This window comes from Arsukibacterium sp. UBA5043, assembly GCA_002415085.1.
GTDB lineage: Bacteria > Pseudomonadota > Gammaproteobacteria > Enterobacterales > Alteromonadaceae > Alishewanella.
In genome coordinates this window covers 1-111,838 of the sequence record DIBV01000009.1, presented here as the reverse complement: position 1 = coordinate 111,838, position 111,838 = coordinate 1, and the positions used below count along the sequence as shown (strand labels likewise).

The window sequence follows — 111,838 nt, the reverse complement described above, 5'->3', positions numbered from 1 at the left end:
GTTTTACATTGCCGGTGACAAGACTTAAGTTATGCAGCTGAACTTGAGAAAAATTCTCCTTTTTTTCCCGTAAAACAGGAAGCGTATGTTCACTAATAAAACCAAAGTGCCTCCCTATAAGCCCTGCTATCACGTCAGAGATCTGGACGCCTAAACTCTCCTTAGAATCTATAAATTTATAATTCAGTTTGTTTGCTCCGTCACGAAGTTCCAAGTTAGCTAGAATCTTCTCTACATATGTTTCTTTATCAAATGTATGCGATGCGTTTTTGAACAGATAGGTGCAGTGTAAAAAGTGAACAGAAAAATCTCCAATCAGTTCGCCAGGCTCGTTGTCGTGCAAAAATTGAAGCTCTAATCCTGTATAACGTGAAGCCTGAGAAATCGTTTGTTTTAGAATAGTGGTTGCTAGACTTCGATCTTCCACCTCTTGATCATCTAGGAAATTAGAAATCTCGTCAAGAAATGAGGAAACCTGAGACCGCTCTATATTTGGATATGCGTAGCTCACCAACAACCTTAGAAATTCAGAAGGGTTTTGCCTGACAAAATAATAAAGTTCTGACTTAAGTTCATGATGAAAAGCTGCTATCCGCAGTGGGTCTCCAGGCATGAGTGATTCAATGATATCAAGAATTGACCAATACAGAATATCAAGAATAGAATAATGAATGTAAATATTATTATCTAACAGCCAGCTCAAGAGCACAGAGACCTTTTCAGACCCCAATGCATCTTCGTAGCTGCTGCCAGCTAGATGTTTGTACTTTATCTCTTTAGCAGATTTTTGGATACTCAATAAATGCCGGAGAGTTTCTTCACTCGACTCAGGAAGCCCACCATTTCGAATGGCAATGCCCGCAATAACAAATGGGCTTATTGATGCATTGAGACCTACTTCCGTTAGCGTCAATCGTCTTATGTTATTAGTCTCATCGTAATACAACTGTATTTTCTCATCCCAATTACGAAGAGTAGGAAGTCCACTTCTTAATCCATCGACTTGTAATACGTTAGCCATAAAATCAATTCCTTTTTACGATCAAGAAAACATTCAGAGATTGCTCTACAAGCCCTGCCGACTTTTATGCCAATTAGTCTTATCAGGACTTGCGCCAGTCAAATAACTTTAGCTCGAACATAAGCCTTTCCATAACCAACTGCATGGTATGTTCTTGAATTGCTTTTTTAAGCTTGTTCATCTCAGCAGTAACTCCCCGAACTACATCTTCAGGCATTGATGGCATCATGATCTGATATTCAAATTGAAATTTTTGGAAGGTTGGTTTGAATTGCTTCAGAAATTCGTCCACCTGTTGTTTTGTTGCCCCCGCTTGAGTTGCAGGCTCCATAAACCCAGCAACAACGATATCCCATATTTTTTTTTGATTAGTTGGAAATTGCACTACGTTACTCATTAGTTACTCCTAATGCTTGGCTATCTGGCGTTTTGAAAGCCAGTTTTTGAAAGACCAGCTACTGTCGATAGACGGTTGCTAAAAAACGACAATCAACTTCGCTACCGCTTTAAGTCTGATAGCAGACTCCCTACTCGGTAGTAACCGCTTTCACGATACTTAATTGACCCTGACATCATAAACAACGAAAGCGTGCTACCAATTACCTGTTTTCTCAAAACGAGATGACGCATAGACTCATCTGAAAACTTCCGGTGAACCTTAAACTCAATTTCCAAATATGCTGGATGCAATCCAAATTCTCTCGATAATTCTGAAAACACCTCGGTAGTATCAATCAACGTGTTGATCGGTATGTCATCAATGATTTTTGCCAACTTAGCGATTAGCAACACATGCCAAGTATCGAACATCCAGAGATGTGGATGTTTTCTATGCTCTTTGATCAGCCTTGGTATAGACGGATTCTTCTTACTTGCTGAAGGTGTGAATAAATTATTGTTTATCAGCCACCTCTTCCAAATACCGTACCCATGGTGAAAGTAAGAGTCCTGATTGTCGGCATATTGCTTAGCAAGCACACTTACATTTTCGATGTATTGTCTTGCTGCTCTTAGCTGCACCAGTTCTTGGCTACACTGCTCTTGAAATTCATGCATTTTTTCAGCTCTGAGCTGATTTAACCTGGGATTACTCAACCAATGCCATGTTGATACGGTTCTATTACCTTGTGCAGGGATTCGAACAATAACAGCATCCTTAATGGCTTTAACCTCGTCAGGAATTTCAGGCGTATACAAGTATGCTGCCCATATCCGTCTGCTGCCTTGTGAATTAGACACGATACCTTTTAGCAATAAGTACTCCTCCTGTTCACTGTCGATTTCCAATGACGATAGTTTGAACTCCTGACGCGTGAACAATCTTATCTCTTCTTTGAAAAACACCCCTTCCAGCATGCATTCGAACTGTTCATCTATTGAGGGAAGCATCAAGTAACAACCTGCAATAAGCTTGTTTGCAGACTTAGCTGCGCTTCGTTTCTGTCTCAACAGTTCTTTTTTTCTTTCAGCTTCTTTTTCTTTCAAATAACTTTCTATTAACTGACCTTGAGACCATCCGTAAATCCATTCGTATGGCACGGTGTTATTGGCTAGCATGGCCATAGTTTGCTTAAGTTCTGCGTCAATGAATGACGACAAATCATATTCAAGCGAAGGTCGCTTCGAGCCAGTTAAAAACTCGGACTTTTCGTCAGAACACTTGCTGGTCACGAGAATTTCGATAATGACCGGCCCGACTTCGGTATGCAGAAGTACGTCAACCCTGAATTTATCAATCGATGCTTCTAGCTCTACACTTTGTACTGCTACCGTTTTGGGTAAAGTTTCCAAAGTACAACCGTCATACCGGAATACATGCTTAGGCAAGGTAAAAGATTTAAGTGGTAGGAAGTAATGTTGTGCTGCTAAGTGCAGCTGTGACATCAAACACGTTCTGCCCTCGACTCTAGTCCGGTGTGCGAAGTGGTTAGACATATCTATGCAATTATTTTTAGCGCTTAACTGATCGGCACAGTCAGGGTTTGGGCATATACAACCGCATTTAAAACCGTTGGGGACGTTATCAACGTGAACTACTTTCTTTTTTCTACCGTTCTTTTGAATCCCTAATACAAGCATGGTGATATTACTCATCCATCCTGTCATTATTATCGTTTAGAATTTGATCCGCTTCGCGATCGTAGCTGTTCGCCAAACCTTTCAATGTAACTGCAAATCGCTGAAATCCAGCGTTCTCTATTTCTTCGGCTTTATTTCGGAACTGTTCAGCCAGCTCTCTCTCCGGGCTTGCGGTTGGATCAATGATATGAGCTCCTCGAGAGTTATATGTTCCAGTCCGGTAACCATCCCGCATTTCTTCTACTTCACGCTCATTCAATGCGGCAGCGACAACGCGGCGTATCCATAAGCCGTCTGGATCGGCTGGGGCGTGAATCAATACTTCGCCAACATTGATGAGTGTAACTTCTAGGTGGCCGGAATTAGTTGAGATTTCCTTTACCTTTTGAAGCCACTCCATAAAACACCTTTCGCTAAACGTTCCATCTCGCTGTGTCCCAGGTGGCGTCTTCCATTCGTTAAGTAGTCGCCAAGCATTTGTTGCAAGTGCTTTTGCCCCCTCATTAGGCTCTCTCGACGATTGATCTTCTTTCTTAGAACGATAGATCAATCGAATTACTTCACAAAAGAATTCAGGATCATTGGCCAGCCGGCTTTCAAGGAGTATTGGCGCTGCACCTGTATGACGGTCGAGCAAGGGAACATAGGCCCACTCGACCTTAAACAAGTCGTCTTGGTTCACTGCTAGGTCTGTCTGAAGAAATTTTATCAGTTCGACGATGTGATACACGTCCATCGCATAGCTGGGCTCATTGGAGGAAAGTGCTGCAAGCAAGGCTCGGACACATTGATTACTATCGATGGCCTTATTATCATGACGCATCATGTCCAAACAGTTTATTGCTGCGTGTGGCCTACCATGCTCAATAAGTTTCTCAATCGCAATCGAAAGATCACCATCGGCATGATAAGCATTTGCGTCGGTGCGGGTCCAGTATTCACTCTCATTCGTCTTAAGCCACCCTGACGCACGGCTCCATGTTTCCGTAGTAAACGGCAAACAAGCAAGGAATTGACCTATCTGCCTCTGCGTCCAACCTGATTTATCGAGGTTGTCGCACCACTCCCATCCGTTGATATGATAACGCCTCCAGATAAAACTGCTAACAAAGGACTTACGCTTGTTGTCCTCTGAATCTAGAAAATGAGGCAAGAGAGTACGTTCAAACACGTCATCGGTAATTATACCAAGCGCATGCCCTACCTGCCTGGATGAAGAAACGGAATCGGCAAATCGAATTACACCTTCGACACCATCTTGGCGAAAGACTTCCGAGATGGCGGCTTCGCGTCGGGTGTCTAGTTTCTTTCGCTGCTCTGCCCAATTTCCATTCTCTTCATAGAGATCAGAGTCCCGGTCTGTAAAAAGATGCTGATATAAATTAAATGGGTTATTGGGGGCGAGTTGCTCGGCAACCTGTTCGATACGCGTAATCAGCTCATCAGGCAATGCCCATTTCGCTTCAGAGAACCTTCTGTGTTTGTTTGTGAATTTCGTGAGATGGTCCCAAATTGAAAGTCGTTGCTCTTCCGGGAGTTTTAAAATCGGTTGGGAGGCGAGAGTCTGGAGAAGCTCGTCAAAAGCAGTTCCCGGCAAGTTATCAAAATGGTCAATTAACGTTGAAAGCCGAGCGGTATCATGGTCTGCCGCAGCCACTGCAAGTTCAGCATAAAAAGATGCCTGTTGCCAGTATTCCTGATGTGTAACACCTTTTTCCCAATCTTCGGGGATAATCTTGCGCCAGCTGGGTTTGTGTGATCCGGATGAGGTCTGATGCTGACCGGGAAGTAGCCTGATGATCAGACTCCACGCGATATCGGGCCATTCCTGAAGGAGCGTTCGTACAGCCACCTTGCGCTTATCAACAGGTGCAAGTGTTTGAGGCAGCCAAGGCAACAATATGGTTGTAAGAGAATTGGATGGACGATTGGCCCATTGGCCTCCGGGGTCATGGCTGGCAAGTTCACCAAGCGCAACACAGACACGAACTAGGTATTGTTCATCCCAAGCCAGCCCCTCCAATGCCCAGAGTAGACCTGTTAAATAATTTCCGCCGGTGAAGCCGCTACCTTCCTGAGAAAAAAGCTCATCAAAAGGACAGGGTATCAGGGGCATAGCCTTCTCAACCGCATCAAGAAATTCTGATGGTGCAGCTTCGGCCAATGTGGGTAGCAAACTATTCAGGCTACCCCACAAAACCCAGTTGGCATCTGTCAGAAGTTCACGTACCACCAATATGCAAGTGGTTTCCGCTTTCCCATGAGAGCAGTTAATGCACAGCTCCGGACGACTTCCCAGAATAGCTAAACCATCAGCAATACCTTTTCTCAACACTTGGGAACATTTCAACACCTTGCCTTGAATGCTTGCCATGTATCGCTCTTCGACAGACAGTTCGAAAGCAGGGTCTGGTTCTTTAAGTCTTTCAACAGCGAGCAACCTAAAGGTATCGAGATTCTGATCAAGGATGCGAGATCCCAGCAGATTCCAAAGCTCTGCTCGATTAACAACTTTCCAAATACCATTTTTGAGAGACAATGGGCTATCAGGTAAGTGTAATAATTCCCGCGCCTTCTTTAACCATTCGTCGTAACTGATATCAAGCAATTGGGTTATCATTTCAAGGTCGGATTGGCTCTTGTCTTGCCACGAACCAATTAAGACAGCTAAAGCAAGGTAGGTGGCATCGGGGTGATGAGACCAGTCCGTGCTGTGTTCATGAGGCAGTGCAAAATTACTTGGCATTTCACTGATAGGCTTGGCAACGAAGACACTCGTCAATTCATCTGGGAAGTCGTTTTTAGTGATGCAACCTGCATGATGATTTCGATTGTTGGAGAACTCCAAAATTCGACTCCATACCAACCGTGAAGACTCTGGTTTAAATTGTGAGATATGAGAGTTTATGAGTGATATTACAACTCCCTCTTCTTCGCCCAAGTCATATCCTAATAGGTAAAAGTGGGTAAGAAATTTGTGAAAAACGTCATCAGTTAGCTCGATGCCGTTATTTGCAACTTTCAAATGGTCACGGATGACGTTTAGTTTCTGGCGTTTTACATTCGAACTAAATTTTGCAGTTGCAATATTCCTAAAGAATCTTTCTGGGTCACTTTGATTCGATCTGGCATGATTTAAGATCCAAACTACTTCAGTGTCAGTTTGAGCAAGTGGTCCTGTGATCAGAGCAATGATATCTTTGTTTTTACTAAAAACATTTGGGTTATTAAAGTCATTCCAAGCGGCCTGTATCACTTCTCCAAAAATGGTGCTGCCCTGTGTAATAGCGATCGAATGTTTGACCTGCCCAAGAAGTTTTCGTCGCTCTTTGCTGGTCACATTTTCAACAATAACAATGAGGTCGTCTGTATCATAGTCGTCAATCTTGCCCTGAAGTTTGATTTCCACAATGGGCCAGCATGGTAGACAGGGAGCGTGCCCACCAGTAAGCATTAGTGCTACAAAAGACGCCTGGACATGAGCTTCAAAATGGACACCGCCTCCGCCGGTGGAGAATGGATTGCTCAATTCCTTCTTCTTTGCCATCTGCGTCCTCACTTGGGTTTAAATACCTAACATTTGTACATTACGTATGCTCGCCTAGCATATAAGATAGTTGAGATTTTAAGATACTTTTTTTGAGTTTGTATCGAGCGAGGTGCGCACATTAGCACAGCGTTAAGGTGTAGAAAACGTAAACCACCGACACTGTAAACACTACTCTCAAACCTAAGTAATATCACCAAGCTCGAGTAACCTCTCTAATCCTTTGCCTGGATCGCTATCTTTAATTTATTGTTTTTATTGATCATATCATAGACAATATTAAGAAAGTTATCAGTAAACCTTGGGAGTTTTTCATGAACGACATTGTTTTAACATTAGTTGGTAGTGTTATCACTGTATTAGCAGGCTTCACTTGGTACAAACTATCGAGATTAAATGTGTTAAGAGATAGAGAGCAAGATGAAAGGAAGAAACAAGATGATAGAATGGCAGACAGAGTATTAGCCCATGTCAATAGCCTTAAAAAACACAAAGAATTTTTGATATCAACAAAAAATGAGTTTGACTCTAATTTCATTGTTCAGACTCTAGAATCACGCAACCCACGGGACCATTTGATATCAAGACTAGTACCGATTAAAGCAGGTATTAGTTCCTTGACAGTTTTCGCCGAGCAAGATGCTCCAAAGCTTGTCGAAGAGCTCAGCCTCTTAACCAAATATGTCAAAGAAGTAGAAACATATATGTCAGACGCAATTACTCAGAAAGAATGTGAACAACACAATTCTAACCTAGGAGAGCTTCGCGGAGCTGTATGGAATTGCTCCCAAAAATGCCACAGCTTGAAAGTTGATATTGATAGTTTACTGTTAAAATCTAGAGCATAACTTTACTAATATCAGCTTTATATTTTGGTATAATTTGGCATGCCAAATTTCAACTGTCACTCTTTGCCAGTATCAATTCTGCCAGATCATCTTCTATGCAAAACAAGTAGGCCGTAGGCACCTGCAAAACCTTAGCCAGCGCTATAACGGTTTTAAATTCCGGCGCATGCACTCCCCGCTCGTACTGGTTCATTCGCGCAGACGCGACAAAACGGTCCATCCCGGCAAGTATGCCGAGCTGCTTTTGCGACAAGCCACGCAGAAGGCGGGCTTGTTTCAGGCGCTTTGGTAAGGGCGAACCGTCAGTATTATTCACAGTGTGAGATATTGGCTATTGAAAACTAAGATTTTCTTAGCTTTAATAGCAGCTAGATACTAAGGAATACTTAGCACCCTGAGTTTCAGGCTGGCGAATATTAAAGAAGTGAGAATATGAAAATTTCAGTAATAGCTCTAACCTGTGCTGTAGCCCTTGCTTGTAGTGGCTGCGTTACCGTAACTAACGGCAAAGGTGACAAGAACCAGCTATCGACAAACGGTCTGAACAAGCTGAATTCTAACGAGAGCAATGCAGTAGTCAGCGCTAGCGCACAAGCTTTAGCAATCTGTAATGGCACTGCCCAGCTAAAACTGTTAAAGCAAAACGCTGAATTTCACGATGCTGCTTATGTGGGTTATCACTTGGAGGGCAGCAAGCCAGTTATTTCTTTGGAGAAATTTGTTCAAAGTAAAACTGAGAAGTTTAATGAGTTTGAGCAAGCAAGGCGGCAGCAGGCGTTTGAAACTTATTACAGCGAGAAGCAGTACAAAGACACCTACTACGTGAGCGGGCAGGCAGAGCTGGGCGAGTATGACTTCAATACGCAGTCTTTCCCTCTCACCTTCTTCAATCAGTTTGAAATAACGCTGGATGGCCAAGGCGCGCATATTTACTCAGTTCAAACCGACCGCTTCGACAACGTGGCCGTGCCAGCTGAGCATGCAGAGGCTTACCTGAAAAGAATCACCAAAACACGCACAGGCCGAATTGAGATCGAACCTGAATTGGCCTTAGCACTAAGTGGAACCGGCAGCAGTAAAAGGCGTATCCGCTATTACGCATCGTTTAGTGACGTAGCAAGCCAGGGCAATCAGCTGGTTCTTAACCCAGATACGGTGCTACTTGAAAACACTGCCGGCGATTGCAGCTCGATAATAACGCCGACCAAAGGCCAGTTTATTAATTAACAATTTGGCATGCCAAATTCCCATATAAGGTACAAACTATGTTAGGTAAAGTATTAAAAGTAACAGGCTTAGTAGCGCTTGGAACATTAGATGTTCTTTTATCTGGGTCAGATGACAGCGACAGTGATCAGCTGGACATGCTGGATGACGGTATGGGTAATGTTATTGCTGATGGCGAACATATGAGCCGGTCAGAGGCGGGAGATGCTCAAGATTTGGGTCAGCTCTACGATACCTTTTACTAAATTTCCTGTAATAGGAATTTGGCATGCCAAATTTCACTTTACAAATAAGAGTGGTTTTCGGGAGGGGCTCTCGCAAACTTACTCGTAACTCTTAGTAGTTCTCTGGTATCTAAAGGCTTCCAACAAACTCGCTGACGAGTGCGAGTGTGTGTGTTTAATTTACGGAAAATCAAACCAGTGTGAGGCATTAAAACCCAGACAATGAAATTACATATCGGTACAGGTAGCATTAAACGTTTAAAAAGTAATGCCTCAACTCTTTTAACCAGAGCTGCTATGTCAATGTTTCTTTCATCGTTAATGAATTCAATGTCTTCATTGAAATCTTCGTAAAATATTGAGATTGGAACTTGAGATACAGAAACATCTCTCAGTCCTTCAGCAGCCCATGTTATGACACGATGAATTTTATCGAGATCCAAAGGCTCCCGTCTTCCATCGCGTTTAGTTACATAAAGTCGCTGGCTCATTTGCTTTAGATTTTTATCCTACTTTATTCTGGAAACACTGCTACTTCAGTGAGTCCGGCTTCATTCAGGGGATTGGCACTCCCCTAATTAACATTGGTTTAAGCGAAAATAACTCGATCAAACAGTATAGACTTAGGCATTTTTTGCCCTCTTTTTTAAAATTCTCATAAAGTACATTGAGTTTTCCTAATAAACTTATGCGCTACACACCTCCTTCAAACAGTGGTTTTATCATGCCTGCCAAGCACTTAAAAACTAGAAACAATATTCACTATAACGTCGAAGTGTCGCCACAGCTTCAGTAATATTGGCAAAAATTGCCATATTACCCTGCATAACCAGCAGGACTTGTTCGAAGAGGCAGGTTGAGCTCTTCTCAGCTTCATCCGCTGACTATTCAGTCGTTTCTTAACCCTGAATAATTTACCTTTTTTATTAACATTCTTACGTTTAGGTATCGCCATATCTAATCTCTACGATATGGGGACTACCGAAACCAACTGTTAAACCGCAAGTAGGAACGGTTAACTGATAAGTGGGGACTGTGTTTAACTATTCAAGCTTTGAGGCGTGTATTTATTAACGATTAAACAGTCAGGTTTTCAGGTTGAATACCGCAAATGGATCAATAAATGTTCAATATAGGAGCAACTCGTCGCAATAGGTGTTTTGGCAACTACTCTATGGTGAAATTTAAATGGATAAACATATTCTTTGACAAGGAATTACGAATTACTAGTTCCAGCAAGTATTAAATCCGTATTAGTGGGTTTCGTGATTATCCTTTACGAACATCTTCCGCTACCTCACTAGCATATGAAGTTTTTTTGTCATTTAATGCTACCCGACTCAGCAACAACATACATCGTGATTCCAATTTGTCATGCCACGCAGAACTAGGAATCAACGGTTGAGGATATTTCAATTGTGCAACCATCCGGAGAGCATGTTCGAAGGGAACAATTGACAGATCCTCACCAAATTTAGCCACTAATCCACTTTTACCTATTGAGCTTGAGCCATAAAAAGCAATGGATAGATATGCTGATGCTATTTCGCGCTTGTTAATTCGCCTAACAATCATCAATGCGAGTATTTGTTCACGGATTTTACGGGCAATTGTTTTCTCGTATCTGTTGGTTACAACCCTTACAAACTGCTGTTCAATTGTACTTGCGCCCTGAATTTCCCCCCTGTAAAACCTTACCCATATCGCTCGGAATATCGCAATGGGATCAATACCTGGGTGTTTGGTACTTCGATGATCTTCAGCGATTATTAATGCTTCAACAAAGTAAGAGGGCACACTTTCACCATACTGACGTGAAATATCAACACACCTTTGAAGATCAGAACTAAAACTCTTAGTTGAAATAAATTCCGCAAGTAATGAAAATGCAATTTGAGGCGTTGACAATAACCAAAGCAAAAATTTCAAAACATTTCCTTTTGCCACTGTACGCTGCCATCTTGTTCAGCAACCATAGAACTGAAACGCCCCTTCATAGTCCCGTCAGGTTCAAATATAAGATCGTAAAAATTCGTTGATTCACGGCCATGGCCGTCCTCTACAACATGTAAAACAATTCGATCTCTAGTGAAGTAGTTTTTTTGAATGTACCCTTCAACTCGGCCTCTCGTACGATCTTTACCCACAAAAGGCCTTTTTCCTGTAGAAGAATCTTCGTAAAACTTTTCGACCGTGCCCTCAATACGACCGCCTTCGCGCCAAAGCATCGCTACATATCTTAAAACCATTCCTTTATAAGGGTTATAAGCGCTGTTCTCTGTAAGCATCTCAAAATACCAGCGACCTGTGATGTCTGGTAAAGGGAATACTTTTTCTCTCAACCAAAAGAAGAGAAAGGTGAGGAAACCGCCGCCAATTATGGTCGAAAGCAGGCTATTTAGAAAATTTAGTGCGAACTGCTCTTTAGTCATACGCTCTCCTATTTTTCAAAAAAAATAGTTTATAAAAGTTTATCAATGAATCATGCCAGAGACCTAAATTTGATGCTCAATAAAGCTGGTTTTACTCCGCCGGGCCATACTCTTTTTCTCCAGCCTTATTTCGCCACCACAGCTTTAACAGGCTGCTTACTGCGTTTTTTATCCTTAACCCAAAGTACAGAGCCGTTCGTTTTACGCATTTCAAATAGATCGATGGCCATAAACAAGTCACTTAGCTTTTTAAAGCCATAGTTACGCTGATCGAAAGAGGCATGGTTAGAGATATGAGTGCCTATTGGGCCAAGCATCGCCCAGCCCTCTTCGTCCTCGACTGCTTCAATGGCCTGTCGCAGCAAATTAATTAACTTGGTATCGCTTTTAATATTGCTAGTCGCCTTTTGCACCGGTACTGCCAGTGCTTCAGGCTCATCCAGGTAAAGAAAGCGCGAGCAGCTATTAACAAATGCCAGCGGCGCTTTACGCTCGCCAAAGCCGATAACAAACTTTCCATCGGCCAGTGCTCTGGTAACTAAGGGAGTAAAATCACAATCAGAGGAAACCAGACAAATAACGTCAACATTCTTGGTATACAGCACATCCATTACGTCGATAACCAACGCCATATCGGTGGCATTTTTGCCCTTGGTTAAATCGAATTGCTGAATTGGTTGGATGGCAAAGTCGTGCAGAATATCTTCCCACGGCTTTAATTTGGCACTTTTCCAATTACCATAGGCTTTGCGGATGTTAACCACACCATAGCGAGCCAACTCCGACAATACTTTGTCTATTTTACTGGCCGGTGCATTATCGGCATCAATGAAAACAGCGATCTTTTCCTTATCTTTCAAATGCCTTATCCCTAACTGCTTAAAGCTATATGTACCGACTTTAGAGGATTATTGTTAGTGATGCAATAACTGAAAAAGTACCTCTATATGACCAATAAGAAGCTTTTTAGATAAAGCTGTTGGAGATGATATTAAGTTGCCGAATGCCCTACTTTAAATGCAATTTATTTGTAAATATTGAGTTATAAAATAACTTTGTGTATGCTGCCAAAAGTTATGAGATCCAAGGAAGTTAAAGATGAGCTGGATACACACTGGTAAGACGCAGGCGTTTAATTACACTGGCCTGGATAAAAACATGGCACAGGAACATGGCATTCGGCTGCCAGCTCAATACCTTGTCAATAAATGGCAACTGACTCATCAGGCACTGTTAATGCTGGCCAGCCTTAATGACTATGATCAGCAGCAGGTAATGAAAGAGATTGAGTACGTTACCCGTTACCCAAGCACTACCTACTCTACCAAGCACAGCTTAAACCCATTCCGGCGTATCTACCGCACCCGCTATCCGTTTCGTAGTTACCATTATTTAATTGAATACCGCACAGCAGCCAATGGCCAGGTGGTGATTGATGACATACTGTTTGACCAATCGCTGCAAGGTGCTAAAGCCGGCAATGCGGCGGCAGAGCGCACCATGCTTTATCAGGTTAAGCGTAAAAACCCAAGTAACTACACCGGCCCAGCATCGCAAGGCGATATTAATAGTTTGCAAGATGCCTGGGATGAAGGAAAGCCTGTGCATCAGGTAATTACCGAACATGCTGCTGTGAATGGCATGCAGAACGATCAGCGAAAAGCTGCCTGGTTGATGGGAGCGCATGCTCATGCTGCCTATCAGAGCGACGGTATTAGCGCGTATACCCTGTTTCATAATCCAAGCGATGGCTGGAAGCTGGATCTGGCTGAGTGCATATTTGACAAAGCCAGTCGTTCCAAATCACATAACGCCCAGCATTTGGCCGCGGTACTTGCGCAGGTACAACAGCAGGGCAAGAGCGTAAAATGGGTAGTACACAGTCAAGGAGCAATAGTGTTTAATGCGGCCTTGCTGCATTACCGTCGGCATTACGGCGGCCAATTACACCGGCAACAGTTAACTATTCATGGCAGTGGCGCAAACGTTAGTAAATTAACGCAAATTGCCAACGGGCTAGGTGTTAAGATCGTCGCTGCAAGAAACAACCCGTTTGATGTAGTGCCAAACTTAGCCGGTGGCAACGATTTGTCAGCCAGCAGCTTATGCCGTAGCATTAAATTCTGTGGCCTGGTATTTGGTAAAGACTCCGAACCGGGCGTAAGCCCACACACGTTGCCATACTTGGGCATAGAGACATATAAACAACAGCTGTTAATGTTTGGTCAGCATAAAAAGGCTGATCAGGTGCAAAAATACATTAATAAACATGCGGGAAAGGTAAGCTAATGCAGCCTCTTAAAAACTGGTGGCAGGGATTCGCTGGTGGGCCCGATTTCAACCGCCTGCAAAAGCTCAGCTTTTTGCTGGAAGAGTATTCTGTCCAGCTCACAATGCCTTACTCCAATATTGGCTCTGCCGAGCCACCAAAGCAGGTTAATTACCCGTTTCGCTCTAATGGCTGGTTTGAGCAAAACCAACAGCAGAAAGACCAGCATAAGTTCGTGCCATTGCATACCGAGGGTTGGTGTTACTTAGCCCCCCTACTACGTTTTGATGGCGGCGAGTACGGCTGGTTGTGGTTAAACGTCTGGTTAAAGAAAGTGCCAGAGGGTATTGATGCGCTTAACCGCCAAGCTTTAGCCCTGCATGTTATTAACGAGCATGATCAGCATTACAACTCTGCTGCAATTGATGCAGAAGGCAAAAATGGCCTTGGCCGCAATACCGAAATTGAGCGAGAACTAAAAGAATATGCAGAGCTTCGCGCATCCAGAGGTTCGCCATTCACTGAAGAGCGCTACCGCGATGAGCTACAAGGCCGGATCAACAATTATGGCTATCCGCCGCTGCAGCCGGCAAAGCTGATTACCCTGCAAGGTTTTGAGTGGGTGTTTTATCAGGAAAAATACGACCGGCACCCAACCCGGACAGACTTTTACTGCCTGCCCCTTAGCAGCAAGTTTTACCTGACGATTGGTTTTAAGCATCGTGTTGATAATGCCAGCGAAAAATCCTGGCAGAAAGATGCTGAAAATGCCCAGCAAAAAATTATTAAAACAATCAATATTTCAATGACGCGAGATGTTGCATTACCAAAGTTACAAGTACAGCAATGACGGGTAAATCGAGCTCAGCTGCTGCGGGTGAGTAAAAACCGTATGGTACTTTCATATTCGTAGTCTGCCCTACTATAACCATCATTTTTATAACGCTTTTGCCGGATGGCACTGCGTAATTTCTGGATGTCAGCAGGGCAAAGCGCAGCCACCATAATACCTTCAATATCGACACAAACGCGATCTACCGCATCCAGGTATTCCTGGTCGCGTAGTTCCAGCATGGCTTTTTCCAACGTCAGCGCAGCTTGCAGGAGTTTGACCCGGTTTTTGCCCTTGGTGATTGTGGTATCACTGTTATAAGCACGGCGCGACACGGTAAACACCAGCAGGTACTCGATAACGTATTCCAGATCTTGAACGTCTATTTTGGTTGCTGCTACTCTTGCCATGCTGAAAGCCTAATTACCGTTATTTTAATAACAGATACCCTGCCGTTATTGTGTACTACGCAGACCGTTGGAAACTAATCATCTAAAAAACTAAACGACTGATGCTCTACCTGTTCCCACTCACAAAGTGATATCACCCAGCGGTAGAAATTCATTCGCTTCTCCAAAGGGTAAATGTCCAGGCCCAGCTTTAAAGGCCCATGCTTTTCGGCGAAAGCTTTAAACGTCTCGCTGCTGGGGCACCAGGCGTTGTCGTGCTCATCCAGGAAGGCAAAGTCTAAAAACGGCTGTTGCATGATCTGAAACCACATTTCGTCTTCAGTTTCCACCAACTCAAGCTGCAGCGCAAAGTCAGGGAAATGCTCTTCAATGCCGACCATGTGGGCTGCAAGAACTTTTACAGCCGGAATAAAAGGTCGTAGTTTTGAATTTAGCATCATTGATTCGTATAGTTCTTTCATAATAGGTTTCCTAATTGCTGTTGAAGAATTTGGCATGCCAAATTCGTGTCAGAGAGAGTCTATAAGAGCTGGCCATCGCATTTCAGTGAAAAGCTACCCCCAAATTTCATAGGTTTTCTCTCGGTACAATTAGCAAAGCCACAAGCAAGAAATTTGGCATGCCAAATTCCCAAAACCACAACAAAAGATTTAAGGTAGGCATCATGAGCAAGTGCCTCCCTTTTTTGACTGGCTGCGCCAGACGCTGTGTACAACGCTCATTAGCATGGCTGTACACAGCGTCTGGCGCAGCATAGAGCCTTTACACGCAGATTTTTAATTGCAGATTGCAACGAAAATCCAAAGCGGCTAGACTTTAAGCGTAACTCGGGCTTACGCCCAACATCAAAAAAGGCGCTTCTGGCTGCCTGCAACATGTCACCCATCAGGGCAATCACGTAAATCCTCCTATTTTAACGCGTTTAACTGCTGCGTTTTCCCTATGCATTTTCGGCGAGATCAGTCCGGCCGGTTTATCTGAACGAACGGGGCGAATAGGCTTAATTGCCGCTGAACTGGAGCAATCCAGTCAGTTAGTTCTTACAACTTTACAACCCTATTCCCTGACAGGTATTTGCAATGACTAAATTTGATGTTGAAACTGAACTGGCCAAGTTAAAAGCTGAAACCCGAGAACTCCGGCAAAAGCGGTTTAAAAACTCAAGGCTAAATTTTTATCATGGCGAACTGGTAAAAATGCGTATTAAAGGCGCAACTGTTGCCGAATTGCAGCGCTGGCTTAAAGTAAAACGCATCTCGGTAGCCTGGACTACCGTTAAACGCTGGTTAGATAACCATGGCTAAATTCGCCAAGCCTGCCAAACAAGCTGCAGCTGTGATGAAACAGCTGCAAGGCGATATTATTAAATCAGTCGGCTCAGTGCGTAACTATGAGCAGGCGTTAACCACTGTTGCCGACTACTGCCAACAGATGAAGCTACCCAGCTTAAGGGGAATGTCGATAGACGATGCGATTACCTACCTGGAGCTACGCGGCCAGATTGTTGGGCAGAAAATGCTGGATCTGGAACGCCAAGCGCTGCAAATAATGCTCCATCATGTTAGTAAGGCTTTACCAGAAAATTCTCGCCTACCGGTTATTAGATCTGAACAGCAACAAGTCTTAAAGTCCCGCGCTTACTCTGAGCGGCAAGTAGAGATAGTTGCAGGCAAACAATTTACGTCGAATTCACTGGCTACTCAGCTTAGCTATGCTGCTGGTTTACGTGCACACGAACTGCTAACACTGGCCCGTTGTAATGAACGGTCGGCAGATAAGCGCCCAGCCAACGAATACAAATGGGCCGGACGTGATGGTGTTTTATATACGGTGCAAGGTAAAGGTGGCCTGATCCGCCAGGTACTCTTGCCGACCAAACTAGCTGAAGAGTTGGAGTTACACCGCAGATCACAGCCTATTACTGTGCGCGACCGGGAGATTAACTACCTAAGCAGGTATAACGTTGCCGGCGGCCAGCGTTGGTCGAATTCATTCAGTGCGGCATCTAAGCGAGCTTTAGGCTGGTCACGCGGCGCTCATGGTTTACGTCATAGCTATGCCCAGCAGCGGATGTATGAACTGCAAATGCAGGGTCTTGTAAGAACTGTAGCGCTGGAAACCGTTTCACAGGAAATGGGGCATTTCAGGCCAGAGATTACTGAGACGTACTTACGATAGGAATTTGGCATGCCAAATTCCTATCTAAGGTACTAAAATCAGTCTTTTATGCTAAATGAGCGATTACGTTATTTTGTTAGTGCCTATTCAATTATATCTATCTGCCCCAGATGTTTCTCAACAAGAAATTGATTTAAGGGTGACTCAGATCCATGGCGACGAAGAGCACGACATGTCTTGTTATAAATATCTTGATAGATCAAATCATGCCCTTGATCTGATGCGTCATGCATAACACCGAACCTCAGTAGATATGGAATTGCATCATCAAGATTAAGGTTGTTAGCATCGGGTTTCCGCATAAGCAGTTCATAGTAGTCTTCTTCCGATGCTTGTGGTGCTATTTCTAAATACTTCGTATCAATACGATTGATAGCTAAAGCGTAAAGTGCTTGTTTAACTGTTATCTCGGGTTGCTCTTGTGGAACAAAACTCTCGATACTCGAACTTATAGCAGGATGCAGCCCGGAAGTTGACTTGATAGAGGCTAAGGTTTCGGAGTTGATCTTACTCAGATACTGAGTGACAAATAGACTGATTTCGTTCCCAAACTCATCGAATAAACTCATCAAATAGCATATATCATTGAATTCTTTTATATGTATGCAAGGAAGATGTTCTTTCGCAGACAGGTAAAGATTTCTCACCCTCTCTTTTGCATCACAATTAGAAAAACCAGAATTCAGCTCAATGAGTGCTGAGCGATAGCTTGTTTCACGTCGATTGAACTGCGCTTGAGCTTCTAACTGATCAATATGCTTTACCAATTTACTTTTGTCGTGAATACCTGATGTAATACCATCCACCAGAGCGTCAAATATTGGTCCTGGTTCGTCGAATCCGGCATCCAGTAAAGTTTTATTCCATATTTTTTCCTGCTGTGTAAGTTTCTCATCAAATAATCCGTAGAGAGTGTGTGACTTAATATAATTTAAAGTCGGCACAGTGTCCGGCTGAGACGCGCTGCAAGCGTCAGATAATTGTATTAACACCAATGGATTCAGAACATTTGAAAAAGTATCTGGATGTTTACCTTGAAGAATTGGTAATATCTGCTCAACAGAACTTTTCAACTTCAATAATATTCTGATATTACATATATTCAGGTTGCAACATACTTCACTAAGAGTGTCGTATGCTAATTCGTGTTTTAAGTCATGAAAAGCAACTTCGAATGCTTCAGCAGCTGTCGGCTTAAGGACAAGCTCATAATCAACAACTTTTTCTTTATAACGTTTATAAATATCGCTTTGTATTTTGTTGCTGTTAAGCAATAAAACAATTTGAGCTTTTTTTGTAGTCTTCAACCTTTCTATTAGCCCCAATATTTCATCCAAGCTGAGTGCATTAGAGAGACGTTCTATATCGTCAAAACAGATTAGTGTATCTTCGTATGGCATTAACTTATAAAGTGGGATATCAAATCCAGAAATATACTGTGAAATTAGCGGGATACCACCTAGCCATTCTCTCACCCATCCAACAAACTTGAATAAACCTGTTGGGCCGGAGTTTTGAATTTTCTTACCTGTTTTCTTGATTGACGTAAGGACGGTATTGTAATCAGCTGGGTTGGCAGCTTTGTCAATGGGGACGTGATTTAAGAATATTTCCTTTTCGATGTTTGACACACTATCGATGCCAAACAAAGAGACATAGGAATACTTTGGCCTCGCTTTTATTAATCTAGTTTGGACAAAGGTTGTCCAAAGATAGGTTTTACCGACCCCCCAATCGCCAACAACCGCAAAAACCCCAGGTTTTTTATTATCAACATAATGCTGCAATTGATCGATAATATATTGAATACTCATTATTATTTTAACCTCTGGAAAAATTACACGGTGTGGCTATACAATGTCATAATCAAAAACACACTCTGCAAGTGTATTAGTTGGCGAGTAGGGACCTCGCCTGCCCCCCTGCATGCGTTGTTGCTCAGAAATTAGATAAAGATGTTTACGTGCTCGAGAACTTATAACGTACAGCAACTTTTTAGCACTGTTGATACCTCCATCAACCTCTGCTTCTTCACTAAAATGTGGAATCATTCCTTGCAACAGGCCAAAGGCTATTACAACATCAAACTCTGATCCCTTCACTCCATGAACGGTGTTAACGGTGATACCACATCCAGGTCGGAAAACTTTGCGGAAAAACTCTACGCCACCGATGTATTCAGCCCCTTCCTTGCGCAGTCGCGCAATCTTCGCAGCCGAACTATCAAAGAAAGCATGATGATGTTCGCAAAGCAAAGCGTGTAATTGCCATTCGATTCCGAGATTCTCCATCAATGACGTGAAAAACTCCCGAAGGTACTGCAGTCCATCAGGTTGATTCAATTTGATCATATTGCTCACCTGAAGTAGACGCTTAGCGGAAAGATCCCGAGTATTAATCCCTTGATTGGTTAAATCTCTTATTACCTCAGCCGCCCAGCGCGTCCGCCTTACATATTGTTCAGGAGATGCCTCAGTCAGCGCGATTCGCGACAACCGATACCAAAAATTTTCTTGATCACGACTAAAAGGAACCATGCCTGGGCCGTCAAACTCATACTCTGGCAAAGCGCTCGCAAGTCGACGTGTTATACCCGCTAACAGTATCCACCATGGTGCCAGTACACAAATTTTTTCCGCTGCAAATCCTTGGGCTGTGCTTAGCCTTATCAGCCTCACAAGTTCTGCTTCTAGTTGGTCCCTCACCAAATTGGTGTTATAGCTAATGCTGCTTTGGAAGGTCCTGTCTGAGGACGCTCCGCGAATGCCTGTCGGCTGAACAGTGAAATTCGAAAAATATCTGATTAGGCGGTCAGTGGATCGATAATTTTCTATTAGTGCACGCTCTGACAAATGCACGCCGCAGAGCTGTCGAAGTTCTTCGAACGGCATGGCGAAACCACCAAGTGAGGCAAAAATTGCCTGATTAGGATCGCCGACTACAAATAGTTTGGTTTGCTCAGCGCCGGCCCTAACTATCGTTGTAACGATTGTATATTGAATCCTTTTCGTATCCTGATATTCATCAATCAGCATCCAAGGAAAGATGTTAGCCAAAACTCTAGCGATCTGAGGTTGATTTATAATCAAACGCGTGGCATAAAAAAGTATTTGCTCAAAATCAATTTGCCTACTATCCTCTAGGCGATTGAAATATAAAGTAAAAATTTCGTGAAGACGCTCGTGTTTGGTGGGATCCCTGCAAGCCAACACGTATCCTTGTTCGGTGTAGTAGTATTCACAATCCCAATAGGTGATTCCTCGCTGAGTTCGACAAAGCTCTTCAAACAGCTTTTCTTGCTCATGGCTGTCCATAACCCGAAAACCAGATGCTAATGCAGGCTCATAAATGCCGTATGGCTTAAGTATCCATTCTAAACAGAAAGAGTGAATCGTTCCTATCCAAAGCTGTGAAGTGTCAACACCAAGTCCCCCGATACGTTCATGAATTTCATCAGCCGCTCGGTTTGTATATGTTAAAGCAATGATATATTGCCGCTCATTCTGCAGGCGTGAAAGTTCATAGGCGATCTTGTAGGTTAATGTTCTGGTCTTCCCGCTGCCAGGGCAAGCCACTAAAAAAACGCTGCCATCTTCGCGAACAGCTTCCGACTGTTCGTTGTTCAACTCGGTCGAAGTCCAGACAAACTTCAAGGCAGATCATCCAAAAATGCAAGGATTTGGTCGCCGTGAAGACCGGCAGCTGACTCTCTCCTTATAGTATTAAAATCAACTAGGCCTTTTCGATATTCAAGAAGGCGTTCCCAATAGCGTTGAAGCGCTGGCGGTGTGGCGTCGCCGCCCGGATTATTCATTGATACTCTGTACTTTAGAATGTTGAAGATCAAATCTTTTGAGAATGTGCCGTGTGCGAAGATGATTGCTTGCCTGATATACGGCGGAATAACGGTTCGATGATCTATCCGTTTACCCAAAAGAATAGCGAACCAACCTTTGCCTTCATAGTTAGCCATGGCTAGCACACGTTTTCCAAACTGAGTTGGATCAGCCGAACTTAACTCAATTATGGATTGAGCGCGCGTTGCGGGTTGAGTATAAACATCATTAACTGAAGCGACTACTTTGTCTGCATTGCCACATGCAACGAAGTCAACTTCGAAAGTATTAGTAGCATAGAAGGCGTCCAGCCATGCGTTACCGGCTGTTTGTTCATCAAGTTTTAATTTTCTAGCAGCACCAACCACTTGGGATCTTAAAAGTTTATTTTTTAATTTCGACGTATCAGGGTCGTCACCAGGTAGAGGGAAAGTGTTCATAAATGCAGCGTCCAAATCTGTGATGATTGCACATCGCCGACGGACTCTTAATTCGTGGAACAGCACTGAAACATTAGCGAAGCCGGTACTACCGATATTTATCAGGCTGATTCCGAGTTCATCTAGGCTAACTCCCAGTACCTTCTTCACCATCACCGGAATAAGAATTTCTTCAGCATCGCCTTCAACTAGCAACACACTCTTTGCAAATAGAAGGTTACTACGGACTGCGTCAAGGTAACGCTGAACATTCCCTACCTGGTCGGGGGTAAGACCAGCAGATGGCTGAAATGCGTCACAAACCGTCCCGTTGCGCCCCAAGATGTTGACTCTCTCGATGTTACTTACTTCTGAGATATGCGTTGAGTGTGTCGAGTATATTATCTGTGCTCCAGCGTATCCGATTCGATCGAATAGTGTTTTCTGGACGTGTGTATGTAGATGCGCTTCCGGCTCCTCGATTAGAAGAAAATTCGCAAGTGCTTTACGCTCGTGTTGATATTTGAACTCTAAAAGCTTCAGCGTCAAAAAAATGAGATTTGCACCACCAAGGCTAAGTTCCTGAATGCCCCCCTCATGGCTTGAGTCAAACTCTCCAACAAAAAGTTTAAGCGACTGAAACAGTAAATCGGCTTCGTCTGGGAGAGCAGATTTGATTGCTAGTAGAGACGGAGAGTAGGTCTGGCCCGCTGCTCCATGAATTGTATCCATGATATCAGTTCGAACAGTTTGCACATCCTTCAGCTGCTCAATTTCTGTGTTTAATTGCTGTGCACGCTCAACAATTGGTTGAAACTGGACAGAATCAATCTGGCCACTCTTGCTCTTTAGCAGGGTTAAAAGTGGGTTGGTCCGGTTATTGTGGAACTCGGAAATTACGTCTCGCAGAGCTTGAATAAAAGTGAATGAAACTTCCTTTGTCACCGACAATAAACCTGGGATACGAGCACCTAATTCCGGAAATTCGACTTCACTAGAAAATTGAGCATTGGCAAAGTCACCTACTATACGGCGATAAAATGCAGGATTTGAGAAATCTGCATCACTTCTTCCCGTGAATAGGGTTTCATAATCGTCAATTGTTACTCGCTCTAGAATTGCGTTCATTCCATCAAAGTCAAAATCCGCAAGTGCGGCCAAGTTCATTCGGACCTGTTTATTAGGCCGAAATATCAGGTTGTACGTAGCCTTCTCTACCACCCCATCATGCTGCACGTTCCCCGTTCCGTGAATAAAAAGCGCTTGTACCGCCTCATCTGTACTGATGTCTTCAAACTCGACGCTGATAATGATCCAGTGGCCGCGCCAGGAACTGAGGCCCCGGTAGAAGTCCGACTCATTAAGTTTGTATGAAGCTCGAACCATATTGTCATCAAGCATCAACCTAATTGCTCTTAATACATTCGACTTTCCAGAACCATTTTCACCTATAATGGTATTGACGCCTTTACTAAATCGCAGTACCGCGTTCGAAAAATTTCGATAATTTATAAGAGTTAACTTTGAAATATGCATCAGTACCTTACGATCCTTGTTCCGTTAAAATATTTAGTAAAATCAAGCCATAAATGGAACAATTGCGAAATCCTTAAAAATAGGACAGATGCAGAATCACGTTCGTGATCAGCAATAGTTGCATTTTGAATAGCTTAGTCCAATTCAATTAAATTACTCCAACTCTTCTTCAACCTCTTCGGCATCAGAAAAATCAGGTTCAAACTCTAACTGATGCCGCATCCACTCAGCAGCTACGGCCGGGTCGCTTTCAATCAACTTTTCTATTTCGAGTGTTTCCCGGTACTGAGCGGCGTCTGCTGCCATTGTCCAACTGCAGTTGTGGCCGCGTTCTTCAACATGGGTTCTGATATCAGCGATGCCGATTTTGAAAAACTCTTTTCTGGGATTTATTTTATTCATCTGAGCCCGGAGGAAATATCGATGCAGATCTCGCTCCAATGCCGGCGCATCTTCACTCCAAATCATTGCATGGACATCAAACGGGAATGGGACACTGGCGTCGCCGAGTTCCCGAACCCGATCAAGTGGCTCAAGCCGTCGTGTCATGCCCACTTTATAGACGTGTTCACCGAATGAGCCGACATTAGAGATCACGTAAACATGGCCAGTTTTGGTTTGCTGCGCCATTGATAATGCGCGTTGGTTTCTCGCTTCAGCTTCAGTCAGTTTACCCTGAAGTTCACTCAGCATTAGCTCGTATTCAGCCCGCTGCTCTTCGGTAGCCTTCTCAAGCTGAGTACGCATTTTATCAACCGCCTTTTGTATTGCGGCTTCTTCTTTGGCTGCATCTTTAATGGCGCGCTCAAACTCACGCCGAGCTTTCTGCTCTTCTCTAATCTGATCTCGTATTCTGCGCTGCTCTTCCCGCTCGTTTTCCCGCACCACATTGACTGCTGTAATCCAGTGCAGCTCATCAATCCGGGCCGCCAGGTATTCATCCGTAATTCGGGCACTTCTGAAAGCTTTACCGTTGTGATTCACAAGCGAAGCGGCATCGCGTATTTCAGCTTCCAACTTACCGAAGTTATCCGTTTTGGAGCGCGATAAGATTGAGTCAACCTTGCCGTTAAACGCATCTATAACAAAGTTGATAGCCGTTTTTGCCCGGCCTTTTTCAACATAATCACAAGTGGCAGCACGCTCGGTGGTCACAAGCAACTTTGTCCGTTCTCTTGCTAGCTTTAACTCCCGACCCGCATCCTCAAACGCATACATTTCAGCTAACTCGTCAAGCAAACCATAAGTGGGTTTCATATGCTCATCACCATAGCCATTCACGACGTTTTTTAATGCCTGTATCACGCTTTCTAACCGATCAGCCTCCCGCAAGGCTCTGTAAGCATCCCCAGCAACTTGTTCGGCGCTGGCTTCTGCCTTGGCGATTATAATTGCCGCTTGTGCATTAGCCTCGGCCAAGAGGGCTGCCGATCGTTCACGTTTCGACTTAGTATCAGCGTTAGTGTCTCGCCGAAGCACATCAGCTTCCAACTGTGCTGTACCAATTATCGAACTAGCCTCATTGTTGGCTCGCTGAAGTAAATCGGTGATTTGTTGCTGGCATTCGTTTTCTCGGGCAAGGATTTCAGCCTTTAAACGCTCAAGCTCTAAAGTGGTATCCCGAACATCAGTAAACTGAGATAACGACTTAACCTCGGCGATTAAGTCGGCAACCTGGCTGGTAAGTTTGTCCCTCACCGATTGAAGTGACGCGAAGTCTTGAGTTAATGCAGTATGAGTTAACTTAAGGTCAGTGTATTCCTCAGTTTTCTGCTTCAAACTGTTTTCATAAGAATCACGGTTAACCGTAAGCCGTCTAATCAGTTCAATTATGATAATAAAAAAGATAATGGCAATTACAACACTCAACTTGTCCATAAGCACTCCGGTTCACTTCCATATAAAGAGGTTAATTTTGGCCCTATAAGCCAAACATTTAATACCATATCACCAATTAGAATTTACTCAAGCAACAATAAACAGCAGAAATACAATAGGGTGCAGTTCAGAAAATACTTGCGGCAGTGTCAGAACTATTTAGAATAAAATTTGGCATGCCAAATTCCTTTTTAAGGAACTTGGTTTGCCGATTGGTCATCCTGGAGAGTACATGAACACTGACAATCTTTATCAGACAGCAGAGCTACGGCCATTTATACCGGCTATTTTCGAGTTACAAAACCGCATTGCTGGCATCGAGAAGTACCGCGAACCGCTTGGCTTTGAGCTGGCTGAATCTTATGAGACTGAAGAGCAACTGTTTCACGATTTATTCAGCCAGAAAGCCTTTGCTTTCAAGGTTAGCAACGAGCGGGAAGAGTGTTGGGATATTCTGATTGAAACCTTCAGTCAGTTTGCGGCACGGAGTACAGACCTGACCTTTGCTGCCAAAGGCAATAGCCCCGAGCGCTTACAAGCAATTAGCCGGTGGCTGCTCCTGCTTTGTGACTGGAACCAGACAGGCATTGTAAACACTACTAAGCACTGAACATTTTCCTGAATTGATAACGAAATAATTTGGCATGCCAAATTTTTCTCTCTCATGCAGCGCATGAGTACCTATTTTAATTAAAACCCCACGAAATTCACCCCAGCTTTTCGCTGAAATTTTGGAAAATATTCTAATAATAGGTAAGCACTTTGACTGACAAGTAAGGAAAGTGCTTATGAAACCCTTGTTTTATCGCATAGAGGAAATTGCCGCACTGCTGCATGTTTCCAAGCAGACGCTTTACAACCACATTAATCACAACAAAAAATCGGCAAATCAATACCCGATCCCTCCGCACATCAGGATTAACGGCAGGCTGTTATTTCCGATCAACGACTTTGAAAGCTGGGTTAAAAACCAGCCCAGAAACTAAGGCGGGCTCCAAGCAGATGGAAGAGAAGGTATTTCACTGTGGCAGATCCACAAGAGCGCTTAAGTCGGATATTTTCACCCTGGAATATCCAATATTTGCATTGGATGGCAAAACGCAAGACTCCCCGCTTCACTATGAGCATAAAGGCATTACCATAGACATCACCGTGAAGGAGAATAGCGAGGGCATAGGTCGAGCCACCATTAAGGATAAAGAGATTTTAATGTTCTGCTTTAGCCAGATGATGCATCAAAACGTGCTCGAAACTGAGAAAACTTATATGGCTTCTTTTACTATTTATGATTTTCTGATGTCCGTCGGGCGTGGCGTTTCTGGGGCCAATTATCAGCAAGTCTTCGACGGCCTAAAAAGACTATCGCATACCTATGTGCTGACCAATCATTTGTTTAATGGTAGGCGCAATTACCAGTCGTTTAGTCTGATAGACAAATACGAAGTCAGTGAGACACTCGGGTATAGCACGATAACAATTACACTCGGCAGTTGGCTTACACGACAAGCTATTGCTACTCCTAAAAAAATATTAACGTTACGATCAGACTATCTGACGCTTAAGCGGGCATTGGAACGCAAAGTATATGAGTTCTACCGAAAACGCTGAGGGAGCAGAAAAAACCATTTGAGATAAGTATCGATAATTTTCGACAGCGAATAACCCACACGACATATCCTAAAAAGTTTATCAGGTTGATAAAAGTTTTGAAACGGATCATCGTCGAGATTGCCAAAATCAATGGATTACTGCCTTCCAACTACCTGACGAAGTTGTTCGAAACTGCTAACAACAAACACCCACAGGAGGTAAATAAACTGCTGCCGCACGGATCGAAATTACTAAACAGTCATACCTTAACACACAGTTGTTGCTAAATTACATACTAACTACTTTTAAAAAATATTGACACAATTAAAACCATAAGTAATATATATGTTTCTGATTTTTACAATTTGAGGTAAGTGTGCGTAAAATATTTTTTTGTTTACTATTGATGATTAGTCATGTTACTTGGGCTGGAGAGTTAAGCTATCAAATAGAAATCTGCGACTTTTGTACTATTAAAAGTGATTTCGAGCAAGTCGCGTTAGATAAAGTAGATGCGAGGTATTACAGCAAGGTGGTTGTTGTCAATATAAATCAATCAATCTCTTATGCTTTTAATATGTTGGTTGAGTACGAGCCCGGAAGAGTCTTTAAAAAAGCATTTTCATCCTCTGTTCCATCAGAGATTCTTGAATCTATTCTGTTATATAAAGAAGTGAAAAGTGCGATAGAGAGCGATGGTTCTATGATGTATTCTAAAATACCACTTCATCTCTCTGCTGCTAGTTATCCAAACGGTGGTGGGAGTATTTCAAGTAATTTTTCTTGTGAAATAAAGGGTAACACCAATCCTGTGCCACCGTATATTGCAAACTCTGTCAAAGATTTGGATGGTGATATAGACAACACGCAGAAATTAGTCCGCGAAATGTTGAGAAGCACCTATCTGTCTAATATATTTGGTTTAACAAATACTGCAGTGAAAGCGACTATATCACAGTTTTTCCTGAAACGTCCTTTGCTAGTAACTACATCTTTTAACGACGGTTCTTCAATCCAATGGCAGACTGGGGACTTGTTGGGGACCTTACCATTTATAATGCTTCCTGATACTGCTATGGACTCAAATTGTAAATTAATAGAAATGTCCAATAATAATTTCTTATCTATAGGTGGCGGGGAGTATTTTACTAACAATATGATTCCAGATGGTGGCGGGTTTGTTTCCCAGTGTCGGATGACATTTACTAACTCAGGTATGGGAACTAAGTTCGTATCTAGTCTAATTTGTTATTGGGTGAGGTATTAAATCATGAAGAAGTCTTTTCTAAATATTACAATTTTTTTGCTCGGTATTTTTTTAGGGGCAACAGCAGCGGCTTTGCTGCTCACTAACTATCAAACTTCCAGTTATGTTAATTCAAAATTAACGGAGAGCTACGGGCTGTATCAACGTTTTTCTAAGGCTGCTACGGAAGAGCAACGCTCGCTTGTGCTAAGACAACTGCTAAAATGTGATTTACAGAATTATCAGCAAAAGATGAATATGGTTTTAGGTGGTCGGTCAACTTCTGATCAAACTATCCAAAAGCTAGTTGCAGAAGCAGAAAGTATAACATCGGATACATCCTGTCCGTGGTAAGTAATACTTATAATCTCCCGGAACGCAGATTGTAGAAATCTATGCGTAACATAAAAAGCAGGTGCAGAATATTTAACACCGTCGCGCTATACAGCAATCACGCTTCTTGGTGTGGTTGCTGATACGCTTACGGCACAGTTTTCATTTTTTGCATAAAATTTTGTAAACATCCATTCTTAATGACAGCCAAAATAGAAATATTTAACTTGTTTGGTGATTTAGTTAATTTTCGGATGATTGAACACCAAAAATTGCACTTGTCTATCATGGTTTTGCAGTCATATCTTATTAATCATCCCACGCGGTAGTAAAAGTGTATGTTGAGGTTTAAATTCCGAACACCTCTGTAAATATACGAAGTTTCTGCTCTTTTGTCATTCCAGATAACAAAGTCTTGATGTTATCCATGTCAGCGACAGGAGGTTCAGATACATCGATACCGGCATACTGATTTATTCGCGCTACAATGCGCTGAGCAGGTTCCTTCAACTCCTCTGCCGTGAGGACTGTATAGCCCGCTGTAACGTCGTTACGGCCGGTTTTATGGTTTAACAACCGCTTGATTGTGTAGGTACCAATACCCAGGCTTTCTGCGATTGAGCAGTAGGTTCGGCGTAGGTCATGCAGGGTAAAGCTTAATTCTGCCAGTTCGTTGATCTTTTGAATCACCTTTTTCGGCTCTGTAATGCGGCCTAAGCGATTATTAGCCCCAAACACGAAGTCCGTAACCTTGTATTCCTTACGTCGCTGCAGAATGGCTTTTAAAGGCGCGGTTATTGGCAACTCAAGATCATCATGGTTTTTGGTATCGCGCAGAATAAACAACTCGTCTTTCAGATAAACATCCTGCCACTTCAGTTCTAAAAGCTCAGTACGGCGCAGGCCGGTATAAGCGGTAAACTCAACGTAATCACATACCGCTACAGTGAAATCCTGCCGGTAGGCGATAGCGTCATCACGTAGCGTATTTATCGCCTGCAGAAATGGCGTTAACTGCGATGGCCTAAGCCTAGTCTGGCGACGGGCCACGTTATTCCAGGCGCGCTTTTCAGATAACACTACAACCGGGTTTGCCGGAAACAAGGTACGGTTGGCCGAGTCTTTGTATTCCGCTTTGGCAAAGTTAAACAAGGCACGCATCGTACGCATGGTGTAATCGGCTTGTGCCCTGCTCGACTGGCTGAGCTTTTGATGGCGTTTATACACCATATCTTCACTGATATCGGCCATCCGCTTTTGCTGCCAATCAGCAAGGTAGCATTTCATTAATTGCTGATAGCCGCGCAGTGTGGTGTCTTTTAAATCACGCTGCTCAAGAAAACGCTGGAATACTTCAGACAGTTTGACTGAGGCTGCGCGAAACTGTCGCTTGCTGTCATTTGGGTTGATACCATCTGCCATATCAGCCATCGCTTTTCGCGCCAAGCGGCGAGCGCTTTCTACGGTTAATGCCGGAAAGTCCCCCAAGGTGACTGACAATGGCGTTGCCCTGCCCGCCAGCTTTTTATAAACCCGAAAAGCTTTTTTGCCGGCAGTGACATCGAGCACCAAGCCTGGCATTTGGGTATCATGCCAGCGGGTGCGTTTTTCGGTGATGGGTAAGGCTGAAATTTCAGCTTCGGTGAAGCGAATATGGTTGGTTCTGGTCATAGCGGTGCTACCTCTGTGCTACTTTCAATGCAAAATCGACGGCGTTGTTTTGCAACGCATTTATGCATCAGAGGTAGCTAACCAAGCAATAAGCTGCTGAATTAGCTATGTAATTTAGTAAAAGTCTATTTCAATCAGTAAACAGCAGTAAACCGCCTTCGAAGGCCTCATAATCGATCGGTCGCTGGTTCGAGTCCAGCTGGGGCCACCATTTCAAGCTACTTTCTGTCATGCCTTAATTATCTGGTTTATTGTACACTCTCAGTCATCATACCAATTGCTGCAGGCTTGCCTTTTCCCGGCCTTTGTTACTACCCTTAATATTTAACTGGAATTTGAACCGGAGATATTTTTATATAACGCAACAAATGGGTAACCCTTATGAATACTAAGGAAACCATGATTGAACGCCATCTTAAAGGCAGAGATATTGATGACCCCAGAGTAGTAGCGGCAATGCAAGCAGTCGACCGCACCGTGTTTGTGCCTGAACAGCTGCACTCTTATACCTACGAAGACCATGCACTGCCAATAGGCAAATCCCAAACTATCAGCCAGCCTTATATTGTGGCTTACATGGCCCAGGCACTCGACATTAAACCCAATGATAAAGTGCTGGAAATTGGCACTGGCTGTGGCTATAACGCTGCTGTGTTAGCTCAACTCGCTAACAAAGTATATTCGATCGAAATAATTGGTTGGTTAGCCGAACTGGCCAAAAACAACCTGCAGAAAATCGATAGCCGTAATATCGAAAGTCGCCATGGTGATGGTTATGAAGGCTGGCCAGAGCATGCGCCTTTTGATGCAATTGAGCTGACTGCTGCGCCGGCAGTCATTCCCGACAGCCTGAAGCAGCAGCTGAAAATTGGTGGCAGGTTGCTGGCGCCGGTAGGCAAGTTAACCCAGGAACTGGTATTGCTGGAACGGGTCAGTGAGCATGAATTTAAAGAAACCAAACTATTACCGGTGCGCTTCGTGCCGATGACCGGCAAAGTGGACAACTAACGAAGATGGACTCCGTGATTAACCAGGGAGATTAATGATGACAGATTCAATTATTAATACCATTAAGCAATATAAACACGACTTCGATAATACTGACGATTTACGGCCGCTGCTGGAAGCCGTTAAAGACAAAAAAGTAGTGATGCTGGGCGAGGCTTCCCATGGTACTCACGAGTATTACAAATGGCGGGCCCGGATATCAAAAATACTATTAGAGCAATACGGTTTTGATTTTGTGGTGGTTGAAGGCGACTGGCCGCCCTGCTATCAGCTGAACCGGCACGTAAAACACTACGCTGATGCCATTGCCAACACGGAGCAGGCGCTGAAAGCGTTTCAGCGCTGGCCTAGCTGGATGTGGGCTAACTGGGAAGTACATGAGTTTGCTAAGTGGTTACGGGAGTTTAACCAGTCGCAGGATGACAACCAGCGCAAAGGCTTTTACGGATTAGATGTATACAGCCTGTGGGAGTCGATGGACGCCATAATGAATTACCTGCGCGATGCAGACCCCGACGCTTTTGAAATTGCGAAAACCGCAATGCGCTGCTTTGAGCCTTATCGTGATGAAGATGGCCAGCGCTATGCTATTGCCACCCGGCTGGCCCCTGAAGGCTGTAGTGATGAAGTCAGTAAGTTATTAACTGAAATACGCAGTAAAGCCCCTGCTTATGACCATGATCGGGAAGACGCCTTCAGTGCCGAGCAAAATGCCACCGTTAGTAAAAATGCTGAACATTATTACCGGGCCATGGCCAGCGGCAGTGAGTCTACCTGGAACCTGCGTGACCAGCATATGATGGACACCCTTAACCGCCTGATGGCCTTTCACGGCAAGGATGCTAAGGGTATTGTCTGGGCGCATAACACCCATATTGGTGATGCTTCCTATACCGATATGGCCAGCCAGGGCCTGTTTAATCTTGGCGAGCTGGGTCGCAAACACTATGGTAGCAAGCAGATAGCCCTTGTCGGCTTTGGCAGCTATCAGGGCAAGGTACTGGCCGGCAGCGCCTGGGGTGCCCGGGTTGAAAACATGCACTTGCCCCCCGCCCGGGAAGACAGCTGGGAACATCTCTGTTATCAGGCCGGCAAGCAGTTCTTTTTACACTCTGCCGATTTGCAGTCAAACCCGGCCCTGATGCGGCGCTTTGCCCATCGTGCGGTTGGGGTAGTGTACAACCCCCGGCAGGAACGCTTCGGTAACTATGTACCGACGGTGATCCCGAAGCGCTACGACCATTTTGTTTTTTTTGCCAACAGCCAGGCCCTGCACAATATCAATATTAAGGAAGATACGACTAAGCTTCCTGATACTTATCCGCACGGGCTTTAGCTTACTTACCTGCCGGGTTTTCGCGATGGCGGCCTTGTCGTTTGTTCATTCGACAGGCAAGCCAAGCGCGCTCCAGGCTTTCATACCGCCTAATAAATTACTCACATCCTGAAAACCCGCTTTTAGCAGAATACTGACACCCAGACCGGCCCGGTGTCCTACCCCACAGGTCACGACCACAGGCCGCGTTTTATCTAAGGGTAGTTCATTGAGTTTATCGGCCAGATAGCCAACGTAACAATGCAGCGCACCGGGTATATGGCCACTGTCAAATTCGTCAATCTCACGTACATCCAGCACTTGCGGTGCGTTATCCATATTATGTAGCACCGCCGGAGTTATCGCGCCGCTATGCTCCACGTCCCGTCCGGCGTCCCGCCAGCTTTCAAAACCGCCGGCTAAGGCCCCCTGCACATTATCCAGGCCAATGTTACTTAAATGTCGTACTGCATGATCTACATTATCGTTACGATCTGTCACCAGATAAATTGCACTGTCCGCATTACCAACCCAGCCCCCAAATACCGGTAAGCCGCCAAGCCAGATACTGTGACTGTCCGGAATATGACCGCCGGCGAACGCTTCCGGCAAGCGGGTATCGTAAATATAGTTGTTCTGCGATTTATCGGCAAAAGAGTCGGTATTTAAAAGGCCAACATCGCCCTGTCGCAAGGTTGGTGGTAAGCCGCCCTCTAAATTGACCTTCTCCATATGGCGGAAATACGGCGGTCTTGGCAAGCGCTCGCCGCCTTTTTTTTCAGCAAATTCTTGCCGCGACAGCGTAAAGACATCATTATAGGTTTTTTCATCGCCAAGCGTTGACCAGGAACGTTTGGCCATACCACTGCCACAAACCGAGCCCGGGCCATGGGCAGGCAGAATAAGTGCTGTATCGCCAAGCCCGGCCAGTTTGTTGTGTACCGCATCATATATCCGGCCTGCATTTTCTACAGATTTATCTTCGTCTGGCAGATCAGAGCGGCCGGTGTCGCCAAAAAATAAGGTATCGCCGGTAAATATTGCCCAGGCTGATTCGGCGTTATCGTCTTTATAGACTGCATAACACATACTTTCCGGCGTATGGCCGGGCGTGTGGAACGCCCGGACTAACAGTTTGCCCACGTAAAAGGTATCACCGTCCTCAAGCCGGCAATCGCCATGCCCAAAGGTGTCATGGTTGCCGTTGTAAATTCTGGCGCCGGTGCGCCTGGCCAGCCAAGCCGCCCCCATTACAAAATCTTCCTGCCGATGAGTCTCAACGATATGAGTAATCCGGGTTGCGATATCTCTGGCGGTATCCAGATATTTCTGCACGTGCCGGCTCGGATCCACTAACATTGCCTGCTCACCATCGGCCAGCAGCCAGGCATAATGGGCAATACCCGGCGTTTCTATACGTCGTAGTTCCATTGAGTTTTCCTCCTGTGCAATTCCTCTTAGTTTTAATTTCAGCCGTCGTCTGTTTTAAATTTAGTGCTACGCCAATGCTGCAGCAACATGCCAGCTATCATGGCAATGACAAACAGCAACACTTCAGCCTGTAACGTTGTTGCAGCTACAATCCCCGGGCCCGGGCAAAAACCGCCGAGTCCCCAGCCAATGCCAAAAATAGCAGCACCGACGATCAATTTGGCGTCAATGGTTTTGTTTGCCGGGATATCGAAGTTATCAGCCAACAAGGGCCGGCTGCGACGGCGAGCCCAGTAGAAACCCGGGATAGCCACCGCAACAGCGCCTCCCATCACCAACGCTAATGTAGGGTCCCAGCGAGGCCCCCAGTCCAGAAAGTTTAGTACCCGCGCCGGATTACTCATCCCCGATACAATTAAACCCAGGCCGAATACCATGCCACAGAGCAATGCGATGATAAGTGTTTTCATATGCATTCCGTTGATAAGTTAGATGAAGTAACGGACGGTATTAGTAGTAATGACTGCCGCCCCGAAAAAAACCAGGGTCGCGACGATTGATCTGGGCGAGAATCGCGCCAGTCCGGCAACGCCGTGACCGGATGTACACCCACTGCCCAGCCGGGTCCCAAAACCGACCAGTAAACCAGCTACGCCCATCCATATAGCACCGAATTGTGTTTGCACCTCAAATGGACCTGCAAACAGCAGGTAAAGTGGTGCTGCTAATAATAAACCGGCCAGGAAAGCGAGTCTCCAATGTTGCTCCAGGTGTTTTTTGGTTATCGCCCCGGCAGTTATGCCGGAAATACCGGCAATTTTGCCTATAAACATGAGTAAGAGCACCACGGCAGTGCCTATCAATAGGCCACCGGCCAAACCCGCCCATGGCTCAAAAGGTGTGCTGGTCCATTCGTTCATCTTTTGTTCCTGGAAATACGGTCCTGAAAAATATCTCTGGTCTGGCTGTTGCCAGGACTCCCCGGTAAATTAGCGTTGCCTATGCATAATAAATACCGGTATGCATAATAAATGCCGGTATTCAAACCAGCCCTGATCTGACTGCTAATCGCCGCGTAAGCCACTCCACCCGTTAAAAAATTGAAATTTACCGTGCAGCTCTATGATATGGGAGTATTGAAAAACATGCGTTTGTGCCTGCATATTTTACCCGCGATGATAATAATTACCTTGTAAGCAGCAATGTTAATCTCTGCGCCAGACAACACTTGTCATTTTGTGCGATAAATTGCTTAATAGTCTGGGTTCTGAAGCATATGAAAAGGAACAATCATGAGAAAACTGGCGCTATGTTTACTGGTGTTAATTCCGCCTTTATCTGCCAATAACACTTTACCTGACGATTTGCTGATTATGCAAAAGCCAATTGTGTTTGATGCCAAGCGCAAAGCGCTGACCCTGCAGTATATGCAACAGCGCTATAACATGGTGCAGGATGAGCCCACTATTAAACCGCGGATGGTGGTGGTGCACTGGACCGTTATTCCAACTTTTGAAAAAACCTTCGAGGTGTTTAACCCGCCAGAGCTGCCAGCTGCAAGAGACGGGATCCGGGCCGGGGGGGACTTAAATGTTTCCAGCCAGTTTGTTATCGACCGCGACGGCACTGTTTACCAGCTAATGCCGGAAACGACCATGGCACGGCATACCATAGGCTTAAATTACACTGCCATTGGCATTGAAAATATCGCAGATGGTAACAGCCTGCCGATGACTGCTGCCCAGCTGGCAGCCAATACCAAACTCATTAAATATCTGGCCAGCAAATATCCGATAGAATATGTGCTGGGCCATAGTGAATACCATCGTTTTCGGGATACAAGCTGGTGGAAAGAAACCGATGCCAGTTATTTTACTGAAAAAAATGACCCGGATATTGCCTTTATGAACCGGCTACGCAGCCAGCTAAGCGAGCTGTCACTGAAGCCACTGCCTTGATAACTACAATACGTTAGTCAGCAATACTAACTTTGTTATCCCATAAAAAAATCCACCTGTTCAGGTGGATTTTCTCAGTAAGTTATTTAGCAAAAGCCACTGTTAGCTGCGGCGCCGACGCGTCCACAACATGGTTAGCCCAAAACCAAATAGTGCCAGCGTCGCCGGATTGGGCACCGCCATCACCGTAAAGCTTTGTATCCAGTCAACGTGATCGCTAACCCGCACAGAGCCAAAAATTTCGCCATATTGGGTGGTAGATGGACGATACAAACCACTACCAAAAGAATGGACGCCAGCAAGCAGCCACTCACCGCTTTGCTCAATAAAGGCTGCACCACCTGAATCGCCGCCGGCAATACCGTATTCCATGTCCAATGCACCACTTTGCGAGGTTATGCCAAAACCAAACACGCTATAAGCATAATTTACAAAACCATTGTGGGTAATGCCAGTGTCGGGGTTGATTGCAGATTGATCAGGATGATCAAAATCAGACAACAGAATTTGCTGCCCCGAACCCTCGTCAGAATAAAGGCCATCAACCAAATTCTGACCGGCACGACGGGTTCCCGGCCCCGCCGTTACACCCGTTAATCCGTTGCCGGTAGCTCCGTAGCCAACATGCGTGGTTACTGCACCACTCTCATTGTTGCCGTTATACAATTTGGCAGGCGTTACATCAAACGGATTGTCGAAATACATCAAACCAATATCCCAACCGCTCCATAAATTAGCGCCGGTCCAGTTTTCATGAGCGGTCCAATCTGTTGCTGTGTGTGCAACGTGGCCTAACAGTGTCGTTCTGTCTGCATTAAATTGTGGCAGTAAGAATGTCATACTCAGGGCGTCATCCACACAATGCCCTGCCGTCAATACCCAATTTGTGGCGATTACGGTGCCGCTACAAATGTATCCACCCGCCGGGGTGTCGAATAAAATGGCACCGACACTGTCGAACTGTTGGTTGTAAGAAAGCTGCCGGTAGGCTATATCACTAACATCATCACGAATTACTCCAGCCATTGCATCAACAGACAATAAGGCGAGCATGGACGCGAGCACTACTTGTTTTTTCATTATTATTATCTCTCGGTTCATTTTTATTATAATTACATCAAGTTACATTTTTCGGCATCAGTCAAGCAAAAAATAAACCACAAATATTTTTAATATAAAATCAACAACTTAACTTTAACCAATTATGGAAATGTAAAAAAATCTGACACAAAATAAGGTGTGATGTAAAAAAAGCAAGCAAAGAATAACAATTTGAACTGATTAATATTTTGGCTGTTGGCGGCGCTGTTGCTTATCTTTATACATGGCCGCATCGGCCTGGCTTAGCAATTTATCGCCGTCGGTAATGTCACCCGGCTGCCATTGCACCAGCCCTAGACTGGGACCATTGTAATTCAGGCTAAGGTTGCTTAGCACGAAGCGACCACTGGTAGCAGCACGGATCCGTTGAATTAAATGTTGACCCTGCAGTTCTGGCGGACTCCCGGCTGAAAACTGGCATAACATAACAAACTCGTCCCCGCCGTGACGGGCGGCAAAATCACCACTGCGCATCGCTAAGCGGATCCGGTTAGCAAACTCCCGCAAAAACTCATCGCCGGTTTCATGGCCATAACTATCGTTTATGGCTTTAAACCCATCTAAATCAATAAACAAAATGAAAAAACTGATTTGCTGACGCGCTGAGCGGGCTAACTGGCGGGCCAATTCGTTAAACAAATACCGGCGGTTGGGCAGTGCTGTCAGGGCGTCGTGCTGTGCCTGATATTCCAGTTGCTGATTTACCCGGGTAAGGGCCTGATGGTCAGCCAGTCTGCTGGCCATTAACGACAATGAATTACTGATTGCCGACAGCAATACCTTATTTTCAGACTCTGCGGCAGCCCCAGGGCTGAGCAGCGCAAAAATAGCGGCTGTCGGGGTGTATTCAGCAAATATTTTAAGCAATACCGCATTTTGTCCAGGCAGCAGTAAGGTATCGAATTGTTGCTGCACAGCTTCTGACACGGAAATCGGAATAATACTGCGACGCCGGGTTTCAACACTCAGTTCAGCCCGCAATGTTGAGACCACCTCCTGCCAGGCTTGCTGATCCGGGGCAATCGCAATATAGTCATCTTCTACCAGTTCAAAGGCAATCGCCTGAGTACAAAAACCACTTTCCATCATATAGCCGGCAGTTTGGTTCACCGTCAAACTCAGTGACTGGCCACCGACACAAAGCTCACTGATTCTGGCGAACAAGGTAATCCGGTTAAGCTCTGATTCGGCCTGCTCAGCCCTTTTCGCAATTAATTTTGCCTGATCTTCGCGGATAAGCTGATGCGCAATAAGATCAGCACACAATTGCAGCAATTCAGATAAATGCGGCATGCCGGTGAGGGCAATATGGTGCGAACTGGCACCACACAGCGTGCCAAAAACACTGCCATCCTGATTTTTTACCGGTACACTGATATAGCTTTTTAACCCCAGTTCCCGGGCCGCGTCGGAATCGCCCCAGCAACCCGCGACATCTTCGGTAACAAATTGCTGGCTCTCCAGTGCTCTTTTGCACAACGTGTCATGCCAGGGCACAGTAAGTTCTTCCGGCAGTGTTAACGCCCCGGCATTGTGGGCAATTAAAATATGTTGCACACCGGCTGTTTCATCAATAGCAGTCAGGTAGGTCGATTCAAGACCGGTTATCCGCTGCAGCAGCGCTAACAACGGCCGGGTTAACCCTTCAACGGTATTGGCGGCTGCCACAAACTGGGCAAGTTGTTCAAGCTGTCTGTCCATTGATAATTCACTATATTAGGAAAATACGTCTAACTAACAAAGCCTTAGTTAAGGTTAGTTGCTAACAGATAATCTGACAATGCGTGCTGCAAGACTATTTGTTGATGCTATTCAGCGGCCAGCTGATTAGCAAAATCGTGGTTCACGTCGCGATGACCTGCTTCATCCGCACGTACGGCAATAATCACTTCACGCAGGCGGGCATCTGCTGCTAAATTCCAGTAATCAATCGCAACCTGGGGCGCGGGGATATTGGCAATAACCTGGTTATCCACTTCCTGCAGATAGCAACTGTAACTGTATACCGCCTCTTCTTCAAAATACCCTACCAGACGGTGGGCGGTTTTGGCCGAAACAATGTACAGCACTAAAAAAAAGCTGAAAAATACGCCTTGAGCCAGCAGGATAAGAAAACGCTCAAACCAGTTTGGCTTAGCAATTTTGATGAAGGTCATCAGATGCATCCGTTCATTTTCGGCTTCATCTAACAGGGTGCGGATCCAGCCGTGGTCTTCTTCCATCCGGCGTAAACTGCGCATATGGCGCAGCATACCTGCCACCATGCCTGGTACCCCGGCCACCGTTTCCAGAATAACGGCGCGATGGCCGTAACGCTTGGCAAAAAACGTATCGGCACAAAAACGCAGCATTTTGGTTAGGCGAAAGGCAATGCGGTCGGAAATATTGGCAGGCTTGTGGTGTGACGCGAGTGGATCATCAGGACTGGTGCTACTGTTGTTGGCGTTAACGTTTTCGGTCGTGTCATCCGGTGCAGACATCGGTAGCTCCTTTGGTGTTCAGAATAAGTAAACAACATTGTTTCTACGGTGGCAGCGTTAACCTTAACCTGGCCTGAGCCTGGCCATTTACTTGTTGGCAAATGACCAGATTAACCCGCTCTACCCCCTTACTCCCGGGTGTATTCAGGATTTCGGCGGAATACGCTCCAGCACGGCCAGCAGTAATTGCCAGTACTGGCCGACGGTTTCAATATTGACCATTTCATCCGGTCCGTGTGGATATCGGATAGTAGGACCAATGGAAACCATATCCATTTGTGGATAAGGTTTTTTAAACAAGCCGCACTCTAAACCCGCGTGAATAACCATAATAACCGGCTGTTTCTGATATATATCCTGATAGGTATCATTAACGATTTTCATCACGGCCGAGTCCGGATCCGGCTTCCAGCCCGGGTAGGCACCACTGAACGTGACCTCTGCTCCGGCCAGTTCAGCCAGCGACGTTAACATGGTTTCGACATGTTCACGACCCGAGTCGATTAACGAGCGAATTAAACACAGTACCTGCACCTTATCGCCAACGGTGCTGATAACCCCCATATTTAGTGAGGTTTCAGTCACACCAGGCACATCGTCGCTCATCCGCATGACGCCATTCGGACAGGCATGCAGCAGGTTTAACAGTGCTTGCTGGCTGGCAGATGTCATTACCTGCTGTGGCAGACTGGCTTCACGCAGGCTGAATTTAATCGCAGGCTCAACAGCGGCCAGTTCGGTTTGAGCTAACTGCTCAAAAAAACGGATTTTCTGCTGCAGTAAATCAACTTTATCAGCGGGCAAACAAAGGGTTACCTGTGCTTCGCGTGGAATAGCGTTACGCAGTGAACCGCCGGAAAATTCACTTAGCTGCAATTGCAGTTCGCGGGCTTCAGCCACTAAAAAGCGGGCCAGCAGCTTGTTGGCATTACCCCGCCCCAAATGAATATTTACCCCGGAATGGCCGCCTTTTAAGCCGCTTAAACTAAGGGTAACCGCTTGCGTTTCAGCCGGTACCGCCTGCCAGTTAACCGGTACGCTAAATTCAGCATCCACCCCGCCGGCACAGCCCATATAAATTTCACCTTCCTGCTCTGAGTCGGTGTTAATTAATATTTCAGCTTCCAGCATACCCGGCTCCAGGCCAAAAGCTCCGGTCATGCCCGCTTCTTCGTCAATGGTTAGCAGCACTTCTAACGGGCCATGCTTTATTTCATTGCTGCCGAGTATCGCTAAAGCGGAGGCCATACCAATGCCATTATCTGAACCCAGAGTAGTGCCATTGGCGGTTACCCAGTCACCATCAATATAGGCCTCGATGGGATCTTTAGTAAAATCATGTACTTTATCGGCATTTTTTTGCGGCACCATATCTAAATGAGCCTGAATAACCACCGGTTTGCGGTTTTCCATGCCTGCGGTAGCAGGCTTTTTAATAATAAGATTCCCCACCTTATCCTCAACCACATTTAAACCAAGCTTGCGGGCCCAGTTCTGAATGAACTGACTTAATGCCTGTTCATGTTTTGACGGATGAGGAATGGCACAAATCTGTTCAAACCATTGCCACAAAGGTTGCGGGTATAAAGCACTTAATCCAGCCACGAAAAACTCCTGCAAAGGGCTATCTGAAAATTAGCGGCAGTTTAGCATAAGCAAGCAGCCGAGTTGAGGGCTGCTCTGACGGGCAATAGTAGCGCAGCTGAGTACTGTAAAGTTGCGCTGCCAGCAGGTTATGGCGGGCTGAGCGAATAGCGGAGCCTGATAATGACAAATTCTGCCGGTTTAACCGGGGCAAATCCCAGCTCAATGATCAGCTGCTGCTGGCTGATGTCTTGCTGGGTCATGGTTTCATTCAGGCCACAGCGAACAAAAAAGGCTTCCTGGTGTGTGCTGCCCTGAAATGCCCCGGCCCGGAACAACGTAATCATAAAATTACTGATGTTGCGCCCTACCGCCTGCCACAACGGTTGATCATTTGGCTCAAATACTGTCCATTGCAGGCTTTGTAAAACGCTTTGCTCGATAAAAATGGCGGTTCGCCGCACCGATATATAACGCCACTCCGTATCGGCCTGGCTGGCTAGTGTGCGGGCGCCCCATAATACCGTACCCACCCGCGGTAAGGTGCGAATGCAGTTAATACCCAAAGGGTTAAGTTGTTGCTGTACGCTGTCGTCAATGTTAACAGCCAGGCCGGTAATGCCGATTAATTTAGCGGTAACCCCCGCAGGGGCTTTCCAGACACCATAACGGCCGTCACTGCGGCAGTATAGACCCGCTGCTACGGCTGCCGGCGGTATAGTCAGCGTACCTTTTGCCAGCGGGTTTGTTATGGTTAACCAGGGATAATACAGCGCGGCAAAGCTTGATATGGGTAAGCCTAGGGTATTTGTAGCGGCAGCACTGCTAAGTTGCACATCAGCGGCTAAATCCATCAATAACATGCACTGACGCTGTTGCTGGCAAAATGCCAAGCTGGCACTGATCACCGCATTGTCTGGCGAATTTTTATTGCTATTCCAGTGCTGTCCTGGCAGCAATAGCAGGCTGTAATCATGTAAGGTTGCCATTACGGTCTGATAAAACCGGGTATAGTCATTTACCGTCAGGCTGGCAACATTATTATCCTCATCCTTGCTGGTCAGTCGGCAAATATAGGCGTCTTTGCCACCATTGCCGAAAAATGCCATAACAGCCAATGTCATCGCATCGGCTTGGGTAGACTGATCAGCATCTGCAGAGCCCTGAAACAGCCGCTGATACTCGGTAAAACTGCTGATTAGCACCGGCTCACTAACCGGGCCACTGGCGGCACAACCAACAAACATAACAGTACTGGTCGACACCGCTGTAACAGGTTGGGAACTGGCCGGTATTTCATTAATGTACACACCGGGCCGAGTGTAATCTGGCATGATTTTGCTTTCCAGAGTTGCAGGCTCAGCGCTAAAGATAGTCAGTAACAAACACTATTGCTAATGTTACACCGTGCTTTTTTGTCGACGACTTTAAGTCGCCATCATGGTCAGATGTCGGTAGTATGACCATATAAAAATCGACAGGCACCACGGAGTAGTAGCAGTGTTCAGAGCGCATTACCTGAAATTTAGCATCGTCATTTTACTTTTTGGCTGCCTGGGTTTTGTTGCCCTGTCATCCTTTAAACTGGATTTAAACTACGGCAAAGCCTCAGCAACCAACAGAGCCGCATCAACAGACGCCACTGCAGCACAGGCCGAGTTATACCAACAACTGGCAAAACCTATTATTGAACGCCGTTGTGTAGTTTGCCACGCTTGTTATGACGCCCCGTGCCAGCTAAAAATGAGTTCAGCGGCAGGTATTAGCCGGGGGGCCAATCCACAGGCGGTATATGACGGCGCCAGAATTACTGCAGCCACTCCGCAACGTTTATTTATTGACGCCTCAGGGCCGTCAGAATGGCGGGAACGTAGCTTTCATCCGGTGTTAAATGAGCGAAAGCAAACTGCCGAGGCCAATATCCGGGGGTCTCTGCTGGCACAAATGTTACTGCTAAAACAGCAGCATCCGCTGCCGCCAGCCACCAGGCTGGATGACAGCTTTGATCTCAGCCTGAACCGTGCCCAGCAATGCAATACCATTGAACAGTTTGACCGCTACGCCAGCAACCAACCGTTAGCCGGCATGCCCTATGGCTTACCTGGCCTGGCAGATGATGAACACAAGGTACTGATTGATTGGCTGGCCAGCGGCGCCGCAATGCCGGAATCATTGAAGCTGTCTGAAGCGGCGTTAACGGCAGCAAATCAGCTTGAGCAATTCCTAAATGGCGACTCTCTGAAAATGCAGCTTAGCGCCCGCTATATTTATGAGCATTTATTTGCTTCGCATTTGTATTTTCCGGCCCTGACAAAGCCAGACCAGCCACCGCAGTTTTATACCCTGATGCGTTCGACAACGGCACCGGGCCAACCAGTAAACGTTATTGCCAGTCGCCGGCCATTTGATGACCCCGGTGTTAACCGGGTTTATTACCGGTTAGTACCGGTTCTGGCCAGCATTGTTCATAAAACCCATCAACCCTACGCGATTGACGATGCACTGCTGGCCAAGTGGCAGCAATGGTTTGCTACTGCCGATTATCAGGTATCTGCGCTGCCGGGTTATCAGCCGGAAATTGCTGCTAACCCACTGACTGCGTTTGCAGAATTGCCGGTAAACGCCCGCTACCGCTTTATGCTGGAGCGGGCAGAACATACCATCATGGGTTATATCAAAGGTCCGGTATGTCGTGGCCAGGTTGCACTGAATGTTATCAATGATCATTTCTGGGTCTATTTTGTTGATCCCGATCTGCTAAACTCGGCCGAGCTCGAAAAGTTTTACCAAAGCCAGCAGGCTAATTTAAGACTACCGGCAGAAGATGAAAGCACCACCTTGCCTACACACTGGCTGGATTTTGCTAAGCGTCAGGGTAATTTTCTGCGGGCCCGTAATCAGTTTCTGGCCAACGCGGTCGATCCAAAGCATTATCTTACCCCTGCCACAATCTGGAACGGTGACGGCACTAATCTCAATGCCAGCCTGACGGTTTTCCGCCATTTTGACAATGCCACGGTAGTTCAGGGTTTAATTGGTGCACCACCAAAAACGGCCTGGGTAATTGACTATGTATTACTGGAGCGTATCCATTATTTGCTGGTAGCAGGCTTTGACGTACACGGAAACTTTGGCCACCAGTTAATGACCCGGTTGTACATGGACTTCCTGCGGATGGAGGGAGAATCAAACTTTCTGGCTTTTCTGCCACCGGCACAACGCCGGGCAGAACTGGCAGACTGGTACCAGAACTCGGCGCCGGAATTAAGCCGGTTTCTGGGTGAAGATATTAACCCTTTTGATCAGCCCAGCGGCATCAGCTTCAACACAGATAACCAGAAAGCAGAGCTGTATCAGCTGTTTGGCCAACACCTGCAACAGGTGCAACCTGCTAAACACCAGCTTGCCAACAGCACACTGAGCAATAGCAGTACGCAATTACTGCAACAGCTCGCTAAGTTAACCGGTGTACCCGCTACTATTTTGCCGGAAGTTACCATGATCAAGATAGAACCGATTGACGGTAGTGCACCAGAGCTGTTTACCCTTATCCGCAACAGTGCCCATTTTAATGTCAACAGCCTGTTTGCCGAAGAAGATAACCGTAATCCGGCAAACGACAATATGACGTTGGTCCATGGCTTGCTGGGCAGCTATCCCGATGCGTTCTGGCATTTACAGGAAACTGATATCGGTAAATTAGTCACAGCGGCGCAGCATATAAGTAATGAACAAGATTACGCCAGTTTGCTCGACCAGTTCGGAGTCCGGCGCACTAACCCAAACTTCTGGACATTTAGTGATAATATCAATGCGTTATTTCAGCAGCGCAATCCGGTTACCGGTGGCTGGCTGGATTACAACCGGCTGGAAAACCGCTAGGCCATGGACGTGCAACTTTCAACAACACGTAAACTAATAAGCTGTCGGAGATAAAAAATGAAATTATGGGTTTGGGTAAGCAGCCTGGCGTTCGCCATGCTTAGTCTGGCAACCGCTGCAAAGAGCAGCACTGACAGCCATGCGTTAAATCTGGCTGAAGCCAATAAGCTGGTCAGCCTGCCGCTGCATTGTGTTGAAACACCCTACCCTTATAAAACCGGGGTCGTGCTGGCCAGCGCAGCAGATGTCAAAGAACCGATAGCCATGCATCCGGTGTTTTATGGCTGTTTTGACTGGCATAGTGCAGCTCATGGCTACTGGTCAATGGTCAGCTTGCTGCGGCAATTTCCACAGCTGGAACAGGCCGCAGCAATAAAAGCTATCCTGAAGCGCAACCTGACGGCAGAAAAAATAGCGCAGGAAGTGGCGTTTTTCAGTAAAGATATCAATGCGTCGTTCGAGCGCACTTATGGCTGGGCCTGGTTGCTAAAGCTATCCGACGAGCTGCATGCCTGGCAGGATCCATTGGCCAGTGAGCTGGCCACTAACCTGCAACCGCTGGCCGATTTGCTGATAGAGCGTTATATCAGTTTTTTACCGCGGTTAGTTTATCCGGTGCGGGTGGGTGAGCACACGAATACCGCTTTTGGCTTAAGTTTCGCTTATGACTACGCCATCAACCGCGGCCATAGCCAACTGCAACAGCTTATCGCACAGCGGGCCAGAGACTATTTTTTACAGGATAAAAACTGCCCGATTAACTGGGAGCCCAGCGGCTATGATTTTATTTCACCCTGTCTGGAAGAAATCGGCCTGATGCAACGTGTTTTACCGGCGGAGCAGTTTTTACCCTGGTTAAACGGTTTTATGCCGCAACTGGCCAATCCTGACTACCAGCTGGCACCAGGCAAAGTAAGCGATCGCACCGATGGCAAACTGGTGCATCTGGATGGCTTAAACTTCAGCCGGGCCTGGAATTTATACGCGCTGGCCAAACAATATCCACAATACGGTCATCTTCGCCACGTCGCTGACCAGCATATGGCATACTCTTATCCTAACCTGATTGGCGACAGCTACGAAGGCGGCCACTGGCTGGGTAGCTTTGCTATCCATGCCTTAAACAGCAAACAGCAGTAAAGGGTTTTTTATGCGGGTTATTGTTAAAAGTTTACTGGCGGGGCTGGCGATTATTCTGCCGCTGGTTATTACCATTGAGCTGCTGCGCTGGCTGCTGCACACCGTTGAAACGCTGTTAAGCCCGCTGCTGCAACTGGTATTGCCTGCCCAGTGGTACTTGCCTGGCATGGCCATACTGGGCTTTATTCTGCTGTGTATTGCGATTGGTTACAGCTCGCGCTGGCCCAGCTTTAACTGGTTATGGCAATTGCCCGGTAAAATTATGATGAAGCTGCCAGGCACCAGGCAAATTTACGGCATGCTGCAGGATATTATCGACCTGATGTCAGGCAAAAATTTCAAAGATGGTTCAGTAGTTATGGTAAAACTGCCAGCATCAGAAATTGAGCTGATAGGCATTATTACCAAACAAGGCGGCCAGACTGATGATCGGATGTCATCCCTGATGGATGAAGAACAGCTGGCAGTGTTTATCCCAATGGCTTACAACGTCGGTGGCTATACCATTATTATCCCGCGCAGCTGTACCCGTAATATCGATATGAAACCGGCCGAAGCACTGCAGCTGGTATTAAGTGGTGGTTTAGGCAGCAATAAAGCGCCAGGTAAAAGCTGGTAGCCCGGCATAAATTAGCCGAGCAGCATCCACAGCGCCACGCCAAACATCAGGCTGGCGCCAATCCGGTTTAAATACTGCACCCGGTTAGAGCGGGTTAAAAATAGTGCCAGTGCTTTGCCACCACTGGCATATAACAGCATCGATAAAAACTCTAACAGTAAGATAATGCTGATTAAAATCACCAGCTGTGGCCAGAACGCCAGCTGGCCGTCGATAAAAGGCGGCAACAGCGCCATATGAAAGGCCCAACCTTTCGGGTTAGATACCGCAGTAATAAAGCCCTGGCTAAACAAGGTACGCCTGGGTAGCAGTTGTGGTACCAGCCCTGCGGTGGGTATCGCCAGCTTGCCTCTTGCCCGCCACATCTGCACACCAATATAGGTCAGGTAGCAGGCGCCGAGCACTTTAAACCACTGAAAAACCGCCGGAAACTGCAGCATCAGCGCCGCCACCCCCAGCACCGCCAACACGGCAACCAGGCCAACGCCGAGCATCTCGCCCCACATCATCCAGAAGGTACGGCGCACGCCCTGGCTCATGCCCAGGGTCATCGCCAGCGTCATACACATACCCGGCGTCACCGACACAAATAAAAATGTTGGGATAAAAGCGCCCATCAGGGCCAGATTAACCATAGCAACCTCAACTGCAAACTGGCGCTATTCTCTCTGGTTGTTCAGCACTCAGCAAGAGGCTTGGGCAGAGATTTTATGGTGTTGAGCGCAGTAGCAAAAGCCACAAATGTATAAACGCAAAAGAAAATAGCCCCCTCAAGGTTGTCATATGACAACCCAGGTATTGGTAACTATAATTTTGTCAACATTTCAGTAAATAGAAACGCTCTAAGCTTAAGGAGTAAGCCGATGAAACTATATGAGTTTACTTTAAAGTTTGCCTTGCCGGATGCTGTCCATAATGCCGAAAACTATGTTGCCGCACTGGCGCAATCTGGCTGCGACGATGCCCTTATTGGTATCGGCCAACCAGGCCGCATTGCACTGCAATTTAGCCGTGAAGCCAACAATGCTTTTGCTGCAATAACCTCTGCTATTAAAGATGTAAAAACTGCCATTCCACGCGCATCCCTTATTGAAGCTACTCCCGATTTGGTTGGCTTAACAGATATTGTCGACTTACTCGGTTTTAGCCGGCAAAATATGCGAAAGCTTATGCTCAGCCATAGCCAAAGCTTCCCCGCCCCATTGCACAGCGGCAGCACCAGTATCTGGCATTTGGCTAAAGTGCTTAGCTGGTTTACCAAACAGCAAAACAAAGCAGTAACACCGGAGATCGCTGAAGTGGCTCAGGTAACCATGCAGGTAAATATCGCCAGATCACTAAGCGAGCTGCAACCCGACACCCATCACGAGTTTATGCAAATTCAGGAAGAGCTGGCGCAGTATCGGTAGGCTTTCAATCTTTGCAGACTTTCTCAACTGACACTCGCGGCATATCTGTGCCATGCTCTGTACGCAGCAATTCTTGCAGCGGAAATTCCTGCCAGCTGCCAGCCATATCACGAATGATTTGCGGCCAGGTGTTGGCTAAGCGCTGTTGAATTAAACTAGCCAGCCACTGGTCTTGTGTCATCTTCGCCTCGGCTGCAGCTTGCTTTACTTGCTGGATAAGCTCGTCATCCAGCTTAATAGTGATTCGCGTCATAGCTACCTCCAAACTTCCATTTAACAGTAAGTATAACTTTGCATAATGCAGAATCCAGTCAAACAAAACATTCGTTACTAGATAATTTCCGCAGCGCCAGTTCTTGCTTTTGTCGCTTCAAATACATAAATTAATTACTATAATTTAACACTTAAATCACAATGCAAAAATAAGGAACTAGAACTATGGAACAACAATCTGTTTTGAAGGATGTTTTCATCTCAATGGGTGAACTGGAAAGGTATTTCGATGGCGCAGTACCAGTGAATTTGTGGCGCGGTCTGAACATCAAGAAAAACACTGCTCTGTTTGACCTGATTGAAACCCCCCACAAAATGTCGAATGGCAGGATCCGTAAGCCAGATATCACCATTGAAAACGGTTGGGTTAAGGTTAAACATTGGCCTCGGGGCATTTCTACTTTTGATAAACCCGGAGTACCAAAGGGAAAGGACTGGGTACATTACATCATTCCAGCGGGAACACCGTTACCTCGCGGTTTAGCGATTGTTAAAGACTCTTACAACGAAACCTTTATGGCAACGCACTACACTATCGCCCCGGCCCATGATATGCCTATAGCTACATTCAGAAATCTGCTAAGGTCTTTCGCAGCTCAAATTGAAAGGATAGCAAAATGATTGAAATTTCAAACGCCGCTGCGCCTTTGTTAGTACAGGCGTTACGTGACGCGGTAAGGTACAACGAACAGCTGTTAACCAGTGAAACCTTACGTGACCGCGCTGACTATGAAGAGTACTTAATGGAAGTAAGTCAGCTTTACGCTGAGGTTAAGGCGCAGTACAAAAGGATTGAAACTGATGTTGGTATAGCGTTAGACGATATTGTTTAGCTACCTGCAGCTGACTGGCGTTAATTCCCTCATAGGAAACGCCAGCCGCGGTTTGCAAGACCGGCGGAGGATCGTTTGAGTAAGACATATACCTTAGATGAACTCAGGGAAATGAAGAGCAAAACCAACATGCTGCGAGTTAAAAATACCACTGAGTTAGATATTTTGTAGCAGATCTTTGCAGACCCAGAAACACCCTATCTGACTGATGAAGAACTGAAAGAATTGACTACGCCAGGAGAACGGCAGAACAACTAAAATAAATTGCTTCCACCTGTCGAATCCGGTATTGCTGTTTCGACTAAGCTGTAATTCAGAAAATTATTGAGTTAAGCGCTGGAGAATCAATATGTCAGGTAATACCGTAACATTGCACCGGGTTATCAAAGCAACACCAGAGCGGCTATATCGTGCCTTTTTAGATGCAGATGCACTGGTGAAATGGTGCCCGCCACATGGCTTTACCGGCAAGGTGCATAGTATGGATGTACGGGTGGGCGGTGGCTATAAAATGTCTTTTACCAATTTTAATACCGGTAAAAGCCATAGTTTTGGTGGCACGTATCTGGAGCTGAAACCAAACGACCTGATCCGCTATAACGACCAGTTTGATGACCCCAACCTGCCGGGGCAAATGCAGGTAACCATCCGGTTAAAACCGGTACTGTGCGGCACTGAATTGCATATTGAACAAAGCGGCATACCCGAAGCAATACCGCTGGAGTTTTGTTATGCCGGCTGGCAGGAATCATTGCAATTGCTGGCGTTGTTGGTTGAGCCGGAAATACCTGATCAGGGCGAGGATAATAGCAATAAGTAAAGCAACTTTGTCACGCTAGCCTAACAAGCAATAGCTGACTTTTTCGGATCTCTATTTGTAGTCTTGAACTGGCGTCACGCTTAAAATTGATTCTTTCAAACGCCAGTCCAGTTGTGTCATTTTGCCATCAGTAATTAGAATTTTGTCGTTCAGGTCGCTGGCGTATTTAACTTTTAATCGCCCCAGCAATTTATCGATCGGATAAGGCCGCTAGCCTGCGTCTGTAACTGTTAATGTCATGAAATAAATTCCATTCAGTTGTAAAACCTCCATAGTCATGTTCAGTTTTTTTGGCCAACATTTACTACATTATCAACTGGTTTTTTAGGCATTCGGCCCAGTGTCGCATTCCATTCTATTCTCACTTCCGGGTTAGGCAGAGTCCAGCACTCCCCGTTTGAATTTAGAAAGCACACCCACATAAGATGCTGCTCAGGCCCGTAATCTATTACACCGTGGGCCAAGGCAGATTCATTTTTTGAGGGAATATATAGCGGCAAGGAGGGATTAAGTTGGGTAAACATTGGCGGCCTCCGGGTAATAGTTCACCATGCACAAAAGTTGAATAAACTTTGCAGAATCCGGACCACAATTTTTCTAATCACTGGGGGTTATATCAAGCGTAATGTTCGGTAGCACGAAAAAAGCCGGTATTACCCGGCTTTGTTCTATTCCAGTAACAGTACATCTGCCCTACATCAGCTGAATACCGCCACCAAAACTGCGGTAAATGCCCACCAACCGGATAAAACTTTGCTGTTGCAGTTGCGCTAACTGGTCGCGGCTTTGCAGCAGTTCTCGTTCGGCGTCCAGCAAGTCCAGAAACTCACCGGTACCGGCGTTGTAGCGCTGACGGGCAATCTGCACCGCCTTGTTACCAGCCTGCCATTGTAGTTCAGTGCTAAGTTGCTGCTGACGGCTTAAGTTGTAGCTGTTAAGCGCTAACTGCATTTCGTTGATGGCGTTAAATACCTGCTGTTCAAACTGGGCCAGCGCCATTTGGCTGCTGGCCTCGGCCTGGCGGATACGGGCTTTTACCGAGCCTAAATCTGCCGCCCGCCAGCTTAACGTTGGCGCCACGGCCCAGCTTTGGCTGTCACTGCCCACTGTTAAACCCGGGCCGGAGATAAAACCCAGAAAACCACGTACTGACAAATTCGGATACAAGTCAGCCGTTGCCACACCAATTTCAGCCGTGCGGGCTGCCAACACCCGCTCAGCACTGGCGACATCGGCGCGGTAGCGCAGGTAGTTCTCCCCGTTAACCAGCGCGACTGGTTGTTTTAACTCAGGTAAATGCGGCACCGCGCCTAGTTGTAACTGACCTGGCCGCTGCCCCAGCAAAGCCGATAAGGTGGCATCGGCCGTTAACAGCGCCACCCGGTAGGCCGGCATCATCGCCTGTACCTGATGCACCTGCACCTCTATCTGCGCCAGCTCCAAATCAGAAGCCATACCGGCTTCTAAGCGCGCGAGCACAATAGCCCGGCTTTGTTGCAGATTTTGCAGGTTTTGCTCTGCCACTACTAAGCGCAGCTGGGCGCCCCGGTACTCACCGTAACTGGTTGCCACCTGGCTTATTAACTGCACCTGGGCGTCATGCCATAAAATATCCGCCTGCTCTGCCTGCGCCTCTGCCGCTTCAGTGGCCCGGCGCAGTTTACCAAATAAGTCCAGATCCCAGCTTAAATTGGCGCCGCTGCTGTAACCACGGCTGATTTCGCCGTCATCAGCTGGTGATATGGTCGGGTTTTCACTGGCCTGGTAACCGGCGTCAACGGTCCCTTTCGGTAAAAAGTCGTTATTGGCATCACGAAACACCGCATACGCTCTGTCAACGTTAGCTCTGGCCTGCGCCAGAGTACGGTTTTCAACCAGGGCCTGACTAATCAGCTGGTTTAACGCAGCGTCATCAAACGCCTGCCACCAGTTCTGGCTATGCTCTGCCCGTTGGTACGGGCTGTTAACGCTGATATCAGCAACCTTAGCCGGTGCCTGATAATCCGGGCCTACCGCACAGGCGCTTAATGACAGCAGCATCACCGCAATAGCTGATAATTTAAAGTTATTACCCATGAGTAACCTCTGCTTTATCTTCACCACGCTTGGCCAGCACGTAGTAGAACAACGGGGTTAAAATTAAGCCAAACAAGGTGACACCTATCATGCCGGAGAATACCGCCACCCCCATCGCCTGGCGCATTTCCGCGCCAGCTCCGCTGGAGAACACCATTGGCACCACCCCCATAATAAAGGCGATAGAGGTCATCAGTATTGGCCGCAGCCGCAACCGGCCCGCTTCGAGGATCGCTTCCATCGCGCTCATGCCCTGATCCTGTAACTCTTTGGCAAATTCAACAATTAAGATGGCGTTCTTCGTTGCCAGCCCCACCAGCACAATAAAACCAATTTGAGTGAAGATATTGTTGTCGCCACCGTAAAGCAGCACGCCACTCAGGGCCGATAACAACGTCATCGGAATGATCAGAATAATCGCCAGCGGTAAACTTAAACTCTCGTACTGCGCCGCCAACACCATAAACACCAGCAGAATAACCAGCGGGTAGATAAACATGCCAGCATTACCAGCCAGAATTTGCTGGTAGGTCAGTTCGGTCCACTCGTACGTCATACCATTGGGCAGGGTTTCAGCCAGTATTTTTTCAATGGCTGCCTGGGCTTCGCCGCTGCTGTAACCTGGCGCCGGGCCACCGTTAATTTCAGCGGTGGTAAAGCCGTTATAGTGCATTACCCTATCTGGCCCTGCGCTATCAGTAACATTAATAAAGGAGCCCAGCGGCACCATATCACCGGCGTTATTGCGCACTTTTAACTGGGCAATTTGTTCCGGCGTCTGGCGAAACTGCTGTTCGGCCTGCATATTCACCTGATAAGTACGACCAAACTGGTTGAAGTCGTTGACATAGACCGAGCCCATATAGGCTTGCAGCGTCTGAAACACCTCGTCCAGTGCCACACCTTGTTGTTTGGCTTTGGTGCGATCGATATCTAAATCCAGCTGCGGCACATTCACCTGATAGCTGGAGAAAATGCCAGCCAGCTCTGGTGTTTGCCAGGCTTTCATCATCACTTGCATCGTCACGTTATACAGCTCTTCGTAACCATGGTTTGCACGGTCCTGAATTTGCAGCCGGAAACCACCAATCGTGCCCAGCCCCTGCACCGGCGGTGGTGGGAAAATGGCAATAAACGCATCTTCAATACCGGCAAACTTCTGGTTCAGTGCCGCGGCAATAGCTCCGGCTGACATTGATGGATCGGTCCGCTCGCTGAAATCTGTCAGTGGGGTAAAGACAATGCCGCTATTCGGGCTATTGGTAAAACCATTGATGCTCAGACCCGGAAAGGCGACAGAGTTGGCAACACCGGGTTGCTCCAGCGCGATCCGTGACATTTCTTTAATAACCGCGTCTGTGCGCTCCAGTGAGGCCGCATCCGGCAACTGGGCAAAAGCCACTAAGTACTGTTTATCCTGGCCAGGCACATAACCGGTAGGGGTGCTGGCAAACTGCAGGCCGGTTACCCCAACCAAGGCGATATACATGACGCCAACAATGGCACCAAACCGGATCACTTTTTTAATCAGCCAGCCATATCCTCTGGATAAACGGGCAAAAAAGCGGTTAAAAGGTGCAAACAACCAACGGCCAAACAGCTTATCCATGCCGCGGGTAAGCGCATCTTTTTTCTCGCCATGGCCTTTTAGTAACAACGCCGACAGCGCCGGGCTCAGTGTTAACGAGTTAATCGCCGAGATAAAAGTAGATATGGTAATGGTTAACGCAAATTGCTTATAAAACTGACCGGTTAAACCCGACATAAAGGCAGTGGGAATAAACACCGCCGCCAGCACCAAGGTGGTGGCAACAATTGGCCCGGTGACTTCTTTCATCGCTTTTTGGGTAGCCGCAATCGGTGATAAGCCCTCGCTGATATTACGCTCGACGTTCTCAACCACCACAATGGCATCATCGACAACGATGCCGATGGCCAGTACCAGACCGAACAGCGACAGTGCATTTAGTGAAAAGCCAAGCAGATGCATAAAGGCGAAGGTACCCACCAGTGATACCGGTACCGCCACCAGCGGAATAATAGACGCACGCCAGGTTTGTAAAAACAGCACCACTACCAATACCACCAGCAGCACAGCCTCAAGCAGGGTTTTTACCACCGCCTCAATAGAGCCGCGCACAAATACGGTTGGGTCATACACAATGTCGTACGCCAGGCCATCCGGAAAATTCTGCGATAATTCGGCCATTTTCGCCCGGACATCGTCGGAAATCTGAATGGCATTGGAGCCGGAAGCCTGAAAAATAGGTAGCGCAACGGCGTCTTTATTATCCAGCAGAGAACGCAATGCATAAGTCGATGCGCCAAGCTCCAGTCTTGCGACATCTTTCAACCGGCTGATTTCACCATTAGCACCCACCTTAATAATAATATTCTCAAACTCGTCCACCGCCGCCATCCGGCCTTTAACGTTAATCAGTAACTGAAAATCGGCATCGCCACTTGGCTGAGCACCTAAACTGCCGGCTGCGGCCTGCTGGTTCTGCTCACGAATGGCCGCCGTAATTTCGCTTGGGGATAAGCCCAGCGCTGCCACTTTGTTCGGGTCCAGCCACACTCGCATACTGTAATCGCCAGCGCCAAATAAGCGCACCGCGCCTACGCCTTCAACCCGCGCCAGTTCATCTTTTACATTCAACGCAGCATAGTTTGACAAATACAGCATGTCGTAGCGGTCATCAGGTGACGTTAAATGCACCACCATGGTTAAATCCGGTGACGACTTTTCCGTCACTACGCCCAATCGCTGCACTTCCTGCGGTAAACGGGGCTTAGCCCGCTCTACCCGGCTTTGCACCTGGGTTTGAGCTAAGTCGGCATCAGTGCCAATGGCAAAGGTAATGGTTAAGGTCATCCGGCCATCGGATGTGGCCTGCGATGACATATACAGCATGCCTTCGACGCCATTAATTTCCTGCTCCAGCGGCGAGGCCACTGTTTCAGCAATCACCTTCGGGTTGGCACCAGGGTAGTTGGCCGTAACCACCACCGTTGGTGGCACCACTTCCGGGTATTCAGTAATTGGCAACTGCCATACTGCAATCGCACCGGTAATAAAAAACAGCAGCGAGATCACCGCGGCAAAGATCGGCCGGCGGATAAAAAATTGTGACAACATGATGATTTCCTTAACCGCGACCCGGCGCTTTGCCGGTGATTACTGTGGGTGCATTGGCAGCCTGAGCGGTAAGCGCGGTGTTTACCTGGTCCAGCAGCTGTTGTTGCTGACGAAGGTCGGCAAGTTGCTCATTGCTGGCCATCGGTACTAATTTGGGTTCAATTTGCATATTGGGCATCACCCGCTGCAGGCCGTTAACCACAATTTTGTCGCTTGCGGTCAGGCCGTCAGTAACGATGCGCAGACCGTTTACTTTTTCACCCAGGGTTATCGCGCGGTATTCCAGCTGGTTATTGCTGTTTACCACCAGCACAAACTTGTTATTCAAATCGGTGCCAATGGCCTTTTCGTCTATTAAAATGCCGTCGTAGCTGGCACTGCCGGCCAGCCTGATCCGGGCGAACAAGCCGGGCAGCAGGCTGTTGTCAGGATTGCTGAAACTGGCACGGATCCGGATGGTACCGGTCTGGCTATTCAGCTGATTATCAACAAAATCAATCTGGCCATGGTGGGAATAATGTTGCTCGTTCGCCAGTGCCATAGACACCGGGTTGGCGCTGGCCTCACGGGTATCAGCACGCTTGCCCTCGTCGCTCAGGCGGGCGTATTTCAGATAGCTTTGCTCGTCTACATCAAAGTAGGCATACATTTTGTCAGTCGATACCAGGCTGGTTAACTGGCTCTGGCCAGCGTTAACATAATTGCCTGCTGTTATCAGGGCATAAGATACCCGGCCACTAATCGGCGCGCGGATACTGGTGTAGCTTAAATCCAGCTCGGCCCGCTGTAATGCTGCCCGCACCGAGGCCACCGCCGCAGCGGTTTGTTGCTTGCGGGCCTGCCGGCTGTCCAATAGCTCGGCAGAAATAGCGCGCTGGGCACTTAGCTTCTCGGCACGGCCATACTCGGCGTCAGCCAAAATGGCGGCACTTTCCACACTTTGCAGTTCTGCTTTTAACCTTGCTACCTCAGCCGCAAAAGGTCTGGGGTCAATTTGCACCAGTAAGTCACCTTTGTTGACCAGGGCACCTTCGTTAAAATGCACCTGCTCAAGATAGCCAGATACGCGCGGCACCAGATTAACGGTTTGCGGCGCCTGCAAGCGGCCGGTGAACTGGTCCCACTCGGTCACGCGTTCATTTACCACCTGCGCCACGCTGACTTGTGGTGCTGCTGCAACCTGCGTCTGATCGGCAGCTTGTGGATTGCCACACGCCGCCAGTGCTAACGCTGCTGCACTTGCCAATAGAAAAACGCTTATCGTGTTTTTGGTGCTCATAACCCAATTCTCCGTGCTGTCGCTTTATTTTAGTGCTAGACTTGCATTCTGTACCGCCCGGTAAATATATAGGATGACAGAAAACTGTCAATCGATTTATGTACCGCACGGTAAATAAATATGTTTATAGAGTAGATTATTCGGTTATAAGCCGTGTTGAATGGTAAATATTGAACACAAACCGCTAGTCAGCTGTCTGATGCGAATGGGAAAGACAAAATTATGGTACTGCCATAACATGACAAAGGTACTACAGACGATATTGCCCTTGCTGGACATCGGCTATTTTGCTGTTTACTCTATAGGCAGTTTTAATGCAGGAGCTGAACAATGACAGCAGTAAGTTGCTCTCCGACCATTGGCCGGCCTCGTGCTTTTGATATGGACAAAGCACTGGAAAGTGCGTTGGAAGTATTCTGGCGCAAAGGCTATGACGGGACATCGTTAACCGATTTAACCGAAGCCATGGGTATTAACAAACCCAGTTTATATGCTGCTTTTGGCAATAAAGAGCAGTTGTTTTTAAAAGCAATAGAATTTTATGAAAGCCGGCCTTGCTCGTTCTTTTTGCCTGCACTGGAAAAACCTACCGCTTATCAGGTAGCGGAGCATATGTTGTATGGCGCCGCAACGAATATGGCGGATCAAAGTCACCCGCAAGGTTGTGTTGTAGTGCAAGGCGCCCTGTCATGCAGTGAAGCAGCCGCAGCCGTTAAAGAAGCTCTGCTGAACCGCCGGGTAGAAAGCGAGCAAAAGTTACGCCAGCGGTTTGAATTGGCCGTGCTGGACGGCGACTTACCGGCAGCCACCGATACGCAAGTGCTGGCTCGCTATCTTGGTACTGTACTGCAAGGCATGGCCATTCAGGCCAACAATGGTGCCACAGTTGAGCAGTTACGCCAGGTGGCCGACATGACATTGCTAGCTTTTCCCCGCAATAACTAACCGCGCTACCGGGGCAAAATAAATATTCTGCCCCGCTACTGTTTTAACGCCTGCCAAGGCGCTATGATCGCCGCCTTTATTGTTGTCTGCGCCTCCTTGCTATGAAAAATGCCCTGCTATACCTTGTTACCGTTCTTATCTGGGGATCGACCTGGTTCGCCATCGAGTTTCAGCTGGGTGAAGTGGCAGTGGAAGTGTCGTTAACTTACCGCTTTGTGTTATCGGCGCTACTGATGTGGCTGTTTTGCTGGTGGCGCCGCCTGCCGATGCGCTTCAGTGCCAAAGATCATGGTTTTATTGCCCTGCTGGCCCTGTTTAATTTTGCCTTAAACTATATTTTGATTTATCAGGCGCAGCAGTATTTAACCTCTGCCATGACCGCCATCGCTTTTACCACTATGTTACTGATGAACATCATTAATACCCGGCTGTTTTTTGGTAAGCCGGTTGCAAAACGTATTTATTTTGGCGCCCTGATGGGCATTGCCGGCATTGTGGTGCTGTTTTACCCCGATTTAGATGGCCTGGATTTCACCAATGCCAGTTTAATTGGCCTGGTGCTGGTGCTGGGCAGTGCGCTTAGTGCATCATTGGGCAATATGGCCAGCGTCCGTAACTCCCGTGCCGGCTTACCTATTACTCAGGTCAATGCCTGGGGTATGCTGTATGGTGCCGTTGGCCTGACAGCGCTGGTGTTAATTAGCGGTACGCCTTTTACGTTCAGCACCTCGCCGGCTTTTATTATTTCGTTGCTGTACTTAGCGGTGTTTGGTTCGGTTATTGCGTTTGCCACATATTTTGCCTTGTTAAAAGGCATGGGCCCGGAAAAAGCCAGCTACACCATCGTACTGTTTCCGCTGGTGGCGGTAGTGCTTAGCACCCTGTTTGAAGACTTTGTCTGGAGTAGCTACACCTTTAGTGGCTTTGCGCTGGTGCTGCTGGGCAACGTCCTGGTATTAACCCCGTTTTCGAAAATTAAAGCATTTTTATTTAAACCAAAATTGCCAGCGCAGCCTTTAATGCCCTGACCAGTAAGGCCTAACGCCTGCTAATGCTATAAAAATCAGTAGAGAGACCAGCAAATAATTGCAAAAACTGGAGACTCAGGCAAGATAACTTCAATTCCAACGATTTGAATATAAAAAGGATGTAATCATGGCATATGATTATGGTAGTGAGTCCTTAGGGATCCGTAACCCATTTAAAGCAGAAGGCCTGCTGCGCGCCGTACGCGGTTTAATAGTTAGCTTGCTCGGCATTTACCCGCTGTTACAAGTCGTTAGTCTGGTTCAACACGATAAAACGCTGGCATGGATATATGCAGGTGTCGGGTTTTTATTGCTGGCAGGCGGATTAAAAGCACTGGGTAGTGGTATTGCCCAGATGATGCGATTTTTTGTCGGTCGCAGCGTACCCACCTCGCTGGCACCAAACTTTAGCAAGTCTGAGCGGGAAACGGCAAAACTGGAACAGCCCCATTATAAAAGTATTGATCTTGAAGAAATGCTGATGGGCCGCAAGAACAAAACCTTTGTTGAGCCAGAAGGCTTTATTTCCCGCATGGTACATACTCTGGTACCCAAGCTGATTTTTCTGCCTTACCCGCTTCGTAATCTGGCGCAACGTTTCGCTGGGGCGTTAATTGCTACTGCCGTTGCGCTGTTAGCCTATGCATTGACAGCATTCGTGTGTTTAACCGGGCTTGCCGGTGAAACCGGCGATATCCTTTTGCCTTTTTTCTCTTTTGTGCTGGTGGTGTACTTAATTTTAAGCTGGCGCAGCGCTAGTACCGTATACCGCAAGGCGGAAAAAACCATTGAAACCCAGGGCAAGCTGAAACTGGCCAAAATTATGGCCTTTGCTATCCTGGCACCGGTACTACTGGGTTTAGCGATAAATTTCCTGTTGCAACAGCGCGAAGTACAAAATTTTGTCAGTGAATTACAAACCTCTGAACTGCAAAGCTTTGCCGTGATACCACAATTATTGCTGGTGCTGGTTTTTGGCGCGATTAGTGGTGCTTTTATTTTTCTGCTGTTAAAACAGCGCACTGCCAAAGTGCAGGCGCAGACAAAAGTATCTGAGTATCGTGCTAACTGGCAGGAAAACATTCACCCCCGTGAGTTGTTCGTCAATATCGATAATATTGTTATGGCAAACCGCCGTTACATGGAAATTCCTAACCGTGTATATCGTGAACTGACCCCTAACCTGAACGAGCAATCGGAAAGCAAAGGTGATTTTAATGGTGAAGTAATGATAGAAACCCAGCCTGCTTATGCGCCGCTGGAACATACCGCTTTATTTAAACACCTACGCATTTGGGCGACGATCACAGGCCAGTTGCTGCTTTTGATTGGCCCTTTTATTTTGTTTTATCTGCTTTTTGAGGTACAAACTGTACTGACCCTGGTGCGCGAATTTGCTGCGCTGGCGAGTCCTGGTGATGCCGCATCCCAGAGCTTTGTAGTTAATCTGTTTAATGAAAGTCAGTTTATCTTAAGCCTGATTTTCAGCTGGCTTATTTGCCACAGCTTTGGCCGCCTGCTGGAAAATTACAGCCACACCTTCTGGGCAGAACTGAATTTTGACTCGCTGCTGGTATATCTAAAATGCGAAGGCACTTATACCCAAAGTAAACTGACCACAGGTAAAGGCATTTATGACTCTACCTCATCGGAAAATTATGTCATGCGCTCCTCGTTAACCCCGTGGATCATCAGTTCGCGCATTATGAGCAGCACCTTTGCTGACAGCGGCGCCAAAAATGTCGAGCATCCGCGGCATATTCTGGAAATGCAGGACAATCCGCAGGAAATGCAGGCGATAATTGACGATATTCAAAGCTTTTTATCTGAGCGTGAAACCATTGCTAACGTTAAAAATGCGCAGGATTTATCGAACACTGAACAGATATATCAGATTAATCAGCAATCACGTGCAATGCCGGTAACACCGGATCAAGCCAGCCTGGCCAGCCCACAACAAGACGCTGAGGCCAGTCTCAACCATCAAGTAGGGCCGGAGAAAGCCTGAATCTGCTAACCCTGCTCTAACCCCGTGCCGCAGCAGCGGCACGGGGCTATTGCTGCTGCACCAGCATCGTCTCTTCTTCCATTTGTTTAATCATAAACGCCACCCGCTGTAAAAAAGCATCGCGGCTGTCAGCCGGGATCGGCTCTGCCAGCGGTATTTGCGCATTCATCGGGTTTACCGGCCGGTTGTTGACATGTAATTCATAATGCAAATGGGCCCCGGTTACCCGGCCGCTGGCCCCGGATAAGCCAATCCGCTGGCCTCGTTCTACCTGCTGGCCGGGGCGAACCAGGCTTTTATGCAGATGCAGATAGCGGGTTTTATACTGGCCATAATGCTGAATTTCGATATAGCGACCGGCGTAGGGGTGGTTCTCTACCCGGACAACCTTACCCTCGGCTGCCGCCAGTACCGGTGTGCCGGTTGGCGTCGCAAAATCAGTGCCGTTGTGCGGCTGCACCCGGCCGGTTACCGGGTGCAGTCGGCGTGGATTAAAATCATCACTTATCCGATAGTTACGGGCTAACGGCACCCGCATAAATGCCCGCTGCAGGCTTTCACCATTGGCGTCATAAAACTGGCCATTGTCATGCAAAAAAGCACTGAGCTGCTGGCGACGGTTAAACAGCCGTACCCCTTCAATCCGGCTCAGGCCGGTTGCGGTGTCGCCAACAAAGTTGTCGCTGCGCACTACCTGAAAGCGGGCGCCCGCCTGAATGTCGCGCGAGAAATTAAGCCGATCCCGGAACAACTGATGCACGGTGGCAATGTCGGCATCGCTTAAACCGGCCTGTTTCGCCGACTGATAAAAACTGCCGGCTATTGTGCCTGTCAGGGTGCTGCTCTGCCACTCACCCTGGTCAAGCAACTCCTGATAACTGAATTCGCCATCGGCTTCACGCTGATACAGCACCCGGTTACCGGCATGGATAAACAGCTCCATCGCCTGTAGTTGCTGATTATCATCCAGCTGAAAGGTCAGATTATTACCTGGTCGCAGTACATCCAGCGCTAACAGTGATTGATCAGCAGCCATTATCTGCTGCATTTGCTGCTGGCTGAAACCCTGGCGTGAAAATATCCGGCTTAAGCTGTCGCCGGCCTCAATAGCATAGCGCCGGGATAGCTTAACGTCAGGGGATGGCGGCGGTGTTGACGGCAGTGAACTCTGTGATTGCCTGGCATGCTGCCCTTGCTGAAGCAGCGGCAATTGCCGGGCCAGTTGCCACCCTAAAGCGAACAGGCCAGGCATCGCCCCAGCCGATTCAGATTCAGCGATATGTGTTGGATCGGGCCACAAGATGATAATGGCAGTCAGCATAATAAGCGACTGCGTTGCACGGCGGTGCATTAATGGCAGAATCGCAGAATGCTGCGACACAGGGCTCGGCATTAAATAGCGCTCCAAAATTTGGCGGGTAGAAGAATAACCTCAAGCTCACCCCGGCGCCAGCTAATCAAGTAAGTTACAGGCAGTAAATGGTAACTTTTTTGCCACTAACTTTAGCTTTCTGGCCATGTTAATCGGCCGGCCAATATTTGATCATTAAAACCTTACAAGCTTCTGTGAATTATCTGGTATGGTTACTCTAGTGCCATGTTCTTCTTTAACTCAGAACTCACCGGAACCGATGCAGCAGATTTTCGAACAGAATGTTAGTTTCAATCAGGTGCGTCGTCGCAGGCTAATGCAAATCTGTGCGATTACCGCGCTTGGCTTAATAGCAGCATTAGCCGTTGCTAACGGTATTACTTTTATTATTTTTGCTGCCGGTGTGGCTGCGCTGTTGCTGGCGTTCGTGTTTGCGTTCAGGCAAAAACTCCAAACGGCGGCCTATATTCTACTCTGGTCAATGAGTGCGATGCTCTCTGCATTTGCCATGACCGGCGCTGGCTTATTTGACTTGGCTATTCTGGGCTATCCGGGGCTGTTAGTTTTTGCTGCGATCCTGGGCAGTATCGGCCTGTTTATCTCGGTGCTGCTGTTTGTTATTGCCCAATGTATTCTGCTAACCTGGCTGACCCTGCAAGGTTATATCACCCCTAATATCCCCAGTTTAAGCTGGCCCCACCTGGTGTTTATTCTGGTTATTTTTATTGTTACCGGTTTCTGCATTTACATTCTGGTACGTGATATCAAACGTCTGATGTGGTCGCTACAACTCGAGAATAGCAAGGTGGAACAAAGCCAGGCAAAAATTCAGCATCTGGCCAATCATGACTCACTGACCAATTTAGCCAACCGGTCGTATGGTGAAACGCTGTTTCAGCAATCATTAGCCGCCTGTCTGCAGCAACAACAGCAGCTCGCTCTGCTGTTCATTGATTTGGATAATTTTAAACCGGTAAATGATGCGTTAGGCCACGCCGCCGGCGACGACCTGTTAAAACAACTTGCACAACGCCTGCGGGCAATTCTGACCAAAGATCAGGCACTGATCCGCTTTGGCGGAGACGAGTTTCTGGTGCTGGCGCCCCATGTCGCCGATAGTCAGCAGCTGGAACAACTCGCTGATCGCTTAATCAGCCAAATTACCGCAGCATTTACCATCTTGCAAACCCAGGTTAGCGTATCGGCCTCAATTGGCATTGCCTGTGCTCCGGCAGATGGCACTGATTTTAAACAACTGTGCCGCAAAGCTGACATAGCTATGTACCGGGCAAAAGAAGAGGGTCGTAATACTTATTACTATTTTGATGATAGTCTGGATAAAGCCAATGACGACAAATTTAAACTACTGCAAATGTTGCGCCTGGGATTACTTGAGCAGCAGTTCAGATTGTATTACCAGCCGCAGGTTGCGTTAAACAGTGGTCGCATTACCGCAGTGGAAGCACTGTTGCGCTGGCCTCAGCCCGATGGCAGCATGATAGGTCCGGATCAATTTATTCCACTGGCCGAGAACAGCGGTTTAATTAATGAATTAGGTAGCTGGGTCATTGATCAAGCCTGCCAGCACATTGCGCAACTTCGTCAGCAGGGCTTTGCACATTTACGTGTTGCGGTGAATCTGTCGGTTGTACAATTTAAAGATGGTCAGCTGCCAGGCATTGTCCGGCAAGCACTGCAGCGGGCAGCACTACCGGCACAAGCCTTAGAGCTGGAGCTAACTGAATCCTTGCTGGTTGATAATACCGATCATATTCTGCAGCAACTTAATGCTTTAAGCCAATTGGGGGTGACCATTGCCATTGACGATTTTGGTACGGGTTACTCTAACCTGAGTTATCTGCAGCGTTTTAACGCCAGTACCTTAAAAATTGACCGCTCGTTTGTTTCAACTGATGCCCAGTGGCAAGCAAATGCACCTCTGGTTCAGGCTATTATTCAGATGGCGGGCAGTCTTGGTTTAACTACCATAGCAGAAGGTATTGAACATGCCGCAGTAATGGAAAAGCTGCTGGCTCTGGGTTGCAAAGAGGGCCAGGGGTACTACTGGTCACCCGCCGTGGCAATGGAGCAACTGCCTGCCCTGCTCAGCAAACTGCAATTACAGGCAAAAGCGCTCTGATATGACGTGTACCTCTGTCACTGTTAAAGAAAAGTGTAGCGTGCGGCGTCTGCGCTACCTGCTGCTACTGGTAATGTGGGTTAGCTGCCCTTCCGTAGCAGCCGCCCCGTCCGAGTTAAACTCTCTGCGTCAGGCAGTAGCAGAGGCCCGTCAACAAGGGGAGATGGATAGCGCAGATCAGCTTGCGCAGCAGTATCTAAGCGCCGCAATTGCACAAGCTGACCAGAAAGAATTGGGCAATGTCTATTATCAGCTGGGCCGTAATGCAATGGAGCGCAACAATTACCCGCAGGCCAGAGAGTATCTGGAGCAGGCTGTCAGTCAGTATAAAAGTGCGGCAGCGACATTGTCACTGGCCAATGCATTGCGACAACTTGGTCAGACATTCCGCTATCAGAGTGATTATCAAAAAGCACTGGAATACCTGTATCAGGCCATGCAACTTTATCAGCAGCTGAACGACCCTTCGGCCATTGCCTCTGGTTACAACAGCATTGGCACCACGTTGGAAAAAATGGGCCAGTATGAGCAGGCATTGCAAGCCCATCAGCAGTCACTCACCTTACATTATCAAACCGGCAATAAAAGCGGGATTGCCAGTGCTATTTTCAATCTCGGCGACTTGCACCGGGTGCTGGGCGATACAAGCCAAGCCTTGAGCTATTTTCAACAAGCACTGGAACTGGATAAAGCGAACGGTAATCTGCGCGATATCGCTTATAGTCATAATAAACTGGGTTACCTTTATAGCGAATCGGGTGACTATCAGCAGGCCGCAGATCATTTGCAGCAGGCCTTAAGCCTGTTTGAACAAATTAGTGCACCACGCGATGCAGACTGGGCCCGCACCAATCAGGCCAAACTTGCCATGCATCAGGGTAATTTCCCGCAAGCCGTAACACTTATTACTGGTGTTATTAGCCGCGCCACCGTGCACAACTACAACAGTTTGCTGGTCGATGCCTACAAACTTGCCACCGAGCTCGCCATCACCATGAGCGAGTACGACACCGCTCTTACTTACATTGACGCCGGTGTTAACCTTGCCCGTCAGAATCTGGAGCGGGCAGATGAAGCACAACTTTGGCAAATGCGGGTGAACGTGCTGCTGCAGCAAGACCGGCCCCGTGAGGCGCTGGCAGCCCTAATGCAGCAAAACAAACTGGAAGACGATATTTTTAATAATAAACGAGTGTCTGCTATTGCTTCAATTCAGGCCCAGACCGAATTTATCCGCCAGCAACAGCAAATTGATCGGTTACAACAACAGCAAATTTTGCAGCAGGCTTTGCTGGAGCAACACAGATGGTCCCGTAATTTTTGGATCCTGGGTCTGGCGGCCGCGTTTATCCTGCTGCTGTCGCTGTATCGTCGGCTAATTCAAAAACGGCTTAATCAGCGTCTTAGCCAACAGGTTGCGGCCAGGACAGCCGAGCTGCATCAAAAAAATAATGAGTTAAGCCTGGCCTATCAGCAACTGGAAACCATCAGCCTTACCGACAAACTTACCGGCCTGCATAACCGGCGTTTTTTAGAGGATCATATTGAAAGCGATCTGGAACACTGCCGACGCATGCAACAGGACTGGCAGGCAGGCAAAACGGCCAGGCCAAAAGGGGCCGATCTGGTTGTGTTTATGATCGATCTTGATAACTTTAAAGCCCTGAACGATACCTACGGTCACTCTATCGGTGATTTAATTTTAAAGCAGCTAAAACACAGAATGCAGCAGGTATTTCGCCAAACAGACTATCTGGTGCGCTGGGGGGGTGAGGAATTTGTCGCAGTCGCCCGGTTTATTGAACGTGAAGATGCCAGTCAACTTGCCGGGCGGTTTGTCGAATCAGTGCACAGCGCCCCTTTTGAAGTTGATAAGCAGCACTCGCTAAATGTTAGCTGTTCAGTGGGATACGCTTGCTACCCGTTTCCAGAAGGTGCAACCACCAGGCCCTGGCCTGCACTGCTTCGCCTTGCCGATCTCTGTCTGTATGCAGCAAAATACTCCGGGCGAAATGGCTGGGTTGGCGTACAACACTACCAAAGTGCTCTGCCGCTGGACGCCGCGGATGTTGACGCAACACAGCTGCAACGCGCGATTGCTGATGGCGATATTGAAATTTGTCATTCATTTACCGACACCCTTAACTGGCTCCCGCCGGTTTAATTAAAATGCCTGCTGCACCCGCAAAAACCGGGCAAAACGCGGCAAGCCGTTTTTAGTCAGACCGTTATAGCGGTACGTTACCACAGTACCAATTTCTGGCGGGGTCTGGCGCATAGCGTCGGTTAGGCCGCTGCCAATGGCAAAGGTTTTACCCTCCGGCGTTTTAACAATTAGCGCGCCCGCCATACCCCGGTATTTGCCCTTGCCTGGCCGGTAGCCAATAACTTCTGCTTCAGTATCCTGATAGGTCTTCAGCTTCAACAAATCGCTACTTCTACCGGTTTTGTATAAGGCATCCTGATGATGCAGCATTAACCCTTCCGCACCGGCGTTTTCCAGCTCTGTCAGTTTAGCCCGCAATTGCGCGTTATCAGCAATCCGAAACTGCGGCACCACCTGCAAATAAGGGCTGCTGTATTGCTGCTGCACCAGGCTGTGCATCGCGCGGATACGCTCAGTGAAACTGCCGTCAGCTTGCGGCAGCTCAAAAATGTAATAACGGATTTGCTGCCATTCGCTATCCACCGGCTTAGTTTTACTGACAATACTTAAGGTATCAGCAAACTTATTGCGGCCCAGCCATAATTCACCGTCTAATTTTTGCTTAGGGAAACCGGCGACAAACCAGGCTGGCGCCGCAATAACATTACCGCCACGACTAATCAGCTGTTCGCCATCCCAGAAGGCCCGCACCCCATCCAGCTTTTCGCTGACCCAGTACTGCTGCACATCGATATTTTCCTGATAAACTTCAGCCAGTAACAGTTCAGGTTTAGTTGCTGCAGATAAATGGCAACAGCATATCAATAGCAATATTTTTAACATTTTAATCACCATTTTGCATCCTTACGTTTAAATCAAAAAGTATAGTAAGTAATAATGGTGCGACAAGCAGAAAGACACACTGGAGGCTGGAACAACCTCTAAGTTAAGGTTATTAACACGGGGATCTGCCCCTGAAAATTATGACCGCTCAACATGACAATTTTGTTTGGCCTCAAAAGCAAACCCCGGCGTAACAGGCGTATATTATTGACGAAACGACTACCTTGTTGCTGGCGCGGTGTCAGCTGAAATAAGCCGCTTACAAGGTCAGCCGCTGCTGCAAAAAGCCGGTAAAAGCGGAAATCCGGCTCGATAGGGTGGTGTTGCGATAATACACTGCCTGCACCAGCTCTCTGTCGTTGGGCGACAATACACTACCCGGCAATACTTCAACCAGGCTGCCGCTTTGCAGTTCATTGTGGATCATAAAATCAGACAACAGCGCTATACCGTTGCCGGCCAGGCATAACTGCTTTAATACTTCGCCGCTGCTGGAATACATCGCAGTCCCTGCAGGAATACTAAATACTTCACCGCCGACAAGGGCCCAGCTGTTCAGTGTGGTAGGTGGCGTAAATGCCAGCCAGCGCTGCTTGCTAAGATCGGCCACATTGTTTGGTATGCCGCTGCGCGCCAGGTAGGCTGAGCTTGCGACCATACGCAGCGTGCTGCGCCCCAGCAGTTTTGCATGCAGATTAGAATCGCTCAGCCGGCCAATGCGGATAGCAACATCGGTTCTTTTTTCAATTAAATCGATTATATTCTCGCTGCCAATCAACTCGGGGACAATCAGCGGATAGTCCTGACTGAATTCTGCCATCAGCGGCACCAACTGATTCAAAATAAAAGGCGTGGCAGCGTCGATACGTAAACGACCGGATGGCATGCCTCTGGCCAGCCGCAACTGCTCTTCTGCACTGCTGATACTGTCCAGCCCGGAACGGATACGCTGCACAAATAAGGCGCCTTCGTCTGTCAGCGTTACCCGCCGGGTCGTACGGTTAAATAAATTGCACTGCAGCTCAGTTTCCAGACGTTGAATAGCCCGCGATGCTTTAGCCACCTGGATATTCAGTGCTGTTGCTGCTGCCGAGAAACCACCGCTGTCGGCCACCGCCAGCAGAATCTCCAGCTCTTCTGTTTTTGATATTATTGTCATAATTGATAAAGTTAATTGTGATTTATAGCATTTTTCACAACAGTAGCAGGCGGCATAATTCAGTGCAAATCAATATCACGGAGTTAAACTTATGCCACTTGCACTGTGGGCGCTGACATTAAGCGCTTTTGCCATTGGTACCACCGAATTTGTTATTGTCGGCCTGGTACCCACTATCGCTCAGGATCTGGGCGTGTCTTTACCTTCGGCCGGCTTGTTGGTCAGCTTATATGCGCTGGGGGTTGCCATAGGTGCGCCGGTACTGACGGCACTTACCGGCCGCTGGCCGCGCAAAGCCTTGCTGCTGAGTTTAATGGCGTTGTTTATTGGCGGTAACCTGCTGGCCTGGCTGGCACCAGGGTATGAATCGCTGATTATTGCCCGCATCATTACCGGCTTAGCCCACGGCGTATTTTTCTCGGTTGGTTCAACTATTGCCACCAGCCTGGTCAGTAAAGATAAAGAAGCCAGCGCTATCGCATTGATGTTCAGCGGTTTAACCGTCGCATTGGTTACCGGTGTGCCACTGGGCACCTGGATTGGCCAGCTCTTTGGCTGGCGGGCGACCTTTTTAGTTGTCGCCATACTGGGGCTGCTTGCTTTGATTGGTAGTGCCCTGTTGTTACCGGCCAAACTTAAACAAGCCGCTCCGGCCAGGCTAAGCAAACAACTTAAAGTACTGACCCAACCCCGCTTACTGTTGGTATACGCCATGACAGCGGTGGGCTATGGCGGTACCTTTGTCGCCTTTACTTATCTGGCACCTATTCTGGAGCAGGTAAGCGGCTTTGCCTCTGGCGCTATCGGGCTTATTATGCTGGTGTACGGCGTATCTGTGGCCGCAGGCAATATCTGGGGTGGTAAGCTGGCCGACAAACTCGGTCCGGTAAAAGCCCTACAAATTATCTTTGCCGCGCTGGCACTGGTACTGTTTGTATTTAGCTTTAGCGCTGGTAACGCTATTACTGCGGTACTTACCGTGCTGATATGGGGCGCCTTTGCTTTTGGCAATGTGCCTGGCCTGCAGGTGTATGTTGTGCAACTGGCAGAAAAATATACGCCCGATGCCGTAGATGTCGCCTCAGGCCTGAATATCGCCGCTTTTAACGTCGGCATTGCGATAGGTGCTGTAATCGGTGGCGTCGTGGTAGATAACATGAGTCTGACCGACACCGCGTGGATTGGTGCGGTAATTGTGGTGCTGGCACTGCTGCTGACCCGTTGGTCGGGAGCGCTGGATAAACGCGCCGCATTAACTGATGTTGTGCAAACAGCCTGAACTTGTTTAAGCGAAAACTTAAGCTTTGTCTTGCGGCCTGTTTATCCAGGCCGTATCTGCTTGATCCTATTATTTTAGGATGGGCCCCAGATAACCGGCGCCAAGTTGTTGCATTTGCCGTTCAACCCAGGCTACCCGCTGCTGCAGATACGGGGTTAACTGACGGGCATCACGGCTGCGCGGCCCCGGCAGCAGCACGGCCAGCCGTGCCGCTTCATTTCTGGTTAGCTTGCTGGCCGGTTTATTAAAGTAGTACTGGCTCGCCGCTTCCACGCCATAAATACCTTTGCCAAACTCTGCGATATTTAAATACACTTCCAGGATCCGCTTTTTACCCCAAATCACTTCCAGACTCAGCGCCAATCCGGCTTCCAGGCCTTTGCGAACCAGGCTGCGGCCGGGCCACAACAGCAGATTTTTTGCCGTTTGCTGGCTGATGGTGCTGGCACCACGCAAACCGCCGCGCTGTTCTGACTGCGCCAGGGCATCACTGATAGCACTAAAATCGACCCCAAAATGCGCCGGAAAACGCTGATCTTCAGAGGCCACCATCGCCAGCGCGACATGTGCCGGCAGCGAATCAATCCTTACCCACTGCTGGCGCACCGGATAAGGGCTTTGCAGCATAAAAGAGGAGGTGGGCGGCGCTACAAACCGCAGCGTCAGCAGCAGGATCAGTAACAACAGCAGCATCCCCAGCACGGTGCGCCACAGCACAAACCATGTCCAGCCTCCAAAACCGCGTTCACTCTGGGTCATTCACTCTTTACCACCCGATGTCAGATATCAGAAGAGCAGCAGTTGCTCGGTGCCGCCATTCGCAATGTTCAAGCATACAGGGTTTAAGCCTACCGCATACTGAACTGTAAAAACAAAGATCCATACCTGCCGGCACAGATCTGAAGATCACATTATCGTCATTAAAGTTGCGCTTTTAATTCACATTAATTCGCTAGGGTAACACTGCCGTGCAGTGAATCGGCTGTTAAATGCGCTCTTTAATGCTGCTATTGTTAAACTAACTACCAAGGAAAATTTTATGCTTAACTTAAAGATCTTGCGCGGTCTTGGCATATCCAGCCTGCATCTGGCCATGTTGCTTAGCCCGGTTTTGGCCTTCGGCAATGCTGCTGACAACGCCCTCCGCCAAACCGATAGTCAGAAAAATATCAGTCGTCCTTATCTTAAAGTACCCGACAAGTATGCTGTGCAGCTCGGGCCGCGCCCCGCTTACCTGGTTGATAATATGGATGCCAGCCCGCTGAAGCAGCGCTTACAAAGCTGCAATACCGGCCGCAAGTTAAAAAAAACCCAGTTTTCAATTGGCCATCGCGGCGCACCATTACAATTTCCGGAGCATACCCGGGAATCTTATGAAGCCGCTGCCAGCATGGGCGCCGGTATCATGGAATGTGATGTCACCTTTACCCAGGATAAAGAGCTGGTGTGCCGCCATTCACAATGCGACTTGCACACCACGACGAATATTCTGGCAATACCCGAGCTGGCAGCAAAATGCAGCGAACCGTTTACCCCGGCAGACCCTGCCACTGGCACACCAGCAAGAGCCAGATGCTGTACCAGCGACTTAACGCTAGCAGAATTTAAAATGCTAAAGGGCAAAATGGATGCCTTTAATCCAGAGGCCACCACAGTTGCCGAATATATGCAGGGCACGCCAGCCTGGCGCACTGATCTTTATGCCACCACAGGCACCCTGCTGACGCACGCCGAAAGCATAGCGTTATTTAAACAGCTGGGCGTAAAATTTACCCCGGAGTTAAAAGCAGCCGAGGTGCCAATGCCTTATCAGGGCACGTACAGTCAGGCTGACTATGCCCAGCAGCTTATTGATGAATATCGTGCTGCCGGCATCAAAGCCAAAGATGTCTGGCCGCAGTCGTTTGATATTGCAGACATTCGTTACTGGCTGGCCAATGAGCCGGCTTTCGCTCGCCAGGCAGTTTATCTGGATGACGCCAATACGCCTTTTGATCTGCCGTCAGCATCAGAGCTGCAAGGTTATGCAGCAGAAGGTTTTACAATTGTTGCTCCACCAATGTGGGCCCTGCTGGAACTGGATGCAAATGGCAATATAGTGCCATCGGCTTATGCCCGCAATGCCAGAAATGCCGGGCTGGATATTATTGCCTGGTCTTTTGAGCGATCTGGCCCGTTAGCCAATGGCGGCGGCTGGTATTATCAAACTGTCAATCCGGTTATTAACAATGACGGCGATATGCTGGAAGTGCTACACGTAATGGCACAAGACGTCGGGGTAATCGGCGTGTTCTCAGATTGGCCAGCCAGCGTTAGTTTCTATGCTAACTGCATGGGCCTGCCCTGAGCATGCTGCAGCCTTTTCCGGCCGTTCAAGTCGATGGTTTGGTAACGGCAGGTGAGGTGGTTACTCTGGTTAAGCTAAGCCTGATGCCTGTGGCTACACCGGGCCAGCTTAGATAAACTGCCAGCTTTTGCCTGTGATTAGTTGCCGAAAACCTTATCGTTGGCTTAAAAGCCAGGCAAGCTCGGTAGCCTGGCACTTTTTCTTTAAGCCACCCGGCACCTCGAGTTCTGCCAGGCGGTTAAGATGATAGGCATGGCTATAGAGATTATCCATTTCTTCGCCATTAACCGAGAACGGCGGCCCGGCCAGTAGCGCCTGATCATATTCAAAGCAAATGACCAGTTGCGGCGCGCTCTGGCTTATTTCGACCAGATGCTTTGCATAGCGTTGACGCATCTCAGCCGGCAGCGCCACCAGCGCAGCGCGGTCGTATATTGCAGCAACCGGGCCTAAGGTAGCTTGTGATAGCTGAAACATATCGCCGACAAACACCTCAAGCTCAGCAGCATGATAATGCTGCAACTTGCCGACATTGCTGACAATCGGCGTTAGTCCCAACTCAGCAAATAGCTCTTGTACTGCCATTTCACTTAACTCGGCGCCGACAACTTGATACCCCTGCGCTAATAGCCAGTGGATATCGAGACTCTTGCCGCAAAGGGGCAGCAACACCCGCTCGCCAGGCGCGATGGGTAACTGACTGAACCAGCTTACCAGCAGAGGGTTAGCCGCAGCCTGATGAAACGCAATTTCTCTTTTTTGCCACTTTTGTTGCCAAAACTCCGGGTCCACAACCCCTCCTGTTTCTGTATTTTTGTCAGCTACTGCGGTATTGCAATTGAACACAACCCATTTGTCGTCGATCTTAGCATTGTTGACACCCTTTCTTGCATTAGCTCAGCCGGCGTCTGGCATTAATCAAAGTTTGCCTGGACGTTCAGGCACGAATAATGTTGAGCTTCCCCTGAATACTTTATAGTTGGCTGATCAAATCCAGATGTCATTGCTAGCTGTGTGTTCACTGACGTCACCGTCCCCTGTATTTATGACACCCCTGGGCTCGATCAGAAGGACTTCTGCTTGTTGTTCTGCATAGGGCTTGTGCTCGACGCCTTTGGGAACGACGTACATTTCGCCTGCACCAATATTGACAAAACCATCTCTAAAATCAATGCGCAGGCTTCCTTTCAGTACAATAAAGGTTTCATCCGTGTCTTTATGATCATGCCAGACGAAATCACCTTTTAGTTTCACCAGCTTAAATTGATAGTCGTTCATCTGCGCGATAACTTTTGGTGTCCACAACTCCGAAAAAAGAGCCAATTTCTCTGCAAAATTTATTTGTGTATGCTTCATCCTGAGATCTCCTGATACAGATAACTCCCCTGTAATAGCAATGTCTTGCTTAGGAAAAAACAAGACATTGCTAAATGCGTCTCTTATGCAAAGTAAGTTGAAAATCAGCGCATGGCGTAAAGCATCGCTGAAAACTGACGCCGTCAGACAGAGGCGGCAATCAGCGCTTGCTCGATATCCGCCAGCAAGTCATCAATATGTTCAATACCAATGGATAAACGTACCATGTCAGCCGAGACACCTGCCGCCGCTAATTCTGTCTCGTTCAGCTGGCGATGGGTTGTAGCCGCGGGGATAGCAGAGCAACTTTTGGCATCACCAATGTTGACCAGGCGCAGGATCAACCGCAACGCATCATAAAATCGGGCCGCGGCTTCACGACCACCGACAATCCCAAAACTAAGAATACCCGATGCCTGCCCTTGCATGTATTTTTGTGCTAACGCATGGTCTTTATGCTTTGATAAACCGGCATATTTTACCCAGCCAACTTGTGGTTGCTGCTCAAGCCAGTTCGCCACGGCCAGCGTGTTCTGGTTAATACGTTCAATCCGCAGAGCCAGTGTTTCCAGGCCTTGCAATAGGTTCCACGCTGCCTGAGCACTTAACGCCGCCCCCATATTACGAAGGGGCACTACCCTGGCGCGGGCAATAAAAGCGGCATCACCCACATCCCGGGTGTAACTGACTCCATGATAAGAAACATCCGGCTCGTTTAGCAGCGGGAAACGTTTAGCATGTTTAGCCCAGGGAAATTTGCCGGAATCAACGATCAGGCCACCAATGGTGGTGCCATGGCCACCGATGTATTTGGTAGCCGAATGGACCACGATATCGGCGCCCTGCTCAATAGGCCGCCATAAAAATGGCGTTGCAACTGTGTTATCAACAATCAGTGGTAAACCGTGGCGGTGTGCCAGCGCGGCCAGTTTTTCAATATCGACAATACTGCCTGAGGGGTTGCCAATACTTTCACAGTAAACGGCCTTGGTGCGCTCATCAATTAACTGCTCGATGGCATTGAAATCATCTTTATCAGCAAAGCGGACCTCAATACCCTGACGAGGAAACGTGTGCGCAAATAAATTGTAGGTGCCGCCATAAAGCTCGTTAATTGAAATAATATTGTCGCCGGTTTCTGCAATAGTTTGAATGGCATAGGTAATAGCTGCCATGCCAGAGGCCACGGCCAGAGCGCCAATGCCCCCCTCCAGAGCAGCGATGCGCTGCTCCAGTACTTCACAAGTGGGGTTCATAATTCGTGAATAGATATTGCCGGTTACTTTTAAGTCAAACAAATCAGCAGCATGCTGAGCACTATCAAAGCTAAACGAACTGGTTTGGTGAATAGGCACCGCCACCGAGTGCTGATTATCAGGCTGGTAACCATGGTGCAGTGCTATGGTTTCGCGTTTCATTGCAGATCCTCCGAAAGAAATAGGCTTTATCAAAGCATAGCCTTTAAATCATGTCAATCTACATGTCTGGACGTCTAAAGCAAGGGTGGCACTTACATTATGTTTGAGGTGTCCCCACGGTTATTGCGGTTTCGAATTTCTGCGTTTAAATGCAATGAATACAGAAGTATCCATAGGTATATGGATAACTCAAATACTCTTTGCGCTAGCCCTAGCAATGGAAATTCAGGGTTAAGCAAAAAGAACATGATGGAGGCTACAGCACCAAAAATATAACCGACAATACTGAGTATTTTACTGCCGTGTTGCTTAACGTATGACGCTAAAAGAAAAACTGCCGCTACCGCGCTTAGATAGCCTGACATAGCAGACAAGTTGTGAATAAGTTGAGAAACACTGGGGTTCTGTGGCCGACATCCGGAATCACATGGGTACAGCGCAGCAATGCCGAGGGTTACAGCATATACTGCAATTCCCATCAGCCCAAGGAGCTGTTTCTTCTGCCCGGATGAATGAGATATTGCCATAACCACAAAGAATACCAGTAACACACTTGCCGGTATAAATCCGCCCAAATTGACCCATTGTCCATTTGCTGCACCAGTAGCACCAAGCTCACTGATATATTGCGACATGTGCTGATAATCAGGCTCATAAGCACCAGCTAAAATAATGGTAGTTAAAAACCAGAGCGCACTTACAACCGGAAGTATTATTATTAGTTTTTTCATAATTTTTGCCTGTTCCAATCCATGTCTGACAAGAAGCATACCGACAGTACCACTGTTGTTAGCCGGCTAGGGTTTATATTTGCCAAGCTAGTGAAGCTATCATTTTAATGGTAACTACTTTTGCTTAAAAGCAGCTTATTTACCCTATAATAACGCACGTTTTACACTTCGGTAAGTGCTTGTTGTGGTATTGGGCGTGGTATTAGCGCTGGCGGCCAATGAATGGCGGCAAAACCGTGCTGAAGCCGCTGAGGCAAATACTGCGTTGACAGAAATAGTGCGGGAGCTTGGCGCAAACCGACAAGCGGTTGCAACGGCGCTGGAATACCATCGCGGTTTAGTTGACAGAATTGTTCAGGTAGCAGATACGCCGGCTCAACTAAGTCTTCGTGATTTTAGCCGCGGTTTTATTTCGCCGGCGCAGGTTCATCGCACCGCCTGGAGTTCGGCAGCCGAAATTGGGACGCTTAGCAATATGTCTTACGAGTCGGTGCTGGTGTTATCCCGCGTTTATGCTCAGCAGGAAAATTATCAGGAGCAAGCGAAAAGTGTTGGCCAGATCATATACAGCGAACTCTACAGCGGCGGAACCTCTGCCATTATCGCTAATTCAGCTAATCTGGCAGGCGTACTGCAAACCTTCACCTACCGCGAACAGCAACTATTGGCGGCTTACGACACACTGTTAAGTAAAACCTTTATTGAGGTACAGCAGCAGCTGCAAGCAGACTGATCTTTTTAAGCTTTATTTGTGAAGAGTAATCGGGCAAAGGAAGTGTTCTGATGAGTCAATCAGAAGAGACTTTCATCGAATATGAGCGTATGTTTGTTATCTGAAACCTTTCAAAAGACACCTTGCCATGAAAAAAATTTGCACACTTATCTTACTTAGCACGTTAAGCATTGGGCTTAGCGCGGCTACTACTTCAGAAATTTCAAACAGCATAGACAAAGACTATAACGCGCATCTCGCTGCATTGTGGGATCATTTTCATCGCAATCCTGAATTGTCTTTAATGGAACACAATACGGCAAAACGTCTGGCGAAAGAAATCCGCGCGGCTGGCTTTACCGTGACCGAGGGCATTGGCGGCACAGGTATTGTGGCAATATTGAAAAATGGTCCCGGACCAATGGTTATGCTTCGCGCCGATATGGATGGTTTACCGGTAAAAGAATTATCTGGCTTAAAAAACGCGTCTCAAATCGTAATGACTGATTGGGATGGCAATGAAGTTGGCGTAATGCATGCGTGTGGTCACGACGTGCACATCACCAGTTTGGTGGGAACCGCAAGGTATATGGCTAACATTAAAGATCAATGGTCTGGCACCCTAATGTTAATCGGACAACCTGCTGAAGAAAAAGGCCCGGGTGCGTCGGCCATGATGGCTGATGGCATTTGGCAGAAATTTGGCCAGCCCGACTATGCGCTGGCTTTTCATGTCGATGCTGACTCAGTTGCGGGTAAAATTACTATCGATGAAGGTTCACCCTACGCCGGGTCTGATTCTGTAGATATTATCGTACATGGCGTGGGTGCGCATGGCGCTTATCCGCACCAGGGTAAGGATCCCATTGTTATTGGCGCTCAAATCGTCACCAATTTGCAAACGATTATAAGCCGGGAACTCGCGCCACGAGATGCAGGGGTTATTACCGTTGGCTCTTTTCATTCAGGCACCAAACACAACATTATTTCTGAACGCGCCCATTTGCAATTAACGGTAAGAAGTTTAAACCCACAGGTTAGGGAGCAATTGTTATCAGCAATAAAACGTGTGGCCATAGGTACTGCAAAAACAGCGGGCTTAAGTGACGACAAAATGCCCGAAGTTATAGTGAGCCCTGAAGCTTACCCACCAACCTTTAACGATAAAAATTTAGCCCAACGCTTAAAAGGGGTTATCGTTAAAAAAATGGGAGAGGACGCGTTAATTCCACCGGCAGAATCGGGTATGGGCGCTGAAGATTTTGGTTTCTTTACCACAGAGCCGTATATTCCCAGTGTGTATTTCTCAGTAGGTGGCACGCCAAGTGAAGACTTTGCACGAGAAAAAGCAGGCGGCGCACCGGTCCCAAGCCACCATAGCCCGCAATTTAAAATTTCACCCGAACCCTCTATAAAATCAGGTGTTGAAGCAAGCGTACATGCCTTGCTTGAATTAATGCCAAAAAAGTAAGTGGTAACACGTTAGCCAACCCCTAATAGCCTTGCTATTGGGGTTAAGCTATTGGAGTCAGATCATAATTATAGCTGCCACTGCAATACCTTAGCCCTGTCTTGTGAGTCCCGCGGCTTAATTATGAGCTGACCTCAATACTTTATTTAGATCTGACCCTAATACTTATAAAAAATTATCCCTGCAATCATACAAACCAGTAGTGATATTTGCATCCATACTGCCAGCACATAATCCCTTCGTCTGGCTAATGCGCTGCCGTCTTCATGGCGGATCCCATAAGAAATAGACGCTCTTTGCCAAATAATTGCAAGCGCATAGGTGCTAATTCGCGAGCCCCTCCAGTCTGCCGTAGCCCAGTCTCTGCCCATACGCGCCGTTTCTTTATCAAAATATTTCACTGTAACCCTGATAAAGCACCACATGGAAATCAGGGTACTAATAACTGAAATCATTGCAATAAAAGTCAAAGCATCGTAGACAAGCGCAATGTTGTTTGAATTCAAAATCAATCTAAAATTAATCACTTATAAATGGGTAGATCCCAAATACTGCAACAAGAAAGAGTAAGAAAGACAATTCAAACCACAGTGCAAGGTAATAATCTTTCCTGCGGGCAATTGCTCTTACCTCAGCGCCTGCTATTAAAGGCGTTTTGGCAAACCATTCTGAGAGGATCGCAAGCGCATAAATACTGATTCTGATACCAATACCATCCCATACCGGCTTACCAACACCTGATAATGCGAGCTGTCTATCAATGTGTTTTACTGAAACACGTGCAAACCACATGGTTGCAGCTAAAAAATTAAATATCAGAACAATGACAACTAGCAGTAAATTACTAAATAACTCACTGGGCATCACTTAAGCCCTATCGCCGTGCTGGAATGCCATAAAACATCACTAATGTCTTTACCAATTTCGTCAACAAATTTTGCTGATATTAAACCTGCTATCAATCCAGCACCAATAGCTATCACCCAGCCATACGGCGTGGCGATAAGAATTAACGTTAAGGTTGTGGTTAGCTGACCACCAACAATAGATCCTGCAATCACACCAAGTCCGAAGCCCGTCATTTCTCTGGCCAGTTCTTTTTGCCAATTGCCGCCTTGATTATACGTATCCTGAACTTTATTTACTCGCAGCCCGGCATCAAGAACAACAAGCCCCTTGCCCGCAATATTGGCAACACGCTGAAATTGCTGAACGCGCTTTACGTTATGGTAGCTTTGCAGTTTTATCGCTGCATCGGTTTTACTACCACGCGCTAAACCCATAGCTCGTTCCGGATTACTCCACACCGTACCCCGATTGCCGGTTTTGGCATCATTAGTGGCCATAATACGCTTAATCTCACCCTGAAAATGCCTGTTCACCTCTGCCTGAGCCGCCGCAACCTTTTTTGCCAATGCTCGTTTTTCTGCTGCTTTTACTTTATTGATGTAGGCCGCACGGTATTGTTCCAACGCCTGCTGATAATCTTTGATATATGAAGCAAAGTTTTTCAAACGTGAGTCGAGTGCCGTAGCAGCTGCACCAGCGAATCCCGGTATTTCCTTTTTCACATAGGGTATTGCGGTATTTTGAGTAAAACTATTTACCGATTGCAAAGCGGGCTTTAACTGCAACTGATAAAACTCGGCCAGGGCATCTACCACTTCGGTGCCAAAATCTTTATTGAGCCGGGCGATGTTTCTGCGATCGGTAGCAGGCATTTGCTTTAACATTTCCAGAAAATGTAAAGCACCTGAATCATTAACCACCGCATTATCAGATTTGGTGATATAAGGCGTACCTGCAGCCAGCAAAGGTGCAGCCGCAACAGACTTTTCATCTAAGGTATGACCAGCCGGACAAGGAATAAACTCTCTGGTAACCGGATTGGTGGTAATGCATATTTCTATGGCCATTATTCATCCTTGAAATAAATTGTTAATTAATAGTGAATATTAGTTATCATTTTGCATCATTGCAAGAAAAAATAAGCAGCGCCAAATTTAACGTCTGCCATTTATCATTTTAAGTAATTCGACCGTGGCGGTCGCATCATCCAGCGCGCGGTGGTGGTTGGTGAGGTTGATGTCGAACTCGGTGCATAGCTTGCCTAAACTGTACGATTGCAGGCCCGGATAGTAGCGGCGCATATTGACTACCGTGCAAAGCTGCGGCATATCGAAAGGCATTTGTAGCCGGGTGAATTCGGCGCGGATAAAGCCATAATCGAATTTAACATTGTGGGCGACAAATACCGCACCTTGCAAAAATTCACTGAGTTTAGGTGCAATATCGGCAAAAGTAGGCGCATCGCTTACCATGGCGCTGTTAATGCCGGTTAGCCGGGTAATAAACGACGGAATATAACGCTGCGGGTTAATTAAGGTGCTGAAGGTATCGAGCACTTCACCGGCCTGCACTTTTACTGCGCCTATTTCAATAACCCGATCTGAGCCTGCTTTGCCGCCGGTGGTTTCGACATCCAGCACCACATAAATACGGTTGGGGTCGATAATCCACTGCAGCTTTTCAATGCGGGCGTTAAAACCGGCCTGTTGCAAGGCTAAAAGCCTGGCCAGCTGATGGCGCTGTATTTTATCGCCGGGCGCTTTTACTTCAATAAACTGAAGCTGCTGATCTTTAATCAACAGTAAATCGGGGTAACCACTGCGCTGGCGCTTAAAATCCTGCGCCATGGAGCGCAGTATGGGTACCAAGCTACTCGTGCCATCTTTTGCGAAGCCACAGTAAGTTATTAACGGTAATAGCTGCTCTGCTAAGTCACTGTGCCAGTAAAACAAGCTGTTGGCTTTGCCGTAGTGGGCGGTTAGCGCTGTCAGTAACTGACTGGGTGCATTGGGTGCGGCCAGCTGGCTAAGCTTGTGCTCTATATCGGTTTTAAACTGCTGATAAAAGCCGCCGCTGCTCAGGTTGCGGGGCCGGCGCTCAAACGGGTTATGCAGCGCACTGTCCTCGTGCTCAAACAGCTCGTGCCAGAACCACAGGCCAAATAGCGCCAACCACAGGTTATTCTCGCAGTGAAATACCCTATAGCCTTGCGCGGCATAATGGGCCATTAAGCCCTGCTCGGCTTTGCCCAGATAGAGCTCATCAATACCGACCAGTGGCGCATTGTACAGCAATTCAGTCAGCCGGCTGCGCTGCCCGCCACCATCAGGGTTAAACTTACGCCGGTAAAAATCATCCGCAAACAGCCATTCTTCATCACAGCTGGGATCGGCCAGTAATTGCTGCAACAGCACTTGCGCCTGGTCGGTTTGTTGTTGTTGCACCAGCAGTCTCACCAGCCGCTCACTGGCCGGAAAGCCATTGCTTAGCCGATAAAAGCTGATGGCAAGTTCCGGTAGCTTTGCCTGCTCAGCCAGTTTGCCCAGCTGATAACACAGCTCGCTGCGCTTAAGTTGCAGCGCCTCGTCCTCATGGTTGGGCCAGGCACTTACTTTGCTAAACCACTGCTCCAGCAACGCTGGTGCCGTATCTGGCTGTTTTTTTAATTGCTTACCAAGCTCTGTTATTGCCGGTCTGGCACTCGCCAGTTGGTAGGCCAGCTCTGCCTGGCTGGCCTCAGTAAAGCGTGGTTGGAATTGCTGTTTAAACTGACCGCTTTGCCGGATCCCTAAATCGCGCAGGGTAAATAGTGATAAATTGGCCTCGATGCGGCCGAAATATAAAAAGTACAAATAGTTCAGCGCATCCTGACGTTTCAGCGCAACATAACGCTGTGGCAGTATTTGAATGATTTGCAGCCAGTTAACCTGCAGCTTTAACGCCGCGCCCAGTAACAGCGGTTTAGTCTGGCTTTTTTTAATGGCTAAATCGGCCACCTGCGCTTTCCAATCTGCCGCTGAAAACTGGCTTTTAGCCAGTTGCACTAATTGCCACAAGGTGTCTTTGGTTAGCCGCAGCCAGAAATCAGTTAAATCATCTGTAGTTAGCGGCGCGATAAAGCCTACAGCAGCCAACTCATCCAGCACCGGCCCGGTTGGGCCAATTTCAGGGTATTGCAAATCGGCATCACTAAATACCAGGCCCTTGCGGTTTAGCATGCGCACCAGCAGTTGCTGGCCATTTTCGCTAAGCGCAGTAAAGTCACTGATAAACGCAAGGCTGTCAGGGGTTAATACCGGCTGGTAGTGCTGGCTGACAAACTGCAGCAACTCATTAAAGTGCTGCAGATAATAACCGCTGTCGAGTTCGGGTTGCGCCATCGTTTTACTCACGTTAAAAATCGGTCGTCACTTTAGCCTGTTACAACGACTGTTGGCCAATACTTACTGCCAATGTTAAGCTGCTGTTTTTAAGAAAAGCTGATACCAAGGGAAAATTATCATGGGTAACTTACTGACCATTCTTGTTATTTTATTTGTCAGCCTGTTTGTAATAGTGACCCTGGTAGAGAAATTCGGCAAAAAAGCTGAAGATCAGGATTTAAGCAAATACTCCCGCTGGATTTACCCGCTGATGGCCATCATGCTCGGTGCTATGCTGATTAAGCATTTTTTTATGTCTTAACCGCTAGTTCCTGCCGACGCGGCGTTGTTGCCACTGCATAACGGTGACCAATAGCGCCGGCAAAAACGTCAGAGCAATAATCGTTGAACACAGCAAGCCGGTTAACACGATAATACCGACGCCCCGATAAAGCTCAGTGCCTGCACCCGGGATAAAAACCAGCGGAGCTAAACCAAAAATAGTGGTGGTGGTTGACATTAATATCGGCCGCAAGCGGGTGGCTACCGCCGCCGTTACTGCCTCAATAACGTCACAACCCTGTTGCTGCAAATTTTTGCGACTTTGATCAACAATTAAAATTGGATTATTAACCACCGTACCCAGCAAGATTAAGAAACCCAGCATGGTAATCATATCAAACGGCTGACTGATACCCGGCAATCCCAGCAGGTTAAGGAGATCTCCCAGACCATTAATCAGGGCTAACCCCACCAGCCCACCGGCCAACCCAAGCGGCACCGTGGCCAGAATAAACAAGGGATAGCCCCAGTGGGTAAATATCGCCACCAGTAACAGATAAATCAGTAGCAATGCGATGGCAAAGTTGCCCCCCAGCGCTGCCTTGGTGGCATCTAACTGATCGGCCGCTCCGGAAATGCTCAGATTAACGCCGGAGGCAATGTCGCCAGCTCGTTGCAGTTGTGGCACCAGTTCGTCCTGGACCCGCGCTACTGCCGTTTCCAGCGCCACCTCTCTGGGTGGAATAATATATAAAGTGACCGTACGCCGGCCATCTACCCGGCGTAAACTGGCGCTGTCAGCTACTTCAACCAGATCGGCCAGTGCATTTAACGGCAAAACGGCCCCCTGGGGTGTTAGCACAGGGGCCTGAGCCAGTTGCTGCAGAGTTTGATTGGTACCCGCGCCGCTGAACAGGAAAATATCGACTTTATCATCCAGCATAAAGAATTCATCCACAAAGGCACCATCACTGAGCGCCGCTACCGCAAAGCCGAAATCACTGGCGTCAAATCCCAGCTCGGCCAGCCGGTTCCAGCGGGGCCGGATTTGGATTAATGGCTGATCCAGTGACAACGACGATGGATCAGAATTTAATTGCGGATTATCGAATATCTGGCCGGCGGCCAGATAAGCGGCTTCGGCGGTACGGTATAAGTTAGCCAGATCTGGCCCGAAAATATCCAGTGCTACAGCCCGGGTGCCACCGTCATTACTTGAAATGATTGAGCCGCGCGCTGAAAACGCCCGCATTCCGGGATACTGGCGAAACAACGTGGTTAAGCCATTCATCATGGCCTCGATATCTTCATCACGGCTCGGTTCGCTTAATACCCAGATCCGCCCGACCGACACACTAAGCGAATAATATTGTAACGACGGAATAGATTCTTCACCGCGGACGAATAACTGCGGATCAGCATTTACGGCATCATTTAGTATCTCTCTGATTTCTTCAGCAATCAGGCTCATTTCAGATAAATTATAGCCGGGCGGCGCTATCATTTGTGAAAACGCCTTGGGCTCTTCCCCTTCTGGCAGATACTCAGCAGGAGGCAGTAATATCCAACCGGCGCCAACGGTAAGCGCCAGAGTCAGTACGAGCGTCAGTAACCGGCTTCTACCGCTACTGATAATTGTGCCAATAGTACGCAATAACACACCAGGCTGCTTGTTGTCGTTATCGTCGCGGGTTAATGCGGCGCCAGAGCCGAAACCCAACCGGGCAATGGCGGCGGGCACCACAAACACCGCCACCAGCATTGAGGCGATGATGGCCGAAGCAATGGCAATGGCGATGTCGGAGTAAAGCTGGCCGGCTTCCTGTTCCACAAATAAAATGGGGGCAAATACCAGTACCGTGGTCATGGTAGAGGCCAGCACCGCCGGCCAGACTTCCTGCACGCCGCTGATGGCCGCGTCCAGTCGTTTCTTGCCACTACGTCTGGCTTGTTCAATACTTTCCAGCACCACTATGGTGTTATCGACGGTCATGCCGATGGCAAAGGCAATACCCGCCAGTGAAATAACATTAATTGTGCGGTTAAACAGCAGCAGCCCTAGAAAAGCGGCAATGGTGCAGATCGGCACGCCCATCACTGCCACCAGAGTAGCGCGCGGCGAGCGCAAAAATAAATACATTACCAAGGTTGCCAGGAGCGCTCCTAACCCAAGGTTCGTCCAGACATTACGAATAGAGCTTTGCACATATCGCACATCGTCACTAACCAGTTTTAACTGTAAACCATTGGCTGCCAGCATGTCCTGATTAATCCGCTCCACCTCCGGCAGCATGGCATTTTTAATATCAATAACATTGGAGCCACTTTCCCGCCGCACCGATAAACTTAAGGTGCGTTCCCCGTCTGAGTACGACATGTCACGCACTTCAAAATGGTCAAGCTTTATCTTTGCGACGTCCTGCAACAACACCTGGCTGTCACCGCGTTGCAAAATAATCAGCTTTTCCAGTTCACTTAAATCACCAAACCGGCCAACCATCCTTAGCAAATAGCGGCGCTTGCCACTGTCGATATCACCGGCTGAAGCGTCAGTATTACGGTTACGAATCGCCTGGCGGACGTCTGTCATGCTGACACCGCGCTGAGCCAGCCGCGCTGGGTCAACCAGTACTTGCACCTGACGCGCCGCGCCGCCGCTTACGCCAATTTCTGAAACCCCGGCTACCCGCTCCATTCGTGGTCTTACATAATCTTCGGCATAATCCCGCACCATATCCATATCCAGCCCCAGCGGGTTACCTGGCAGTGGCATTAAACGGAAATACATAAACGCATTGCTGGAAAAAGAGCTGCTGAACAGTCGCGGTTGATCAACATTCTCCGGATAGGCATTGACCTGACTCAGGGCATTGCTAACCCTGATCAACGCTTCGTTAATATCAACTCCAAACGGAAACTCCAGCTCAATGGTGGCAGAGCCGGTTTCAGCCAGGGAAGTCATCCGTTTCAGGTTGGGTAAGTTGCGCAAATAGCGCTCTTGTTCAATCAGGATCTCTTTTTCGACATCTTGCGGTGTCGCGCCAGGCCAGCCGGTAACCACACTGATAGTACGTACTTCCAGATCCGGGATCATTTGCACCGGTATCCGCATGGCTGCGGCAATACCCAGCACCGCGATTATCAGTACCACTACTGCTAAAATCGTGCCACGGCGTATACCTGCTGCCAGCATAGCTGCTCCTTATCTGGTTTGAATTTAGTCCGGTTGCTGCTTTGACAAAATGCTGACCGACTGGCCGTCGCGTAAGGTTTCATTACCACGGATCACTACCGGCTCACCTGCCACTAAACCATCGGTAACTTCAATACCCTTGCCATTGCGCCGGCCAAGCTTAACCAGGCGCCGGTTGGCAATGTTGTCCCGCACGGTAAACACGCTGAAACTGCCATCCGGATGACGTAAAATGGCATCTGCGGGCACGATCACATTACCCTCGCCCTGGCTTGTCATGTTAAAGGTGGCACTGGCCGATGTACCAGGTAAAAGGCGTAATTGACCAGCCTGCCCGGGTTGTTGCAACTGCAGACGCACCAGAAAACTGCGGGCCTCAGCATCAATTACCGGCACAGTGGCGATGATATCTGCTCTGAGCTCTTTTTCCGGCTGCATATCGCTTTGCACTTTTATCTGCTGCAGCTTTGTCAGTGTTTGAAAGTATTCCTGAGGCATTTGCACATCTAAATACAACGGCCTTAGCGCCACCAGTTCCAGTACCGGTGTGCCCAGACTTACCCATTCACCGGCATCGGTAAGTCTGCTGGCGATAACGCCGGCAAAAGGCGCAATCAGTTGGTGACGTGCCAGTACTTCCTGCTGCTGCGCCAGCGCAGCCAATGCCTGCTGGTGCAACGCTTCAGCACGAGCCTGATTGGCTTGACGCAGTGCCAGTTCTGTTGGCGGAAATAATTGTTGGTCGGATAATTGTTCGGCTTCGGCAACCAGACGACCGGTTTCAGCCAGCTCGGTGGCAGTTACCCGGCTGGCCGCCTGTAATTGCTGCAACTGCTGCTTAGCCAGGGCCGGATCCAGCTCCAGCAGAATCTGACCTGCGCTAACTTCATCTCCGGCATCCACTAACACCCTGGCAACCAGGCCATCGGTTCGGGCCGACAAGCGGGCATGCTGGCGGGCGGTGAGCGTGCCCGTGAGTGTAAGTTGCTGCCCCACCTTTTGTTGCTCAGGCATGGCAACGCTAACCGGTACCGCTTGCTTCGCCTGAGTTTGTGCTTGCGCTTGCGCAGTAAGCAGGATGAAAAAAAAAGCAGTGCCTACGGTTAAAAAAGATATTGTGACATCGGGACGACAGGTGGCTATCCAGCTTCGCATATGGCATCCTTTGCTAAATAAGAACCGTTCTTGTTAAGCAACAGAGTATGGCGTATAGCTGGCTTTAGATCACTTTTTTATTGCCAGCTTAACGGATTTAGCCGGTAAAACTGACTTAATTGCTGATATAACGCCGGGTACTGGGCATGTAATTGTTCAGGTTGTTCAAAAAACACTTCGGAAATTACCGCAAAAAATTCAGCAGGATTAGTAGCACCATAACCGTCCAGCAAGCCATGAACGCCGTTGGCAGTTTCTTGTTGTAACTGACTAAACGCGTGCTGCATCACCGTTGACCATTGTTGATAATCACTGCTGCGGCTTAGCAGCGGCGCACCGGTGGCCAGACCTTTTTCCTGATCCAATTGATGAGCAAATTCATGAATAACCACATTACGGCCGTCATCGGGTGCTGCTGCACCTTGCATCGCATCCTGCCAGCTTAATACCACTTTACCCTGGCCCCACGACTCGCCGCTTAACACCCTTCGTTGCTCGCTTACTATCCCTGCCGCATCGGGCGACGTCCCCCGGACGATAAAGGCCGCCGGATAAATTAAAATTTGTGCCAGCTTGGGATAATAATAATCGGGCCGGTTCAGCAGTAATAAACAGGCCTGTGCGGCAATCGTAACGCGCATTTCATCGCTAACGGTCAGGCCTTCACAACCAATAAACTTTTTCTCGGCAATAAACACCTGAATAAGCTTCTTAAGCTGGAGCTGTAAGTCTGCTGGCAACGCCCGGAAATAAGGCATTCTTTGCTTAAGGATGGTACGCCACTGCTGCGGAAAAGGCTGACCCTGTATTTGTTTGCGCCGGTAGCGACGCCACGGTTCCTGCCCCAGTACAGCGGCAATGATTAAGCCGCCAAGCAGTATCACGATCAGGGTTGGCAAATTTTGGTATCCTTAAGCTGTACTTGCATTAACTATCAAAACACGCTGAACTGTTTGAATGGGGCTGCGTCTTATCCAAATCAAGCGGCTTTGCCGTCAACATGGAGTACCTATGTTTAATTTATTTAAAAATTTGATGGAAAAATCTAATTCAGACTGGCAAGGCAGCGGAAATGCTCATAGTCAGTGGCGTGAGGCCGGCCTTACTGAGCAACAATACCTTTCAGTGATATTGATGCTGCAATTGTCTCATGCCGACTTCAGTTCAGAGCAGCAGGAACATGATGTTATTATGCAATATATGCAGCAGGAGTTTGGCTTAACCGCTGACAAAGCTGAACCGGTGTTTGCTGCAGCTCTGGCTCAGGCGGGGGATGCAACCTGCCTGCATGGTTTTACCACTAAATTAAAAGATCTGCCTTATGCCGACAGGCTGACGTTACTTGATCAGTTATGGAAAGTGGTATTTGCCGATGGTGAGCTAGATCCTCATGAGGAAGCAATGTTGCGGAAAATTGCTGATTTACTATTTATTCGCCACAGCGATTATATTCAGAGCAAACTGGCAATCCAGCCACCTAATTAACAGGTGGCAGATTGTTTAGAGGCCTGAAAAGCCAGCCCGTCAAGAGGTTAGCGCTCGTCTTTGTTCAGTACTTCGCCCTCGATCACACGACTATCACGGCTAGACCGCTGAGAGCTATCATGCGGCTGTCCACCATGTTGCTGATGTTGTTCGGCGTGCTGACGGGCTGCCTCAGTAAAACGTCGCATTTTTTTGCGGTAACGATAAATAACAATAGGGATCACCAGCCAGCTTAGCAGCAGCATAAATAATAAAATTGCGGCGGCTACCACCAGCATGATCCCCAGCACTATCCAGGCCAGTAAGCGTTGCAGCAGGTTACCCCGTTGACGGTGGGCAAATTGTTGCTGCCAGGCCGCAGCCTGCTGACGAAACGAAGAATTAAACATAACCACTCCACATAATTCGGCACAATAATAAAGCATCCGGACCGCCTTGTCGCGAGCACCGCTAAAATTTGCAGTTATACTGTACCTATGATCTGCATCAAGGACAGTAATATGAGTTACTTTTGGCTGAGCTTTAATTTGCTAGCAACGTTAGCGACGCCCATTACCCTTGGCACCAACGTTACAAAAGTTAATGATCGGGCCAGCAATCAGATCCAATGCATTATGCAACAACAACATCAGCGTTATAAATTGAGCTATTTACCCTGGCGCCGGGCTAAACATGAGGTTAAACAGCAGCGAATCGATGGCTACTTTACCGCTGTGCCAGACCCGGAGATTACCCAATACGCCAGCTTGTCGGCTCCGTTATTTTTAGAAAACTGGTATTGGTTCTCGCGCAACAACCAGGATCAACCCGCTCCCACCAAAATTCGTTATGGTGCCGTGTTAGGCAGCCATCAGGCTGATTGGTTCCACGCCAACGGCTACCAGCTGGACGTTGAAGTTAACACTCTGGCTCAGCTTGTACAGCTGCTGGCTTTACAGCGTATAGATATGATGCTGGCAGATCAGGAAGACTTTGTGCTGATGCAAGCAAGCCTGAAACTGCCACAGCAGCAATTTAAACGCCGCTTCTTTCGTTATGTTGCGCTTGGAGTTTACTTTTCCAATAATTTTCTGCAGCGGCAGCCAGATTTTTTAACTCGTTTTAATCAGCAGGTACATCAGTGCGCCAGCAGCCCTTTTGCCTTGCCCGAAAATGAACAACAGAAAATTACCGCCTTGCTGCTGCCGGCGGTAACGGATCTACGCCAGCACGATATGCTGATTACGGCGATCCAGGCCCGTAATGATCTGCAGCAAAGCATCGGTTTCATTCAGCAGCATGATGAGCTGTGGGTAACCGAACAGGATCAGCAAAAATCAGGGCTGGCCGATACCATGCTGACAAGTACGCTGTCGAAAATGCTCGGCCAATGGCAGCTTAATTTCGCTGGCATTGTCACTGAAGTTATTGTCACAGACAATCAGGGCGCAAATGTTGCCATTAGCGCGGCGACTTCAGATTACTGGCAGGGCGATGAGGCCAAATTCCTCAGTATTTTTGCGCAACCCCGAACGTTTTACCTGGGGCCGGTGGAATATGACCAATCCAGCCGGCGTTTTTTAACCCACTTAAGTATGCCTGTACTTCACCAGCAACAGCATATCGGCACCATCATTGTTGGTATTAATATTGAACAGGCACTGACCGAGCGCAACTAATCTGCTTTATTACTCAGCGCCCAGCCGACAATCTGGCCCCAGCTGGGTTCTTTGCCATACATTTGCATGCCACGCAGGAAAATCCGGCCGGCAACCCGGCGTATCCACCATACTGCAGCCACTAGTAACAACAACGACAACGCAGGTTGCCACCAGGGCAACTCAACCATTGCCATTTTTACCGGCATAGCGGCAAAAGAGGTAAGCGGCAGCCAGCTTAATATCGTCATGGCGGTGCCGGTGGGGCTGTCAATAACCAGATAGGTAAACAGCATCGGCAGCCAGGTAATCATCATTACCGCGCCCTTACCACTGGTATTGGGGTCGTCAATTGACGCGGCAATCGCCCCCATAAAACAGGCGCTGAGTAATACCCCCAGTAACGCAAACGGCACCAACCAGGCCAGCACGCCCCAATTCAGCCAGCTAAGGTTAACACCGTCATCCCGTATCACCACACTAACTACAATAAACACCAGCAACATAACCAAAGCCGAGGTCAGCATTGCTTTCATCGCACTTAAACTGTGGCCCAGTACTTTGCCGTCCATCCATTGCTGCGGCGTGACAATAGCGTAAAGCTGCTCGGTTACCCGCTGCTGTTTCTCACCGGTTATGCTCAGCAGTACCTGACCAAAGGCAGTACTCAGGCCGATAAACAACAGAATCAGCACACCCAGAGCAATCATTTTCTCCGGCGTGTCTTTCCCTTTAAAATTTTCATCCAGATAAGCGTAATCAAGCGCCAGTGGCTGTTGCAGTTGCGCCAGTTGTGCCGGTGTTAACTGCAGTTTTGTCGCGTATTGCTGGCGAAAATAATCTGCCAGCTCAGTTTCCAGTTGCTGTTGCCATTTTTTGGCGGCAAGGGTGTGCAGCACCACGCTATATTGATCAGATTCTGTCGTGTTGAGCGTAATCACGCCGTGCCAGCTTTCGCCCGCTTTAAGCTGCGCCAGTTGCTCGTCAAGGGCAATAGTCGGCCGTTGAAACTGAAACTGTTCTGTATTACTGATAGTGAATTCTGCTGGTACTGCTATGCGGTATATTTTGCGGCTTTCATCAGTAAAATAGCTCCACAGGGCGACGGCAGCCATTACCGCCATCATCAGCAAATAAGAGATTAGCTGCTGTTTCCATTTGAAAAACCGCAAAAACTCCCATTTGGCAACAATGATACTTTGTCTTGAAATCATGCCTGTTCCCTTAACTGATGCTCTGCCATCGCCGTTAAATATAACTGATGTAAGTCAGCGGTTTGCATTTCTACCTGGGTCAGTTCTATCTGGCTCACCAGCTGCTGCAAAATGGCGGATACATTTTGCGCTGCTGTCAGCTTCAGCACAAAGCGGGTGCTACTTTGCATGTCAATCTCCAGCTCTGGCAGCCACTGCTGCAATTGTTCAGCGACGACCGGCCCGGCGCAACTTATCACCATCTGGCGCTGCGAGCCGGCCTGTTGCTTAATATCAGCCAGGGTACCGGCCAGGATCGCTTTGCCCTGTGCCATCAGCAACATATGATCGGCCAGTTTTTCTACCATCGCCATTTGGTGGGCACTTAAAATAACCGTCATACCGCGGGCTTTGAGCGCTTTAAGAAAGGTAACCACTTTTTCCTGATTAATCGGGTCGAGTCCGGAGAAGGGTTCGTCCAGAATCACCAGTGCCGGCTGATGCAGCACGGCGGCGATCAGCTGCACTTTCTGCTGATTGCCTTTGGACAACTGTTTTAGATCTTCTGAGCGCCGCTCGGTCAGTTCAAACACGTCCAGCCAGTGCGCCATTTCCTGCAGCGCTTTTTGCTTAGTCAGACCATGCAATTGTGCCAGATACAGCAGATTTTTTTCGATGCTTTTGTCTGGATACAAGCCACGGTCTTCCGGTAAGTAGCCCAGTAGCCGGCGCGGCACATGGTCGTAATGCTCTTGCTGATGACTGACCAGAATACTGCCACTATCAGGTCGGGTCATGCCAACCAGCATGCGGATAATGGAAGATTTCCCCGCACCATTTGGCCCCAGCAATGCAAAAATATCGCCGGAATTTATCTGAAAACTCACCTGGCGTACTGCGGCAATATCGCCGTAATCTTTACTAATAGCGGTAACAATTAACTGCATAACCTGCTCTGTGTTGACGTGTTATTTTTCTAAACTAACACTGCTGCACTTTACCAGCCAACGACAAATTGTTAGTAAATATGTAAGCGGTTGTTGATGATTTATCACCAGCCCAACTATATCCGTGGCGAACGTCGATTATATTTGTCGCTAAGGCCAGACCTTGCTATGGTATTTAACATTCTCCGAAAAGCGTGCCGGTATTATGAAGTTAGCTTTAATCGCCTGCGGACTTGTTGTAGCTATGGCGCTGTTCTGCGGCCAACTCAGCGCTGCAAGTTTAACCATCAGCATAAGTAACCAGCAGCAGCAACCGCTGGCTGACGCCGTGGTAGAACTTCGCTCGCTTAGTCCGTCGCAAATTACGCCACAACGGATCCAGGTCGCTCAACAGCAATTAACGTTTGTCCCTTTTGTTAGTGCAGTGCCGGCAGGCAGCATCGTAGAATTTCCCAATCTGGATAAAACCCGCCATCATGTTTATTCTTTCTCTCCAGCCAAACAATTTGAAATTAAGTTGTATGCTGACAAGCCGGAAGCGCCCATTACTTTTGATACGCCCGGCATTGTAGCGCTTGGCTGCAATATTCATGACTATATGCAGGCGTTTATTTATATTAGTGAGAGTAACCTGGTAGCAGTAAGCAACGACGCAGGAAAGTTGCATTGGCCAGATATTGCTCCGGGTCAATATCAACTTTATGTTTGGCATCCATGGCAACTGGCAGAGCAAGCGCCCAGCACATTAGAGATTGTCATGCCGGTACAAACCAGTTCGACTGCGCTGGCGATTGACCTGTCGCAGCAAAAACCTCAAGCGCCCCAACGTGGCTTTGGTAGCAGGTAGACTCGTGATGTTTCAATCGCTGCGCAGCAAATGGATTAGTCTACTGGTAATATTGCTCAGTGTGCTGATGCTGGTTACCGGCTATGCAACGTTGAAGTCGATGCGAGCCAGCTCAATCCAGCAGGCAGAATTGTCGCTGGAAGTTGCCAGCAAAGTTTTTCAGCAAGCCCTTGACAACCGTGCTGCACAGCTTAGCAATAGTGTCAGCTTGCTGGCGGCAGATTTTGGCTTTCGCCAGGCGATTGCTACCGCTGAACAAGCCACTATTGATTCAGTATTACAAAACCACGGTAGCCGGATTAACGCGCAACTGGCTTTACTGTTAAATCCTCAGGGCGAGTTACTGACTAGCAGCGCCAGCTTAGCTGCATCTGACATCAAACAGTTACGCCCCTTTACGCTTGGCAGCAGTGCCGTAACCGAGATCATTCTGATTGATGGCCAGGCATTCCAAATGGTTCTGGTGCCGGTGCGAGCGCCAGTGGTCATTGCCTGGGTGGGAATGGGATTTTTAATCGACGTCCCGCTGGCTGAACAAATTAAAGGCATTACCGGGTTAGAGATCAGTTTTATTCAGTTAGATAATGATGGCAGTCAGACACTTACCAGCACGCTGCCCAGTGCCACTCAACAACAGTTATCCGCTAAGCTGACTGAGATTATGCTGGCAGCTGATGCCACGCATTTTGCTGCCGACTTTAGTTTTATTACCCGGGGCAAGGCCCTGGATGACGAACAGCAGCTGTGGGCCCTGTTACACATGCCGGATGACCGTTGGCTGGCCAGTTATCAGCAGTTACGCCAGCAACTGGTAGAGATTTTTGCATTTGGCCTGCTGCTGGGTCTGATTACCGCATTTTTATTTGCCCGCAGCATCAGTCAGCCACTGCGCCAGTTAAGTGAATTTGCCAAAGCGATCGGCCAGGGTAAGGTAGCGCTGCCGCCGGCTATCAGCCAGGATGAGATTGGTGTATTAACCAGTACACTGGTAAACATGCAGCACAGTATCGCCGCCCGGGAGTTACAACTACGCCAGCAAGCCGAACACGACGCCTTAACAGGCCTGTTTAACCGCCATGCAGTAGAGCAACGCCTGCCTGACATTTTACAGACTCGCCAGGGTACCTTATTACAACTTAACATTATTCAGTTTAAACATATAAACGATACACTGGGGCTGGCTAACGGTGATATTTTACTGCAACTGCTGGCACAACGTTTAGGGCATCATCAGCCAGCGCCGGCCTTTTGCGCCCGCCTGAATGGCGATGAGTTTCTGATGTTCTTTGACGAAAGCCTGACCGAGCAACAGTTAGTCGATTTATATAATAGTCTGCAGCCCGCTTACAATATCCAGGACTCGTTAATTAATTTAAAAATTGCGATTGGGATTTACCCCTTTCAACCGGGGCAGGGCTCAGCCAGTGAAGCATTGCGCCGGGTCGATTTAGCGCAGGAAAACGCCAGCCAGGCTGGTGGCGGTATCGCCTTTTATCAAAGTGGTCAGGACGAAACCCATCAGCGGGAACTTACCATTATCCGCGATTTACCCGGCGCTCTTATCAGTGACCAGTTGTACGTGGTATATCAACCAAAAGTAGAGCTGGCATCACGGCAGTGCCACAGTGCGGAAGCATTAATCCGCTGGCAACACCCGCAACTGGGGTTTATATCACCGGTTGAGTTTATCGCCACCGCTGAGCATTCGGGCAATATCAGCCTGATAACCCAGTGGATGTTGCAAACCGTTGTTAAGCAGCTGGCAGCCTGGCAGCAGGATTATCCTACGCTCAGGGTAGCGGTGAATCTTTCAGCCGCCGATTTACTGGATCAAAATCTGCCGGAGCAAATTCGGAGTTTGCTTGAGCAATATCAGGTACCTGCAACTGCCCTGGCGCTGGAGGTGACTGAAAGCGCCGTCATGCAGGATACCAATAAAGTGATTGCTAACTTAAACAAATTAAAAGAGATGGCGATTAATCTGGCGATTGATGACTTTGGCACCGGCCAGTCATCGCTGGCTTACTTAAAACAGCTACCGGTCAATGAAATTAAAATTGACCGTGCCTTTGTTAAAGATATAGAAACCAATACCAACGACGCATTAATTGTCAATGCCACCGTTAAACTGGCGCACGGCTTGGGTTTCAAAGTGACGGCAGAAGGGCTGGAAAACCTGGCAGGGTTGAGTTTTCTGCATGATGCCGGTTGCGACACAGTTCAGGGTTATTTTTTCAGCAAACCGTTGGCAACTGCTGATTTCAGCCTGTGGCTTACGCACTTTGCCGCTACCGCCAACCAACCAGCAGAGGTAGCTGAATGAACTGCAGGTTATTATTAATTATACTGTGTTGCTGCCCGGCCATCGCTGCTGCTGGCAGCAAAATTATTGCTACCGGCGGGGTAACCACAGTTGAGGGCAACGCCGGCGGCGGCATTGTACCGTGGGCGGTAATTAACGGTTACGCCAGTAGTGACGAATGGGCAGCAACGGCCTTTGGCGGAAGGGTTGCTGTCAACGATTTCAGCCTGCACAGTGCCGGTATTGCCTTAAGTCTGGACAATAGCTGGGAATTCTCTTATGCCCGCCAGCGCTTCGAGCTGGAATCGATTGGCGGCAGCCTGTCACAGGATATTTTTTCAGTCAAATATCATCTGGCCGGAGAATTACTGTACACCACCATGCCGCAAATTAGTGTCGGTGTTCAGCACAAGCGCAATCAGGATTTCGCCCTGCCAGCCGCTGTCGGGGCCACCCGTGCCAGCGGCACCGACTTTTACCTGGCAGCCAGCAAGGTGCTGTTTCATCAGGTAGCAGGACGAAACCTGCTGTTAAACGGTACCCTGCGTGCCACCAAAGCCAATCAGACTGGCCTGCTGGGGTTTGGCAGCGCTACCGACAACCATTATGAAGTGGTGTTTGAAGGTTCAGCAGCAGTGCTGCTGAATTATAATCTGGCCATTGGCATTGAGTATAAGCAAAAGCCGGATAAGCTGGCTTTTGCTGCAGAACAGCACTGGCGCGATATTTTTGTCGCCTGGTTTATCAATAAAAATGTCAGTGTTACCGGTGCCTATGTCGACCTTGGCGACATTGCCGGCCAGGGTTCTCAAACCGGTTACTATCTGGCGCTGGAGGCGACATGGTAAAACCAGGTATATTGTTTGGATTTAGCCTGTTACTGCTGCTAGGCTGCAGCACTGCGACGCAGCCCGTTTTATATCAGCGGTTGGGGGCCGACGAAGGCATCAGCGCCATTGTTGACGGGTTATTGTTCGAAATTGAGCATGATGCAAGAATTGTTCATCATTTTGCAGACACCGATATTAGCCGCTTCAGAGCGATGCTAACAGAGCAGTTGTGTGAGCTGAGCGGCGGTCCCTGCCGGTACAGTGGCAGCACCATGCAGGAAAGCCACACCGGCTTTAATATTACCCTCGCAGATTACGACGCTTTGGTGGAAGGTTTAATTAAAGTGATGCAACGCCAGCAGATCAGCATTGCAGATCAAAACGCGTTGCTGGCATTGTTGGCACCGATGTATAAAGATATCAGCTACCGCTGATCTCAGGCGCTTTGATCAGCAAGGTGGTGAGCTGCCGACTCAGTGGGGCAAATATAAACACTAATGGAAATGCACAGGCATGGGCGTACATGTAGGCATGCATCCAGGCGCCGACAAAACCACTAAACCATCCTAGATTGATAAATGTCAGTATGCCTGACATCAGGAACGCCATAAATCCAGACATAATAAACGCAAAAATTCCAGCTTGAAATTTAACAGGAAACATAACCCCTCCCTAACACCGGGCCCTATGATAACCAAATGATTAGAGGATTGCATGACACATATCGTATTTCTGGATGCTGGCTCAATGGGCGATACCGATTTAAGTATGTTGCAATTACCGGATTGTCAGCTGCAATGTTTTGCCAGCACAGCACAGCAGCTCGTGACAGAGCGGCTGGCAGAAGCGGATATTGCCATTGTCAACAAGGTGGAACTCAACCAGGATATATTACAGGCACTCCCCAAACTTAAACTTATTTGTGTCGCTGCTACCGGGGTTAACAATATTGCCCTGACCACTGCAATCCGTCAGGGTATCAAAGTATGTAATGTCAGAGACTACGCCGATACCGCAGTGCCCCAACATGCCATGGCGTTGTTGCTGGGGTTAACCAATCAGATCTGCAATTATCAGCAAACCCTGGCCAGGGGTGAGTGGAGCCAGAGCCCACACTTTTGCTTGCATAGTCACCCGTTGACAGAGCTTGATGGCAAATGTTTTGTCGTAGTTGGCTATGGCGCATTGGGACAGGCAACTGCCAGGCTTGCCGCCGCTTTTGGTATGCGGGTTCTGATTAGCGAACATGCGGGTGCCGAGCACTGCCGGGAGGGCAGAGTGCGCTTTAACGAAGCACTGTCTCAGGCTGACGTATTGTCTTTACATTGTCCACTTACCGCAGACACTGAACAATTACTCAACCGTGGAACGCTGGCGCTGCTACCGGATGGCGCTATTATTATTAACACTGCTCGCGGCGGCCTGATAGACGAAAGCGCGTTATTAAATGAACTGAAAACCGGCCGGCTGGCGGCAGGTCTTGACGTCCTTTGCAGCGAGCCCCCTGCAGCCAGCCATATATTGCTGCAACATGCCCGGCCCAACCTGCTGCTTACCCCTCACATTGGCTGGGCCACCCCTGCTGCACGTAGCAGAATGACCGTACAACTGCGTGAAAATATCAGTGCATTTTTAGCAGGACACTCGCTGCGACAGCTATAGCCTGACCAACACTTTCCGGCTACACTGGCTGCAAAAAAATGAGCTAATACTAAACTATGCGAATTCGCAGTACTTTGCTGGTCTGCTTTATGGTATTGGCCAGTCTGATGCTCAGCGATAAGGCCTTGGCAACCGAGTTGGCTGAACGCTTGCGGCTGGCTTCAGAAAATTATGAGCAGGTAATTACCGAACTACTGGTCAGCAACCAGCAACACCACTATGCCGACTGGCTGGTGCTGGCGCAGGCGTATCTGAGTTCGAATAATAAAGACGCCGCCATCGCCGCGTTACAACAGGCTGAAACCTTAGCCAGCAGCGAGCAGCAGCATGCACATATTGCCCTGCTTCGAGCTAAAGTCTATGGCATTTTATTTCGTGACACCCGCCACGCTATTAGCTATTTGCAACAGGCCGACACCTTATTGCGTGCCAGTACTGATATTGCTGCCCGACAGTTATACAGTGAAGTACTGACCAATTTTGCCCAGGCCCATAACCAACTGGGCGACTTGACTCAGGCAGAACACTTTGCCAGCCAGAGCCTGAACTTAGCGCTCGACTTAAAAGATCTCCGTAAGGAGCTGGCCGCCAGGATTATGCTGGGACGGCTGGCATTGCAAAATAATAGGTTTGGCCAGGCACATCAACAGTTGCAGCAAGCACTGGTATTGGCTGATACCCTGGATGATAGTGATGCCAGGGCCTCCATTCATTTCCGGTTGGGCATGGCTTTTCGCAAAATAGGTGAACATAATCTGGCACTGGAACATATGCAGCACGCTGCCAGTCTTTACCAACGTCTTAATGACTTATCCAGTTACAGTTATACCCTGGTTTACATCGCTGAAAGCCATCTTGAATCAGCCGGGGGCATCGCTCAGGCCGAACAATACTTACTGGAAGCGCTAGCCATTAGCGAGCAAATTAATAATGTCATGCGCACCGCCATCGTAAAACAAAGTCTGGGGCGCGTTAGCAGGCTGCGCGGTGAGAACTTGCAGGCGGCTCAATATTATAATGCGGCATTGCAGCAATTCCGGCAAATTGGTGCGCAGACGTATGTCCAGGAAAGTGCGCTGGCACTTGCAGAGTTAGCCCTGATGCAGCAACAATTTAGCCAAACTGAACAGATTATTGCTGACCTAAGCCCCGGCATAGAGGGCGCAGCCAATTACCTGCAGGCCCGCTATTACACCTTGCGAGCCGAACTGGCGGAGCATAAACAAGACTGGCAACAAGCATTTCTCTTAAACCAGCAAGCCAATAAGCTCCACTTTACTGAGCTAACAACCACTACCGCAGAAAAGCTTACCGAACTAAAAGACCAGTTAAAGCAGAGCAATACTCAGCACCACAGCAACACTGCTCAGCTATTGCAGCAGCAGAGCCTGCGCCAGACACTCTGGTACTGGAAATTAGCTGCAGCGATATTACTTTTTCTGCTTATCGGGTGTGGCGGAATGTATTGGTGCCTGCGAACCCGTCACAACCAGACTAAATCGGTGCAACTGGCATTTTTACTGTCACACAACTGGAGTCGGTTCTGTGAGCGGCTGCAGCAGGACGATCGCGGTAAGCAACCACTACAATTAGTGGCTATTGCGCTGTCCATCAGTCAGCAACTGAAGCTGGATTTGGGTGAAGAGGCGCTGCGCCAGCCGCTGCAGGCGGTGCTCAGTAATCTGAACATCGCGCAGCTAAGCGGCTGCTGCATCAACAGTGATGTATTATGGCTTGGCTGCCGGGCGAGTCCTGCAGAGACCGCCTGTTTTGTCAGACAACTGGAAACAGATATCCAGCAAGCATTACCGGCCCTGGCAAAAGAAAGTCATCTGATCCGATTGCAACTTGAAGTGTCGCAGTTACTTGGTTCGCGATGGCAGGCTCATGAGCTTACAGCGCTGCGTGAAGCGTTTTGGTTAAGCTGGAAACTGGCGAGCATCACTGACAACACATCACCTTGCTGGCAGCTCAAGCTCAGCGCTGAGCAGCCACGCCCCTGTGAATGGCAAACCAGCAATCTCAGACAGGACATGATAAATGCGCTGCAACTGGGCGCCTTAACACTTACCCTAAATGATGAACTGCTGCCCGCCGATTTAAGCCTGGCGATGGCAACTGAGCTCGCTGAAACCTGTGAGCTGTAATTCGCTACTGAGCGCGATGGCACGCTGATGGTGCTGCAGCGGACAAGTAAATGCGATGGCACTCGCCTGTAGTGCCAAACCACTCTGGTTTTTGTTACCTTCGCCATAGCGTGGATCACCCATTACCGGATGATCGACGGCGGCAAAATGGCGCCGGATTTGATGTTTCCGACCACTAATCAAGTCAATTTCTAACCAACTGCTGTCGGTAGCAGCGTCGTAGCAACGCAGCACAAACCGGGTTAAGCAGGCCTTGCCATCCAGTGGCTTACTGATTTCTGCAGCAGCCAGCAAGCCAGGACTCAGTTGACCCTTCACTTGCACCAGATAGGTTTTAGTCAACTGCTGGGCCGCAATCAGTTTACTGAACGCGGTTGCTGCCGCCCTGGTATGAGCAATCAGCACCAGACCACTGGCTTCCCGATCGAGCCGATGCAGTAAAAACACCGGCCGGTTGCCAAAATGTTGTTCGGTAAATCGTAACAGGCTCAGATGATCACCCCATTCATTACCCTGGGACAGCATACCAGCAGGTTTAAACCAGATACTGTACGCACGAAAGTCGCTAATTAGCCGGGCGGGTGGGCAACTACGGCTCAGAATATCGGCATCATAGTGCAGTTGCAGCACCTGGCCTGCCTTTAACGCATATTGAGACCTTCGCAGCCGTTTTACCGGCTTAGTCAGCAACTGCACCGCGCCTTTGCTCATCGCGTCTTTCAACCTGCCCTTAGCCAGTTCCGGTACCGCCGCAGCTAAAATACTAATTGCCTGACCTGCGGCTTGAACGTCAATCTGGCGTGACAACTTCATCTATTTACTATTCCTTTACTCACAAGTTCAGCTGAAATTCAGCGCGTTAGACTGTAATAGTAACAAATATCGAGGAGATCTGCTTATGAAAACCCTACTGAAAACAGCGGCTGCTTTATTGTTATTTATGCCCCTGCTAAGCCTGGCAGACAGCGTTAGCACTGAGCTAAGAAGTCATCAGCACAGTGCTATGCAAACGAGTAAAGTACAAGGTTCAGCGATCAATCAGAGCTATCAATCCGATGTCTGGTTCCACAGCATTGATATCAGTCTGAACAGAGACGACAACTATAATGGTTATTTTCACCAGTTGTATGTTGAATTTGATGCCGACTCCGACTATGCCTATCAGCAGGTATTCGCCGAACTTAGCCTGACTCCCGACTACGGCAATGAACGGATTTATTACACCAGCTCAGTGTTTGAATTATTTGGCCAGAGCAGTAATGACTGGCTGGGTATAGAAACAAATTTGGAGCATCACTACCCGGCAAATTTTTACCTGCTGACCATCCGGATATTTGATGCCAATACCGGTTATTTAGTAGCAGAAGCATCAGGTTATGATCTCAGCGCGCTGGATGCACTGACTCTGGAAGATTATCAGCGTGACCAAATCCAGACCAGCAGCAGCGTAGAGGTATCGGCGGGCTCGACTGGCATGGCGATGTTGTTGGGGTTATGCTTACTATTTTTCAGACGAACAAAGCGGGACTAATTGTTAAAAGGTTATCTCTATTTTCTGCTGCTGCCATTACTGTTGCAGGCTCAAACCCTTAGTATGCAGCAGAGTGTTGACAATAATCAGCGCACTTTCCGTTATCAGTTCCGGGCACAGGAGCAGGATATTAGGTTGCAGTTCTCGGTCAACCCGGCGCGTATTGAGGACAATAGTAATTTGCTACAGATTTATGTGCCGCAGAGGATGCAGCAACAGTTATGGCGGGAGTTGCAGCTTCAGGCTAGTCAGGCTGGGCCTTACCGGCTGACACCGGGCCCGGACGGCGACTGGCAGAACTTTACGTTGCATCATGCGTCAGCGGCCACGTTGTCTCAAGAAACAATGGCCGATACAGAGCAACTGCAACAAAAGCTGCAACAATTCAGCCAGCAATTTCAGCAGCAGTATGTAACGCGGATGGGTTATCAACTGCTGTTGCTTGCCGACAATCGGCAGTTAATTACGGTTGATCACCCCGAAATAATTCAGCGAAGTCTGGACGATATCGCCGTTTTAACTCAGTCCGTTGTTAAACAGCTTGAGACTACCGATCTGCGGCAGCTTGTCGCAACGTTATTGAAATGGGTTCAACTTATTCCAAACCATCCGGCAGAGCAAAGAGAATATGGTCGAAGCTTTGCTCCGCCACTGCAAGTGCTGCGGCAACATCAGGGCGACAGCGCCAGCAAAACCGTATTGCTGGCAACCTTGCTGCGCAGTAGTACACCCGGCTTAAAACAAGCCATACTGTACTTACCACAGAAAACAGTGTTAGCGTTGGCCATGCCAGTGGGCCCCGACGACCTGACGGTTACGTTGCAGGGTACAGTTTATCTGGTTATCGATCCGTCAGCTGAGCAGGCCCTGCCCGTAGGGCAGATGTCAGCGATAGAAAAAGTTTATATTCTTAATCAGTATTTTGCTTATCGTCAGTTTTGAGCTGGCTGACTCGTTCGAATACATCCTGCCAGCCCTCGGGCACGCGGCGAACCCCGGCCTGCCCGTTGTTAAGCCGGTCAATATGGGTTGACAGGCGCTGCAACGGCCCCATTATTTTGCGTTTATAGCGCCGTGCCAATAGCCAGGCGAGCACCAGCAATACCCCGGCATAACTCAGCCAGTGTAAAACGAATCTCCCCATACCTGCATAAAATAACGAGCCGCGTTTATCAATCAGTGCCAGCGACCATGGTGTGCCAGTCAACCGCTGAATTTGTAATTGATACTGCTGCAGATTATCACCGTTAATAAAAGTAGAACTGGCAATGACATTACCCGCCTGATCCAGCAGCAGAAAATAACGATCAGGGTTGTTCTTTTCCAGAGTTGCCAGCAATGGCGCCAGCTCCAATGCTAAAACGAACCGGCCAATTTTACGTTCGTTAACATAAAACGGTACACTCATGGCCGCTTGTTCAAGAATAAAATCTTTGTAGAAAACCGGATTCCGATCATAGCCGTTTTCTGAACGTTGATTGCGCTGCAACCACTGAACAAGGTGCTCCACCACGTAGTCAGACCATTTGTGCTGACCGTTGTAGGCAAAACTTTGTTCTGATATATAAAACAAATTTTTCAGTGGCGTAATGCTGGCAGGAGCAATATCAAAATAGGGTTGCAACTGCAGTAACATTTGCAGCTCGGGATCAACCGCCTGATTGGGAAGATAAAGCTCATGCAGTACCACATCAAGTGTGGTAAGTGAGAGCAACGATAATTGATTTTCGTCCGTTACTGCCATCTGCATGCCCAGTTGCCCTCTGGCTTGAACCGCTTGAGCGAACTGCAAAACCGGTTCAATCTGAGCATCCATTTGCTGCGCAAACATTTCAAGTTGCTGGCGGTTATGTTGCAAGCTGGTATTGAATTGCAACAGAAACTGGACGAATGATACGTTGAAACTGAGCGCCACAATCACAATTAAAGAGAATCTGACGGTTCTGTTATAAACAGCATAAGCTGGGCTGGACATGCAACTCCTTTGCATTGCGCTACTTTTTAGTTTTGCAAATCCTAGACCATTTCTATCGATATGCAAACCGTGGCGGCGCTTTTTTTCCGCCGCCATAAGCCGATTACAAATTCGCTTCAGCAAAAGACGCTAAGCGACTGCGAACTACACCATTAAGGTTAATGGTGGTACTGCCTTCAAAGTTTTTGAAGCGTTCAACAATATAGGTCAGTCCCGAGGTCACTGCGGTCAGGTAATTACTGTCAATTTGTGACAAATTACCCGAGCAAATCAGTTTAGTGCCCTCCCCACAGCGGGTAATAATGGTTTTAAGCTGGGCAGCACTTAAGTTCTGACATTCATCCAGGATTACCCCGGTATAAAACTCGTACGGCTACCCCATTATAATAAATTTGATTTATCTTGTTACGCGGCTATACTTCAATACAAAGATAATACACGTTGGCTAACGTTGAGCGAGTGATGGCGATATGGTCGATTCATCTGCAGTACGCATAAAGGTATCGCTAAACATTGGTGCAATAGCTACATTTCAGACATCAAAAGACGGCTCCCCTTTGCTTGATGAATATGGTTTTAAGCAAATATCGTATCGTACCTCAGACTGTATCGACGCCTTCCCACTTATCTATCAATCTTCAATGCTTGATGTCTGCTGTGAGATGAATCTGTTTCTAATCCAGCGGGCAAAAGGTGAATATTCAACAAGGCGCAACACTCGGGATATCTCGAGAGCATGGAGTCAGGGTTATGTGGCTTCGATGCGTGGTGAACCATTAGACATTAAAACTGTAGAAAGCATTTCCAAAGATCTAAAACTCTTCCTCGATTTTCTCTGTAGAAATGAGTTATCGTATTTGGAGTTAATCGCGACACCTATCTCAACATCTTCGATAACATCAGATATTGAAGACCTACCCATTTGGAAATATCAGCGCTATCTCGTTGAAAGAATCAAAAGAAACGACCTTAGCTGGAGCACTGCGAATAGAATGATTCGGCGAGTCCGAGAGTTTTACATCTGGTCTTACCATAGAGGTATAGCTGAGAAATTACCTTTCGAACTTGAGTTGAAAGCTATAAGAAAGAAAAAAAGTAACGATTTCGATATCCTCTATTCAATTCCGAACAAGAACTCCTCAGGATCCTCGATTCAAGCTTGGGTTAGTAACCTGTCAATACCAAAAAAATTTAAACAAAAGGCGCGCAAACCAGAAGCATTGCAACCTTTTAACAGACAAGAGCTTGCTGCGTTGTTAAACACCAATGTTGCGAAGCATCCTACTTATGGCCTATTCCTTAAATGCGCCTACCTTGCTGGATTGCGGTCATTTGAAGTTGTAAAAATTGATTATTGCGACATTGTCAATCCATCGGAGTCACCTACGCGTTCTGTCTACAAAATTGGTCTAGTACGAAAACATCACATGCAAAAACCAATTAACATATCATCAGCGTTGATGGGGCAACTATTTGAATACACTCAAACTGCGCGTTGGAAAAACCGAAGAAAAATACATGAAGAGAAATATCAAATCAATAATCCGGAGCAACCCCTACCATTATTTTTGAACAGCTCTGGAGAGCGGATGGCAGATACAACAGCCGGAGATAGTATTAGATATGCGAGGAAAGAACAACGAAACAAGGGGGTGGAAGTCTTAAAACGCAGCTACCATGACCTACGTTCAACTTTTGGAACATATCTAGCTATGTATCTCATCCAAAAGCTCGAAGACCCAAGACGAGTGAGAGCTATCCTGCGTAAATGGATGGGCCATGAAAAAAGCATAGTAACTGAGAGCTACATCGATTTTGCTAAAGCAACAGACCCAAGTGAGTTTGGAGCAATGCATGATTGGGTTGAAGACATTTATCGGAATGTAAAAAAGCTATCTGAGGAGCCTATAGATGGCTCGACCTAAAAAAATACAAATCGCAACAATACCTGCAGAATTTGTTCAATACTCTGAAGTTTTAGCAGTTCAAATGGATAAGCTTTGGAAGCAATCTTTACCAGTAAAAGTTGTTGAGCAAATTAGTGTTAATGATAATGTCACTCTTACAATCGGTAATTTTCGACGTTCATTAATCAACTTTCAAAAGGCTATGCCATATCTAATGGACAGTTTGCCGGTAGAATTACTGACTGACATCAAACGATTCGGCTTGGATGCGCTGATCGATAAAAATAATAGGGATAAGTTTGAGTGGGAGCTAAACAAGCAAGTAGCACTAAAAATAAGTCCAAAAGCTGCGGCTAGCGCGGATATTGGCTTTTTCAATATCCTTGCCTTGCACACCGGCAATGTTCAGCTAAAACCGCTACCTTTTGAACTACATCTTAAGTTTAAACCTTACTCAATACCATTGGCACGTCAAATAGCCAATATGTATGAACGTGCAACTTTAGGTGACAATAGTAGCCATACCTTAAGTAAAATGAGACTGTACCATAGCATTCACTCTTTAATTGAAATGTTGCCAATTCTGTGGGTAAAGCTTCCGGCAGATGTTTTGAAACGATTTATTGAGCTTGGTTTGGACTGTTTAATTGAGAATGACGACAACGCCATTATTGAGCACCTGGGTGTACATGAATCAATCAATAAAAGAAAAATACCTACTAAGTTTGATGACGCGTTAGCTAACCTGCGGTCAATGCATCTAAATCAAACCTTCCCCCCGTACTCGCATGTAATTTTAAAAAGACAATCAATTGATATTTCTCGGGCTATGAGTTTAAGTTACCGAGAGTTCTCTAGCTTAAAAGTACTGATAGAAACTGTTGGCAGTTGGTATGATGATGATGGGAACAAATCTGATGCTACAATTTCAGAAAATTTGAATTCTACGGTTAACCACATTCAAAAACTTCTAGAAAGTGGACTCAAAAATATAACTGAAAACTCAAGCATTCAAATGATTTTAACTGAGAATCCAGATATCGTTAACAAGTATATTAGTAGCTTCCAGAATCCCCCTCATGCTTTTAATGCATTTTTAAAGCGCATTGCACCAAAGATTTATGGGGAGTATCTATTGGTTGATCTTCGGAGTGAAGAACAATTTTTCACTTATATCCAATCAATATCTTTCACTTTTATGACGGAATATCGCAGATACCTGGATAGCCAAAAAGCTCCTGCTTACAAGCTTTCAAATCAAAAATCTTTTGCAAAGTATTTATATGCTCATCAAAAAAATGAGGAAATTTCTACCGTAATTCAGATGCTAAAAGGCAAAGGAATTCGCGGGCTTGCAGAAAATAATGGTCACGGCTTTTTTCTTCTAGGTAAACATATTGAGGTTACTGCTGAAGGAGAAAGTATAACTAATCGGCAGCCTATCCGCGCAGCTCTTGAGATGTATAATTTTATATGTAACAGCAACGTAAAAATTAATCATTTTTTACCTTTTACTATACTATTTGAGAACGAAAATGATGGAATTTCTTCTTATGTAGACTTTAGCTTTGTCGCTTCTAAGTATAAATGTGTTTTTGACAATTTATTGGAGTATGCTGAGGTAAGTAAAACCAGAACTGACAGCAATGCAAAACAAATTTTAACAGTTAAAAGCCATTTAACACTTACTCAAATCATTTTTAAAAAGTATCACGATACACTTAACATTGATGATATTGAACTACTCAACAGCTTTGGCATTTATGCCCTAGCAAAATTTAACAACAGACTACTAAAGCATTTTAGGCAAATGATATTGCGCGACACTAATTCAAAAATATTAAAATCATCATATGCTGTGGCAATGCAAACAGCTTTAAATCAAGTAGTAGAATTTTTTGAAGTGGATAAGTCTGACACATTTCGAGTATCGAACTCCAAAACACAAAAGCTTGCGGCGCGAAATAGCAATAGAGATTTGTACTCGTTCGAACAAGTGGTACATATCGCTTATGCTATAGAAAAATGTCTACGCCGCGAAAATTTAACTAACTTGCAGAAACTAAGTCTTCACGCTGCAAGAATTCTTCTGAAAACAGGTTGGAATCTGACACCAACGCTTGAGTTAGACTGCGACGATCTAGTATATTTTGATACTACCTTTCAAGGCAATAAAACAGCTGCCGTAAGGCTTTTCAAACGTAGGGCTAATTATAAAACTGATTGGGTTAGGTTTTCTGCTGATGATAAGAAACAATTGATCAATGCAGATAGTGCGCTGAATGAATACGAGACAGGAAAGGTAACAGCCGCAGTAATATCAAACCTAGAGTTCATCCGACAGATGACCATTGGTATTGCTGAAAAACACACCAAGCCTAACCTTCAACGCCGAATTTTTGCATATAAAAATGGTCAGAAAGTAAGAATTCTCAATACTCAATCTTTTACGAGTTGCATTAATAAGATGCTTAAAAGTGAGGGAATTCATGAGTCATTTTCGGTCACTAAGATACGTAAAAAAGGTATGAATTATACCTACAGAAAAGTTGCGAAGAACTTTGAGAGATACCAAAAGGCTGGGATGCATACGCCGCAAGCATTTTATCAGTATTATCTTAGAATGGATGGAGCGGAGACAGAAGAAAGTTTAACAAAAGCTACCACTGTTATGGGAGATTTTTTTCTACGGGATATTTCAGATAATGTTATTTTTGTATCCAAGCCACCGATTGGATCTAAACAGACACCTACAGGTCGCTGCACTCAGAAACATGACTCAGTCGTTGTAACTGAATTTAAAAAGAAAAATAGAAACTTTTTTAAAGAAGATGAAATTAGTGGCTGTGCTAATTTTGGTGCTTGTTTATTCTGTGATCATTTTCGCTGTATAGCAGATGCAGAGCATGTATGGCGATTATTATCATTTGAGAAAGTTGTTATTCAAAGAATGATATCAGCTTCCTACTCGATTGGTGGTAATGATGGAAGCGATCAGCAGCGCTCAATAGAAAAAATTCAACTTAGAGTAAAGAGTATCTTGGATGATCTGGCTGAGATAGAACCAAGGGCTATTGAAAATGGTAAACAAATTTTCAATGAGCATGGTGTGCATCAAGACTGGGAGGTTGTTTAGATGGATTTATTTGATGTACAAAAAGTAGTTAATATAACAGATATCTGTATAACTACGAACAGTCAGGGTTTGTACAAAGTCAAGCCGATGTCAGACATAGTAAAAGCTGGATACAACCGACACTCATTCGATACAACCAGCCTCTGGATAGCTAAACATTTAGATTCTAAAAAAGATGGAGCTGTTTTATTTGGTGCAGAAACGTGGTTTAGTAACGAAAACTCGAACAGACACTTGAATTTTCCTTGCGATAGCAGTGAGATAGCCTTTCAATTACGAATTTATGCACTTGTAAGCCACTTTCAAGGACATGGCAAAGGATACACTGGAGAAAAACTTTCAACGCTTCAAACAAAGCTGGCAGCATTGAAACGGATGGGGAGCTGGTTGATAGAGAAAGGATACAACTCATTTCATCAGTTAGATAAACTTTCCGAGTTAAAGCTGCGAACACTTTTAACGGATTATATTACCAAAGTTGTTAAAGCAACTTCACCAATCAACAAACCGAGAGTTTTCCACGATTGTTTTAACTCAGCTAAAAGCTTAGGCCTAATTAGTGATCGCGTATCAAAGCTTCTTCAAGAAGTTCTAAATGAAGTATTTAAAGAAAATACAACCTCTCTTTCCCACCCGATTATTCCCACTTGTATCGCACGGAACATTGCCAAATTTGCTAAAACCGTTATTGAAGAATGCAGCAAAAGGATAGAAGCCTGGGAAGCCAGCAATGATATTATGATTGAGTATCTCTTGAAACAGCCTTTAAAACATAAGAAATGGAAAGGAGCAGATCTTTTAAACTACTCAGCTAGATGTTCCGGGGCTCATGAAGCATTAAATGAATTGGCCGAGTACTTTGTTGACCTTAAAGTTGCGGTTTATATTCACATTCTTTTATTTACCGGAATGAGGTACAATGAGGTTTTATCCTGTCGGTTGGGCTGTGCAGATAAATCAGATCCTAAAAATGGCAAATATCTTGTTGAAGCTGAAACTCATAAAACAGTTGAAACTGCTTTCTTAGACACCTGGATTGCTAATGAAGATACTTACATAGCAATTAAATTGTTAGAAAGGTATGTAAAAGGCTTAGAAAAAAGAGCGAAACTCCTTCTTAATAACTACCATAACAATATTAAAGAGTCTTTAATTCATAACATAAAGGTTGGTATGAATGAGAAATTGTTATTCGGTGTGACGCATAGCGCGAACTCAATAAGCTATGCAAAATCTGGTCACTTTAAGGACCTTAATGTGAAATCCCCACATTTCGCAGACAAGTTTGATTTGACGGTTACCTCTGATGCTATCGAAGAGCTAGAGAGATTAGATCAAAATTACTCAATATTACGAGGTAAGAATAGAGGAATTCCGTATGTCGTAGGAGATTCTCTGCGACTATCAAATCACATGTTTCGGCACACCTTTGCTTATTTCGTAGTAGCCAATAAGCTTGGAGAGCTTGACGATATTGCAGATCAGTTTAAACACCTAACCCTAGCAATGACTAAGATCTATGCTGACAAAGGTGTTTTGTCACATGAGGAACTAATCGATCTGGTTGATGGTTATGAGCAGTTGATGACCGTTGCGATTGCCAACGAGCTAACTGAGCAAGCTAGTAAAGAAACTTTAAGAGGAGGAGCTGGAGAACGTTTCAATAAAGCTGCGCGTGAGCTTGTAATCGGAGTTACCAATTCAAATTCACCAAACGCACAAGTCATCAGTCAGATTCACTTTAAAGATCTCGCAGAACTGAAGCGGTTTTTCGCCAAAAATCTTGAAACCATTAGGGGACTTCCTCATGGCTACTGTACCGCTGGAGATAGCTGCAAAATAAATGGAGCTTCGGTGCCCTCCGGGTGTGTTTATTGTCCTTCTTTCATCGTTGCAGAAAGTCACAAAATTCATTGGAAAGCACTGAAAATAAGAGCGGAAAAAAAACTTGCTATCATCGAGTCTCTTCCACTCGAGAAACAGCAAGACATGGAACTTTTTGTAATTGCTTATAAAAAAGACCTTAAAGCTGCCGAATATGCATTGAATTCAACGGTCAACAGAATAACACAAAGTGGAGGAGTAACAGAATGAACCATGAAAAAACCCCTTTAGAACGTGGGTATGATGCGCTGAAAGCAATGGTAGCCGAAGGTACAAAGGTAAACATGAACTCTGTGTCTACGAGGGCTAACTTTAGTCATACAAATTTTCGTTACGCAGAGTTTGGAGATCTTAAAGACGCCATTGAGGCTGCAAAAAAACACCAAGAAGCTACTAAACTCAGTAATGAAGTGGAAGTGCTTAAAAGCCAAATTTCTGATCTAACAGCAAAACTAAAAATTGCCCGAAAACAGGTAAAGCAGTTATCTGATAATAAAGCGCAAAAACCAATAGAGTTAATTATAAAGCTTACTGAGTACTATCGATTGAACGATCAGCTAAGAAGCGAAAATATTGATTTGAAAAATCAATTGGCACATAAGTTAGGTGTGACAGAAAAAGTTTTTAGTGTTAACTCTGACACTGGTGAAATCATTGGAATTTTTGATAGGTAGTTTCAACTTTTCGGTTTCACGCGTCCCCCACATAGACTGCCAGGTAAGTTGGGTTGATAAAGGTCAAGATCGCCGCTTATTTACTTGCATATACATTGCAACCAGAACTGAACAGAACCGTTAACAGATCATCGGATAAACTCCTGAATCGCTGTTAGGGATCACTGAAATACGCAGTTGTGCAGAAGAAGCAACGTGTGCACTCTCCGCGCCACCTTCGTATTTATGCACTATTGGCACAAATATTGAATTAATTCAAAAGATTGTCGAAAACTTCAAGTCATTCAAGAATGTTTTTCACACCTGAGAGCTTTCTTAAGTAAGGATTACACATGAAATACATAAAATTTGCAGCAATGATATTTACCTCAACTATTGCGATGCTTGTAATGATGTATTTAAACACGTACGCGGTATCACATATTTGGTTCAGCGAAACCAGGATGTATATGGCTCTCTACATGGGAGCTGGTATGGCCATTATCATGCTGGTGTTTATGCTTGGCATGTATACGAATAAAAAACTTAATGCTGTTATTCTACTGGGTGCCATGGTGCTATTTGCTGGTAATTTGTACCTAGTTCGCTCGCAAACCTTAATATCTGATACCGCCTACATGAAAGCGATGATTCCTCATCATTCCATTGCAATTCTTACCAGTGAACGCTCCAACATTAACGATATCAGAGTTCGTAAGTTGGCTGAGGGTATAATTAAGGCTCAGAGAAAGGAAATTGAGGAAATGGAGTGGCTAATACAAGATATAAAAGATAATGGTAAAGCAACTACCGTTGATGAAGCCGGCAAACGACCCATACCTAATTTTGAAGGTAGCTGAACAAAGGAGACAATGATGAGTAAGACCGCAATAATTTACAGAATGGTTACTGACGAGCATATATGTCCTTATGGGTTGCGTTCAAAAGATTTATTGGAAAGGGAAGGCTATAAGGTCGAAGACAACCATTTAACTTCGCGTGAAGAGACCGATCAGTTCAAAGAAAAGCACGGTGTTAAAACAACACCACAGACTTTTATTGATAGCGAGCGAATTGGCGGATATGACGATTTGCGTGAATATTTCAATAAAGGGCAAGCGGGGCAAACGGGAACGACTTACACCCCCGTAATTACTATCTTTTCCGTTGCTGCGTTGTTGGCGTTGGCTTTTCAGTATTCTGTTTCAGGTGAATATTTATCAATACGAACGCTAATGCTCTTTATTGCTTTTTCAATGACACTGCTCGCGGTACAAAAACTCAAAGATTTATATAGCTTCACGAATTCCTTTATCACATATGATTTACTGGCAATGAAATGGATCAGGTATGGGTATATTTATCCATTTGTTGAGGCTTTTGCCGGTATCGGAATGGTTGCACAACTCCCAGCGATGGCAATAGCTCCTTTCTCTATTTTTATAGGAACGGTGGGCGCTATTTCGGTTTTTAAAGCTGTTTATATTGATAAACGTGACCTTAAATGCGCGTGTGTCGGTGGTGACAGCAATGTTCCACTTGGATTTGTTTCCCTGTCCGAAAACTTGTTTATGATAGTTGGTGGATTAATCATGCTTTTTACATAAATTATGATTGGTTTAAAGTTAAAAAAGTATCCACTACGCATTTGTTAGTTTGTTGAGTAATTAAGATGTAATAAAATTGAAGTATCATGATAGAGATTTATTTCTTACACGATACTTCAACACACTGCTACGCTACCCTCTGTTGTCGCCCACAGCTTAACGTAGTAGCGAAGCAGGTTAATGATTATTCCGTTTGCTGTTTGCGGTTATCGTTTTTGTGCACCCAATGATATAATACGGGCAATACCAACAATGTCAGCAAGGTTGACGAAATAATACCGCCAATCACCACTGTCGCCAGCGGACGCTGCACTTCAGCACCGGTGCCAATATTAATAGCCATCGGCACAAAGCCAAGGCTCGCGACCAAAGCGGT

Annotated in this window: 99 protein-coding genes and 1 pseudogene; 48 read left to right on the top strand and 52 right to left on the bottom strand. The window is 47.1% G+C overall.

The window, feature by feature from the left end:
- From B2Q61_RS10280 to B2Q61_RS10265, 4 genes are all read right to left on the bottom strand, one after another.
- On the bottom strand, positions 1-1,021 hold a 1,021-nt coding region (locus B2Q61_RS10280), incomplete at its 3' end, for a DUF3800 domain-containing protein (RefSeq protein WP_290622805.1).
- An 82-nt stretch (positions 1,022-1,103) separates the two neighbouring features.
- Positions 1,104-1,418, bottom strand: a complete 315-nt coding sequence (locus B2Q61_RS10275; RefSeq protein ID WP_290619789.1) for a hypothetical protein — start codon at positions 1,416-1,418, stop codon at positions 1,104-1,106.
- A 101-nt stretch (positions 1,419-1,519) separates the two neighbouring features.
- On the bottom strand, positions 1,520-3,115 hold the full coding sequence (locus tag B2Q61_RS10270; protein WP_290619787.1) for a hypothetical protein: 1,596 nt from the start codon (positions 3,113-3,115) through the stop codon (positions 1,520-1,522).
- Complete coding sequence (locus B2Q61_RS10265; RefSeq protein ID WP_290619785.1) at positions 3,108-6,647, bottom strand: hypothetical protein; 3,540 nt, start codon at positions 6,645-6,647, stop codon at positions 3,108-3,110. Before B2Q61_RS10265 ends, B2Q61_RS10270 begins: the two co-directional genes overlap by 8 nt.
- 314 nt (positions 6,648-6,961) lie before the next feature.
- Between B2Q61_RS10265 and B2Q61_RS10260 the strand changes: the two genes are divergently transcribed.
- Positions 6,962-7,495, top strand: coding sequence for a hypothetical protein (locus B2Q61_RS10260; RefSeq protein WP_290619783.1), 534 nt, complete (start codon positions 6,962-6,964; stop codon positions 7,493-7,495).
- Positions 7,496-7,544: 49 nt separating this feature from the next.
- Here the strand turns inward: B2Q61_RS10260 and B2Q61_RS10255 are convergent, their stop codons facing one another.
- Positions 7,545-7,811 (bottom strand): helix-turn-helix domain-containing protein, encoded by a 267-nt coding sequence (locus B2Q61_RS10255; protein WP_290619781.1) that lies wholly within the window; start codon positions 7,809-7,811, stop codon positions 7,545-7,547.
- A 116-nt stretch (positions 7,812-7,927) separates the two neighbouring features.
- Between B2Q61_RS10255 and B2Q61_RS10250 the strand changes: the two genes are divergently transcribed.
- Together B2Q61_RS10250 and B2Q61_RS10245 are read left to right on the top strand one after the other, a co-directional pair.
- Complete coding sequence (locus B2Q61_RS10250; RefSeq protein ID WP_290619779.1) at positions 7,928-8,722, top strand: hypothetical protein; 795 nt, start codon at positions 7,928-7,930, stop codon at positions 8,720-8,722.
- A 38-nt stretch (positions 8,723-8,760) separates the two neighbouring features.
- Complete coding sequence (locus tag B2Q61_RS10245; RefSeq protein ID WP_290619777.1) at positions 8,761-8,967, top strand: hypothetical protein; 207 nt, start codon at positions 8,761-8,763, stop codon at positions 8,965-8,967.
- A gap of 38 nt (positions 8,968-9,005) precedes the next feature.
- Here the strand turns inward: B2Q61_RS10245 and B2Q61_RS10240 are convergent, their stop codons facing one another.
- From B2Q61_RS10240 to B2Q61_RS10225, 4 genes are all read right to left on the bottom strand, one after another.
- A complete protein-coding gene (locus B2Q61_RS10240; RefSeq protein ID WP_290619775.1) occupies positions 9,006-9,437 on the bottom strand; it encodes an ATP cone domain-containing protein in 432 nt (143 codons plus the stop codon).
- Between the two features lie 778 nt (positions 9,438-10,215).
- Positions 10,216-10,875, bottom strand: a complete 660-nt coding sequence (locus tag B2Q61_RS10235; RefSeq protein ID WP_290619773.1) for a biosynthetic peptidoglycan transglycosylase — start codon at positions 10,873-10,875, stop codon at positions 10,216-10,218.
- Positions 10,872-11,378 carry a hypothetical protein gene (locus B2Q61_RS10230; RefSeq protein WP_290619771.1) on the bottom strand — a complete coding sequence of 169 codons (507 nt, stop codon included), beginning with the start codon at positions 11,376-11,378 and terminating at the stop codon, positions 10,872-10,874. The genes B2Q61_RS10235 and B2Q61_RS10230 overlap by 4 nt, the downstream gene beginning before the upstream one ends.
- Positions 11,379-11,503: 125 nt before the next feature.
- The gene (locus B2Q61_RS10225) at positions 11,504-12,238 is read right to left on the bottom strand and encodes an NYN domain-containing protein (RefSeq protein WP_290619770.1); all 735 of its coding nucleotides are present in this window, start codon (positions 12,236-12,238) and stop codon (positions 11,504-11,506) included.
- A 238-nt stretch (positions 12,239-12,476) separates the two neighbouring features.
- On the opposite strand from B2Q61_RS10225, the gene B2Q61_RS10220 reads away from it, so the two are divergent.
- The gene (locus B2Q61_RS10220) at positions 12,477-13,667 is read left to right on the top strand and encodes a hypothetical protein (protein ID WP_290619768.1); all 1,191 of its coding nucleotides are present in this window, start codon (positions 12,477-12,479) and stop codon (positions 13,665-13,667) included.
- Entirely contained in the window at positions 13,667-14,497 is an 831-nt protein-coding gene (locus B2Q61_RS10215; RefSeq protein ID WP_290619766.1) for a hypothetical protein, read from the top strand. Before B2Q61_RS10220 ends, B2Q61_RS10215 begins: the two co-directional genes overlap by 1 nt.
- Before the next feature lie 14 nt (positions 14,498-14,511).
- Here the strand turns inward: B2Q61_RS10215 and B2Q61_RS10210 are convergent, their stop codons facing one another.
- Together B2Q61_RS10210 and B2Q61_RS10205 are read right to left on the bottom strand one after the other, a co-directional pair.
- Entirely contained in the window at positions 14,512-14,889 is a 378-nt protein-coding gene (locus B2Q61_RS10210) for a hypothetical protein (protein WP_290619764.1), read from the bottom strand.
- 74 nt (positions 14,890-14,963) lie between these two features.
- Positions 14,964-15,350 (bottom strand): hypothetical protein, encoded by a 387-nt coding sequence (locus tag B2Q61_RS10205; protein ID WP_290619762.1) that lies wholly within the window; start codon positions 15,348-15,350, stop codon positions 14,964-14,966.
- A 618-nt stretch (positions 15,351-15,968) separates the two neighbouring features.
- Between B2Q61_RS10205 and B2Q61_RS10200 the strand changes: the two genes are divergently transcribed.
- Complete coding sequence (locus tag B2Q61_RS10200; protein ID WP_290619760.1) at positions 15,969-16,193, top strand: hypothetical protein; 225 nt, start codon at positions 15,969-15,971, stop codon at positions 16,191-16,193.
- Positions 16,186-17,067, top strand: coding sequence for a hypothetical protein (locus B2Q61_RS10195; RefSeq protein WP_290619758.1), 882 nt, complete (start codon positions 16,186-16,188; stop codon positions 17,065-17,067). Before B2Q61_RS10200 ends, B2Q61_RS10195 begins: the two co-directional genes overlap by 8 nt.
- A gap of 83 nt (positions 17,068-17,150) precedes the next feature.
- On the opposite strand, the gene B2Q61_RS10190 is transcribed toward B2Q61_RS10195, so the two are convergent.
- From B2Q61_RS10190 to B2Q61_RS10175, 4 genes are all read right to left on the bottom strand, one after another.
- The gene (locus B2Q61_RS10190; protein WP_290619756.1) at positions 17,151-18,881 is read right to left on the bottom strand and encodes a hypothetical protein; all 1,731 of its coding nucleotides are present in this window, start codon (positions 18,879-18,881) and stop codon (positions 17,151-17,153) included.
- A 36-nt stretch (positions 18,882-18,917) separates the two neighbouring features.
- The gene (locus B2Q61_RS10185; protein WP_290619754.1) at positions 18,918-20,693 is read right to left on the bottom strand and encodes a UvrD-helicase domain-containing protein; all 1,776 of its coding nucleotides are present in this window, start codon (positions 20,691-20,693) and stop codon (positions 18,918-18,920) included.
- Positions 20,694-20,716: 23 nt separating this feature from the next.
- Positions 20,717-22,858, bottom strand: coding sequence for an ATP-dependent nuclease (locus tag B2Q61_RS10180; RefSeq protein WP_290619752.1), 2,142 nt, complete (start codon positions 22,856-22,858; stop codon positions 20,717-20,719).
- 153 nt (positions 22,859-23,011) lie between these two features.
- The gene (locus B2Q61_RS10175; protein ID WP_290619750.1) at positions 23,012-24,736 is read right to left on the bottom strand and encodes a DUF4041 domain-containing protein; all 1,725 of its coding nucleotides are present in this window, start codon (positions 24,734-24,736) and stop codon (positions 23,012-23,014) included.
- A gap of 232 nt (positions 24,737-24,968) precedes the next feature.
- Between B2Q61_RS10175 and B2Q61_RS10170 the strand changes: the two genes are divergently transcribed.
- The 5 genes from B2Q61_RS10170 (at position 24,969) to B2Q61_RS10150 (ending at position 27,926) form a co-directional block, all read left to right on the top strand.
- On the top strand, positions 24,969-25,346 hold the full coding sequence (locus B2Q61_RS10170) for a hypothetical protein (protein WP_290619748.1): 378 nt from the start codon (positions 24,969-24,971) through the stop codon (positions 25,344-25,346).
- Positions 25,347-25,524: 178 nt separating this feature from the next.
- On the top strand, positions 25,525-25,722 hold the full coding sequence (locus B2Q61_RS10165; RefSeq protein WP_290619746.1) for a helix-turn-helix transcriptional regulator: 198 nt from the start codon (positions 25,525-25,527) through the stop codon (positions 25,720-25,722).
- A 16-nt stretch (positions 25,723-25,738) separates the two neighbouring features.
- Positions 25,739-26,344 (top strand): replication initiator protein A, encoded by a 606-nt coding sequence (locus tag B2Q61_RS10160; protein ID WP_290619744.1) that lies wholly within the window; start codon positions 25,739-25,741, stop codon positions 26,342-26,344.
- A gap of 358 nt (positions 26,345-26,702) precedes the next feature.
- Positions 26,703-27,593 carry a hypothetical protein gene (locus tag B2Q61_RS10155; protein ID WP_290619742.1) on the top strand — a complete coding sequence of 297 codons (891 nt, stop codon included), beginning with the start codon at positions 26,703-26,705 and terminating at the stop codon, positions 27,591-27,593.
- A gap of 3 nt (positions 27,594-27,596) precedes the next feature.
- Positions 27,597-27,926: a hypothetical protein gene (locus B2Q61_RS10150; RefSeq protein ID WP_290619740.1), complete on the top strand. Its 330-nt coding sequence runs from the start codon at positions 27,597-27,599 to the stop codon at positions 27,924-27,926.
- Positions 27,927-28,253: 327 nt separating this feature from the next.
- On the opposite strand, the gene B2Q61_RS10145 is transcribed toward B2Q61_RS10150, so the two are convergent.
- Complete coding sequence (locus B2Q61_RS10145) at positions 28,254-29,576, bottom strand: integrase family protein (RefSeq protein WP_290619738.1); 1,323 nt, start codon at positions 29,574-29,576, stop codon at positions 28,254-28,256.
- 381 nt (positions 29,577-29,957) lie between these two features.
- Here B2Q61_RS10145 and B2Q61_RS10140 point away from each other — a divergent pair, with 381 nt between their 5' ends.
- Complete coding sequence (locus B2Q61_RS10140; protein ID WP_290619736.1) at positions 29,958-30,584, top strand: protein-L-isoaspartate(D-aspartate) O-methyltransferase; 627 nt, start codon at positions 29,958-29,960, stop codon at positions 30,582-30,584.
- Between the two features lie 34 nt (positions 30,585-30,618).
- A complete protein-coding gene (locus tag B2Q61_RS10135) occupies positions 30,619-31,920 on the top strand; it encodes an erythromycin esterase family protein (RefSeq protein WP_290619734.1) in 1,302 nt (433 codons plus the stop codon).
- Positions 31,921-31,965: 45 nt separating this feature from the next.
- Here the strand turns inward: B2Q61_RS10135 and B2Q61_RS10130 are convergent, their stop codons facing one another.
- The 3 genes from B2Q61_RS10130 to B2Q61_RS10120 are packed head-to-tail and all read right to left on the bottom strand — an operon-like array spanning position 31,966 to position 34,250.
- Positions 31,966-33,330: an MBL fold metallo-hydrolase gene (locus tag B2Q61_RS10130; protein WP_290619732.1), complete on the bottom strand. Its 1,365-nt coding sequence runs from the start codon at positions 33,328-33,330 to the stop codon at positions 31,966-31,968.
- Between the two features lie 38 nt (positions 33,331-33,368).
- Positions 33,369-33,800 carry a YeeE/YedE family protein gene (locus B2Q61_RS10125; RefSeq protein WP_290619730.1) on the bottom strand — a complete coding sequence of 144 codons (432 nt, stop codon included), beginning with the start codon at positions 33,798-33,800 and terminating at the stop codon, positions 33,369-33,371.
- An 18-nt stretch (positions 33,801-33,818) separates the two neighbouring features.
- Positions 33,819-34,250: a YeeE/YedE family protein gene (locus tag B2Q61_RS10120; RefSeq protein WP_290619728.1), complete on the bottom strand. Its 432-nt coding sequence runs from the start codon at positions 34,248-34,250 to the stop codon at positions 33,819-33,821.
- A gap of 372 nt (positions 34,251-34,622) precedes the next feature.
- Between B2Q61_RS10120 and B2Q61_RS10115 the strand changes: the two genes are divergently transcribed.
- Positions 34,623-35,288: a peptidoglycan recognition protein family protein gene (locus B2Q61_RS10115; protein ID WP_290619726.1), complete on the top strand. Its 666-nt coding sequence runs from the start codon at positions 34,623-34,625 to the stop codon at positions 35,286-35,288.
- Positions 35,289-35,390: 102 nt separating this feature from the next.
- Here the strand turns inward: B2Q61_RS10115 and B2Q61_RS10110 are convergent, their stop codons facing one another.
- From B2Q61_RS10110 to B2Q61_RS10090, 5 genes are all read right to left on the bottom strand, one after another.
- A complete protein-coding gene (locus B2Q61_RS10110; protein ID WP_290619724.1) occupies positions 35,391-36,368 on the bottom strand; it encodes a trypsin-like serine protease in 978 nt (325 codons plus the stop codon).
- A 201-nt stretch (positions 36,369-36,569) separates the two neighbouring features.
- Entirely contained in the window at positions 36,570-38,090 is a 1,521-nt protein-coding gene (locus B2Q61_RS10105; protein ID WP_290619722.1) for a sensor domain-containing diguanylate cyclase, read from the bottom strand.
- A gap of 107 nt (positions 38,091-38,197) precedes the next feature.
- Entirely contained in the window at positions 38,198-38,869 is a 672-nt protein-coding gene (locus B2Q61_RS10100; RefSeq protein ID WP_290619720.1) for an alternative oxidase, read from the bottom strand.
- Positions 38,870-39,013: 144 nt separating this feature from the next.
- Complete coding sequence (locus tag B2Q61_RS10095) at positions 39,014-40,474, bottom strand: aminoacyl-histidine dipeptidase (protein ID WP_290619718.1); 1,461 nt, start codon at positions 40,472-40,474, stop codon at positions 39,014-39,016.
- Positions 40,475-40,602: 128 nt separating this feature from the next.
- Positions 40,603-41,787, bottom strand: a complete 1,185-nt coding sequence (locus tag B2Q61_RS10090; protein ID WP_290619716.1) for a phage tail sheath family protein — start codon at positions 41,785-41,787, stop codon at positions 40,603-40,605.
- Positions 41,788-41,953: 166 nt separating this feature from the next.
- Between B2Q61_RS10090 and B2Q61_RS10085 the strand changes: the two genes are divergently transcribed.
- From B2Q61_RS10085 to B2Q61_RS10075, 3 genes are read left to right on the top strand one after another with little or no spacing between them, the layout of a single operon-like run.
- Positions 41,954-44,335: a fatty acid cis/trans isomerase gene (locus B2Q61_RS10085; RefSeq protein ID WP_290619714.1), complete on the top strand. Its 2,382-nt coding sequence runs from the start codon at positions 41,954-41,956 to the stop codon at positions 44,333-44,335.
- Between the two features lie 57 nt (positions 44,336-44,392).
- Entirely contained in the window at positions 44,393-45,475 is a 1,083-nt protein-coding gene (locus B2Q61_RS10080; RefSeq protein WP_290619712.1) for a DUF2891 domain-containing protein, read from the top strand.
- 10 nt (positions 45,476-45,485) lie between these two features.
- Entirely contained in the window at positions 45,486-46,094 is a 609-nt protein-coding gene (locus tag B2Q61_RS10075; protein ID WP_290619710.1) for a DUF502 domain-containing protein, read from the top strand.
- An 11-nt stretch (positions 46,095-46,105) separates the two neighbouring features.
- On the opposite strand, the gene B2Q61_RS10070 is transcribed toward B2Q61_RS10075, so the two are convergent.
- Positions 46,106-46,729, bottom strand: a complete 624-nt coding sequence (locus tag B2Q61_RS10070) for a LysE family translocator (protein WP_290619708.1) — start codon at positions 46,727-46,729, stop codon at positions 46,106-46,108.
- A 228-nt stretch (positions 46,730-46,957) separates the two neighbouring features.
- Here B2Q61_RS10070 and B2Q61_RS10065 point away from each other — a divergent pair, with 228 nt between their 5' ends.
- Complete coding sequence (locus B2Q61_RS10065) at positions 46,958-47,503, top strand: helix-turn-helix transcriptional regulator (RefSeq protein WP_290619706.1); 546 nt, start codon at positions 46,958-46,960, stop codon at positions 47,501-47,503.
- Positions 47,504-47,507: 4 nt separating this feature from the next.
- Here the strand turns inward: B2Q61_RS10065 and B2Q61_RS10060 are convergent, their stop codons facing one another.
- The gene (locus B2Q61_RS10060) at positions 47,508-47,756 is read right to left on the bottom strand and encodes a CopG family transcriptional regulator (RefSeq protein WP_290619704.1); all 249 of its coding nucleotides are present in this window, start codon (positions 47,754-47,756) and stop codon (positions 47,508-47,510) included.
- A gap of 185 nt (positions 47,757-47,941) precedes the next feature.
- Between B2Q61_RS10060 and B2Q61_RS10055 the strand changes: the two genes are divergently transcribed.
- From B2Q61_RS10055 to B2Q61_RS10045, 3 genes are all read left to right on the top strand, one after another.
- Positions 47,942-48,397 (top strand): hypothetical protein, encoded by a 456-nt coding sequence (locus B2Q61_RS10055; protein WP_290619702.1) that lies wholly within the window; start codon positions 47,942-47,944, stop codon positions 48,395-48,397.
- The gene (locus tag B2Q61_RS10050; protein WP_290614471.1) at positions 48,394-48,609 is read left to right on the top strand and encodes a hypothetical protein; all 216 of its coding nucleotides are present in this window, start codon (positions 48,394-48,396) and stop codon (positions 48,607-48,609) included. Before B2Q61_RS10055 ends, B2Q61_RS10050 begins: the two co-directional genes overlap by 4 nt.
- A 349-nt stretch (positions 48,610-48,958) precedes the next feature.
- On the top strand, positions 48,959-49,429 hold the full coding sequence (locus B2Q61_RS10045; protein WP_290619700.1) for an SRPBCC family protein: 471 nt from the start codon (positions 48,959-48,961) through the stop codon (positions 49,427-49,429).
- A gap of 693 nt (positions 49,430-50,122) precedes the next feature.
- On the opposite strand, the gene B2Q61_RS10040 is transcribed toward B2Q61_RS10045, so the two are convergent.
- From B2Q61_RS10040 to B2Q61_RS10030, 3 genes are read right to left on the bottom strand one after another with little or no spacing between them, the layout of a single operon-like run.
- On the bottom strand, positions 50,123-51,505 hold the full coding sequence (locus B2Q61_RS10040) for an efflux transporter outer membrane subunit (RefSeq protein WP_290619698.1): 1,383 nt from the start codon (positions 51,503-51,505) through the stop codon (positions 50,123-50,125).
- Positions 51,498-54,647 (bottom strand): efflux RND transporter permease subunit, encoded by a 3,150-nt coding sequence (locus B2Q61_RS10035; protein WP_414631480.1) that lies wholly within the window; start codon positions 54,645-54,647, stop codon positions 51,498-51,500. The genes B2Q61_RS10040 and B2Q61_RS10035 overlap by 8 nt, the downstream gene beginning before the upstream one ends.
- A 7-nt stretch (positions 54,648-54,654) precedes the next feature.
- Positions 54,655-55,923 carry an efflux RND transporter periplasmic adaptor subunit gene (locus B2Q61_RS10030; protein WP_290619696.1) on the bottom strand — a complete coding sequence of 423 codons (1,269 nt, stop codon included), beginning with the start codon at positions 55,921-55,923 and terminating at the stop codon, positions 54,655-54,657.
- A gap of 330 nt (positions 55,924-56,253) precedes the next feature.
- Between B2Q61_RS10030 and B2Q61_RS10025 the strand changes: the two genes are divergently transcribed.
- The 3 genes from B2Q61_RS10025 (at position 56,254) to B2Q61_RS10015 (ending at position 59,904) form a co-directional block, all read left to right on the top strand.
- Positions 56,254-56,868, top strand: a complete 615-nt coding sequence (locus tag B2Q61_RS10025) for a TetR/AcrR family transcriptional regulator (RefSeq protein WP_290619695.1) — start codon at positions 56,254-56,256, stop codon at positions 56,866-56,868.
- Positions 56,869-56,969: 101 nt separating this feature from the next.
- Entirely contained in the window at positions 56,970-57,896 is a 927-nt protein-coding gene (locus B2Q61_RS10020) for a DMT family transporter (protein WP_290619694.1), read from the top strand.
- A 127-nt stretch (positions 57,897-58,023) separates the two neighbouring features.
- Entirely contained in the window at positions 58,024-59,904 is a 1,881-nt protein-coding gene (locus B2Q61_RS10015) for a hypothetical protein (protein WP_290619693.1), read from the top strand.
- 46 nt (positions 59,905-59,950) lie between these two features.
- Here B2Q61_RS10015 and B2Q61_RS10010 read toward each other — a convergent pair.
- Positions 59,951-61,015: pseudogene (locus B2Q61_RS10010) on the bottom strand (peptidoglycan DD-metalloendopeptidase family protein); the annotation flags it as partial.
- Between the two features lie 520 nt (positions 61,016-61,535).
- Here B2Q61_RS10010 and B2Q61_RS10005 point away from each other — a divergent pair.
- Both B2Q61_RS10005 and B2Q61_RS10000 read left to right on the top strand, forming a co-directional pair.
- Entirely contained in the window at positions 61,536-63,416 is a 1,881-nt protein-coding gene (locus B2Q61_RS10005) for a putative bifunctional diguanylate cyclase/phosphodiesterase (RefSeq protein WP_290619691.1), read from the top strand.
- Position 63,417: 1 nt separating this feature from the next.
- Entirely contained in the window at positions 63,418-65,580 is a 2,163-nt protein-coding gene (locus B2Q61_RS10000) for a tetratricopeptide repeat-containing diguanylate cyclase (RefSeq protein WP_290619690.1), read from the top strand.
- Here the strand turns inward: B2Q61_RS10000 and B2Q61_RS09995 are convergent, their stop codons facing one another.
- Complete coding sequence (locus tag B2Q61_RS09995; protein ID WP_290619689.1) at positions 65,581-66,417, bottom strand: DNA ligase; 837 nt, start codon at positions 66,415-66,417, stop codon at positions 65,581-65,583.
- A 247-nt stretch (positions 66,418-66,664) separates the two neighbouring features.
- Complete coding sequence (locus tag B2Q61_RS09990; RefSeq protein WP_290619687.1) at positions 66,665-67,564, bottom strand: LysR family transcriptional regulator; 900 nt, start codon at positions 67,562-67,564, stop codon at positions 66,665-66,667.
- 91 nt (positions 67,565-67,655) lie between these two features.
- Here B2Q61_RS09990 and B2Q61_RS09985 point away from each other — a divergent pair, with 91 nt between their 5' ends.
- Positions 67,656-68,843 (top strand): MFS transporter, encoded by a 1,188-nt coding sequence (locus B2Q61_RS09985; RefSeq protein ID WP_290619685.1) that lies wholly within the window; start codon positions 67,656-67,658, stop codon positions 68,841-68,843.
- A gap of 69 nt (positions 68,844-68,912) precedes the next feature.
- Here B2Q61_RS09985 and mtgA read toward each other — a convergent pair whose 3' ends face one another.
- Positions 68,913-69,602: a monofunctional biosynthetic peptidoglycan transglycosylase gene (gene mtgA / locus B2Q61_RS09980; RefSeq protein ID WP_290619683.1), complete on the bottom strand. Its 690-nt coding sequence runs from the start codon at positions 69,600-69,602 to the stop codon at positions 68,913-68,915.
- Positions 69,603-69,882: 280 nt separating this feature from the next.
- Between mtgA and B2Q61_RS09975 the strand changes: the two genes are divergently transcribed.
- A complete protein-coding gene (locus B2Q61_RS09975) occupies positions 69,883-71,190 on the top strand; it encodes a glycerophosphodiester phosphodiesterase family protein (protein ID WP_290619681.1) in 1,308 nt (435 codons plus the stop codon).
- A gap of 153 nt (positions 71,191-71,343) precedes the next feature.
- Here B2Q61_RS09975 and tmpT read toward each other — a convergent pair whose 3' ends face one another.
- The 4 genes from tmpT to B2Q61_RS09955 all read right to left on the bottom strand — a co-directional run bounded on the left by tmpT (position 71,344) and on the right by B2Q61_RS09955 (position 74,695).
- A complete protein-coding gene (tmpT, locus tag B2Q61_RS09970; protein WP_290619679.1) occupies positions 71,344-71,982 on the bottom strand; it encodes a thiopurine S-methyltransferase in 639 nt (212 codons plus the stop codon).
- 195 nt (positions 71,983-72,177) lie between these two features.
- Complete coding sequence (locus B2Q61_RS09965) at positions 72,178-72,546, bottom strand: cupin domain-containing protein (RefSeq protein WP_290619677.1); 369 nt, start codon at positions 72,544-72,546, stop codon at positions 72,178-72,180.
- A gap of 143 nt (positions 72,547-72,689) precedes the next feature.
- The gene (locus B2Q61_RS09960) at positions 72,690-73,964 is read right to left on the bottom strand and encodes an O-acetylhomoserine aminocarboxypropyltransferase/cysteine synthase family protein (protein WP_290619675.1); all 1,275 of its coding nucleotides are present in this window, start codon (positions 73,962-73,964) and stop codon (positions 72,690-72,692) included.
- Positions 73,965-74,056: 92 nt separating this feature from the next.
- Positions 74,057-74,695: a DUF998 domain-containing protein gene (locus tag B2Q61_RS09955; protein ID WP_290619673.1), complete on the bottom strand. Its 639-nt coding sequence runs from the start codon at positions 74,693-74,695 to the stop codon at positions 74,057-74,059.
- Positions 74,696-74,891: 196 nt separating this feature from the next.
- On the opposite strand from B2Q61_RS09955, the gene B2Q61_RS09950 reads away from it, so the two are divergent.
- Complete coding sequence (locus tag B2Q61_RS09950; protein WP_290619671.1) at positions 74,892-75,428, top strand: hypothetical protein; 537 nt, start codon at positions 74,892-74,894, stop codon at positions 75,426-75,428.
- 127 nt (positions 75,429-75,555) lie between these two features.
- On the top strand, positions 75,556-76,878 hold the full coding sequence (locus tag B2Q61_RS09945) for an amidohydrolase (RefSeq protein ID WP_290619669.1): 1,323 nt from the start codon (positions 75,556-75,558) through the stop codon (positions 76,876-76,878).
- A 158-nt stretch (positions 76,879-77,036) separates the two neighbouring features.
- On the opposite strand, the gene B2Q61_RS09940 is transcribed toward B2Q61_RS09945, so the two are convergent.
- From B2Q61_RS09940 to B2Q61_RS09925, 4 genes are all read right to left on the bottom strand, one after another.
- On the bottom strand, positions 77,037-77,384 hold the full coding sequence (locus tag B2Q61_RS09940) for a hypothetical protein (protein WP_290619667.1): 348 nt from the start codon (positions 77,382-77,384) through the stop codon (positions 77,037-77,039).
- A gap of 13 nt (positions 77,385-77,397) precedes the next feature.
- Positions 77,398-77,742 carry a hypothetical protein gene (locus B2Q61_RS09935; protein WP_290619665.1) on the bottom strand — a complete coding sequence of 115 codons (345 nt, stop codon included), beginning with the start codon at positions 77,740-77,742 and terminating at the stop codon, positions 77,398-77,400.
- Entirely contained in the window at positions 77,742-78,794 is a 1,053-nt protein-coding gene (locus B2Q61_RS09930; RefSeq protein WP_290619663.1) for a hypothetical protein, read from the bottom strand. Before B2Q61_RS09930 ends, B2Q61_RS09935 begins: the two co-directional genes overlap by 1 nt.
- Before the next feature lie 87 nt (positions 78,795-78,881).
- On the bottom strand, positions 78,882-81,107 hold the full coding sequence (locus tag B2Q61_RS09925) for an exonuclease domain-containing protein (RefSeq protein WP_290619661.1): 2,226 nt from the start codon (positions 81,105-81,107) through the stop codon (positions 78,882-78,884).
- A 121-nt stretch (positions 81,108-81,228) separates the two neighbouring features.
- On the opposite strand from B2Q61_RS09925, the gene B2Q61_RS09920 reads away from it, so the two are divergent.
- Complete coding sequence (locus tag B2Q61_RS09920) at positions 81,229-81,411, top strand: hypothetical protein (RefSeq protein ID WP_290619659.1); 183 nt, start codon at positions 81,229-81,231, stop codon at positions 81,409-81,411.
- Positions 81,412-81,414: 3 nt separating this feature from the next.
- On the opposite strand, the gene B2Q61_RS09915 is transcribed toward B2Q61_RS09920, so the two are convergent.
- From B2Q61_RS09915 to B2Q61_RS09905, 3 genes are all read right to left on the bottom strand, one after another.
- Positions 81,415-84,564, bottom strand: a complete 3,150-nt coding sequence (locus tag B2Q61_RS09915; RefSeq protein WP_290619657.1) for an efflux RND transporter permease subunit — start codon at positions 84,562-84,564, stop codon at positions 81,415-81,417.
- Between the two features lie 24 nt (positions 84,565-84,588).
- On the bottom strand, positions 84,589-85,719 hold the full coding sequence (locus tag B2Q61_RS09910) for an efflux RND transporter periplasmic adaptor subunit (protein ID WP_290619655.1): 1,131 nt from the start codon (positions 85,717-85,719) through the stop codon (positions 84,589-84,591).
- Positions 85,720-85,796: 77 nt separating this feature from the next.
- The gene (locus B2Q61_RS09905) at positions 85,797-86,618 is read right to left on the bottom strand and encodes a zinc-dependent peptidase (protein WP_290619653.1); all 822 of its coding nucleotides are present in this window, start codon (positions 86,616-86,618) and stop codon (positions 85,797-85,799) included.
- Between the two features lie 112 nt (positions 86,619-86,730).
- Here B2Q61_RS09905 and B2Q61_RS09900 point away from each other — a divergent pair, with 112 nt between their 5' ends.
- On the top strand, positions 86,731-87,204 hold the full coding sequence (locus B2Q61_RS09900) for a TerB family tellurite resistance protein (protein WP_290619651.1): 474 nt from the start codon (positions 86,731-86,733) through the stop codon (positions 87,202-87,204).
- 47 nt (positions 87,205-87,251) lie between these two features.
- Here the strand turns inward: B2Q61_RS09900 and B2Q61_RS09895 are convergent, their stop codons facing one another.
- Positions 87,252-87,593, bottom strand: a complete 342-nt coding sequence (locus tag B2Q61_RS09895; protein ID WP_290619649.1) for a hypothetical protein — start codon at positions 87,591-87,593, stop codon at positions 87,252-87,254.
- A 111-nt stretch (positions 87,594-87,704) separates the two neighbouring features.
- Here B2Q61_RS09895 and B2Q61_RS09890 point away from each other — a divergent pair, with 111 nt between their 5' ends.
- Complete coding sequence (locus tag B2Q61_RS09890) at positions 87,705-88,862, top strand: hypothetical protein (protein WP_290619647.1); 1,158 nt, start codon at positions 87,705-87,707, stop codon at positions 88,860-88,862.
- Here the strand turns inward: B2Q61_RS09890 and B2Q61_RS09885 are convergent.
- Positions 88,859-90,055, bottom strand: a complete 1,197-nt coding sequence (locus tag B2Q61_RS09885) for an ABC transporter permease (RefSeq protein WP_290619645.1) — start codon at positions 90,053-90,055, stop codon at positions 88,859-88,861. The two genes, B2Q61_RS09890 and B2Q61_RS09885, sit on opposite strands and share 4 nt — an antisense overlap.
- Positions 90,052-90,981 (bottom strand): ABC transporter ATP-binding protein, encoded by a 930-nt coding sequence (locus tag B2Q61_RS09880; RefSeq protein ID WP_290619643.1) that lies wholly within the window; start codon positions 90,979-90,981, stop codon positions 90,052-90,054. Before B2Q61_RS09880 ends, B2Q61_RS09885 begins: the two co-directional genes overlap by 4 nt.
- A 205-nt stretch (positions 90,982-91,186) precedes the next feature.
- On the opposite strand from B2Q61_RS09880, the gene B2Q61_RS09875 reads away from it, so the two are divergent.
- The 4 genes from B2Q61_RS09875 to B2Q61_RS09860 are packed head-to-tail and all read left to right on the top strand — an operon-like array spanning position 91,187 to position 95,394.
- Entirely contained in the window at positions 91,187-91,828 is a 642-nt protein-coding gene (locus tag B2Q61_RS09875) for a methylamine utilization protein (RefSeq protein WP_290619641.1), read from the top strand.
- A gap of 7 nt (positions 91,829-91,835) precedes the next feature.
- A complete protein-coding gene (locus tag B2Q61_RS09870) occupies positions 91,836-94,151 on the top strand; it encodes a putative bifunctional diguanylate cyclase/phosphodiesterase (RefSeq protein ID WP_290619639.1) in 2,316 nt (771 codons plus the stop codon).
- Complete coding sequence (locus tag B2Q61_RS09865) at positions 94,148-94,978, top strand: DUF3034 family protein (protein ID WP_290619637.1); 831 nt, start codon at positions 94,148-94,150, stop codon at positions 94,976-94,978. The genes B2Q61_RS09870 and B2Q61_RS09865 overlap by 4 nt, the downstream gene beginning before the upstream one ends.
- On the top strand, positions 94,972-95,394 hold the full coding sequence (locus tag B2Q61_RS09860) for a group I truncated hemoglobin (RefSeq protein WP_290619635.1): 423 nt from the start codon (positions 94,972-94,974) through the stop codon (positions 95,392-95,394). Before B2Q61_RS09865 ends, B2Q61_RS09860 begins: the two co-directional genes overlap by 7 nt.
- Here the strand turns inward: B2Q61_RS09860 and B2Q61_RS09855 are convergent.
- Positions 95,381-95,623 (bottom strand): DUF2798 domain-containing protein, encoded by a 243-nt coding sequence (locus tag B2Q61_RS09855; RefSeq protein WP_290619633.1) that lies wholly within the window; start codon positions 95,621-95,623, stop codon positions 95,381-95,383. The two genes, B2Q61_RS09860 and B2Q61_RS09855, sit on opposite strands and share 14 nt — an antisense overlap.
- 51 nt (positions 95,624-95,674) lie before the next feature.
- On the opposite strand from B2Q61_RS09855, the gene B2Q61_RS09850 reads away from it, so the two are divergent.
- Both B2Q61_RS09850 and B2Q61_RS09845 read left to right on the top strand, forming a co-directional pair.
- Positions 95,675-96,622, top strand: coding sequence for a D-2-hydroxyacid dehydrogenase (locus B2Q61_RS09850; RefSeq protein WP_290619631.1), 948 nt, complete (start codon positions 95,675-95,677; stop codon positions 96,620-96,622).
- 56 nt (positions 96,623-96,678) lie between these two features.
- Positions 96,679-98,769 carry a tetratricopeptide repeat protein gene (locus B2Q61_RS09845; RefSeq protein WP_290619629.1) on the top strand — a complete coding sequence of 697 codons (2,091 nt, stop codon included), beginning with the start codon at positions 96,679-96,681 and terminating at the stop codon, positions 98,767-98,769.
- Here B2Q61_RS09845 and B2Q61_RS09840 read toward each other — a convergent pair.
- The gene (locus B2Q61_RS09840) at positions 98,722-99,582 is read right to left on the bottom strand and encodes an RluA family pseudouridine synthase (RefSeq protein ID WP_290619627.1); all 861 of its coding nucleotides are present in this window, start codon (positions 99,580-99,582) and stop codon (positions 98,722-98,724) included. The genes B2Q61_RS09845 and B2Q61_RS09840 overlap by 48 nt on opposite strands.
- An 85-nt stretch (positions 99,583-99,667) precedes the next feature.
- Here B2Q61_RS09840 and B2Q61_RS09835 point away from each other — a divergent pair, with 85 nt between their 5' ends.
- Together B2Q61_RS09835 and B2Q61_RS09830 are read left to right on the top strand one after the other, a co-directional pair.
- Complete coding sequence (locus B2Q61_RS09835) at positions 99,668-100,300, top strand: choice-of-anchor H family protein (protein ID WP_290619625.1); 633 nt, start codon at positions 99,668-99,670, stop codon at positions 100,298-100,300.
- On the top strand, positions 100,301-101,242 hold the full coding sequence (locus B2Q61_RS09830) for a hypothetical protein (RefSeq protein WP_290622116.1): 942 nt from the start codon (positions 100,301-100,303) through the stop codon (positions 101,240-101,242).
- On the opposite strand, the gene B2Q61_RS09825 is transcribed toward B2Q61_RS09830, so the two are convergent.
- Together B2Q61_RS09825 and B2Q61_RS09820 are read right to left on the bottom strand one after the other, a co-directional pair.
- Positions 101,211-102,275, bottom strand: coding sequence for a hypothetical protein (locus B2Q61_RS09825; protein WP_290619621.1), 1,065 nt, complete (start codon positions 102,273-102,275; stop codon positions 101,211-101,213). The genes B2Q61_RS09830 and B2Q61_RS09825 overlap by 32 nt on opposite strands.
- A 103-nt stretch (positions 102,276-102,378) precedes the next feature.
- The gene (locus B2Q61_RS09820; RefSeq protein ID WP_290619793.1) at positions 102,379-102,621 is read right to left on the bottom strand and encodes a PhoH family protein; all 243 of its coding nucleotides are present in this window, start codon (positions 102,619-102,621) and stop codon (positions 102,379-102,381) included.
- 124 nt (positions 102,622-102,745) lie between these two features.
- Between B2Q61_RS09820 and B2Q61_RS09815 the strand changes: the two genes are divergently transcribed.
- From B2Q61_RS09815 to B2Q61_RS09790, 6 genes are all read left to right on the top strand, one after another.
- A complete protein-coding gene (locus B2Q61_RS09815) occupies positions 102,746-104,200 on the top strand; it encodes a tyrosine-type recombinase/integrase (protein WP_290619619.1) in 1,455 nt (484 codons plus the stop codon).
- On the top strand, positions 104,187-107,318 hold the full coding sequence (locus B2Q61_RS09810) for a hypothetical protein (RefSeq protein WP_290619617.1): 3,132 nt from the start codon (positions 104,187-104,189) through the stop codon (positions 107,316-107,318). The genes B2Q61_RS09815 and B2Q61_RS09810 overlap by 14 nt, the downstream gene beginning before the upstream one ends.
- Entirely contained in the window at positions 107,319-109,412 is a 2,094-nt protein-coding gene (locus tag B2Q61_RS09805; protein ID WP_290619615.1) for a tyrosine-type recombinase/integrase, read from the top strand. It abuts the gene before it with no gap.
- Positions 109,409-109,876: a hypothetical protein gene (locus B2Q61_RS09800; RefSeq protein WP_290619613.1), complete on the top strand. Its 468-nt coding sequence runs from the start codon at positions 109,409-109,411 to the stop codon at positions 109,874-109,876. The genes B2Q61_RS09805 and B2Q61_RS09800 overlap by 4 nt, the downstream gene beginning before the upstream one ends.
- Positions 109,877-110,208: 332 nt before the next feature.
- Complete coding sequence (locus B2Q61_RS09795) at positions 110,209-110,715, top strand: DUF305 domain-containing protein (protein ID WP_290619611.1); 507 nt, start codon at positions 110,209-110,211, stop codon at positions 110,713-110,715.
- A gap of 15 nt (positions 110,716-110,730) precedes the next feature.
- Positions 110,731-111,462: a glutaredoxin gene (locus B2Q61_RS09790; RefSeq protein WP_290619609.1), complete on the top strand. Its 732-nt coding sequence runs from the start codon at positions 110,731-110,733 to the stop codon at positions 111,460-111,462.
- A 184-nt stretch (positions 111,463-111,646) separates the two neighbouring features.
- Here the strand turns inward: B2Q61_RS09790 and B2Q61_RS09785 are convergent.
- The coding region (locus tag B2Q61_RS09785) for an efflux RND transporter permease subunit (protein WP_290619607.1) at positions 111,647-111,838 on the bottom strand (192 nt) is incomplete at its 5' end.

Excerpts from the sequence above, each read along its gene's own strand:
- B2Q61_RS10140 (WP_290619736.1), top strand. The coding sequence starts at position 29,958 with ATGAATACTAAGGAAACCATGATTGAACGCCATCTTAAAGGCAGAGAT.
- B2Q61_RS09945 (WP_290619669.1), top strand. The coding sequence starts at position 75,556 with ATGAAAAAAATTTGCACACTTATCTTACTTAGCACGTTAAGCATTGGG.
- B2Q61_RS09855 (WP_290619633.1), bottom strand. The coding sequence starts at position 95,623 with ATGTTTCCTGTTAAATTTCAAGCTGGAATTTTTGCGTTTATTATGTCT.
- B2Q61_RS10145 (WP_290619738.1), bottom strand. The coding sequence starts at position 29,576 with ATGACCAGAACCAACCATATTCGCTTCACCGAAGCTGAAATTTCAGCC.
- B2Q61_RS09825 (WP_290619621.1), bottom strand. The coding sequence starts at position 102,275 with ATGTCCAGCCCAGCTTATGCTGTTTATAACAGAACCGTCAGATTCTCT.
- B2Q61_RS10000 (WP_290619690.1), top strand. The coding sequence starts at position 63,418 with ATGACGTGTACCTCTGTCACTGTTAAAGAAAAGTGTAGCGTGCGGCGT.
- B2Q61_RS10065 (WP_290619706.1), top strand. The coding sequence starts at position 46,958 with ATGAAACTATATGAGTTTACTTTAAAGTTTGCCTTGCCGGATGCTGTC.
- B2Q61_RS10165 (WP_290619746.1), top strand. The coding sequence starts at position 25,525 with ATGAAACCCTTGTTTTATCGCATAGAGGAAATTGCCGCACTGCTGCAT.
- B2Q61_RS09930 (WP_290619663.1), bottom strand. The coding sequence starts at position 78,794 with ATGGCCATAGAAATATGCATTACCACCAATCCGGTTACCAGAGAGTTT.
- B2Q61_RS10170 (WP_290619748.1), top strand. The coding sequence starts at position 24,969 with ATGAACACTGACAATCTTTATCAGACAGCAGAGCTACGGCCATTTATA.
- B2Q61_RS09835 (WP_290619625.1), top strand. The coding sequence starts at position 99,668 with ATGAAAACCCTACTGAAAACAGCGGCTGCTTTATTGTTATTTATGCCC.
- B2Q61_RS09860 (WP_290619635.1), top strand. The coding sequence starts at position 94,972 with ATGGTAAAACCAGGTATATTGTTTGGATTTAGCCTGTTACTGCTGCTA.
- B2Q61_RS09900 (WP_290619651.1), top strand. The coding sequence starts at position 86,731 with ATGTTTAATTTATTTAAAAATTTGATGGAAAAATCTAATTCAGACTGG.
- B2Q61_RS10055 (WP_290619702.1), top strand. The coding sequence starts at position 47,942 with ATGGAACAACAATCTGTTTTGAAGGATGTTTTCATCTCAATGGGTGAA.
- B2Q61_RS10090 (WP_290619716.1), bottom strand. The coding sequence starts at position 41,787 with ATGCCAGATTACACTCGGCCCGGTGTGTACATTAATGAAATACCGGCC.
- B2Q61_RS10005 (WP_290619691.1), top strand. The coding sequence starts at position 61,536 with ATGCAGCAGATTTTCGAACAGAATGTTAGTTTCAATCAGGTGCGTCGT.
- B2Q61_RS09845 (WP_290619629.1), top strand. The coding sequence starts at position 96,679 with ATGCGAATTCGCAGTACTTTGCTGGTCTGCTTTATGGTATTGGCCAGT.
- B2Q61_RS09880 (WP_290619643.1), bottom strand. The coding sequence starts at position 90,981 with ATGCAGTTAATTGTTACCGCTATTAGTAAAGATTACGGCGATATTGCC.
- B2Q61_RS10115 (WP_290619726.1), top strand. The coding sequence starts at position 34,623 with ATGAGAAAACTGGCGCTATGTTTACTGGTGTTAATTCCGCCTTTATCT.
- B2Q61_RS09805 (WP_290619615.1), top strand. The coding sequence starts at position 107,319 with ATGGATTTATTTGATGTACAAAAAGTAGTTAATATAACAGATATCTGT.
- B2Q61_RS10175 (WP_290619750.1), bottom strand. The coding sequence starts at position 24,736 with ATGGACAAGTTGAGTGTTGTAATTGCCATTATCTTTTTTATTATCATA.
- B2Q61_RS10060 (WP_290619704.1), bottom strand. The coding sequence starts at position 47,756 with ATGACGCGAATCACTATTAAGCTGGATGACGAGCTTATCCAGCAAGTA.
- B2Q61_RS10230 (WP_290619771.1), bottom strand. The coding sequence starts at position 11,378 with ATGACTAAAGAGCAGTTCGCACTAAATTTTCTAAATAGCCTGCTTTCG.
- B2Q61_RS09865 (WP_290619637.1), top strand. The coding sequence starts at position 94,148 with ATGAACTGCAGGTTATTATTAATTATACTGTGTTGCTGCCCGGCCATC.
- B2Q61_RS09800 (WP_290619613.1), top strand. The coding sequence starts at position 109,409 with ATGAACCATGAAAAAACCCCTTTAGAACGTGGGTATGATGCGCTGAAA.
- B2Q61_RS09810 (WP_290619617.1), top strand. The coding sequence starts at position 104,187 with ATGGCTCGACCTAAAAAAATACAAATCGCAACAATACCTGCAGAATTT.
- B2Q61_RS10050 (WP_290614471.1), top strand. The coding sequence starts at position 48,394 with ATGATTGAAATTTCAAACGCCGCTGCGCCTTTGTTAGTACAGGCGTTA.
- B2Q61_RS10040 (WP_290619698.1), bottom strand. The coding sequence starts at position 51,505 with ATGGGTAATAACTTTAAATTATCAGCTATTGCGGTGATGCTGCTGTCA.
- B2Q61_RS10195 (WP_290619758.1), top strand. The coding sequence starts at position 16,186 with ATGGCTAAATTCGCCAAGCCTGCCAAACAAGCTGCAGCTGTGATGAAA.
- B2Q61_RS09890 (WP_290619647.1), top strand. The coding sequence starts at position 87,705 with ATGAGTTACTTTTGGCTGAGCTTTAATTTGCTAGCAACGTTAGCGACG.
- B2Q61_RS10240 (WP_290619775.1), bottom strand. The coding sequence starts at position 9,437 with ATGAGCCAGCGACTTTATGTAACTAAACGCGATGGAAGACGGGAGCCT.
- B2Q61_RS09995 (WP_290619689.1), bottom strand. The coding sequence starts at position 66,417 with ATGGTGATTAAAATGTTAAAAATATTGCTATTGATATGCTGTTGCCAT.
- B2Q61_RS09790 (WP_290619609.1), top strand. The coding sequence starts at position 110,731 with ATGAGTAAGACCGCAATAATTTACAGAATGGTTACTGACGAGCATATA.
- B2Q61_RS10260 (WP_290619783.1), top strand. The coding sequence starts at position 6,962 with ATGAACGACATTGTTTTAACATTAGTTGGTAGTGTTATCACTGTATTA.
- B2Q61_RS09795 (WP_290619611.1), top strand. The coding sequence starts at position 110,209 with ATGAAATACATAAAATTTGCAGCAATGATATTTACCTCAACTATTGCG.
- B2Q61_RS10210 (WP_290619764.1), bottom strand. The coding sequence starts at position 14,889 with ATGGCAAGAGTAGCAGCAACCAAAATAGACGTTCAAGATCTGGAATAC.
- B2Q61_RS10015 (WP_290619693.1), top strand. The coding sequence starts at position 58,024 with ATGGCATATGATTATGGTAGTGAGTCCTTAGGGATCCGTAACCCATTT.
- B2Q61_RS10160 (WP_290619744.1), top strand. The coding sequence starts at position 25,739 with ATGGAAGAGAAGGTATTTCACTGTGGCAGATCCACAAGAGCGCTTAAG.
- B2Q61_RS09815 (WP_290619619.1), top strand. The coding sequence starts at position 102,746 with ATGGTCGATTCATCTGCAGTACGCATAAAGGTATCGCTAAACATTGGT.
- mtgA (WP_290619683.1), bottom strand. The coding sequence starts at position 69,602 with ATGACCCAGAGTGAACGCGGTTTTGGAGGCTGGACATGGTTTGTGCTG.
- B2Q61_RS10250 (WP_290619779.1), top strand. The coding sequence starts at position 7,928 with ATGAAAATTTCAGTAATAGCTCTAACCTGTGCTGTAGCCCTTGCTTGT.
- B2Q61_RS10220 (WP_290619768.1), top strand. The coding sequence starts at position 12,477 with ATGAGCTGGATACACACTGGTAAGACGCAGGCGTTTAATTACACTGGC.
- B2Q61_RS10135 (WP_290619734.1), top strand. The coding sequence starts at position 30,619 with ATGATGACAGATTCAATTATTAATACCATTAAGCAATATAAACACGAC.
- B2Q61_RS09850 (WP_290619631.1), top strand. The coding sequence starts at position 95,675 with ATGACACATATCGTATTTCTGGATGCTGGCTCAATGGGCGATACCGAT.
- B2Q61_RS10110 (WP_290619724.1), bottom strand. The coding sequence starts at position 36,368 with ATGAAAAAACAAGTAGTGCTCGCGTCCATGCTCGCCTTATTGTCTGTT.
- B2Q61_RS10205 (WP_290619762.1), bottom strand. The coding sequence starts at position 15,350 with ATGAAAGAACTATACGAATCAATGATGCTAAATTCAAAACTACGACCT.
- B2Q61_RS09955 (WP_290619673.1), bottom strand. The coding sequence starts at position 74,695 with ATGAAAAAACTAATAATAATACTTCCGGTTGTAAGTGCGCTCTGGTTT.
- B2Q61_RS09870 (WP_290619639.1), top strand. The coding sequence starts at position 91,836 with ATGTTTCAATCGCTGCGCAGCAAATGGATTAGTCTACTGGTAATATTG.
- B2Q61_RS10030 (WP_290619696.1), bottom strand. The coding sequence starts at position 55,923 with ATGAGCACCAAAAACACGATAAGCGTTTTTCTATTGGCAAGTGCAGCA.
- B2Q61_RS10120 (WP_290619728.1), bottom strand. The coding sequence starts at position 34,250 with ATGAACGAATGGACCAGCACACCTTTTGAGCCATGGGCGGGTTTGGCC.
- B2Q61_RS09920 (WP_290619659.1), top strand. The coding sequence starts at position 81,229 with ATGGGTAACTTACTGACCATTCTTGTTATTTTATTTGTCAGCCTGTTT.
- B2Q61_RS10275 (WP_290619789.1), bottom strand. The coding sequence starts at position 1,418 with ATGAGTAACGTAGTGCAATTTCCAACTAATCAAAAAAAAATATGGGAT.
- B2Q61_RS10130 (WP_290619732.1), bottom strand. The coding sequence starts at position 33,330 with ATGGAACTACGACGTATAGAAACGCCGGGTATTGCCCATTATGCCTGG.
- B2Q61_RS10070 (WP_290619708.1), bottom strand. The coding sequence starts at position 46,729 with ATGGTTAATCTGGCCCTGATGGGCGCTTTTATCCCAACATTTTTATTT.
- B2Q61_RS10025 (WP_290619695.1), top strand. The coding sequence starts at position 56,254 with ATGACAGCAGTAAGTTGCTCTCCGACCATTGGCCGGCCTCGTGCTTTT.
- B2Q61_RS10200 (WP_290619760.1), top strand. The coding sequence starts at position 15,969 with ATGACTAAATTTGATGTTGAAACTGAACTGGCCAAGTTAAAAGCTGAA.
- B2Q61_RS10180 (WP_290619752.1), bottom strand. The coding sequence starts at position 22,858 with ATGCATATTTCAAAGTTAACTCTTATAAATTATCGAAATTTTTCGAAC.
- B2Q61_RS10075 (WP_290619710.1), top strand. The coding sequence starts at position 45,486 with ATGCGGGTTATTGTTAAAAGTTTACTGGCGGGGCTGGCGATTATTCTG.
- B2Q61_RS09840 (WP_290619627.1), bottom strand. The coding sequence starts at position 99,582 with ATGAAGTTGTCACGCCAGATTGACGTTCAAGCCGCAGGTCAGGCAATT.
- B2Q61_RS09875 (WP_290619641.1), top strand. The coding sequence starts at position 91,187 with ATGAAGTTAGCTTTAATCGCCTGCGGACTTGTTGTAGCTATGGCGCTG.
- B2Q61_RS09895 (WP_290619649.1), bottom strand. The coding sequence starts at position 87,593 with ATGTTTAATTCTTCGTTTCGTCAGCAGGCTGCGGCCTGGCAGCAACAA.
- B2Q61_RS09935 (WP_290619665.1), bottom strand. The coding sequence starts at position 77,742 with ATGCCCAGTGAGTTATTTAGTAATTTACTGCTAGTTGTCATTGTTCTG.
- B2Q61_RS10150 (WP_290619740.1), top strand. The coding sequence starts at position 27,597 with ATGAAGAAGTCTTTTCTAAATATTACAATTTTTTTGCTCGGTATTTTT.
- B2Q61_RS09910 (WP_290619655.1), bottom strand. The coding sequence starts at position 85,719 with ATGCGAAGCTGGATAGCCACCTGTCGTCCCGATGTCACAATATCTTTT.
- B2Q61_RS10190 (WP_290619756.1), bottom strand. The coding sequence starts at position 18,881 with ATGAGTATTCAATATATTATCGATCAATTGCAGCATTATGTTGATAAT.
- B2Q61_RS10105 (WP_290619722.1), bottom strand. The coding sequence starts at position 38,090 with ATGGACAGACAGCTTGAACAACTTGCCCAGTTTGTGGCAGCCGCCAAT.
- B2Q61_RS10270 (WP_290619787.1), bottom strand. The coding sequence starts at position 3,115 with ATGAGTAATATCACCATGCTTGTATTAGGGATTCAAAAGAACGGTAGA.
- B2Q61_RS10215 (WP_290619766.1), top strand. The coding sequence starts at position 13,667 with ATGCAGCCTCTTAAAAACTGGTGGCAGGGATTCGCTGGTGGGCCCGAT.
- B2Q61_RS09925 (WP_290619661.1), bottom strand. The coding sequence starts at position 81,107 with ATGGCGCAACCCGAACTCGACAGCGGTTATTATCTGCAGCACTTTAAT.
- B2Q61_RS10100 (WP_290619720.1), bottom strand. The coding sequence starts at position 38,869 with ATGTCTGCACCGGATGACACGACCGAAAACGTTAACGCCAACAACAGT.
- B2Q61_RS09915 (WP_290619657.1), bottom strand. The coding sequence starts at position 84,564 with ATGCTGGCAGCAGGTATACGCCGTGGCACGATTTTAGCAGTAGTGGTA.
- B2Q61_RS10265 (WP_290619785.1), bottom strand. The coding sequence starts at position 6,647 with ATGGCAAAGAAGAAGGAATTGAGCAATCCATTCTCCACCGGCGGAGGC.
- B2Q61_RS09975 (WP_290619681.1), top strand. The coding sequence starts at position 69,883 with ATGCTTAACTTAAAGATCTTGCGCGGTCTTGGCATATCCAGCCTGCAT.
- B2Q61_RS09990 (WP_290619687.1), bottom strand. The coding sequence starts at position 67,564 with ATGACAATAATATCAAAAACAGAAGAGCTGGAGATTCTGCTGGCGGTG.
- B2Q61_RS09960 (WP_290619675.1), bottom strand. The coding sequence starts at position 73,964 with ATGAAACGCGAAACCATAGCACTGCACCATGGTTACCAGCCTGATAAT.
- B2Q61_RS10125 (WP_290619730.1), bottom strand. The coding sequence starts at position 33,800 with ATGAAAACACTTATCATCGCATTGCTCTGTGGCATGGTATTCGGCCTG.
- B2Q61_RS09965 (WP_290619677.1), bottom strand. The coding sequence starts at position 72,546 with ATGAAGCATACACAAATAAATTTTGCAGAGAAATTGGCTCTTTTTTCG.
- B2Q61_RS10080 (WP_290619712.1), top strand. The coding sequence starts at position 44,393 with ATGAAATTATGGGTTTGGGTAAGCAGCCTGGCGTTCGCCATGCTTAGT.
- B2Q61_RS09885 (WP_290619645.1), bottom strand. The coding sequence starts at position 90,055 with ATGATTTCAAGACAAAGTATCATTGTTGCCAAATGGGAGTTTTTGCGG.
- B2Q61_RS09985 (WP_290619685.1), top strand. The coding sequence starts at position 67,656 with ATGCCACTTGCACTGTGGGCGCTGACATTAAGCGCTTTTGCCATTGGT.
- B2Q61_RS10020 (WP_290619694.1), top strand. The coding sequence starts at position 56,970 with ATGAAAAATGCCCTGCTATACCTTGTTACCGTTCTTATCTGGGGATCG.
- B2Q61_RS10045 (WP_290619700.1), top strand. The coding sequence starts at position 48,959 with ATGTCAGGTAATACCGTAACATTGCACCGGGTTATCAAAGCAACACCA.
- B2Q61_RS10245 (WP_290619777.1), top strand. The coding sequence starts at position 8,761 with ATGTTAGGTAAAGTATTAAAAGTAACAGGCTTAGTAGCGCTTGGAACA.